Source organism: Ruegeria sp. CH2, assembly GCF_056537065.1.
In genome coordinates, this window is sequence record NZ_JBQFQV010000012.1 from 56,358 (window position 1) to 139,770 (window position 83,413).

Sequence of the window (83,413 nt, forward strand, 5' to 3'; positions counted from 1 at the left end):
CAGCGAATGCAAAGGCCCGTCTCATGTCCGAACCGAAGAAGCTGTTTATCAAGACCTATGGCTGTCAGATGAATGTCTATGACAGTGAACGCATGTCCGAGGCGCTGGGCGGGCAGGGCTACGTTGAAACCCAGACCCCCGAAGATGCGGATATGATCCTGCTGAACACGTGCCACATCCGCGAGAAAGCGGCAGAAAAAGTGTATTCCGAACTGGGGCGCTTCAAGGGTCTGAAGGCCGAGAAGCCTGATCTGAAAATCGGCGTGGCGGGCTGTGTTGCTCAGGCGGAAGGCGAAGAGATCATGCGCCGCCAGCCGCTGGTTGATCTGGTGGTCGGCCCGCAAAGCTATCACCGCCTGCCCGAGATGGAGGCAAAGACCCGAGCGGGCGAAAAGGCGCTGGACACGGATTTCCCCGAAGAAGACAAGTTCGAAAAATTGAAAAACCGCCCCAAGGCCAAGCGCGGACCGACGGCGTTTTTGACTGTTCAGGAGGGCTGCGATAAATTCTGCGCCTTCTGCGTGGTTCCTTATACACGCGGTGCTGAAGTCAGCCGCCCAGCCGATCGCATCATCCGCGAAGCCCATGATCTGGTCGAACGCGGGGTACGCGAGATCACGTTGCTGGGCCAAAACGTCAACGCCTATCACGGTGCCGGGGCGAATGGTGACATGACGCTTGCCGGCTTGATCTGGGAACTGAACAAGGTCGACGGGCTGGAACGCATCCGCTTTACCACCTCGCACCCAAACGACATGGCCGACGATCTGATCGAGGCGCATGGCACCTGTGACAAGCTGATGCCTTATCTGCACCTGCCGGTTCAGTCGGGTTCGGACCGTATCCTCAAGCGGATGAACCGTAGCCATACGGCAGAAAGCTATCTGCGGCTGGTCGAACGCATTCGTGCGGCGCGTCCAGATATCGTGATGTCGGGGGACTTCATTGTTGGTTTCCCAGAAGAGACCGAAGATGATTTTCAGGCCACGATGGATTTGGTCGAAGAGGTCAAATACGGCTATGCCTATTCCTTCAAATACTCCACACGTCCGGGAACCCCGGCAGCTGAACGGTCGCAGGTTGATCCGGCTGCGGCAGATGAACGGTTGCAGCGGCTTCAGGCCTTGATCACGCGCCATCAGCGAGAGATTCAGGACGGTATGGTCGGACGCACTGTCCGCGTTCTTTTCGAAAAACCGGGTCGCTTGTCCGGGCAGATGGTTGGAAAGTCCGAATATTTGCATTCGGTGCACGTAAAAGGACCAGAGATCGCCACGGGTGACTTGAGAGAAGTCCGGATCACTGAGTCCGGGGCGAATTCTCTGGCCGGTGAGTTGTTGTAGGTCGGTGTAAACACCTCCCGGACACCATAGTTGGTGTTTGTTTCCAAAATTTACCCTTGATTTATTGCTTGGAACTATGCTCCGAGAGGAGCCATGGTTTTTTGGGCGCAAGGATCTGCGTCTGCAAATCGGCGATATGCCGGTCCCGGAAAACGGGATGAGGGAGGTACGAGTGTCGACTATCAAGAGCTTTGGGAGCCTGAGCAGGTTGAAAACACTGACGCTAACTGCCGCTGTTACACTGATTGCCGGCGTATCCATGGCCGGTGATTTGAAAGGTGACATAAGCGATCCGGAAGTGGTCAGCCCGAAAAGATTCAGCAGCGATGTCCGCGCTTTTTACCTGGGACTTACCGGCGGTTATGGCTCTGGCGGGGACGATCGGTTTGGCCTGACAACGCCCGGCGGACAGTTTGATATCGGTGATCAGGATTTATCCGGAACATACGGGGGCCTCCGGGGCGGCTGGCGTGGTGTCTTACCAGCTGCAGGTGGGCGCGACTACGTCTATGGCTTTGAAGTCGGGTATGAATTCGCATCCCTAGACGACACTGTCAGCAGGCGGATCGGCGGCGTCAATGTGCAAGGCGGAACAGAGATATCGGATGTTCTGGCAGTCCGATTTCGCAATGGTCTGACAAACCGCAGCGGACGAATTCTGTATTTCTTCAGTGTCGGATATCTGTGGGGCGATGTGGAAACAACCAACAGTATTGCATCGGGCACTTCGGTTCAGAATTTCTCGGTGTCAGATCGGCGGAACGGCTATTCGGCAAGCATAGGGGCCGAGCATAAGTTGTCGGGCAATTGGTCGATTACGGGCGAATATGAATATGTCCAGTTCCAATCAAAGGACGTCCAGTTCAGTTCTGGCTTCTCCACTAAGTCCACACCAAAATACAGCGGCTTGAGAATCGGGCTGAATTACACCTTCTGATGTACATCCAATCGGCAACCGATCACCATTAAATCGGCTGTTATGACATCTCAGCATTTATTTTTGAAACTGTGGCTTGCGCCTACCAAGATTTGTTGTCTACGCTCGGGGTGAACAGCCAAGACAGGAGAGCGGATTGGCCATCGGTGCCCTGACCCCACCGCAAGATGAAATGCCCCAACACGAGGCGTTCGTAGAATTTCCCGACAACCGATTGCTGATTGACCTGTGCGGTGAATATGACCGCAATCTGGCCGAGATCGAAACAAAGCTTTCGGTCCAGATTGTGCGCCGCGGCAATCAGCTTGTTGTGATGGGCGATGAAGATGCTCAGAAACAGGCGGTTGAGGTACTTCAATCGCTGTATACAAGGCTTGAAGGTGGGCGCGAGGTTGAGGCCGCAGACGTCGATCGCGAGTTGAGGATGGGTGTTTCAGAACAGGGAACCGGAAGCCGGGATGGCGACCAGCTTGAAATGTTCAAGGGCGGTTCGGTCGAGATCAAGACCCGCAAGAAGCTGGTTGAACCGCGCACCGACGCCCAGAAAGCCTATGTCCAGTCACTGTTCAACAATGAGCTGGCCTTTGGAATTGGTCCCGCGGGGACGGGTAAGACCTATCTGGCAGTGGCGGTCGGGGTTTCGATGTTCATCGGCGGACATGTGGATCGAATCATCCTGAGCCGTCCGGCGGTCGAGGCGGGCGAAAAACTGGGTTATTTGCCGGGTGACATGAAGGACAAGGTCGACCCTTACATGCAACCGCTTTATGACGCGTTGAACGATTTTCTGCCCGGAAAACAGTTGGCCAAACTGATCGAAGAGAAACGAATCGAAATCGCTCCGCTGGCCTTTATGCGTGGTCGTACGCTGGCCAACGCATTTGTTGTTCTGGATGAAGCTCAAAACGCCACCACGATGCAGATGAAGATGTTTCTGACCCGTCTGGGTGAAGGAAGCCGCATGGTCATCACCGGCGACCGGTCACAGGTAGATTTGCCGCGTGGCGTTCAATCGGGCCTGGCGGATGCTGAGAGGTTGTTGAAAACGATCCCGAATATCAGTTTCAACTACTTCACCTCAAAAGACGTGGTGCGTCACCCGCTTGTCGCCGCGATCATCGAGGCGTATGAGGCCGATGCGGGCCGTGAAACCACGTGAGCACATAGCCCGTTAACGAGGCTGTTGCGCGGGAAGATGACCCTGGATCTCATTTTCGAAGACGAAAGGTGGCAAGACCTGGAGGTCTTGTCACAAAAGTCGATTGACGCCGTTCTGGCCCATTGCGGACTGGTGCCGGAACAGTGCGAAGTCAGTATATTGGCGTGCAACGACGCGCGGATTTCAGAACTGAACGCAGAATTTCGCGGCAAACCGACGCCCACCAATGTGTTGAGCTGGCCTGCGGAAGACCTGGCTCCGGACGAGCCAGGGCAAACACCACGCCTGCCAGAGCCTGATTTTACCGGTGAGATTGTTCTGGGTGATATTGCGATTTCCTATGACACTTGCGTCCGCGAGGCGGCCGAAGCCAACAAAGCAATGAATGATCACGTGACCCATTTGCTGGTTCACGGAACGTTGCATTTGCTGGGTTATGATCACATTCGTGACCCCGATGCCACCTTGATGGAAGGGATTGAGGTCAAGATACTTGGCAAATTGGGTATTGATGACCCATATAAGGTGTAATGTGGGTTCAAGACCCGATCAGTTGGAACAAGGTAATGGGCGATATAGAAGGCAGTTCTAGGGCGGCGCAAAGCGCGCAACCTCAGGACAGCAGTACTGAAACGGAAGAGAAAACCGGTCTGTTTTCTCGAATCCTTGATGTGTTTTCGAGCGAAGATACTCAACCGGACCAGTCGGTGAACGGACAAAACGCGGCTGTGGCGCAGCCACGCGGGATGATTAACCTGCGCCGGATGCGTGTTGAGGATGTTGCCATCCCTACCGCTGAAATTGTCTCGGTACCTTCGACGATCACAAAAGATGAACTGGCGGATGTTTTCCGGAGCAGTGGTATGTCGAGGATTCCAGTCTATGAGGGAACCTTGGATACACCGCTTGGTTTTGTTCACCTCAAGGATTTTGCTCTGACCCACGGTTTCAACGGTGGGGGTAAAAATTTTGATCTGACCTCTATGCTGCGAACGCTATTGTTCGTGCCGCCATCCATGCCAATCGGCGTCTTGTTGACCAAGATGCAAACCGAGCGGCGTCACATGGCATTGGTGATTGATGAATATGGCGGCGTTGATGGTCTGCTGACGATCGAAGACCTGATCGAGCAGGTCGTGGGTGAAATCGCTGACGAGCATGATGCGGATGAAGACCAGCTTTGGGTGCAGGAAAAGCCCGGATGCTATGTGGTACAGGCGCGTGTGCCGCTCGAAGATTTCGAGGCCGAGATTGGCCGGTCTCTGACCAGTCATGAAGACGTCGACGAAGAGGAAATCGATACTCTGGGCGGGCTTGTCTTTATGCTCTCCGGCCGCGTTCCGGCGCGGGGTGAGGTTGTCATTCACCCAGAGGGCCCGGAATTCGAAGTGATCGAAGCCGATCCACGCCGTATCAAACGGCTGCGCGTCATGCTGCCGGGCGTTGCTGCATGACCCCAGTACGGGGCTGGCCATTATCGTTGAGATTGTTGGTCGCTGCCGCCCTTGGCGGGGCGGGCGCGTTTGGTCAGGCGCCTCATTTGTATTGGGGCGCAACCGTTTTGGCTCTGGTCCTGATTGTGCCGATTTTCCTTGCCAGCGAAACCCGAGGCCGGGCGGCATGGGTCGGCTGGGCCTTCGCGACCGGCTATTTTGCCCATGCCCTTGGCTGGATCATTGAGCCGTTTCAGGTAGATGCTGAACGACATGCCTGGATGGCCCCGTTTGCGTTAGTATTCTTGGCGGGCGGACTGGCCTTGTTCTGGGCTGCCGCCTTTGGCCTGTCGCGCAATATTGGTGCCACGCCCATTCGTCAGGGCATATTACTGGTTGCAGTCTTGTCCCTGGCCGAGGTGGCGCGTGGATATGTGCTGACCGGCTTTCCATGGGCTGGCGTCGCGCAGATCTGGGTGGATACACCGGTGGCTCAGGTGCTGTCTCTGGTTGGGCCAAATGGGTTGAACGCGCTGACCTTAGCCGCAACATTCCCAATTGGCGCGGCATTGGCGCAGGATAAACCCTTGAACGGTTTGGTGCGGACCCTGGGTTGTACCGGCGTGATGGCAGCGATGGCGATTGCCTACGGGTTGACGCGACCCGTCGTTCAGGACGGTTCACATCTGGTTCGCGTGGTCCAGCCGAATGCCCCTCAGCACCAAAAATGGGATCCGGCATATGCGCCTTTGTTTTTCGCGCGTCAGGTTGAATATACCGCAGCCTTTCCCAGACCCGACCTGATTGTCTGGCCCGAGACCGCAGTTCCAGCTTGGTTAGGTGGCGCACAACCGTTTCTGTCAACTGTTGCGGATGCCGCGCAGGGTGTGCCGGTGATATTGGGGATTCAGCGCGCAGAAGGCCCGAGAATCTTCAACTCGCTGGTCTATCTGGATGAAACCAGGCGTCAGGCAGGGTTGTATGACAAACACCACTTGGCGCCTTTCGGTGAATACGTCCCCTTGGGTGACCTGATGGGGCGTTTCGGGGTCAGTGGTCTGGCGGCCACAACCGGGCACGGGTTCAGCGCGGGGCCGGGTCCCGCCCTGTTGGACCTCGGCAAGCTTGGAAGCGCATTGCCCCTGATTTGCTACGAAGCCATTTTCCCGCAAGATGTGAATGGTGCGCCGGGTCGGGCTGACTTCTTATTGCAGATCACAAATGACGCGTGGTTTGGTACGCGGTCGGGACCGTTTCAACACCTGGTGCAAGCCCGGATGAGGGCAATTGAGCAGGGCTTGCCGATGATCCGTTCGGCCAATACCGGTGTATCGGCCATGATTGACCCATTGGGTCGGGTGACTGCGTCGTTGGCTCTGGGTGAGGCAGGATATGTGGACGCCGTGCTGCCGCAACCACACCGTCGCACGACTTATGCACGTATCGGGGACAGTCCGATCGTTGTTGTCTTACTGTTTATTCTGGCGATGGCGCTGTTTGGTACTCGCGGCAACCGGGCAATTAGAGATTGACCCCAACTTTGGGCAAGCGTATGCGTCTGTGGTCTGCCACAACGGCTTCCTGGCGTGGCGGAGAAACCTTAATGGAGCACATTTATGTCCCGACAGAACTATACTTTTACTTCGGAATCCGTTTCTGAAGGGCACCCGGATAAGGTCTGTGACCGTATCTCGGATGCTGTCCTTGATGCATTTCTAAACGAAGAGCCTGAGGCGCGCGTGGCCTGCGAAACCTTTGCCACGACCAACCGCATCGTTATCGGTGGCGAAGTTGGTCTGTCGGACAAGGACAAACTGCATGACTACATGAGCCGCATCGACGAAATTGCGCGCGAGTGCGTGAAAGACATCGGATACGAGCAGGACAAGTTCCACCACGAAACAGTCGAGGTGACGAACCTTCTGCACGAACAATCCGCCCATATCGCGCAGGGCGTGGATGCCGCGGACAACAAGGACGAAGGCGCTGGCGACCAGGGCATCATGTTTGGCTTTGCCACAACCGAGACGCCTGCGCTTATGCCTGCGCCGATCCAGTATTCGCACGCAATCCTGCGGCGTCTGGCCGAAGTGCGCAAGAACGGCACCGAACCTGCACTGGGGCCGGATGCGAAATCTCAGTTGTCTGTCGTTTATCAAAACGGCAAACCGGTCGGTGTCAGCTCGATCGTTCTGTCGACGCAGCATCTGGATGAGGCGCTGACATCGGATGATATCCGCGCCATCGTTGAACCCTATATCCGTGAAACTCTGCCCGAAGGCTGGCTGTCGGCCGAAACCGAATGGCACGTCAACCCGACCGGCAAATTCGTTATTGGCGGGCCGGATGGCGACGCGGGTCTGACCGGTCGTAAGATCATCGTGGATACCTATGGTGGCGCAGCCCCGCATGGTGGCGGTGCTTTCTCGGGCAAAGACCCGACCAAGGTTGACCGTTCGGCGGCCTATGCCGCGCGCTACCTAGCGAAAAACGTCGTAGCCGCCGGTATGGCCGAGCGCTGCACCATTCAGTTGAGCTATGCCATTGGCGTATCGAAGCCGCTTTCGATTTACGCAGACACGCATGGCACGGGTCAGGTTGCAGATGCGGCGATCGAAAAAGCAGTTGGTCAGATCATGGATCTGACGCCACGCGGCATTCGTCAGCACCTTCAGCTGAACAAGCCGATCTACCAGCGTACAGCGGCTTACGGGCACTTTGGCCGCGAACCGGATGCGGATGGCGGTTTTAGCTGGGAACGCACTGATCTGGTCGACGCGCTGAAATCAGCAGTTTGATCTGAAAAATCCAAAGCGCGCCTTCAGGGGCGCGCTTTTTCTTTGGGGCGGTGCACGCTCTTGCAACGTGCTCCGCTGCGCAGTATGGCCACCGCCATGAGCACCGATACCCCACAACGCCCGCGCAGAAACTTTTATGGCCGCTTCAAGGGCAAGACCCTGAAGCCCAGTCAAAAAACCTATCTGAACGAAGATCTGGCTGAATTGTCGCCCGGTGCTGTGGACTGGGACACCAACCCTGAACGCAGGCCGCTGGACCTGGACGGTCTGTTCGGCGGCAAGCCGGTCTGGTTGGAAGTCGGCTTTGGCGGTGGTGAGCATCTGGTGCACCAGGCGCAAAACAATCCTGACATTGGCATCATCGGGGCCGAGCCATACATCAACGGTGTTGCCATGCTGCTGGGCAAAATCCGTCAGGCAGGTGTTGAAAACCTTGCCGTGCACCCTGGCGATGCGCGCGATCTGTTCGACGTGCTGCCAGAGGCCAGCATTTCGCGCGCGTTCCTTCTCTATCCCGATCCATGGCCCAAAACGCGGCATCATCGCCGTCGATTTGTAACCCAGGAACATCTTGAGCCATTGGCAAAGGTGCTGAAACCCGGGGCGATCTTCCGGGTTGCTACTGACATTCCCGATTACGTGCGTCAGACATTGGAAGAAGTTCCGCGCGCCGGGTTTGAATGGCTGGCGGAACGTCCTTCGGACTGGCGCGAACCTTGGGACGACTGGATTTCTACGCGATACGAACAGAAGGCGCTACGCGAGGGTCGGACACCTCACTACCTGACCTTCCGACGCAATGGCTGATTGCCGCTGGACCAACGGGCGTCAATTCGCTAATCGGCTTGAGCACTGATAGCGCAAAAGGAGCCCTCATGTCCGGACACGGCACGCCCATCCCGATGACCTCGCATCCCTGCGGCCCGCTGACCGGCATGGCAGAGGTGCCCGGCGACAAGTCGATTTCGCACCGGTCGCTGATCCTTGGCGCAATGGCCGTGGGTGAAACCCGGATTTCGGGCTTGCTGGAGGGCGAAGACGTTCTGGATACCGCCAAGGCGATGCGTGCCTTCGGTGCCGAGGTCACAGATCACGGAAACGGGGAATGGACAGTGCACGGCGTGGGTGTCGGTGGCTTCGCCGAACCGGGTCAGGTGATCGACTGTGGCAACTCGGGAACCGGTGTGCGGCTGATCATGGGGGCGATGGCGACCTCTCCGATCACTGCGACATTTACCGGTGATGCCAGCCTGAACAAACGCCCCATGGCGCGTGTTACAGACCCTCTGGCCCTGTTTGGGGCAGAGTCGGTTGGGCGATCCGGCGGGCGCTTGCCGATGACCATCGTTGGCGCGGCGGACCCGACCCCTGTGCGATACGAAGTTCCTGTGCCGTCGGCGCAGGTGAAATCTGCCGTTTTGCTGGCGGGTCTGAATGCTCCCGGAAAGACCGTTGTGATCGAGAAAGAGGCCACGCGTGACCATTCCGAACGGATGCTGGCTGCATTTGGTGCCGAGATCACCGTCGAGGATACCGATGAGGGCCGAGTTATCACTTTGACCGGTCGCCCGGAACTGAAGCCGCAGGTCATCGCTGTACCGCGCGATGCGTCCAGTGCGGCTTTTCCGGTTTGCGCGGCGTTGATCACACCTGGATCCGATGTTTTGGTGCCTGGGATCGGTTTGAACCCCACACGCGCGGGCCTCTTTACGACCTTGCGCGAGATGGGCGCTGATCTGACCTATGAAAACGAACGCGAAGAGGGAGGCGAGCCAGTCGCCGATTTGCGCGCCAAGTACTCGCCCAACATGAAAGGCATCGACGTTCCTTCCGAGCGTGCCGCCTCAATGATCGATGAATACCCGGTTCTGTCGGTAGTGGCTGCAAATGCCACAGGCACAACGATGATGGGCGGCGTGAAAGAGCTGCGCGTGAAGGAAAGCGACCGGATTGACGCCATGGCGCGTGGCCTGCGCGCCAACGGGGTGACTGTTGCCGAAGGTGATGACTGGTGGTCGGTTGAAGGGCTGGGCATCGGCAACGTTCCGGGAGGAGGCACCTGCGAGAGCTTTCTGGATCACCGCATCGCCATGTCGTTCATGGTGATGGGTATGGGGGCACAGAGCCCCGTGAGTGTGGATGACGGCGGCCCGATCGCGACGTCGTTCCCGATCTTTGAACCACTGATGGAGTCGCTGGGTGCAAAGGTAGAGCGCACTTGAGTTTCACTGTTGCCATTGACGGACCAGCGGCTGCGGGCAAGGGCACGATATCAAAGGCCGTGGCGGCGCATTTCGGCTTTGCTCATCTGGACACGGGTTTGCTGTATCGCGCTGTCGGAAGGCGTACGCTTGAGGGGGAAAGCGCGATTGAAGCCGCGCAGTCTCTGACCGCAGAGGAGCTTGAGAAGGGCGACCTGCGCACGGCCGACGTTGCGCAGGCAGCTTCCAAAGTGGCGGTTCTTCCAGAGGTTCGCGCTGCCTTGGTCGATTTTCAGCGCGCCTTTTCCCGCAGGGCAGGTGGGGCCGTTCTGGACGGTCGTGATATTGGCACGGTGATTTGTCCAGATGCCGAAGTGAAGCTGTTTGTAACAGCCAGTGCAGAAGTGCGCGCCGAGCGGCGCTTCCTGGAGCTTAGTGCAAAAGGCGCTGACGTAACCCGTGAACAGGTTCTGGCGGACGTCAGAGAACGGGACGCGCGGGATGCTGAGCGCAGCACCGCTCCGATGAAACCCGCCGAGGATGCCGTGCAGTTGGACACCACCGATCTGAGTATCGAGGCGGCGTTGGCCAAAGCCCTTGAGGTGATCAACGCAAAACTGCCCGCGACGCGTTAACGCCGCGGGCAAACGGGTCAGGTCTTACAGCTCGCCCACGGCGACGCTTTTGATATTCACCCATTGGTCATCCGCCGTTTTTGCGGTGGTGACAACGTCCTTCAAAAAGGCTGCCCGGGTTTCCGCGTTCAGGAACAGAAACAATTTTCCGTCTGCGACAAGGTATTGATCCGGGTCACCGTCAAATTTCTTGCCGACTGATACGCCGAACGAACAGAAGCCACCGTGCTGCGGCAGGTATGCGGCAGGGTTTGCCTCGAACGCTTCACGGTTCGCGGCGGACGTGAAATAATAGGAGGCTCCGTCATAAGTTGACGAATGAGTGGCGAAGCCTTCGACCGGGTTGCCATCATTGACCAATGCAACCAGATCAACCCCATGCGCGGCCAGCGGCGCACCGGCGGCTGAAAGGCCGTTGGACACGTTGATTTCGTCAGCGGCAAAGGCTGGGGTGGACAGGGCAACTGCAGTCGCCATGGCGGCAAAGATGAGAGATTTCATGATATTTTCCCTTTGGTTCTGGTTTCGGGTCGATCGCTTTGTCGACCGATAAGGCAAAGCTAGGGAAAGGATGCGGAACGTTTAATCTCAGATACGCCACCAGATCTTGCAGATCGTACAAAAAGGCGAATGGCTGGCGTTCAATCTGCAAATCTCCACCATCCATCCCGAGACGTAGGAAGCCGGGCGCTGGGTGACGCGCGGAACGTTGAGACATATCACCTTTGCGTTGCAAGCTGAGGCTCAGCCGCGTGGTTCGGTTCCCGGTACCAGGATTCCTTCTGACAAGAACCTGCCGCGGACCATGCAGACTTGTTCAGTCAGAATCCGCTATCGTTCAGATTGCCAAATCGCATTGGGGATCAGCGTTAGGCAGGAGTTCCTGCGCGCGCTGCCGCGCACCATAGGCTTTGCACTTGCACCGGCTCAAGATTCAGCCTATACGCGCGCTGTCGATACAAGGGCGGTCAACGTCCGGATGACGTTTCTGAGCAGGGCCGGGTTACCTCGGCCCTTTGTGTTTGTTTGCTCAGGGGCGCACCGGATCACGCTTGAAGACATCATGAAACAAGACCGGCGGAGACAACCGCTCGGCCAGCAAAAACGTACTGTAAAGGAAATGAACGCCACATGGCTAACGCATCCATGGAGGAATTCGAAGCCCTCCTGAATGAAAGCTTCGAAATGGACACGCCCGAAGAGGGTTCTGTTGTCAAAGGCAAGATTCTGGCGATTGAAGCCGGTCAAGCCATCATCGACGTAGGCTATAAAATGGAAGGCCGCGTTGATCTGAAAGAATTCGCAAATCCCGGCGAAGCCCCTGAAATCGCTGTCGGTGACGAGGTCGAAGTTTACTTGCGCGCCGCAGAAAACGCCCGTGGCGAAGCCGTCATCTCGCGCGAGATGGCCCGCCGCGAAGAGGCATGGGACCGTCTGGAAAAAGCATATGCCGACGACCAGCGTGTCGATGGTGCAATCTTTGGCCGCGTCAAAGGTGGCTTCACCGTCGATCTGGGTGGCGCGGTTGCGTTCCTGCCCGGTTCGCAGGTTGACGTACGCCCCGTACGCGACGCAGGCCCGCTGATGGGTCTGAAGCAGCCGTTCCAGATCCTGAAAATGGACCGCCGCCGTGGCAACATCGTTGTGTCGCGCCGCGCAATCCTGGAAGAATCGCGTGCCGAACAGCGCGCCGAAGTCATCGGCAACCTGACCGAAGGTCAGAACGTCGAGGGCGTGGTCAAGAACATCACCGAATACGGTGCATTCGTTGACCTGGGCGGCGTTGATGGTCTGCTGCACGTCACTGACATGGCATGGCGTCGTGTGAACCACCCGTCCGAGATCCTGACGATCGGTGAAACCATCAAGGTTCAGGTCATCAAGATCAACAAAGACACCCACCGCATCAGCCTGGGCATGAAGCAGCTTCAGGAAGATCCGTGGGATCTGGTTGCTGCCAAGTACCCTCTGGGCTCGGTCCATCAGGGTCGCGTCACCAATATCACCGACTACGGCGCATTCGTCGAACTGGAAGCCGGTGTCGAAGGTCTGGTGCACGTGTCCGAGATGTCCTGGACCAAGAAAAACGTCCACCCCGGCAAGATCGTCTCGACCAGCCAGGAAGTCGACGTCATGGTTCTGGAAATCGACGGTGCCAAGCGCCGCGTGTCTCTGGGCCTGAAGCAGACTCAGCGCAACCCATGGGAAGTGTTTGCAGAAACCCACCCCGAGGGCACCGAAGTCGAAGGCGAAGTCAAGAACATCACCGAATTCGGTCTGTTCATCGGCCTCGAAGGCGACATCGACGGCATGGTTCACCTGTCGGACCTGTCCTGGGACGAGCGTGGCGAGGATGCGATCCAGAACTACCGCAAGGGCGACATGGTTTCGGCCGTTGTCTCGGAAGTGGATGTCGAGAAAGAGCGTATCTCGCTGTCGATCAAAGCTCTGGGCGGTGACAAGTTCGCAGAAGCCGTTGGCGGCGTGAAGCGTGGCTCGGTCATCACTGTCGAAGTGACTGCAATCGAAGATGGCGGCATCGAGGTCGAGTACGAAGGCATGAAGTCGTTCATCCGTCGTTCCGACCTGTCGCGTGACCGTTCCGAACAGCGCCCCGAGCGTTTCTCGGTCGGTGACAAGGTTGATGTCCGCGTAACCAACGTCGACAGCAAGACCCGTCGTCTGGGTCTGTCGATCAAGGCACGCGAGATCGCAGAAGAGAAAGAAGCCGTGGAACAGTACGGTTCTTCCGACTCGGGCGCGTCGCTGGGCGACATTCTGGGTGCAGCGCTGAAGTCTGGCGACTAAGCCCGGGGCGCATCCCAAGCATGATTTACGGCCTCGCATGGAAGTGCGGGGCCGTTTTTGTTGCGAATCAACATGTTCCAAACACGCTGTTTAAACTCGATAATGTTCGCGCTTGAAGTGTGTAAATCGCCCTGTCGGGCAAAATTTCGCGTGAGAATATGGCAAAATAAAGCCTCAACACGCAGAGTATCCGTTCCCCCGTTCTGGGTTTTTTCCTATACTGTCAAAACAGTAGACCTGTCACACCGGCTGCCTGGGAGGGTATCACGAATGATCCGTTCAGAACTGATTCAGAAAATCGCTGACGAAAACCCGCATCTCTATCAGCGTGATGTCGAGCGGATTGTGAACACCGTGTTCGAAGAAGTCACCGATGCCATGGCGCGCGGCGACCGGGTCGAACTGCGTGGCTTTGGCGCGTTTTCGGTGAAAAAGCGGGATGCCCGCGTTGGGCGCAACCCCCGTACCGGTGAAACAGTTCAGGTCGAGGAAAAATGTGTGCCATTTTTCAAAACTGGTAAGTTGCTCAGGGATCGTTTGAACGGTAAAGCCTGACCTCATGATGCGTTACCTTCGATATGCTTTTCTTGGGACTCTCGGGATCGTTCTGATTTCCGTTTCCTTGGCAAATGTTCAGTCTGTAGAACTGAAACTGATGCCCGATGCTCTGGCCGAGCTTCTGGGCTTTAACGTCAGTACCTCTTTACCACTTTTTCTGGTCGTTCTGGGCGGTGTTGTCGCCGGTTTGATCATCGGTTTCATGTGGGAATGGCTGCGGGAACACAAACACCGCCGCGATGCGACCGTGAAAAAGGGCGAGGTCCGCAAGCTTGAACGCGAGGTCAAGAAGCTCAAGAAAAAGCAGAACGAGGGTAAGGATGATGTTCTGGCCCTGCTTGACGAGGCCAGCTGAGGCTTATGTCTACCGATGTGTCCGTTAAAATCTGCGGTTTGACCGCCTCAGAACATGTGCGCGCAGCCGTTGCAGCCGGTGCGCGCTATGTCGGGTTCAACTTTTTTCCCAAATCGCCCCGTTACGCACCGATACCGCAAGCCGCGGCGTTGGCCGCCGAAGTACCAGTCGGCGTCGCCAAGGTCGCTCTGGCCGTGAATTTCTCGGACGCGCAGCTTGATGAGATTGTCGCGGGGGTTCCGCTGGATATGTTGCAGCTTCACGGCGGAGAGAGCCCCGAGCGTGTGGCAGAGATCAAGCAGCGCTATGGCCTGCCCGTCATCAAGGCGATCGGTGTTGCGGAGGCCGAGGATTTGGCTGCGATTGATCTGTATTCCGAAGTTGCAGACCAGCTTCTGATCGATGCAAAGCCGCCGAAGAATTCGGAACTTCCCGGCGGCAACGGTCTTCCTTTTGACTGGCGGCTGCTGGCAGGTCGAAAATATTGGCGCAGGCCGTGGATGTTGTCCGGTGGTCTGAACCCAGACAATGTCGCTGAGGCGATCCGCATGACGGGTGCGCGGCAAGTCGATGTGGCGTCGGGTGTTGAAAGCGCGCCGGGCGTAAAGGACGCTGGACTGATACAGGCATTTATCGACGCGACACGCTGATTTTGTTTGCCGCTGCCAGGGGGCGACATGGTGCGTTTTGCCATGGCAAATCCCGCGACGACCACCTATGAAAGTCAGGTACGACGAGGGAGACACCCATGGCCAACGATCTTTTCAATTCCTTCATGTCCGGCCCTGACGAGCAAGGGCGCTTTGGCATATTCGGCGGGCGTTTTGTCAGCGAAACGCTGATGCCGCTGATCCTGTCACTGGAAGAGGAATACAACAAAGCCAAGGATGATCCGACCTTCTGGGCCGAGATGGATGATCTGTGGGCCAACTATGTGGGCCGCCCCTCACCTCTGTATTTCGCGGAACGCCTGACCGAGCATCTGGGCGGGGCGAAGATCTATCTGAAACGTGATGAGCTGAACCACACCGGCGCACACAAGATCAACAACGTGCTGGGCCAGATCATTCTGGCGCGACGCATGGGCAAGACCCGGATCATTGCCGAGACCGGGGCAGGGCAGCACGGTGTGGCCACAGCCACGGTCTGCGCGAAATTTGGTTTGAAATGCATCGTCTATATGGGTGCCCATGACGTGCAACGTCAGGCCCCGAACGTGTTTCGTATGCGCCTGCTGGGGGCCGAGGTGATCCCTGTGACCTCGGGTCGCGGTACGCTGAAGGACGCGATGAATGACGCGCTGCGTGACTGGGTGACCAATGTGCGCGATACGTTCTACTGCATCGGCACAGTGGCCGGTCCGCACCCATACCCGGCGATGGTGCGTGATTTCCAGTCGATCATAGGCAAGGAAGCGAAAGAGCAGATGATGAAGGCCGAAGGCCGTCTGCCGGATACGATCATTGCGGCTATCGGCGGTGGCTCGAACGCGATGGGCCTGTTCTATCCTTTCCTTGATGACAAGGACGTCAATATCATCGGCGTTGAAGCCGGCGGTAAAGGTGTAAACGAAAAGATGGAGCATTGTGCCTCGCTGACAGGCGGTCGTCCGGGCGTTCTGCATGGCAACCGCACCTATCTGTTGCAGGATGATGACGGGCAGATTCTGGAAGGCTACTCGATCTCGGCCGGTCTGGACTATCCGGGTATCGGGCCCGAACATTCCTGGTTGCATGAGGTTGGTCGCGCGACTTACGTCTCGATTACCGACAAGGAAGCGCTTGAGGCATTCCAGCTGTGCTGTGCCACAGAGGGTATCATTCCGGCGCTGGAACCCAGCCACGCTCTGGCGCATGTCATGAAGATCGCGCCCGAGTTGCCCAAGGACCACCTGATCTGCATGAACATGTGTGGACGCGGTGACAAGGATGTTCAGACCGTCGCAAAATACCTGAACTTCGATATGTCTGACACCGAGGGTCGCACTGTCGGTTGATTTCGAACCGGAGCCACATGCCCCGGTTTACAGTCTCGATCAATCAAGCTGCCGGGAAAACCCGTCGGTCCACCCGTGATTGTAGCGCCGGTCCGAAATGGTCTTCGGATCTAATTGCTGTTTTGCGGAGCGCAGATGGATTGTTGCTCCTACCCGTCGTGTCATCCGGTTTTGTCATCGTATGCTCGCCGTCGCAAGCGATCCTTTTGGACCCGCCGGAGCCCGGCCAAAGAATCGCCCACAAGCGATATCGCCCTGTTCCACTTGCGCCCGAAGGTTTCCAAATGGTGGTCAGTGCGGCAAGTGGAGCCACACTGTTGTAAAATTGCTGAAATTTCAGCGATTATGTCCCTTCTGTCTTTGCAGACGAGTTTCCAGCGTAGCCTGCCTCAGGTTTCTTTCTCCGCGCGACGACACTGTAAATACTGGGTGTTTCAAGCTGTTTGAGAGTTAGCCTTGGTCAAAACCCGGTTGTTCTAACAACACGACGTGTCCCGCACGCCCCAGTTGATTCCTGCCGCGTTCTATACAGCGTCTTCCAATTGAATTAACTTCTCATTAACCGGCGATTTGCCGCCGGTTCTGGGGATGTCTCTGCGAAGATGGGGCAAGGATGACGCTGCTTGGGATGCGATTTTAACCCCGGGCACTCTGGTGTTTGGCACCCACGCGGTGCTGTAGGAGGTAATATGGTTTGGTCCGCAATTACGAGGCTGTCGTGCCTGGGTCTTTTGGTTTCCGCGCTTTTGATGGGAAGCGTCAAAGAGGGTCTGGCGTTTGGCAACCCTTCGTTTCCGTCCCAGACAGTCGCAACACCTAACGGCGGGCAGATTTTCTTTTCCAATCTCCAAAGTACTGCGACAGCGTTCATGTCGTTGGGCGGCTCGGGAGAAGGCCCGGGAGGATCGTTCTATTTCAACAATGGTGTTTTGACTCAACCTGCTATTACGCCAGCAGGATTGGCCAATCTTGGATATATTGGCGCGACGATACTCAGCCAGAATGGAGCCGATTCCACTTACGCCGCTGATGGCTATCTTGGGGTCATGTTCACCGCGCGCGAAACCGTCGGAGGGCCGCTTTACCTTTATGAAATCGCGCTGTCGGGTGTCACGAATACCCAGATTATCAACACTCGGACTTTGGCAGACACGACGCAGCCGACGGCCTCAATTGGTGCGCTGACAACAATCGGGAACGGTACGTTCCAAGCGGTGATCACACTGAGTGAACCCAGCACAGATTTCACGGTGGGCGACTTGTCGGTCACCAATGCGTCCGCCACCCTGACTGGGTCCGGATCCAATTATGTCGCAACGCTGACTGCGCAAAGTAACGGTACAATTGAGCTGTTTATTCCCGCAGGCGTTTTTTCGGATGCCGCCGGGAACCTGAACCTTGCGTCCAACAGGGTCAGCACACAACAGGGTGTAACGGACACACAGCGACTGGTGCAGGCCTTTCAGAACGCCCGGGCCAACAGCCTCGTGACCAATCAGCCAGAGCTGACGCAGTTTCTTCAGCAATCAGGATCAGGTGCGCTGGACTCGTCGGTGACGCAGGGATCGGGGTATCTGAAATTTGCAAGTGATCCAACCCAACCGGTCTGGTTCAATCTGTCCGGGAACTGGAGCTCGCAAAACGATTACGACAGTTCTTATGCCTTGGTCGTGGTGGGGGCGCATGGCTGGGTGAACTCGAACCTTCTGATCGGCGCCATGCTGCAGATCGATTATGCCGAAACCGAAAACGGCCCGGCCAGCGTGGATGGCACAGGGTGGCTGGTCGGACCTTATGTCGTCGCCAAACTGCCCAACCAGCCAGTGTTTTTCGAAGGGCGTGTTCTGTACGGTCAGGCTGATAACGACATTTCTCCACTGGGCACCTATACCGACAGTTTCGATAGTGAACGCTGGCTGATCCAGTCGCGCGTAACCGGAGAGTTCAAGCGCGGTGACCTGACGCTTATGCCGTTGCTGGATGTTAGCTATGCCAGCGACGATCAGGAGGCTTATACCGATAGTCTGGGCAACCTGATCCCACACCAGGATTTCAGCCTGACCACTGCACGGCTGGGTATGGATTTCAGTCACCCAATCCAGGTGTCGCGCGGTCAGATGATGCTGACCGGTGGTCTGTCTGGTATTTGGAGCACAACATCCGGCACAGGCACTGTTCCTGGCTTGACACCCATTGGCGACACCGCCCGCGCCCGTGCCGATCTGGGATTTGATTACCGGCTGGAGAACAACAGCCTTCTGGCCGCAAACCTGTTCTATGATGGTATCGGCGAAAGCGGTTTTGAAAACTACAGTGTCAGCCTGATCTGGCAAATGGCATTCTGAATCAGCCGTGCGCCCCTTTGGTGGGCCTTCAGGTCTTTGCCTTATTTTGAAGCAAAATGTCGAGCGGTACGATCTCAAGCGCGCGTTGATGTGTCGCCTCCAGATGAACCTGTGGCGCACATCCTTCGTCATGAGCTTGCAAAAACCGGCTGGCGCATAAACACCAACTGTCGCCTGGGCGAAGGCCGGGAAAGTCGAATTCGGGCCGCGCCGTGCTCAGATCATTGCCGACATATTTTGAGAATGCCAGAAACTCGGCCGTCATCACGGCGCAGACGGTATGACTGCCCTGATCCTCGGGGCAGGTATTGCACGCGCCATCCCGGAAAAACCCTGTCAAAGGGTCGCGAGAGCACGGGGCCAGAACGCCACCCAGTACATTGATACTTTCTTGTTTCTGCATAATGGCATCTTACAGACTTTCCGCAATCTTGCGGAACATTTCGATGTTAAGATCATTCACGCCGGGTTCACGGAATAGCCTGTCTGCACCAGTGGACACAATCAGAACGCCCCTGGGCTGGTTGAAATAGATGTATTGCCCATAGACGCCACGGGCCAGAAACTCTCCTTCATGCGCGCCGCGGGGAATCCACCATTGATACCCGTACCCGATCTCTCCTTGTGCGGTCGGTGCGCTGGGTTGGGTGGCTTCGAAAATCCATTCGGCAGGAACCAGTTGTTTTCCATTCGCGATGCCGTCCTGCAGGATCATTTGTCCGAACCGGGCGAAATCGCGCGTAGTAAAGTTGAGGCCCCCCAAAACAAAAGCGACCCCTGCACCATCAGTGATGTAGTATCCGTCCCGCTCCAGCCCCAACGGTTGAAGGATCTTTTCCGTCAGAAGATCTGCCACGTTCCGCCTGGTCGCACCGCGTATCACCATGCCCAGAACATGGGTGTCGATCGACACGTATTGCCAGGTTTCACCCGGCGTCGCAAAGCTGTCTTGCAGCGAGGCTGCAAAATCGTCCAGCTCACCGCCCAGGGCAACCACACGCCCCATCCGGTTGATGTCGGAATTTGGGTCGAGATAATCTTCATCAAACGTCACGCCGCTTGCCATGTTCAGCACGTTGCGGATCGACGCGGTTTCATACGCGCTGCCTTTCAGTTTGGGCGCATATTTGACGACCGGGTCATCCAACGACCCGATTGCGCCCTCTTGCAGCAGGACACCGAAAAGCGCCGAAAGATAGCTTTTGGCGACCGACCAGGAAATCCTCCGGTCATCCGGCCCGGTGCCAAGATAATATTCCTCGAATCTGATCTTGCCGTTCTGCATGACCAGCAACGACGTGACCGATCGTTCATCGATCCAGCTGTCGGTTCCTTCCGGCAAGTCGAATCCTTCGCCATAAGGCAGGTCCCAGGTTGGCGCGTCTCCGCGCGGCAGGTTTACGGTCAGAAAAGCCTCATCCATATGCGAGAAATTGTGAACGATCTTCTCTTCCGAAAATAACGAGTTTACGGCCAATAGGCGCTGCAACTCTTCGCGCTTCCACAGCCCGACGGCAGTGGCGGCCAGAACCAGCGCCAGTACGATGCGCAGCACCCACTTCAATATGGATTTCATCGCATTGCCTCCCTAGTTGGCCGGTATTGGAACGCGGGAGGTTGCATTCTGCAACCTCTACGTAACGGAAAGAGGCCGGGGTGCTACCTGAATTTGTCCAAAAGCTTCTGCATGGCAGACCGGTCGTCGCCCGCGGCGTCGGGTGCGGCTGTTGAAGCTGCGTCGGCTTTTGGTGCGGCGGTCTTTGATGATCGCGGCGGGGCAGTGCGCAATGCAACTGCATTCATGAACTTGCCGCCCTCGTCCTGAGCCAGATAAGCAGCCCCGTCCGAAACACCCCGAAGAACGTCGTCCAGCCAGCTGGTTTCGGATTTCGCAAAATCACTGAGCACGTACCCCGAAACCATTTCCTTGCGGCCCGGATGTCCGATCCCAAGGCGTACACGGTCATAGGCCGCCCCGATATGCTCATGGATCGAGCGCAGACCGTTATGCCCGGCGTGCCCGCCCCCTGCCTTGACGCGCAACTTGCCCGGGGCAAGGTCCAATTCGTCATGAAATACAACAACGTCGGTGGATTCGAGCTTGTAAAACCGCATCGCCTCACCCACGGATTGACCCGATCGGTTCATGTAGGTTTGCGGTTTCAACAGCAGGACTTTCTCGGTGCCAAGCCGACCTTCCGAAATCTCGGCCTGAAACTTCGATTTCCAGGGACCAAACCCGTGATTTTCTGCGATCCGGTCCAGGGCCATGAACCCGATATTGTGCCGGTTCCGGGCATATTTCTGGCCCGGGTTTCCCAATCCAACAAACAGCTTCATGTTTCCGTTTTGCCTCTGTAGCTCCAAAGCCATTTCATGCCCGGAAATCGTCAGGAAATCCAGTCAGGCCCGATTATTGGACCCGCAAAAAAAACGGGGCTCACCCGAGCCCCGCTTCAAAGTCGGAAACACTGTTCCAGACTTATTCTTCTTCTTTTCCGACAACTTCGACTTCATCGGCTGCAACTTCACCATCTTCATCGTCGTCGCTGGTGGACAGACCAGTCGGCGCCGAGATGTTGGCAATCACAAAATCACGGTCGATGGTTGGTTTGGTGCCCTCAGGCAGTTCAACCGACGAAATGGTCACAACGTCATTGATGTTCAGACCGGTCAGATCAACGGTGATCTTTTCAGGAATGTCACCGGCGGTGCACATCAGTTCGACTTCCGGGCGGACAACGGTCAGAACGCCACCCTTTTTGATGCCAGGGGCCGCACCTTCATTGATGAACTCAACGGGGATGAACAACGCGATCTTGGTGGTCCGGCGCAGGCGCATCAAGTCCAGATGGGTCGGCAGGTCTTTGACGACATCACGCTGAACGTCGCGGCAGATGACGCGGACGTCATCGTGGCCTTCAACTTTCAGGTTCCACAAGGTCGACTTGAACCGGCCCGCTTTCAGGCGCTTGAACAAGACGTTGAACGGGATCTGGATTGGCAACGGTTCTTTGTCGCCACCAAATACGATGCCCGGAACCATGCCGTCGCGGCGTGCTTGACGAGCGGCGCCCTTGCCTGTCCCCGTCCGTTCCAGAGCTACGAGATCAGGAATCTCACCAGCCATGATATATTCTCCAATGTTAGGGCGGGCATCCTCCAAGGCTGTATACCCGCGTGAAGCCGCGTCCTTAGCTTGATTCACCCGATTTGGAAAGAGGTATTTCTTGCCGTGCCGTTCGGCTGGGTTCTATCGCCTGTCCTGGAGTATTATCGGGTGGACGATTGAAGGATCCCCAGCTTCATCTGGCCAAAAATATCCCGGGGGAGGCGCCCGGAACGGGCGTCGGGGGCAGAGCCCCCTGATTGACCGGTTACGCTTGCCAGCGACCCCCGAAGTTTTCAGGTATCAGCAGATTGTGACGCCCCAACGCAGCCACATTTTTCTCACCACAAAGCGCCATTGTCGTATCAAGCTCCCTCTGGATCAGCTCAAGCGCCGTGGTGACACCTTTCTGACCCATGGCACCCAGACCATACACAAACGCGCGGCCAACATAGGTCCCTTTGGCCCCAAGCGCTAAGGCTTTGAGCACGTCTTGTCCGGATCGGATACCGCTGTCCAAATGCACCTCGATATCGCCCCCAACCGCATCCATGATCTCGGGCAGGACACGAATCGAGCTTAGCGCGCCGTCAAGCTGACGCCCACCATGGTTTGACACGACAATGGCATCGGCACCCAGCTTGGCGGCCATCCTTGCGTCATCCGCATCAAGGATGCCCTTAAGGATCACTTTCCCGCCCCATTGCTCCATCAGTTTTTCAACCTTCGACCAGTCGAGGCTGGGGTCAAACTGTTCTGCGGTCCAGGCCCCCAATGAAGACGCGTCCGAAATACCATGCACATGCCCCACGATATTGCCGAACTCGCGCCGCTGGGCCCGCAGCATTTCAATGCCCCAGGCCCATTTGGTCATCAGGTTGGCGATGGTTTTTGCGGTCAGTTTGGGCGGGGCCGACAGACCGTTTTTCAGGTCCTTGTGCCGTTGGCCCAGAATTTGCAGGTCGAGCGTGATTACCAGTGCGGAACATTTGGCGTCTTTTGCTCGCTGGATCAGGCGGTTGATGTAGTCCGTGTCCTTCATCGTATAAAGCTGGAACCAGAATGGTTTGTTGGTATATCCGGCCACATCTTCGATAGAGTTGATGGACATGGTGGACAGCGTAAAGGGCACACCAAATTCCTCGGCGGCTTTGGCGGCCTTCATCTCTCCGTCTGCATGTTGCATCCCCGTCAACCCGACCGGGGCAAGCGCAACAGGCATTGAAACGTCTTCGCCAATCATTTGCGAAGATGTCGACCGACCGGACATGTCGACCGCAACCCTTTGGCGAAGGCGTATTTTTTCAAAATCGGTCGTGTTTTCGCGAAAAGTCTGTTCTGTCCAGCTGCCGCTTTCGGCGTAGTCATAGAACATACGGGGCACGCGGCGTTCATATATGCGTTTGAGGTCTTCGATATTGGTGATCACAGGCATGAAAACAGGGCTCCGCGTTCATTGGTTAGTTTTCTTTACCAATTCATTCCCAAGGCTGCAATGTCTTGACGTCACAGTGAAGGGACGCGAAAAACCCGCCGCGGTATCCGCGACGGGTCACAATTCTCGCATGTTGGCTGCGAAATCAGGCGCTGTGCGCGCCATCCGAAAGAGATTTCACAAAGGTCAGCACGTCGGTCACAGGTTTACCTGCGCCGATCTGGCTGACGATCGCTGACCCGACCACCGCGCCGTCCGACACCGAGGCAATATTGCGCGATTTTTCGGGCGTGTTGATCCCGAACCCTACGATTACCGGCAGATCGGTCGCGGCCTTGATGCGGGCAACCTCGGGGCCAACATCGGTTGCTTCTGCCTCGGCTGCGCCAGTGATCCCGGTGATCGAGACATAATAAACAAAGCCCGAAGTGTTTTGCAGAACACGTGGCAGGCGTTTGTCATCCGTGGTCGGGGTCGCCAGGCGAATAAAATTCAGACCCGCCGCTTGCGCGGGCAGGCAGAGTTCTGCGTCCTCCTCGGGGGGAAGGTCCACCACGATCAACCCGTCAATACCAGCTGCTTTTGCATCGGCCAGAAACGCATCGACACCCCGGCTGTAGATCGGGTTGTAATACCCCATCAGGACAATGGGGGTTGTATCGTCCGTTTCCCGAAAGGTTCGTGCCAGATCCAATGTGCGTTGCAAGGTCATGCCCTGCTCAAGCGCACGTTGGCCCGCGGCCTGAATTGTCGGGCCGTCGGCCATCGGGTCAGTAAAGGGCAAGCCCAGCTCGATAACATCCACGCCAGCACCAGGCAGGCCTTTGACCACTTCAAGCGAAGTGTCATAGTCGGGATCTCCGGCCATGACATAGGCGACAAAGGCTTTTTTTCCTTCGGCTTTCAGGGCGGCGAACTTGGCGTCGATACGGGTCATCGGATGTCCTTGCACTCGGGTTTCGACCTGATGTGCAGAAACTTTGACCGAAAATCAATCCCGCCCAGACAGGAATGGATCAGAAGCCCAGATGATATGGATCAGAAGCCCAGATGATAGCGTACCAGCAGGGCATTCACGCCCGGGTTCTCGTCATTGGTACTGGCGTTGGATTTATGGGTTAGCGCGACAGACACGCTGTTGCCATTGTTCAGGTTATAGCCAAGTCCCAAAAGGCTGCGAATCTGGAAATCGCCCCCAAGATCATTCAGGTCGTTGCTGGCATTATAGTAGCCGGGCATAACACTGCCTTCCAAAAACCAGCGATCACTCAGCGCATACTGCCCGATCAAACCCGCGCCGATATGCGTGTCACCATCTTCATTTACAGTTAGGGCCGCACCCCAACCGGCGCGAAACCGCGTCGCCTGATGAAATGGCGTGTGGTGGTATTCGATCGAGATCAGACCCTGATCTTCGGATGTGTCTTCAGAATAGTCCGCGTATCCGGCACCAAAAACAACGGTTTGGGCCTGGGCTGACGCGCAGGCCGTTGCCGCCAGAACGGTTGCAAGAAAAAGGTGTTTCATCAGTGTCCGCCAACAAAAAGTGATCGTGTGCTATTAACTGGTAATCGTAGGAGTTGTTTTTCAATTTCGGCAAGAACACAATTTTCAAACGATTTTGTGATGTGGCGAAATGGACTCGGCAAAGGTGCCGCCAGCAATCCCTTGCGCATTCAGGCGGACCTGCATAGAAGCTGCGATCGTATTCTATGCAGGAGGCCGTGATGGGCTTTAAAATGGGAATCGTGGGTCTGCCGAATGTCGGCAAGTCGACCCTGTTCAATGCGCTGACCAAAACCGCTGCTGCGCAGGCCGCGAACTTCCCGTTCTGCACCATTGAGCCCAATGTCGGGGATGTTGCGGTTCCCGACGCCCGCCTCGACAGGCTGGCAGCGATTGCGTCCTCAAAACAGATCATCCCCACGCGGATGACTTTTGTGGATATCGCGGGTCTGGTGAAAGGCGCGTCAAAGGGCGAAGGGCTGGGCAACCAGTTTCTGGCGAATATTCGCGAAACGGATGCGATTGCCCATGTGCTGCGCTGTTTCGAAGACGGTGACGTGACACATGTCGACGGGCGTGTTGATCCGGTTGCGGACGCTGAAACGATCGAAACCGAACTGATGCTGGCCGATTTGGAAAGCATCGAAAAGCGCCGGGCCAATCTGGTGCGCAAGCTGAAGGGCAACGACAAAGAGGCGCAACAGCAAGATCGCCTGTTGGCCGAGGCGCAGGCCATGCTGGAAAACGGCAAGCCCGCACGTCTGGTCGAAGTCAGAGACGAGGACGCCAAGGCATGGAAGATGTTGCAACTGCTGACAACCAAACCGGTTCTCTACGTCTGCAACGTGTCCGAGGAAGACGCCGCACAAGGCAACGAATTCTCTGCCCGCGTGGCCGAAATGGCCGCCGCGCAGGGCAATGCCCATGTCATCATCAGCGCCAAGATCGAAGAAGAGATCAGCCTGCTGGATGAGGACGAAGCCCAGATGTTCCTTGAGGAGATGGGTCTGGAAGAGCCCGGCCTCGACCGTCTGATCCGCGCAGGTTACGATCTGCTGAAGCTGGAAACCTATTTCACCGTCGGCCCGAAAGAGGCCCGCGCCTGGACCATCCGCACCGGCACCGCTGCACCGCAAGCAGCAGGTGTGATCCATGGCGATTTCGAAAAGGGTTTCGTTCGCGCCGAGACCATCGCCTATGACGACTATGTCGCCGCCAATGGCGAACAGGGCGCGAAAGAGGCGGGTAAGATGCGGGCAGAGGGTAAGGGCTATATCGTCAAGGACGGCGATGTGATGCACTTTTTGTTTAATACCTGATCAATTGGGCTGTTCCTGTCGGGTGAGCGGGGTATCCTGCCTTATCCGCAGCATTGGAGCTTTCCTTGATCGAAATCCGCGACCTGCAACTGCTCAGCGCTTTGGCGCGGCATCGGCATTTCGCCAAGGCGGCCGAGGAGTGCGGGATTTCACAGCCTGCGTTTTCTATGCGCATCCGCAATCTTGAGGATCGTTTGGGTGTCTCCATCGTCCGCCGCGCCAACCGGTTTCAGGGCCTGACCGAAGAGGGCGAGATGATCGTCCAGCGGGCGCGGCGTATTCTGGACGACACCAAGGCGCTGGAACAGCAGGTGCTCGCTGCCAAGGGCGAAATAACGGGCACACTGATCCTCGGCGTGATACCGACCGCAATCGCTTTCACGGGACGGTTGGTCAAAAGGCTGCGTGACGCGCATCCCCGTATCGTCACACGCATTGAAACCATGTCAGCCACTGCAATTCAGCATCGGCTGGACGAAGGCAGCCTTGATGCCGGGGTGACTTATGGTGACAGTATCGGCACCGATTTCCGGCAGGTTCAGCCCCTTTACGAGGAAACCTATGTGTTGTTGGTGCCCACGCATCTGACGGACCAGAGCGGCCCGATCCCGTGGGCGCAGGTCGCAGAATTTCCGCTCAGCCTTTTAGAGCCGCAGATGCAGAACCGGCGTATTCTGGACCGGGTGTTTGCCGAACAGGGGCTGCACCCTGACATCGTGGCCGAAACCAGCGGTTTCACGGCTTCGATGGTCATGGTGCGTGAGGGGCTGGCGGCGACGGTTGTCCCTCGGGTTCTGGTGCGCGCGCTGGGCGATTTGAAGGGAACGAAAGTGTTGCCGCTGATCGAACCTGTTGTCAGCAAACCGATTTGTCTGGCGACCCTCAGCCGGGACCCCGAGTTGCCGACGGTCAAGGCTTTGCGGGATGTGGTGACCTCTTTGCGGTGATAAGGTGTCGTTATCGTGCGATTGCCAAAAGCGATTTGACGATATGTTTGCCTGATGAGAGACGGAACCTCAATCGGAGGGCATCATGGCACCATTAGATACCAAGCCATCAGGCACACCCAAGGGCGTCTGGAAGTCAGGTAAAGGCAAGGGGCGGCACACACCCAAAGGCCGTCAGTTCACGGATGAGGCGCAGGCTGAAATCACACGCCTGCTGGGCGATCGTCCGCGCCGCCGCGATCTGTTGATCGAATTCCTGCATTTGATTCAGGACGAACACGGTCATATCAGCGCCGACCATATCGCGGCATTGGCTGTCGAGATGCGGATCGGTCAGGCCGAGATCTACGAAACCGCGACTTTCTATGCCCATTTCGATGTGGTGAAAGAAGGTGAGACGCCTCCTCCCGCTTTGACCATACGGGTTTGTGATTCCCTCTCTTGCGAAATGGCTGGTGCCCAGCAGTTACAGAAGGCGTTGGAAGACGGTTTGGACCCCGCCGAAGTTCGCGTCGTTCGCGCGCCCTGCATGGGGCGTTGCGATACCGCTCCGGTATTGGAGATTGGCCACAACCACATTGATCATGCGACCCCCGAAAAGGTGCAGTCGGCGATTGCAGCAGGGGACACCCATGCGCATCTGCCCGACTATGAGACCTTCACGGCCTATGAGGCAAACGGCGGCTACGTCAAGCTGAAAGATCTGCGCGACGGCGGTGATTGGGAACAGGTGCAAGAAGACGTCCTGTCCTCGGGCCTGCGTGGTCTGGGCGGCGCTGGCTTCCCGTCAGGTAAGAAATGGGGCTTTGTTCGTATGAACGAAGGTCCGCGCTATCTGGCGGTAAACGGCGACGAGGGTGAGCCCGGCACATTCAAAGACCGCTATTATCTGGAGCGCACGCCGCATGTCTTCCTCGAAGGTATGCTGATCGCCGCGTGGGCAGTCGAGGCCGAGACCTGCTTCATCTACATGCGCGACGAATACCCGGCAGTGCTGGGTATTCTGCGTCGTGAGATTGCGGCATTGGAAGATGCCGGTATCGTCGCAAAGGGTTACATCGACCTGCGCCGGGGTGCTGGCGCTTATATCTGCGGTGAAGAATCCGCGATGATCGAATCGATCGAGGGCAAGAAGGGCCTGCCACGCCACCGTCCTCCGTTCGTGGCACAGGTTGGGGTCTTTAACCGTCCGACCTTGGTGCACAATGTCGAGACGCTGTATTGGGTCTCAAAAATCTGCCGCGAAGGGCCGCAGATTCTGAACTCTGTTGAAAAGAACGGCCGCAAGGGCCTGCGCAGCTATTCGGTCTCGGGGCGTGTGGCGAAGCCAGGCGTTTACCTGCTGCCCGCAGGTTCGACCATTCTTGATGTGATTGATGCCGCCGGCGGCATGGCTGATGGCCATGTGTTCAAGGCGTATCAACCAGGCGGGCCGTCGTCTGGTCTTCTCCCCTCAAGCATTGACGACGTCCCGCTCGACTTCGACACGCTTCAGCCGCTTGGCACTTTCATCGGGTCGGCCGCCGTTGTGGTTCTGTCCGATCAGGACACCGCCCGCGATGCAGCGATTAACATGCTGCGGTTCTTCGAGGATGAAAGCTGTGGCCAGTGCACACCTTGCCGGGCAGGTTGCGAAAAGGCGGTAAAGCTGATGCAGGCCGACAAGTGGGATACCGATCTGTTGGAAGATCTGTGTCAGGTCATGGGCGATGCCTCGATCTGCGGTCTGGGGCAGGCGGCCCCGAATCCGATCCGCCTGGTCATGAAACATTTCGCTGACGAAATCTGAAGGGAGACAGAGCCATGCTTGACGCAAGCCCAACCAAGACCGTCACCTTCAACCTGAACGGCGATGACGTCACCGTGCCCGCGGGCACCACGATCTGGGAAGCGGCCAATGGCCGGGGCCTGGTGATCCCGCATCTATGCCACAAGCCTGCACCGGGATACCGCCCCGATGGCAACTGTCGCGCCTGCATGGTCGAGGTGGAGGGCGAGCGCACCCTGGTCGCCTCGTGCATCCGCCCGGCGGCCGATGGGATGGTGGTCAAGACCGACACCGACCGCGCCGAAAAATCGCGCGCCATGGTGATGGAACTACTGGTGGCCGATCAGCCCGAGCAGCCGCATGACGTATCCAGCCATTTCTGGGATATGGCCAAGCTGAACGATGTCAGCGACAGCCGTTTTCCTGCGAAAGAGGCCGAGAATATCCCGCTTTTGGATGACAGCCATGTGGCGATGCGTGTCAATCTGGATGCGTGTATCAACTGCAACCTTTGTGTTCGGGCCTGCCGCGAAGTGCAGGTGAATGACGTGATTGGCATGGCTGGTCGCGGTCATACCGCGCAGGTGGTGTTCGACCAGAATGACCCGATGGGTACCTCCTCCTGTGTTGCTTGCGGTGAATGTGTTCAGGCCTGCCCCACCGGTGCGCTGATGCCTGCCACCGTGCTGGACGATCAGCAGCAGGGGGACAGCAAGGATTATGATAGCGAAACCGAAAGCGTCTGCCCGTTCTGCGGTGTGGGCTGCAAAGTGTCGCTGAAGGTCAAGGACGGCAAGGTGAAGTATGTCGAGGGCATCAACGGCCCCGCAAACGAAGGTCGTTTGTGCGTCAAAGGTCGCTTTGGCTTTGACTACATCCACCACCCGCACCGCCTGACCAAACCTTTGATCCGGCGCGAGGATGCGCCCGCCAAGGGGCTGAACGTTGATCCGGGCAACCTGTCGACCCATTTCCGCGAGACGACCTGGGAAGAGGCGATGGACTTGGCCGCGACCAAGCTGATGACCCTGCGCGCCGAAGACCCACGTTCGGTTGCGGGCTTCGGTTCGGCCAAGTGCACCAACGAAGAGGCGTATCTGTTCCAGAAGTTCATCCGTCAGGGCTTCAAGCACAACAACGTCGATCACTGCACCCGTCTGTGCCACGCTTCATCCGTTGCGGCGCTGATCGAGAATGTGGGTTCGGGCGCGGTGACGGCGACCTTTAACGAGATCGAAAACGCCGATGTGGCGATCATCATCGGTTCGAACCCGATCGAGAACCACCCTGTCGCGGCGACCTATTTCAAGCAGTTCGCCAAGCGTGGCGGCAAACTGATCGTGATGGACCCCCGCGGCGTTGGCATGCGTAAGTTCGCGGATGAAATGCTGCAGTTCCGTCCGGGGGCCGATGTCTCGATGCTCAACGCGATCATGAACGTGATCGTTGAGGAAGAGTTGTATGACAGCCAGTACATCCACCGCTGGACTGAGAACTGGGAGGCCGAGAAAGAACACCTGCGCGCCTTCACGCCCGAAGCGATGGCACCGATCTGTGGTATTGAACCGGATCAGCTGCGCCGTGTCGCGCGTACCTTTGCGCAGGCTAAAGCTGGCCTGATCTTCTGGGGCATGGGCGTCAGCCAGCACATCCACGGCACCGACAACTCGCGCTGCCTGATTTCGCTGGCTCTGATGACGGGCAATGTCGGTAAACCCGGCGCTGGGCTGCACCCACTGCGGGGGCAAAACAACGTGCAGGGCGCATCGGATGCGGGCCTGATCCCGATGTTCCTGCCGGACTATCAGTCGGTGACTGACGACGGCGTTCGCGCCAGATTCAATGATGTCTGGCATTCGGATGACTTCTCGAACGAGAAGGGTCTGACGGTGACAGAAATCATCGATCAGGCCTATGCGGGCAATATCAAGGGCATGTATATTCAGGGTGAAAACCCGGCCATGTCCGACCCGGATGTGAACCACGCCCGCGCGGCGCTGGCCAAGCTGGATCTGATGATCGTGCAGGACATCTTCCTGACCGAGACGGCGAACTATGCCGATATCATCCTGCCTGCCTCGGCGCTCTATGAAAAGAACGGTACGGTGTCGAACACCAACCGTCAGGTACAGCGTGTACGGCCTGCCGTTACCCCCCCGGGAGAAGCGCGCGAAGATTGGAAGATCACGGTCGAGCTGGCACAGCGCATCGGGCTGAACTGGGATTACACCGATGTCTCTCAGGTCTTTGCCGAGATGAAACTGACCATGGCATCGCTTGACAACATCACGTGGGAGCGTCTGGAGACCGAGACGATTACCTACCCGTCGCTCAGCGAAACCGACCCGGGTCAGGCCATCGTGTTCGGGGATGGTTTCCCCCGCTCGGGCGGTAAGGCGAAGTTCACCCCCGCCAGCGTCATTCCGCCGGATGAGGCCCCGGACGAGGAATACCCGATGATCGCCACCACTGGCCGTCAGCTGGAACATTGGCACACTGGCTCAATGACCCGCCGGTCCAACGTTCTTGACGCGGTGGAGCCCGAGGCAAACTGTTCGATGAATCCACGTACGCTCAAGCTGATGGGCATCGAGCCGGGCGACATGATCCGCCTGACCACACGCCGTGGTTCGATTGAGATCATGGTCCGCGCGGACCGGGCGATTGCCGAGGATATGGTGTTCATCCCGTTTGCCTATGTTGAGGCGGCGGCGAACATCCTGACAAACTCAGCCATCGACCCTTATGGCAAAATCCCCGAGTTCAAATTCTCGGCCATTCGCGTCGAGAAGATCGAAGGCGCAGTTGCGGCTGAGTAAACCCAATACATATCAAGCAAAGAAGGCGGCCAGACGGGTCGCCTTTTTCTTTTCTTGACAGGCGCTTGCGCTCAACCAACCCTGTCCGGGAATATGGTGGAGGAGTTGCTAATGGCCCGTCGTTTCGTCGATCTGTCCGTTCCGTTGGAAACCGGGATCGTGTCTGACCCGCCAATCATGTTGCCGCAAATCGAATATCTGACCCATGATCAGACGGCAGAACAGGTCATATCTTTCTTTCCGGGTCTGGAACGGCAAGACCTGCCGAACGGTGAAGGGTGGGCCATCGAACGGTTGCAGATCGCGACCCACAACGGCACGCATCTGGATGCGCCGTATCACCATCATTCCACGATGAACAAAGGTGAACGGGCGATAACCATCGACGAAGTGCCGTTGGAATGGTGCATGAACCCTGGCGTCAAGCTGGACTTTCGACACTTCGAGGACGGGTATGTCGTTACCGCGGCAGATGTCGAAGCCGAATTGAAGCGCATCGGCCACGAGCTTTGCCCGCTGGATATCGTCGTGGTCAACACTGCGGCAGGGACACGTTATGGCGCGCCGGACTATCTGGTCAAAGGATGTGGAATGGGGCGCGAGGCGACGCTTTATCTGACTGAACGTGGCGTGCGTGTCACCGGCACCGACGCCTGGAGCTGGGATGCACCGTTTCCGCTCACCGCTCAGGAATACGCAGAGACCCGAGATCCATCAATTATCTGGGAAGGCCACCGCGCGTCGATGGATATCGGGTATTGCCACTTGGAAAAGCTGACCAATCTGGAAGACCTGCCGCCCACCGGGTTCGAGATTTCCTGTTTCCCCTTCAAGATAAAAGGGGCCTCTGCGGGATTTGTCCGGGCCGTGGCTATATTTGACGATGAAGGCGCACAGTAAAGGGGGCCAAATGCAGCTGACTTCGACACCTCCTGGCGGGCATGATGGCCCGTATGCCGCGCCTGTGGAAATTCGCGGCTTTGAAGTACGGCCCGAATGGATCGACTATAACGGCCATGTGAATGTCGGGTTTTACGGTGTCGCCTTTGACATGGCGTTGGAAAAGCTGATGGTTGACCATCTCGGGTTGGGCGAGGTGCAGGTCAAGGCGTTGGGGCAGGGGCCTTACATCCTGCAGTCTCATCTGCATTTCGTGCAAGAGGTCAAAGATGGTTCGTCATTTTATTTCAGGTTCCGTATGCTGGATGCTGACAGCAAGAGAGGACATTACTTCGCCCAGATGCTTTTGGCAGAAACTGACGAGATTTGTGCGACGCAAGAGGCGCTTTTCATGAATGTCAGCCATAGTACCGGGCGATCCGCGCCCTATCCGGATTGGGCAGCGGCGCGTCTTGCGCAAATGGTGGAGGATCACAAGTCTCTGGAACCGGCTTCGCAGATCGGCCAACCGATAGGAATTCGCCGGAAATAGTTTGCTGGGGTCGGACGCGATCCTAATAGTCCTTTGAAAAGAACACTCCGATGCCCGTTTCGCCACGACCGTCAACCGTGCCCTTGACCGAGAAATTGTCGGTTACATCAAGGTTCAGGTTCACCTCGGTATTGCCTTCGGTATTGACGGTAAAGTCGGTGTAGAGGTTTTCACCCAGATAGGCCCCGGCACCCAGTCGGCCCGCGCCACCCTCTGACGCACCAACATCAATCGTATCAACACCGGTAGAGTCGCGTAATCCCTTGGTCGCATCCCCGCCAGCACCGCTGAGCTGCGCCAGCGATGCGGCCATCTGCGCAATCAGGAACGGTGAGATTTCCGAGAACCTGTTCCCAAAGAGCAGCATCGCCAGCGCCTCTTCAGCCGGACGCTCGGGATCGGAAAACACGTTAACCTCGGGTGAATCCAGTGGCCCTGCGATTTCGATGGTCGCGGTGCCGTCCGAGGTGCTGGCAGAGGATTCAAACTCGATATAAGGCGTCAAGTCACCTTGTAGGGTCACGATGCCTTTGGTCAGGGCCAGCCTGCGGCCCAGAATATCGAAATTACCGCGGATCAATTCAATCTGACCTGACGGGACCACCGAGGTCGTCGTACCACCAATGGAGATCCGGCCGCCCAATTCGGCATTTACACCGCGCCCCCGTACGAACACAGCTTTGGGTGCCAGCAAGTTGACGTCCAGTGCTATTCTGGACGTGCGTTGCCCCTTGTCTTCGGTGGCTACCAGACCTGCACGCTCACGCGTGATGAAACTGGCTCCGCTTTCGTTGACATGCTGTATCTCAGGTATCGGTGCGGCACCTACAGCCCCCGAAGCCGCAGCGAGGTTGATATTGGTCTCACCAAAGGTGATCTGCCCGGCCAGCGAACTGTTCCCGGCTAAGGCGCCGGTCATGGCAATCTGGCCATTCAAAGTCGTCTCATACAAAAGCCGATCGGTCAGGACGAGGTTGTCGATTGTTGTCGTGATCTGCGCGTTGAACGGGGGCGTCAGATCGACAGGTCCATTTACGGTAAAGCCACCACCGGCCCGCACACCGCCGTTCAGTTTGATGGTTGCACGGCTTTGCGCCAGATCCACCTGTCCGTTGATCCCGGTGATGGTCTGACCCGCGCCGGGAAGTGCTAGGGATGTTCCCGAGGTGGTAATCGACCCGCTTAGGGACGCCAGATCAGCCGGGCCTTTGAGGGCCAGATCAAAACGTGCGGACCCTTCAATCTTGTTAGGCGTGATGAAGACGTTTGCTATCCCCAGGTTTACGCCACCCTTCGCTGAAATATCTGCATTGCTGCTGGTTTCATCAAAGGTGCCTGCAACCGTGCTGACGATGTCTGCGGGACCTTGCGCCTTGGCGTCGATGGTCCAAACGCCACTGTCCCGCTTTGCATTGCCCGCAGCGGTAAGGGTGCCGGGAAACTCTGGCACAAACCTTTCGATGCGGTTGAACTTGGCATCAAAGTCCAGATCGGCGGATCCATTTGTGTCCACCGTACCGGCCACTTTGGCATAGGAACTCTCTGGCCCCAGCAGATGAGCTGACCCTTCCAGCCCGGATTGTGTCGGAGCGACGTTGCCGTCAAGCTTCAGAGGCCCGGAGAGTGTTTTCGACAGCCGCCCCAAATCATCCAGCGCAGCGGTAAAGGTCAGTCCGCCAGCATCGCGGTCCAGTTTGCCGGATGCATCCGCAGAAAGGGCGGTGCCGATCAGCTGGAATGTGCGAATATTCAGACCGGCCTCGTCATTCACCGCATCCACCGTCAGGTTCGTTCGCCCCTGGATCAGGTTGTCAACCGCATTGATGCCGGATTTGATGTCATCAGCAGCCAGGTTGCCTTTTACGTCAAAGGCCTTGCTGCCAACCGTACCTTTGCCTGCGACATCCGTGATAATCGAACCTGCAAGATCTCGCCCGGCAAGAGTTGAAAAGGGTGACAGGTCCGGGATGTTCAGACTGACCTGCCCGTCCACAGCCAAAGCATCCGTCGGATCGTCAATTGTTGCTGCGGCGCTTGCCACAAGGGCTGAACCTTTGATCACCGCGTCGCGGATTTCAATCTGCTTCTGGCTCAGCGCGCCGTCGAACGTGATCTCGGTCCGGCCGACCAGCAGCGGGTCAATCTCGGGTAGGCCCGTTTTGACATCCCGGCTCATCATGCTGGCTGTGCCATCGAATTCGAGCGTCTGAACAGTGCCTTTGCCGTCCAGTTTCGCCTGTACCGCACCGCCAAGCTCACGTTTGGCGAGGCCCGAGAACACGGAAAGGTCCTGCGCGTTGACTGTTGCTTGCCCATCAATCGTCACGTTGCCGTCAGGGGTGGTAACCGCGCCATCCGCCTGCGCGCGCAGAGCGTCGCCGATCAGCGTAAAATCCCGGATCGTTACGCCATCCGCTCCGCGTTTGGCGTCCAGCGTGATTGTTGTGTTGCCCCTTATCACCGGGTCAATGTCGTCGCGCCCTGTGGAAAGATCGCGCCCTTCGACCTCAAGCTTGCCATCGAAACTGCCTTCAAGCGGCGAACCCTGGCCGGTGAGCCGGGCAGAGGCCTGACCGCCCAGTTCCAGCTGCGCCAGACCCGAAAACCGCGACAGATCGGTCGCCTGCAACGTCGCAGCACCATTGACGGCCAAACCACTGGACAAGCCGCTGATCTCGGCATCAACGCCCAGTTCATAGTCCGAGCCGACCATCTCGACCCCTGACAGGTTCAGGGTCTGATCCCTGCCATATTGGAACATACCGTCCAGCGTAATGCGGTCGCCAACGGCGGTGTTCAGGGCATCGTCAGTCAGGTCGATACCGTCCAAAGCAGCCTGCAAATCACCGTCGATCCGCAAAACGTCACCCTGTTCCAAGGTCCCTTGCGCCGTAATCTGCGCGCGTTGCAGGTTCAGGGTGTCGGATCTTACGGCGTTAGCGGTCAGACTTAGATCCCAGAGATTGCCGTTTTTCTCATCAAACAACGCAGAGACCTGCGCAGCTTCGATCGATGTGTCGCCACCTGATAACGGAAGGACGACGCTTTGCCCCTCTGGTGGCGTAATGCGTCCTTGCAGGGCCGCCAGTTGCAGCCGACCGCCCGGCGCCAGTTGCAACGCCCCTTTCAGGTTCAGTGCCTGAGAACTGAGTTCCAGATCACTGATATCCAACGCGCCTTCAGGCAGGGTCCGTCCTTCCACGATCAACTGCGTTTTGGGGCCGAAGAACGTATCCATATTCTCAGCGACAAAGGGCGTTAGGTCACCGCCCAGATCTGCGGTAAAGGCGATGCCCTCCTCCGCGCTAGCCGCGGCTGTTGGGGCCGAACGCAACCGAACCTGTCCGGTCACTCGTGGCTGCCCATCACTGCTCAGGCCAATATCGGCCGTAAAATCCGTCACCGGCCCGGACCCTTTCGCGGACAATCCGATCGGAGGGCTGTCCGGCATTTTTAGCGCGGTCGAGATCAGACCCCCCGCAGCTTCGGTGACCTGAAGGTCAAGATCGATCTGGCTGTCAGTGTTCCTAAAACCCGCAGCCAAAGAGATTTCATCACCGGCCCGATCCAGTCGGGTGATGTCCAGTTTGGTGTCCAGCGTGCCGTCGGCCAGCGACAGGTTGCCATTGACGGCCAGTTCCGCCGCAACGCCGATCAAAGGTTTGCCCAATGCCAGCTCGCCAAAACGGATTTCGCCGATTTCGATGGCCACAGGCAGTTCAGGCAGTTGAAAAGCCTGGGTCTCGGCAGAAGGGGACGGCGTGTCCTTGGTCGTGGTGCCCGGCGCACGGGCCACGTCGATTTCCTGTGCGGTCAGCGCGTTGACCGAAAACCGCCCGCGGATCAGCGCCAACCGGTTCCAATCCAGTTCCGCTCCCCGAATGGTCAGCCAGACCCCTTCATCATCGGCCACCGTGATCTCGGCAATGGTGGCGCGTGAACTCAGCGCGCCTTGCAGGCCTTTGACGGTGACATTCTGATCGTCGCCCGACAGCGTGTCCTGTAGGAACCGCTCGATCATGCTGCCGCCTTCGTCCTCCTGCGCGGGGCCGGCCACTGGCACAAGCATCAGCGTGCCAATCAGCAGAGGGTATGAAAGGTGCCGTCTCAAAACGCTTGCCCGATCCCGATATAGAATTGCAAACCGTCTCCGGTGGGGCCGCTTACCGGGAAGGCCAGGTCAAACCGCAGGGGTCCGAAGCCGCCCAAATCATATCTTACGCCGATACCGGCACCTGCATGATCTTCCGCGCCACTTCCAATAAAGGAAGAGGTATCGACGACACCGTAGTCGTAAAACCCAACCAGCGACAGAGAATCTGTCACCTTGCCCCGGATCTCGCCGGAAAGTCCAAGAAAGGACTTGCCGCCTGCGACACCGGTCCCGACAGGGATGCCAAGGCTTTCATAGGGTTGCCCGCGCACGGTTCCCGCACCACCGGAAAAAAACAGAAAGTCGGGTGTGACACCATCTGCTGGTGGACCAATGATTGATCCAATTTGCGCCCGCCCCGCCAGCACTATCCTTCCACCCGTGCCAAGGCTGGTATAGGCCCGACCGTCGAAGAACATGCGAATGCCAGTGTCTGTGCCAGAAAAACCGACAAACGGCATTATCTGAGAATCCAAATAGAAACCGCGTGTGGCACTAACTTTGCTGTCTCGCTCATCCCATTCCGAGCGGAAGGGCAGGATAAAGTATCTGAACTTGCGGCCACTTCCATAGGCGTCGTCAGCATCTGACCACTGTAACCCAGCCGAGGCTTCGGCATAGAGCGTGTCCGAGAATGTGCGGCGCGCACCATATGCCACAGACGCAACCGAGACATTGTAGTTTTCGGTGTTGCGGCGCTCCAGCAACGCGTTCCAGAAAGTATTGTCGTCCGGACCCAGACGATCGGGCTGATCCAGGCGCAATCCGATCCGCCCATCAAGATCTTCGGAACCACCGATATTTCGTATCGCGGCCTCGAACCGCAGGCGTTCCGCGCGTTTGAACATGTTTCGATGTGTCCAGGTCGCGGTCACGTCGAGGCCGTCGCGCGAGGCCAGCTCGAGCCCAAAGGTCAGCTGACGCTTTGGCAAGTCTTCGAATGTGGCGTCGAAATCCAGTGTGCCGTCGGGGTTTGCTGTCTCATGTTCCTGCAATGACACGACGTTGAACGTGCCGGTGCGGCGTAAACGTGTTCCAACCTTCTGGATTTTTTCTGGTGAGTAAACTTCTCCGCTTGGGAAACCGGCGATTTTTTCGATGGACCGGTGGCGCACATCCGTCTCGCCCTTAATGAACATTCTGCCAAACGTCAGCCTGCGCCCCGGGTCCAGATCAATCTGCGCATCCAGACGGGCCTGTGCGTGACGGGCGATAATGGTCTGATCCTCAATTTTGGCTTTTGCGTGGCCTGCATTCCGCCAACCCTGCACACCGTCCGAGCCTGCTTTTTGAATGACCCCTGTTGTTGCTAGTTTGCCGGGGGCGAAACCTTCGGGCAGCACGGTGCCAGACGCCAGCGGCTGAACAATGGCCGTGCCGAATTTGAAGCTTGGTCCGGTTTCAACGGTAATTGCGGCCCTGTTGATCTGTGCTGGCACTGTCAAAGAGCTCAACTCAGCGGCTTCCTGCCCGTCAAGCTTGATACTGACAACCGGGCTGAAATACCCTTCGTCATACAAGATCTGCACAAGCGTGCGGTAATCCGACAAAGCGGCAGACAGGATTTCAAGTGGCGTATCCAAGCCCCGCTCTTTCGCTGTTGTAACCGATGATGTCTTTTTCAGGCGTTCAACCAGTTCCTTCGAAGCGCCCGGCGCCGTCAGAGATGTTTCCAGCGCCATCAGAGCGGTCGGGGTCATTGCCATGACAATGGCACTCAGCCAGAACTTCAAACGGCCTTGCGGCGTGCGCCCTTGCATGAATTGCCCCAACTGTCCCAGTTCCAAATCTCAGCGACCGTGTCACGGACGGTCTTATAGTGTCAGGTTAGAACATCTGAATGCTATTGGGAAAAGAGATAAACGCGGGATCGGGTCATTTTGGCCGAATTGTCCCGACCTTTGCTGACACAATTGATTTGCCGCACCTTGATTGGCAGACCGGAATTGCCGCGTTGCAGGCGAAAGCCAACCGTATACAACCAATGTCCGGGCCGGTCCATGGCCTATGCCCTGTGTAATTCACTAGGCAAACGGGTGGTTCTTCGATATTCCCAATATATTGTCAATTGGTATCAAAAAAACCGAAAAAATGTCCTATCTCGACAACATCCGAACCTTTGTCAGGGTTTACGATCTGGGCAGCATGTCTGCGGCCGGGCGGGATCTTAGGATTTCGCCAGCGGTGACATCAGCGCGAATATCGCAACTTGAAGACCATCTGGGTGTGCGCCTGTTCCAGCGCACCACGCGGAACCTGTCCCCGACAGAGCAGGGAAAGGCATTCTATCCCGGTGCGGTGGCGGTTCTGGATGCGGTGGACGAGGCCGAGGCTCAGGTCACGCATCTGACCGAGGCACCGCGCGGATCGTTGTTCGTGGCGTCTCCACTGGGGGTGGGGCGACGTTTGCTTGCTCCGCATGTGCCCGAGTTTCTTGCGGAATACCCCGAGATTGATGTCCGTTTGCGCCTGACGGATCGCTCGGTTGACCTGACCACGGAAGGTCTGGATCTGGCGTTTTTCATTGGCCAGCCCGAGGACAGCACGTTGCGTATTCGCAAGATTGCCGACTGCCAGCGTGCGCTATGTGCTGCGCCGGATTATGTGGCGCGGCGCGGTATGCCTAAGACCGGGGCTGACCTGATTGCCGACAAGCATGAATGCCTGAATCTGCGCTTTCCGGGGGCGACCGAGTTTCAGTGGATGCTGATAACGCCCGATGGTCCGAAACGTTTTGCCGTGTCCGGGCGGTTTGAATGTGATGATGGGGATGTTTTGACGGATTGGGCGTTGTCCGGTCAAGGCATTGCAATGAAGCCGGTTTTCGAGGTGGCCGAGCATCTGAAATCCGGCCGCCTCGTACCGGTTGCGACGGAAACTCCGCCTGTTTCAGTTCAGATGGCCTGCCTATACACGCATCGGCGCCATCAGGATCCAAAGGCACGCCTGTTCATGGATTTCATGATTGAACGGATCAGTAAGGTGGTCCGTGTTACAGAATACCCTGTCGCGGGGCCTAAACCATAGGCTCCGACCCGACGCTGAGTACGAAGGTAAGTCCGGTCACGGCGCGGCCATCAGGCGGGCCACGTCCAGCATGCGGGCCGAAAAGCCCCATTCATTGTCGTACCAGCCGAAAACGCGCACCTGATTTTCTCCGACCATGCGGGTTTCCGGCCCGGCAATGACCAGCGAATCCGGGCGCGCCCGCAAATCGGAAGAGACCAGCGGCATATCCGTCCAACCCAAAACCGGTGACTCGACAACAGCCTGACGCAAAGCATGATCGAAATCCTCGGCCCGCATACCGCGTTCCAGCGTGACCACGAGGTCGACCGCCGAAACGCTGGCTGTCGGGACGCGAACTGCGGCACCCGAGATGCGCCCGGCCAGATGTGGAAGGACCACGTCGATCAGGTGTGTGGCGCTGGACGTTGTCGGAACCATGGACAGCGCACCGGCCCGCGACCGGGCAAGGTCGCCGCGCGGGGCGTCAACCATGGGTTGGCTGTTGGTATAGCAATGGATGGTTGTCATATGGCCCGACAAAATACCGCCAATGTGGTCCAGCACTTTGACCAGCGGTGCCAGCCCATTCGTTGTGCAGGAGGCGTTCGATACGATCCGGGCGCTGCCCAACTGATCCTCGTTCGCCCCCAGAACGACGGTTAAGTCGGCCGCAGGCGAAGGACCCGAGATCAGGACCTTGCTGGCGCCCGCAGACAATCCGCGACGCGCCACGTCGGATGCGCGCGCGACCCCGGTACAATCCAGCATCACGTCTACGCCGGATAAATCAACGCGTGTCAGATCGGCACTGTGCGTCATAGGAACAGAGCGTCCGTCTACGATCAGCGCGGCATCGCCCTGTGACACATCGCCGGGATAGGGGCCGAAGGTGCTGTCGTATTTGAACAGGTAAGCACAGGTCTCCAGCGGCGCGATGTCATTGATCAGCACCAGCTCGATATCCGACCCTTCAGGCAGGGCCAGAACCTGCCGCAGGATCGTGCGGCCAATGCGGCCGAATCCATTAATCGCGAGTTTCATGCGCAAGCTATGGCAGGGCGTCGGGGCGACCTCAATGCCTGATCAACAACAGCTTACTTGCAACTGACCTGAGAAAAGAACTGACCCGAAATATTCTGGTACATGCTGTTGAAGATCACCTTGCATCCCGTCGCTTGTTGAATGGCAGCAATTGCTTGCGTTGTCCGAAGGCGTGGGGGCGGACCGAATGGGTTCAGGTTGTTGTTGTCGCGTGTGGCGCGATAAATGACCGGTTCGTCTGCGACCTGTGTCACAGCCCAGTTGCGGCTCATGACGAAGACGGATTTGGTCTCTTCCCCCGCAATGGCGGGTGCGGTGTGCAGGATTGCAGAGGTAGCGAGTGCGGCAACGGCTATCAGGGCAAGGCGCAGTTTCATGGACAAATCTCCAATGCTCAAAACAAGAAGTTACCTGGATTTCAGCAAATTCCGACCCTTGTGTGAAGCCCCGGGGCAAAAGATCACTGCGATTCCCAGCCAGCCCAGCGTTTAGCGGCGCGACAGGGACAGGGGCATATGCCGGTTGACGTCCTTGTAAAGCAGATACCTGAACCGGCCCGGCCCCCCTGCGTAACAGGCTTGCGGGCAAAAGGCGCGCAGCCACATGTAATCTCCGGCCTCAACTTCGACCCAGTCCTGATTGAGGCGATAAACCGCTTTCCCTTCCAGAACATAAAGCCCGTGTTCCATCACATGGGTTTCGGCGAAGGGAATGACCCCGCCTGGTTCGAAATTGACGATGTTCACATGCATGTCATGGCGCAGGTCCTGCGGGTCTGCGAACCGCGTGGTGGACCATCGGCCTTCGGTGCCCGGCATTTCGACAGGCGTCACATCGCGTTCGTTGGTGATGATCGGGTCTGGCGCGGACAACCCGGGAACGGACTCATAGGCTTTGCGGACCCAGTGGAACCGGGCTGCCGTCTGGCCAGTGTTCCGCAATGTCCAGTCGCTGCCGGCGGGGATATAGGCGTATCCGCCTGTCTCCAACACATGGTTTTCCGAGTTCAGCGTCAAAGTGACTGTTCCTTCGACGACAAAAAGCACTGCCTGTGCTTGCGCGTCTGTCTCTGGCTGATCGCTGCCGCCGCCGGGCTGCACTTCCATGATGTATTGCGAGAACGTTTCGGCAAATCCGCTGAGCGGGCGTGAAAGAACCCACAGGCGTGTTCCTTCCCAGAACGGCAGATAGCTGGTGACGATGTCGCGCATCGTACCTTTGGGAATGACCGCATACGCGTCTGTGAACATGGCGCGGTCGGTCAGCAACTGGTTCTGGCCGGGATGGCCGCCGGTCGGGGCGAAATAGGTCGGATGGGTCATTTGTGTGCCTCGGGATCGTTTGAATGGCACTATGGGCACAAAGGCGCGGCGCTATTAGGTCCTGACGCGCGATAGGTTTGTTCGGGATATTTTGAAGGTCGGTACCCCGGGGGCTTGGCCCTGCTGAAACAGAGGTATATCCTTGGTCACAAATGATTTCAGTTCTGTGAGGCCGCTATGAAAGCCCAGTTTTTACCCGTCATTGCCGCGTGTGGCGCCCTATTGATGACCGGTTCCGCCGACGCCAAGTCACTCTCCCGAATCATAGCTGAGATGGGGCTGTCCCCGGCAGACTTTGAAGTGGTCAGTGAAACCTCGAATGCCCTTTTGAACAATGGCACGCCTTCTGTAGGGCAGGAACGGTCCTGGCAAAACGACGAGACCGGCTCAAAAGGAACGATCCGGGTGCAAAACGTTCAGGGCAACTGCGTCGGCCTTCAGCATGTCATCCAGCCGGAAGGCAGCGATCAAAGCCGCGAGATCAGAACCCGCCGGTGCAATGACGGTAACGGAAACTGGATCCTGACGCCCTGATCTCTGACTTGGTTATCAGTACCCCAGATCGCGACTGACTTCGTGCAACAGGGGATCGCCGGACCTGAGCCTGTGGTAGTTCTCGGCCACATCCGACAGTGCGTCCCCCAGATACCAGCCCGAGACATGCGGTGTGATCGTCACAGAAGGGTGCCGCCACAAGGGACTGTCTTTTGGCAGCGGTTCCTGTGACGTGACGTCCAACACGGCATGGCCCGGTGAGCCGTTATCCAGCGCCGCGATCAGCGCCGCCTCGTCAATCAGGTTTCCGCGTCCGGCGTTCAGCAACTGACTGCCCGGCTTCATCGCGGCCAGCGTCTGTGCGTCAAACAAACCCGCGGTTTGCGGCGTCGAAGGAAGGATGGCACAGACGTGATCACATTGCCCCAATAGCCGAGGCAGCGCGTCTTGCCCATGCAGGCAGGTGACACCATCGATGGACTTTGGTGAGCGGCTCCAGCCCATGACCTGAAACCCGACGGCATGTAACATGCGGGCAGTGCGGGCCCCTATATGGCCCAGACCCAGAACGCCCACAACCGTATCAGGTGTGAAGATAGGTGCGCGCGGCAACCATTCGGCGCGGCTCTGGGATGCCTCGTGAAAAACCATATGGCGCTGAGCGCGCAGAATATAGGCCAGAAACCATTCGGCAATGCCCTGCGCAGGCGCGTCTGGCTTCAATCGCGCTACACGGATATGCGGAGGCAGGTCCGGATGGCCAACTATGGTCTCAACCCCGGCCCCCAGCTTCTGAACCAGTTTCAGGTTGGGCAACTTCGCCGGGTGATTGCTTTGCATGCTGACCACTGCAAGCATCGTAATGTCGTTGGGGTCGCCCAGCGTTCCGGGTGTGCGGATGTCTGCACCGGGCGCTAAGGCTTGTAGTGAGGTGGCGATTTCCTCATCCCCAATCCAGTCCGACAACCCGGTTTCAATCAACAACGCCATATGCGACCCCACTTGGATGTGATGTGGTGACGTCCCGTCACAGCGGTGGACAGGATCAGGTCTGTTAAGCCATCCTCGTGCCTAAAAGTACAGCCCGGTTTCATAACCCGAAAAGGACAGTTTCGTGAAGATACCACTCACCTCGTGCAAGGGAAACCACGTTACTTCGCAACCGGTTACCGGTATGAGTGAGCCGAGGCACACAACGCAGCGAATGACCAGAGGGGACTGATGGCAGGGCTCGACTTCACGGATCAGACCTATTTTCATCAGCGCGAGGATGGGGCGTTTGTAGGACATGATCCTGCACGCGGTCCGTGGTCTGCCGATCATTGCCACGCAGGGCCGGTCAGCGGGTTGATAGTGCGGGCAGCGGAAACTGAGGTTGGCCCCGAAAAGATGCTGACCCGCCTGACAGTTGACCTGTTGCGCCCTCTGCCCTTGGCCGGGTTGCGGGTTGCCGCAGAAACCACGCGTCATACCAAGACGCTGGCGACCACACGGGTTACGGTGCACGATCTGGATGACACACTCTGCGCAACGGCCACCACCATGCATCTGGCGCGACGCGATCTGGGCGCGGTGGCAAACGTCGAAACCAGTGCGCCACAGTTGGAAGACGCGGTAGAAGGTCCTTTTCCAATCGGCGAGATTCGTCACGATTTGAAGGGGTTTGCCCACTACAGTGACATCCTTTATCCCATAGACGGCAAACAGGGGGCCGGACCCAAAACGGTCTGGATGCGCACCCCAAAGCTGTTGAGCGGCGAAGATCAGTCGCCCATTCAGGCACTGTGCCCGTTGGCGGATTGCGGCAATGGTATCTCGTGGAATGCTCCGACGTCGGAGATGGGGTTCATGAACACCGATCTGACCGTGAATATCCACCGCGAACCAGTGTCAGATTGGCTGGCGTCCAGTTCGGTTTCACATTGGCAACCTACGGGCATCGGCATGTCTCAGTCCGTGCTTTTCGACACGCATGGCCCTGTAGGGACGGCCCTGCAAACACTGGTGCTGTTCCCACCAGTCTGAAAGTCGGCGGGTTTTCGCGTGAGAGTGTTAAGGCCGTTGTCGCCGTGTCCCGTCAGACCTATCTTGCGCATATGCGCTGGCTCTTCACCGTCATGACCTGTTGCCTGCCGATCCCGGCCCTGCCTCACCCGCATGTCTTTATCGACACCGGGCTGGAGTTCATCGTGGACGAGGCCGGTCACCTGACCCATATCCGGGTGACTTGGGCATATGACGAATTCTACTCTCTGCTTGTTCTGGAAGACATGAATCTGGATCAGGATGCTGACGGCATTTTGACGGAAAGCGAAGAAAAACGTCTGAGCGGGTTCGATATGCAATGGGTCGAGGGGTACAACGGCGACCTCGTGCTCACCAAAGACGGAGCGCTGGTTGCACTGTCCGGTCCAATGGAGCCCAGTGCGACAACGGAAGACGGGCGGATTGTAACCACCCATTTGCGAGCGGTCGAAGGCGACGCAATACTTGCCACAGGGCTTTCCGCCAAGGCATTTGATGAGTCCTTCTATACGGCCTATGAGATAACGCGCCCTGTAACTGTGACAGGCCCAGCTTTATGCCAGATGGATCGTAACGAACCCGACATAGACGGGCAGCTTGCACAGATGCAGGCGTTTCTGTTGACACTGGACGCGGATTACGACCTCGAGGAAAACGATATTCCCTTGGTTGGTGAGAACTTTGCGACTGAGATACTTGTTTCATGTCCCGTTTCCTGATTGTTCCGGTCGCTCTGGCCTTTGGTTTGCTGCTTTGGTTCTGGGGCAGCGGTGGGTTTGACAGTCTGGCAGGTTGGGCTGCCGGAGAGCAGCGGGACTTTCAGAACCAGATCGCGCGGTCCCTGCGTGCCGCGCGCGCGGAACAGCCTCAGGCGGTGGCCACGCTTCTGACTGTCTGTTTCGCCTATGGGTTCTTTCATGCTGTGGGTCCGGGCCACGGGAAGGTTTTGATCGGCGGCTACGGTTTGGGTCGGCGCGTCGCCTTCTGGCGGTTGTCCGCGATCAGCGTATTGTCCAGTCTTGGTCAGGCGGTGACGGCAGTTGTGCTGGTCTACGCGGGGGTGCTGGTCTTTCAGATGTCCCGCGAAAGCCTTGTTGGGGCGACCGAACAGGTCATGGCTCCGATCAGCTACGGAGCCATTGCGTTGATTGGGCTTTGGCTGGTTGTACGGGCTGTGCGCAATTTCGCACGACAGCAAAAAAAGCATGTCTCTAACGATCACACCCATCAGCACCATCATGATGAGGGAGCCTGTGCGGAGTGCGGTCATCGTCATGGTCCAACCGCGGACGAGGTCGCAAATGTGGGCACGTTGCGCGAAGCCCTGATCCTGATCGCAGGCATAGCAGCGCGGCCTTGTACCGGTGCCTTGTTTGTACTGATTCTGACGTGGCAAATGGGCATCGCCATGGTGGGGATCGCGGGTGCTTTTGCCATGGCGCTTGGCACGGCGACTGTGACTACGCTGGTCGGGTGGACGTCTTTTGGTCTGCGCGGCGGGCTGCTGGCTTCGGCTTCGGCCACGCGCTTTGCGTCGGTTCTGGCACCCTCCATCGAACTGGTGGCGGGGCTTGTCATTGCGGTGATTGCAGGCGGGTTGCTTCTGCGCGCGGTTTAGATCAGTCGAACACCGGTTCCGGGTATCCGACCCGCGCCAGATACAGCCCGTGCGGCGGACACACCGGCCCGCAGGCAGCGCGGTCGGCGGCTTTCAAAGCCTCACGCACATCTTCCGGGGTCCACGCTCCGGCGCCCACACGTTCCAGCGTTCCGACGAAACTGCGCACCTGATTGTGCAAAAACGACCGGGCGCGCACGTGGAAATGAACCTCGGGGGCGGAAAAGCCCTCGACCCATTCAACGCGCAGTTCATCAAGGGTTTTGACCGGGCTGGCCGCCTGACAGATCGACGACCGGAACGTAGTGAAATCATGCCGACCCAGCAGCATGTTTGCGCCTTCCTGCATGGCGTCGACATCCAGAAGGTGGCTAATCTGCCAGACCTGTCCCCGGTCGTGGGTTGCGGGCGCCCGGCGCATCAGGATGCGGAACAGATATTGCCGTTCAACCGCTGAAAACCGCGCGTGCCAATCCTCGGCCACTGGGGCGGCCTTTACGATGGCCACTGGGAGTGGCTTGAGGTGATAGTTCAGCGCCTCAGACAGGCGGAACGGGTCCCATTCCTTTGCCATGTCGCAGTGGGCAACCTGCCCCAGGGCGTGAACACCGGCGTCCGTGCGCCCCGCTGCGGCAATTGTGTGGTCGCCCGGCTGAATACGGGACAGGGCCTGTTCGATGGCGCCTTGTACAGATGGTTGATCCTTTTGCCGCTGCCATCCGGCAAACGGTTCCCCCTGGTATTCAACTTTCAACGCATATCTGGGCATGTGCCGCTGGTACAGCGCAGCGCAGGATCGGGCAAGGGGGCGAAAGCGCTGGTATGTGCCGCGACCGCTACCTATCTTGGGTAAAAGGAAAATTGCGGGGCGGCGGATTGGTCATCTCTTCACTGGCAGACAGTCTTGCGCGTGGCGTCGAAAGTATCGGCGACAGCGTGTCCGAGACATTTTTCGAGCCGGTCATCCGTTTGGGTGTCACCGGGCTGGCGCGATCCGGTAAAACAGTATTCATCACTTCGTTGGTTGCCAATCTGCTGGATCGGGGCCGTATGACCGGGCTGGTTGCACAGCAGGAGGGGCGAATCAATGCCGCCTTTCTGCAACCCCAACCGGATGACACTGTGCCCCGGTTCGATTATGAATCGCACCTGTCCGCCCTGACGGGACAGACACCGCATTGGCCAGACAGCACGCGTGCGGTGTCAGAATTGCGCTTGTCCTTCAAAGCCCGTCCTGCCGGGCTGCTTGCCGGGTTGCAGGGGCCGCGCACGGTCCATCTGGATATTGTCGACTACCCCGGTGAATGGCTGCTGGACCTGGCCTTGCTGGATAAGTCTTACGCAGACTGGTCTCAGGAAACACTGGCACGGATTAAGACCCGCGCCGAGGCTGCCGCGTATCTGGCGCTGGTCCAAGATACAGACCCGTCGGTAGGGCACGACGAACCTGCCGCACAAGCTCTGGCCGCGTCGTTCACCGACTACCTCAACGCAGCGCGCGATGCCGGGTTTTATGACTGTACCCCCGGACGTTTCCTGTTGCCGGGTGATCTGGCGGGATCTCCGGTTCTGACCTTTGCACCGTTGGCAATCACTGGCCCGTCGCGGCGCAGGACCCTTCAGCGCGAGATGGAACGGCGGTTCGACGCTTATAAATCTCAGGTCGTGAAACCGTTTTTTCGGGATCACTTCTCGCGGATTGACCGGCAGGTGGTTCTGGTTGACGCGCTGGGCGCAATTCACAAAGGTCCTCAGGCCGTTGAAGATATGCGCCGCGCGATGGCCGATATCCTGTCGGCTTTTCGTCCGGGACGGAACGCATGGCTGAGCCAGCTTTTGTTGGGCAAAAAGGTCGAGCGCATCCTGTTTGCAGCGACAAAAGCGGACCACCTGCACCACACTCAGCATCCCCGCCTGACCGCGATTATCGAAGCTTTGACGCGCGAGGCACGCGATCGTGCGAATTTCGCCGGGGCCCGGACTGCGGCCCTGTCTCTGGCCTCGCTGCGTGCAACGACCGAAGAGATACGCAGCCATGACGGAACCGATCTGCCATGCGTGCGTGGCACTTTGTTGGACAGCGGCAAACAGGCTGCTTTTTATCCCGGAGAATTGCCCGAGGATCCGGCGCATCTGTTGGGTCCGGCGCGAAATGGGGCGGAGAGCTGGTTGAACGAAGATTATGGGTTCATGGCCTTTGCGCCTGCAAAACTAACCCTGAAACCTGGTGACGGCCCCCCGCATATTCGACTGGATCGTGCAGCGCAGTTTCTGATCGGAGAAAGATTATGATCGCGACACTGCGCCCCGCACGCACCACAGATGCCGGTACAATCGGTACGATCCTGCACGATTTCGCTTTGGAAAACGACTGGATGCCCAAATTGCACAGCTGTGCTGAAACCATCGCCTTTTGCGGCCGGATGATTGATCAGGGCTGGGTCACTGTGGCCGAGGCAGAGACGGGCGTGGTCGGGTTTCTGGCGCTGAATGGTGGTGAAATCCATTCACTTTATCTGGATGCACAAGCTCGGGGGCAGGGGATTGGTCAGCAATTGCTGGGTCACGCGAAAGCAAGCCAGCGGCGGCTGGGCTTGTACTCGTTTCAGGATAATTCCCGCGCCTGTCGGTTCTATGAGCGAAACGGCTTTGCCGAGGTGGCGCGCAGCGATGGGGCAGAAAACGATGAAAACCTGCCGGACATAAGGTTTGTCTGGCACAGCAGGGATACGACAAATGGCTAAAGGTCCGGTTTTGATCGATCTTGACGATGATGAACCCGCTGCTGATGTCGCGCAGGCAAAACCGGTGCCGGATATTGTGCCGCCTCAGGGGCAGGCGATGCAAAGCGCGGCCCGACTGGCGGCCCGCAAACCCTCGGCCCTTGCGCGCTGGTTCTGGGGGCTTGCGCTTTCCGTAGTCGGGGCGGCCATATCGGTGGCCGCCTGGGATTTTGCAACCTCTCTGGTGGCGCGGACGCCCGTTTTGGGTTGGATCGTTGCCGGATTGTTGGCTGCATTGGTTCTGGTGGTGGTGATCATCGCGCTGCGCGAGCTCGCGGCTTTGGGGCGGTTGTCCCGTGTTGATGGGATGCGCCGTGCAGCGGATATTGCATTGGCTGATGAAGACCTGGCTCAGGCACGTGCTGTCACACATCGCATCATTGCATTCTACAAAGGGCGCGAGGATACCCGCTGGGGTCGCGAGCGGTTGTCCGAGCGTATGGGGGAACAGTTCGATGCCGAGGCGCTTTTAAACCTTGCCGAGGATGAATTGTTGGCCCCGCTCGACGCCGCTGCCAGCCGTGAGGTTGAGGCCGCAGCACGGCAGGTTGCCACCGTGACCGCTCTGGTCCCGCTGGCACTGGCGGATGTTGTAACGGCACTAGCCGCGTCCCTGCGGATGATCCGCCGCGTCGCGGAAATCTACGGGGGGCGGGCTGGCACACTGGGAAGCTGGCGTCTGACCCGTGCCGTCTTTGTGCATCTGGTCGCAACTGGGGCGGTGGCCGTTGGTGACGATCTGCTGGAACCTGTTCTGGGCGGATCCGTTCTCAGCAAATTGTCCCGACGGTTCGGAGAAGGTCTGGTCAACGGTGCGCTCAGCGCCCGAGTGGGCGTGGCCGCGATGGAGGTCTGCCGCCCCTTACCATTCTCAAAACGCCACAAACCTTCCACGCGAGGCATCATTAAACGCGCCTTGCAGGGTCTGTTCTCCAAGGGTTGATCCAGAGCAAAGCGTCAGACCACACCCTTCTGCACTCTGCCAGTGAACAATAGGAGCAAACCATGACGGATCACGGTCACAGTCCGCAGGAAATTGCCGACCGGATCAACGCTCCGCCCGGGCGCGGTGTGTTACGCGACGTTGTGTATGGCGGCATTGATGGTTCCGTCACCACATTTGCCATTGTCGCCGGTGTCGCGGGGGCGGGCCTTTCCCCGTTTGTTATCGTGGCACTTGGTTTGGCAAACGTTCTGGCGGACGGGTTTTCAATGGCTGCCGGGAATTACTCAGGCACCAAGGCCGAACTGGACAACATACGGCGCATTCGGGCGATCGAGGAACGCCACATCGCACTCTACCCCGACGGCGAGCGCGAGGAGGTCCGTGAAATTCTGTCGCAAAAAGGGTTGTCAGGGGAAATTCTGAACGAAGCCACCGCCGCGATCACGTCGAGCCACGAACATTGGGTCAACCTGATGATCGAGGGTGAATATGGGCTGGGCAGTGTCGACCCACATCCGATGAAAGCCGCGTTGGCAACGTTCTTCGCGTTCCTTGTGGCCGGGATGATCCCGCTGTTGCCGTTTTTGGCGTCGGTGGAGAATGCTTTCGAGATGTCGGTCTGGATGACGATGGGGGTCTTCTTTGCGATTGGTGCGTTCAAAAGCCGGTGGTCGTTGGCGCCCTGGTGGCGGTCAGGTATCGAAACGCTGTTGATCGGTGGTCTGGCGGCACTGATCGCGTATCTCGTCGGGTCTCTGTTCCATCCATAAATGTCGCAGCACGGTAGTCGCGACTGGTCAAAACTTCCCGGATAGGTAGAGTGGCGCAAAACAGGTGCAAAGGACGATGGCAGATCACGAGCTTTCTGGAAAGAACGTATTGGTTCTGGGTGCTTATGGGTTCATCGGCACCGCCGTCACGCGGGCATTGTCGGCCGCAGGTGCCACGGTTCAGGGCATGGGGCGCAATCTTGCTCAAGGGGCAAAGGTCCTGCCGGGGGTTTTGCTGAAACAGGGCGATATGCGCGATCTGTTGCACAAGGACGATTGGCAGGACCTGCTGGCCGACGTCGATGTCGTGGTGAATTGCGCAGGGGCTTTGCAGGATAACGCGCAGGACAACCTTGAAGCGGTGCACCATATGGCGGTCGCAGCCCTTGCAGGGGCCTGCGCGGAAGGTGGCATAAGCATTGTTCAGATTTCGGCCATCGGAGCAGAGCCGGACGCCAGCACGCATTTCCTGTGCAGCAAGGCACGCGGAGATGCCGCTTTGCGCGCATCGGGCGTAACACTTTGGATTCTAAAGCCAGGGCTTGTTATCGGGCAAACGGATTATGGGGGAACGGCGTTGCTTCGAATGCTGGCGTCTGTTCCTTTTATTCAACCGCTGGCTTACCCCGATACACCCGTTCAATGCATCGGGATGCCCGATCTGTGTGACGTCGTGATTGCTGCCGTTGCCGGTCGTCTGCCGCAGGGTAATTACGATCTGGTCGAGGATACCCCGCATAGTTTGTCGGACGTGGTGCGCTGCACGCGGCAGTGGCTGGGGTTTCCCGCTGCGCGCTTCCATCTGGTCCTGCCGCCTGTCCTGACAAAAGCCGTTGCGGCCATGGCGGATTGTCTGGCCCTGTTGGGTTGGCGGTCTCCGCTGCGCAGCACGGCGATGACGGTCATGGCGGATGGCGTGGTTGGCGACCCCGGCCCCTATCGTGCAGCGGCCGGGCGCGGAAATGCCGCCTTGCCTGAGGTTTATGCCATGCTGCCTTGCGCGCGCGAGCATCGGTTGACCGCGCGGATGACGCTGTTGATGCCGCTGATCGTTGCAACACTCAGCCTGTTCTGGTTGCTGTCGGGCCTGTTTGGGCTGGCGGGTTTGTCTACGGCTTCTGGTATGCTGGTCGAAGCGGGGTGGTCATCCGCCTTGGCGGTGACCAGCGTTGTGTTCTGGTCCCTGATCGACATAGCACTTGGTCTGGCCATCCTGTGGCGCCGATGGGCGGCGCGGGCATGTATGGCGCAGTTGACTGTGGCCATATTCTACCTGATTGCCGCTTCGGTCACGATGCCGGACTTGTGGTTGGACCCGCTGGGGCCGCTGGTGAAAATCCTGCCCGCGATGATCCTGTCGCTTGTGGCGTTGCCCTTGTTTGAGAGCCGATGATGGACCCTGAACTGATCTTGCGATGGCTGCATGTCATCGGTGCATGTGTGCTGCTGGGAACAGGGGCAGGGATCGCCTTTTTCATGCTGATGGCGCACCGGACAAACGACCCGCGCGTCATCGCCCATACGGCGGGTATCGTGGTGCTTGCCGACCTTCTGTTCACCACGACTGCTGTCATCCTGCAACCAGTGACCGGAGCGCTGCTTGCCTGGCAGATCGGGTGGTCTTTGGGTGAAGGTTGGATCGTGTTGTCTCTGGTGCTTTATGTTTTGACGGGCTTTTTCTGGTTGCCGGTGGTTTGGGTTCAAATCCGGTTGCGCGACCACGCGCGAATGGCGGCAGAGCGGGGAACGCAACTGCCACCGGAGTATCACCGCTTGTTTCGGTTCTGGTTCGCCTGCGGGGTTCCGGCGTTTCTGGCGGTTTTGACTATCCTGTGGCTGATGATCGCCCGTCCGGCGATTTCGGTACTTTAGACTTTGTCACGGCTTTCCTGACTGTTGCTGACCGACAGCACAAGATAGCTTGGCCGAAATTACGGATCGGAGAGACTCGGTTGGAAACGTTGCTTGTTCTTATTGGCCTGGTTGTTTTGGCCATCCCGGTGACATTGATTGCACTTCTGGTCGGGCATTCCCGATTGCGTCGCCGGGTCGAACAACTGGAAGCGCAGATCAATGCGTTGGTGTCGGGCGATGCGCTTGCATCGCTGCAACCGGAACAGGATGCACCTGCACCGCAACCTATGGCAGAGGAACAGGTTCACAGCCCGGGGCCGTGGGACGCGCCAAAGCGACAGGAAGACGAAAGCGCCGAAGATGTAGACACCGACGCCGCTACGCCTGCAATTGTATTTCGCCATGACAGGTTTGCCGCGCTGGGCGCGTGGCTGCGTGAGAACTGGTTTTATGCGGTCTCAGCACTGTCGCTGGCATTGGCCGGTATTTTCCTCGTGCAATATGGCGTTGAGAACGGATTGTTACCTCCGGCGGCCCGCGTTTTTGCCGCGCTTGGCTTCGGCTCGGTTTTGATTATCGGGGGTGAGGTTCTGCGCCGCAGGTTCGGGGATGACGAAGCGGTGGCCACTGCCTATTTGCCATCGGTCTTTTCCGGGGCCGGCCTTGTTACCTTGTTCGGCGCCATCCTGTCTGCGCGGCAGCTTTATGGCCTGATCGGGGCCGAGACGGCCTTGGCAGGAATGGTTGTCATCGCGCTTGTTGGGCTTGTTCTGGGGTGGTTCCACGGCCCGCTGCTGGCTGCGGTTGGACTGATCGGAGCTTTTGCAGCACCCTTTCTGGTTGGAGGCGCATCTGACGATCCATCGTGGCTCTATGCCTATTTTCTTTTGGTTGCCGTTTTGGGGCTGGGAATCGACACGGTGCGGCGCTGGGCGTGGATTTCGGTTCTGACGTTGGTCGGGGTATATGCGGCAAACCTGCTTTTGGTCAGTGGCGCTCCGAATACGGAACCGGGATATCTGGTCGCGACAACAGTGCTCGCACTTCTGGCGACGGCCATTCCGGTGCGGCGCGTTTGGCCCGATCATGCAGGGTGCATGATGTCTCAGGTGATCCGCACCCCCGGAACCCGCCCGTGGCCCGAGTTTCCAACTCGGCTCGCCGCCGGAGCGATTGCGGCCAGCACAGCAATCCTGTCCTGGCATTGGGCAGACTCAGCGGCTGAATTCTGGTTGGGTGTCTGCCTGCTGTCCGCCCTGCTTCTGGCGCTGCTATTGTGGGCCAAGGATGCGCCTGCGTTACAGGATCTGACCGTCCTGCCTGCGGCGGGCCTTGTGTTTTTTGTGGCCTCTCACGGCCTGGAATACGGAGTAGTTCTGCGCAGTTTCACCGACACTTATGCCGAGACGCCCGAGGCCGACTTTCCGAGGGCGGCCACCGCGCTGGTTGCTTTGGGCGCGTTTATGTCGATTTTGATGGCATGGCGGTCATTCAGGGCAAACCAGTATCGTGCAATCTGGGCCGGGGGCGCTGTAGTTTTTGCACCCGCGCTGGCTATCGCTTTGGAAATGGGCTGGCATCCTGCCACGGTTATCGGTGCGTACGCTTGGGCCCTGCACGCGATTGTCCTGGCAGTTCTGATGGTGGTTCTGGCCGGGCGTTTTGGTCGCGCCGATGGCGATGACCGGATGCGGGCTGCTCTGGCCACGTTATCGGCGCTGTCCTGTCTGGTCTTTGCTTGCGTCATCGTGCTCAGCTCGGCCGCGCTGACGATTGCGCTGGTGGCCAGCATCGTCGCAGCAGCAGCCTTGGATCGCAGGTTCACCTTGCCGCAGATGAGTTGGTTTATCTGGGCCGGTGTCTTTACGGTCACGGTGCGCTTGGTGCTTGACCCGGGTCTGGACTGGGCCAATGCGGCCCCGGTGCCCGAAATGGCGATGGTCTATGGTGCGGCCACGTTGGGTTTCGTGGCTGGCTGGTGGCTGTTGCGTCCCTTGCAGCGGCCGGTTGCAGCACTGTTGCTGGAAAGCGCGGCATGGGCGACGGGCGGCATCCTGCTGTCCCTGTTGCTACTGCGGTGGCTTGAAGGTTTCGGAGAAGGCGGGGCCGACAACAGCCATTGGGGTCTTGGCCTGCTGGCGGTCATCTGGCTGCTGCTGGCCTTCGCTCAGGTTCAGAGGTTTGGGCTGGGTGGCAAACTGAATTATGCACGGTACGTGTTGGCGGCGTTCTTTGCCGGTCATGGCGTGTTCCGACTGACCCTGGCTTTGACCGACCAAAACCCGCTTCTGAACCCCAACGCCGACCCGGTGCTTGGCCCACCGGTTCTGAACACTCTTGTCCTTGCCTATCTGGTGCCTGCACTGACCATCGGATTCTCGGCATGGCGGATCAGGGACATGCCAAAGCAGATCAGGCTGGCAAGCTATGCCATTGCGGGTGCGTTGGTTGCCGTGTGGTTCGGGTTGACCATCCGCCATTTCTGGCAGGGCGCAGCAGGCATGTTTGAAGGCAACGGCGTCACGCAGCCCGAGCTTTATACATATACCCTTGTTCTGCTGCTGGTCGGGGCGGCGCTGTTCTACCAATCTCTGGCACGTGGTTCGGATGCGATGCGCAAGGCGGGGTTGGTGGTGATCGGGCTGGCGGTGGCCAAGGTCTTTCTGATCGATATTGCCGGTCTGGGCGGGCTGATCCGCGTGTTCTCACTGCTGGCGCTGGGGCTTGGGCTGGCCGGTCTGGCATGGTTGAATCGCTGGGCCAAGCTGCGCCATTCGCCGCATGGGCCGGAACCTCTGGACCATTGAAGGCAGGCGTCTTATAAGCGCGGCCATGTATGACCGGACGGCCATCATTATTCGAATTATATCCCCGGCGCTCTGACCCTCTGAGACGCCGGGCAAAGGTGTTTGAGAATTCGCACCGACCGCTTCGATCCTAGTACGACCAGATCATCCAAAGGACGCTCAAAATGTGCGCCGACACGACCCAAACGCCTGACTATAAAGACACGCTGAACCTGCCCAAAACCGATTTTCCCATGCGCGCGGGCCTGCCTGCACGCGAACCCGCATGGCTGGAGCGGTGGGAGACCATCGGTGTCTATGACCGCCTGCGCGAGAAAACGGGGCGCAAACCCTTTACTCTGCACGACGGCCCCCCCTATGCGAATGGCCACCTGCATATCGGCCACGCACTGAACAAGACGATCAAGGACATGATCGTGCGCTCTCATCAGATGATGGGCTTTGACGCGCGTTACGTGCCCGGTTGGGACTGCCACGGCCTGCCGATCGAATGGAAGATCGAAGAACAGTACCGCAAGAAGGGCAAGAACAAGGACGAGGTGAACATCGTCGACTTCCGTCAGGAATGCCGCAAGTTCGCCGAAGGCTGGATCGACATCCAGCGCGAAGAGTTCAAGCGTCTGGGCATCACCGGCAACTGGCCTGATCCCTACATCACCATGGACTTCCATGCCGAGGCCGTGATCGCCGACGAGTTCATGAAATTCCTGATGAACGGCACGCTCTATCAGGGCTCGAAACCCGTGATGTGGTCGCCCATCGAGAAGACAGCGCTGGCCGAGGCCGAGGTCGAGTATCACGACAAGGAAAGCTTTACCATCTGGGTGAAGTTCAAGGTCGTGAACGCGGGTGATCTGGATGATGCGTTCGTCGTAATCTGGACCACCACTCCCTGGACTATGCCGTCGAACAAGGCGGTCGTTTATGGCAAAGACATCTCCTACGGTCTCTACGAAGTCACCGGTGCGCCCGAGGAATGTTGGGCCGCTGTTGGCGACAAGTTTCTGCTGGCAGACAATCTGGCTGCCGACGTGTTAGGTCGCGCCCGTCTGAACGACGATCAATGGACCCGTGTCCGCGACGTAAGCTCAGATGAGCTGGACGGCGTCCAACTGACCCACCCGCTGGCCGGGGCCGAAGGCGGCAATGGCGAATGGGACGATATCCGCGACTTCCGCGCGGCTGACTTCGTGACCGATACCGAAGGCACCGGTTTCGTTCATTGTGCGCCGTCACACGGTATGGAGGAATTCGAGCTGTACCGCGATCTGGGTATGTTGGAGCAGGTCATCACCTATAACGTGATGGATGACGGTAGCTTCCGCGCTGACCTGCCATTTTTCGGTGGCAAATACATTCTGTCCCGCAAAGGCGGTGAGGGTGACGCGAACAAGGCCGTCATCGACAAGCTGGCCGAAGTTGGCGGGCTGCTGGCGCGCGGCAAGATCAAGCACAGCTATCCGCATTCATGGCGCTCGAAGGCGCCGATCATCTATCGCAACACGCCGCAGTGGTTCGCATCCGTTGACCGCCAGCTGGATGACGGCATGGGTGAAATGGGGGACACCATCCGCGAACGTGCGCTGCGCTCGATCGACGAGTTGGTGAAGTGGACGCCGCAGACCGGTCGCAATCGCCTCTATTCGATGATCGAAGCGCGCCCGGACTGGGTTCTCTCGCGCCAGCGTGCCTGGGGCGTGCCGCTGACCTGTTTCACCAAGAAAGGTGCCTTGCCCACCGACGCGGATTACCTTCTGCGCAACGCAGACCTGAACGCGCGCATCAAGGCGGCGTTTGAGAAAGACGGCGCCGATATCTGGTACACCGACGGGTTCAAAGAGAAAATTCTCGACGGCATCGCCAACCCCGATGACTACGATCAGGTGTTTGACGTGCTGGATGTGTGGTTCGATTCTGGTTCGACCCACGCCTTTGTTTTGCGCGACCGCGAAGATGGGACCGAGGACGGTATCGCCGACGTCTACATGGAAGGCACCGACCAGCACCGTGGTTGGTTCCATTCTTCCATGTTGCAGGCCTGCGGCACCAAAGGCCGCGCGCCTTATCGCAACGTCGTGACACATGGTTTCACGCTGGATGCCAAGGGCAACAAGATGTCCAAATCGCTGGGCAACACCATCGTACCGGAAGAGGTCGTCAAGCAGTACGGCGCCGATATCCTGCGTCTGTGGGTGGCACAGACCGACTATACCGCCGATCAGCGGATCGGGCCGGAGATCCTGAAAGGCACTGCCGACAGTTATCGCCGTCTGCGCAACACTATGCGGTTCATGCTGGGCTCGCTGGCGGATTTCACCGAGGCCGATCGCGTCGCGCCCGAAGATATGCCGCGTCTGGAACGCTGGGTGCTCAGCCGGCTGGCGGAATTGGATGAGCAGGTGCGCAAGGGTTATGCGTCTTTCGATTTCCAGGGCGTATTCAGTGCGGTCTTTACCTTTGCCACGGTTGATCTGTCGTCCTTCTATTTCGACGTTCGCAAGGATGCTCTTTATTGTGACGGCGACACGCCGCGCCGTCGTGCTGCGCGGACGGTGTTGGATATCCTGTTCCATCGCCTGACCACGTGGCTGGCACCGGTTCTGGTTTTCACCATGGAAGAGGTCTGGCTGGGGCGCTTTCCGGGCGACGATAGCTCGGTCCACTTGGTCGACTTCCCGGAAACGCCTGCGGATTGGCGCGATGCCGAGCTTGAGGCCAACATGGCAAAGGTGCGCCGAGTGCGCCGGGCCGTGACTGCCGCGCTGGAAATCCAGCGCCAGGACAAGGTGATCGGCTCAAGCCTCGAAGCGGCCCCGATCGTGCATGTCGATGATGGCGATACCCGCGATCTGCTGGCCACGTTCGACGTGGACGACATGTGCATCACCTCGGGCCTGACCGTGACCGGCGACCCGGCCCCTGCCGAGGCGTTCCGTGTGCCCGAAATCGAAGGCGTGGCCGTCGTGTTCGAAAAAGCAGAAGGCGAGAAATGTCAGCGCTGTTGGAAAATCCTTCCGGACGTGGGCCGCCACGCCCATGTCGGAGTTTGCCGACGCTGCGATGAGGCGCTAAGCTGATTGAAACCGCCCTCTCGATCCTTCGAGGGGGCGTTTTTCGTTTCACGTCTGCGCGGATTGCGGTGTCGGATTAAACAGGTCAAAGCCTATGGCTGAGTCCTTCAGGGCCTTCCAAACCTGATAATCCGTGAAATATCCGGTGTGACCACCGGGCTCGACCGGAATGTTGCGGTTTGCGGAAATCAGCCCGCCTTCAATCTCGGTCCCTACAAAGTCATCCTGCCTGAAGATGTTGAACCATGCGGCGTTCAGGTTTTTGGGAACGACTGTAAACATCTCGGGAAAATAGCGCTGATAGATATGGGTCACAGGACAGCCCATCGTAATCAGCGTCACGTTGCGCCCGTTGATAAGCTTTTGCACGCGTGGATCAGCCAGCATTTGCGTGGCAATCACGGTGCCTTGTGAATGTGAGATCACCGTGATGTGGTCCGCGGCAAAGATATCCACCACATAATGCAGTGCACGATAAAATCGTTCATCAATCGCCTTGCGATCCGGATAATTGCGCAGCCTCGTTTTCAGGTCCGCTTTCAGTAAACACTTGTCGCGAATGGCATAGGTGACAATGTCCCGTGCCACACCCAGCCCTGCTGCGACGAAATCGGAAAAGCGGTACATCAATGCTGTTGCACCCAGGACGATCAGGCCAATCTCGCCCTGTTTGCTTGCCAGTTTGTTCAAAACCCGGCCAATCAGGTTGCAATTGTCCGTTCCGATCTGACACAGGGGATCGACGTGCTGGCTCAACGCGATTTCTCGGATAGTGACCATCGCCAGTACGATTGCACCGAACAAAAAGACCCATTGTGCAAAACGATTGAGGATGGCGCGGCTGATCAGCCCGTCGCGGATATGCAGGTTTGCCTTCAGCCCTCTGCGACCGGCAAACAGGCCAACACCAACAAACGCAAGCAGGACAATTGCCGCGAAGGCAACACTGAGTGTTTCGATGGAGTCACTGAGGAAATTGTCAAAAAGACCGGTCAGTTTTCCATCTGACAGCCCCGGAACCGTGTCGAGCATTTCCCGCAGCATTAGCCACAACCCGGATATAAAGAACATCCAGAACACCAACATGCCTGCACATATGCTGGGGTACAGCCGCCTGTGTTCTTTCAGATTGTCTGCCTGAACCTTTTCATCAAGGCTGGTCGCAGAAAGCACGTACAAAATGATTGTCATGAAGATCAGCGAAGCCCAGAAAAACGCGAGCAGGTAGACCTGAAAAGCTACAAACTGCTCCAGCGCCGAAGGGCAAACCGGGCTGTCCGGCAAGGGTGTGCAGGCTCGGATTTCCAGACCAAGCGGACCAATGATCAGGCAGATCAGCAGCAAAAACCCTATCCCGAAAATGCCGCGCCAGAATACGCGTCTTAGATAAGTCGGGGCTGCAAAGCTGCGCCTTAGTCCGTATGCGGCCCCTCCGGCGTAAAGCGTGAACAAGAGCCAGAACAGCAGGATCGTGCTTTGAAAGAAGATCCCGGGAACGCGATCAACCATAACGGCTATGGCACCGATCAGAAGATAGGCATTCAGGGTCGCAACTGCGCCGAAGAAAACCCAGGTAAAAAGGTGAACCAGCCGCGCGGCCAAAGTGTTCCTGCCGTTGACTTGGTCCGAGGCCACATCCGCGCGGCTATGCGTTTGTTCGGCATTGTCCATGGCCAGATAACCCAGCGCAAGAACAACCCAGATCAGGTCCAATGCTGTCTTAATGGCTCCTTTCGGGGCGGGTGAGCGGTCGGCCCAGAAAACCTCGGCAAACATGGCCTCGTCCTGCGGTGCTGACGGTTTCGTCACTTTGCGCAGGTTGACCGGGAATAGTTTTGCGCTTCGGGGCGTGCCGTCGAAGGTTGTTTCGGCCAGCTCTATCATCCCACGCTGAACCTCAATCGGGGGTTCGGGATTGCCATCCAGCCAGGTTGTCGCGGCCCCGACGACCTGATCGACGGTCTCACCGGGTATTTGTTCGCCAATTCCGTGAACCGTCAGGATCAAATGGCGACCCATCTCATGCTCCAAATCTCTTTTTGACAATGCGGCTAGGCTAACATGATTGCGGCAATTCGCAAAATCCGCGCGCCTCGCAGCCCCATGGCTTCGCCACTTGAACTTGGAGGATTGATCTGAAACCGTCAGCCCATGGCGATGATTGCAGTTGATACTCAGTTCGGAAAACTTGGGATCGAGGAAACGGATGGTGCCCTCACGCGGCTGGTCTGGGACGGTCAGGACGACGGCGAACCAACAGCTCTGCTGCGCGAGGCGGCGGCGCAGTTGATGGCCTATGACGCTGGACGGCTTGACCGCTTCGATCTGCCCTACCGCATTCATGGATCGCAGTTTCAAAGGCAGGTCTGTGATCTTATGTATGCCATTCCCCTTGGGGAAACGCGCACCTACGGGGATATCGCCAAGGCGTTGGGGCAACCGGCGCAACCGGTCGGTCAGGCCTGCGGGGCAAACCCGATCCCCGTTATTATTCCCTGCCACCGGGTGCTGGCTGCCAATGGGCTGGGCGGGTTTTCCGGGTGCGGCGGGATCGAGACAAAGGTTGCACTGCTACGGCATGAGCGGGCGGCGGGTCTTTTGATCTGAGCCTCGAAATTCGGTTGCAATCCGGTTCTGGGAAGCACAACTTATATCAGTTGCTGAATTTGAAGGATCGCATTGAATGAGCACCGAAAAAGATCGCGCAGCCCAGAAGAAGGCCATTATCGACCGGTTGATGTCGCTTGAGGCAGAGGAGCTTGCAACGGCGCAGGCCCATTACGACGCATTTCTGAAGGATGCCCAACTGGATGACCGGGAAGGCCACGACAAGGATGACATAGCCGCATCGCGCGAAAATGCCGATTTGGCAGCTGCATTTGACGCGCCTGTTCATGCGCATCATGCCAAAATCGATGTGATTGAGAATACCGATTTTGGTCTGACAGATACAGTCAGGCCGGGATCGGTGATCAGGTTCAACAACCGCAGCTTTGTCGTCTGCGTTTCGACGACCCGGTTCGAGGTGGGTGGAGATACATATATGGGGATCTCGACACAAAGCCCGATCTACCTAGCCATGGCGGGCCTGCAAGCAGGCGACGTCTTTACCCATAACGGTACTGAATTTGAGGTTCAGGACGTTCTTTAAATCCGGTCCGGCAGCGCTCGTGTCAGGTACGGCGCTGCGGAACAACCTGTTGTGCGATACCAGCAAATGTCAGGTACAGGCTGGCGATGACCAGACCCCAGTGGGCCCAGCTTTCGGGATGAAAATCGACCCATGCGGCCCAGCCCGCAAAGAACGTCCAGGCAAGGGCGACCGGCAAGGTCAGACTGCGCCAACGCTCGGTGCGCACGGGGTGAACGAATTTCAAAGGTAGAAACATCGCAAGCGACAGCAGCGTGACCAGCAGCAGGATGATCCAGAAATTGGGCTCCAGTGCGAAGATCACGACAACGAACATGTTCCAGCATCCGGGAAAGCCGGAAAAGGAATTGTCCTTTGTTTTCATCCGGGTGTCCGCGAAATACATCGCGCTGGCAAAGGTGATGACGATGATTGCGAACCAGCCGGTCCATCCATCCATCAATCCGGATTTGAACAGCGCAAAGGCTGGGATGAACACATAGGTCAGATAATCGATGATCAGATCCAGCAAGACGCCGTCAAACTCGGGTGCGTTTTTCTTGACGTGATAGTGCCGCGCCAACGGGCCGTCGATGCCATCGACAATGAAGGATACAACCAGCCAAAGGTACATGAGGCTCCATTTCTCTTCCACGGCGGCCAGCATGGCCAGCATTGCGAAAACAGCACCAGTGGCAGTGAAGAGATGTACGGCAAGAGCTTTGAATCTGAGTGTCATGCTAGGGTCATGACCGATGCACGCCAGAGATGCAAACCAAAAGCCCGAGGTTTCTGTTCAATGTGTCAGTCACGCCTTTGGATGCGCACGGTTGTAGACTTCCATAAGCCGTGCAGTATCCACGGCGGTATAGGTCTGTGTGGTTGACAATGAGGCGTGCCCCAACAGTTCCTGAATGGCCCGCAGATCTCCTCCTGCGGACAACAGATGGGTGGCAAAGCTGTGTCTCATGGCATGAGGTGTGGCGGTTGAAGGTAGCCCCAGTTGCATCCGTGCCTTGGCCATGACGCCTTGAATCGCGCGCGGGTTCAGCGGGCCGCCACGAGCGCCCCGGAACAAGGCTGCGTCCTTCGCTTGCGGGTGGGGGCAAAGCTGAAGATATCGGTCAACCGCGTCTCGGGCAGCTGGAAGAACCGGAACGATCCGTTCCTTGTCGCCCTTCCCGACAATGCGCAACGTCTCGGGCAGGGGCGCGTCTGCACCGGTCAGGGATAAGGCCTCGGATATCCGCAGACCACATCCATAAAGCAACGTGACAACCGCAACATCGCGGGCCGCAACCCAGTCGGACACAGATTGCAGCTCGACCGTGTCAATCATGGCGCGCGCGGCGTCTTCGGCCAGAGGGCGGGGCAGTTTCTTGGTGAATTTGGGCGCGCGGGTCGACAAAACGGCGGTGGGTTCAAATCCCTCTCGCTCGGCCAGCCAACGATAGAAGCTTTTGACGGCGGACAGTTTGCGCGCAAGGGATCGCGCGCTGATATCCCCGCTGCGCTGATCCGCCATCCAGGCGCGCATATCCGACACGGTGATCCGTTCCAGCGCCTTCAGCCCCTGCCGTTCCCCGTGATGAAGGGTCATGAAAGACAGAAACTCGGTGACATCGCCGCGATAGGCGGTTTGCGTGTTTTGCGACCGCCCCGCCAGCGCGCCCAGAGTGTCCAGCCAGTGCTGGAGCGCGTCGCGGCAAGCGGGTGAGATCAGGTTCACGACAGCCAGTGGCGCATCGAGCGTTCGAATACGCCGGAAAAGAAGGTGAGAAGATCGGTGCCGAGTTGCGGTGTGAAATGCCGCGGATCGCGGGCCCCCATGACGATCATGCCCGGCAGGCGACCCGGACCGAGGTCCAGTTTCAGGCAGGCTTCTGAGCGCAACTGATCCGCCAGCGCGCCGAAAACACGTCGGTTCGGCTGATGAGTTTCGCGCAAGGTCACGTCGCGGACAGGGCCGCCGCGCCCATTGGTCAGGTATTGATTGATAAAGCCGGGCTCTGCGATCGTCAGAACGCCTCCAAGCCTGTCCACGGCAGGATCGTTCTGAACCACGGTGGTTTCCAGAACCAGCGTGATGTGGTCAACCCGCAGGATATTTGCGACATCGGTGCCAAGGGCGCGCAGGAAATCCTCGAATTCGACCGGTTCCAGCAGGCGCAAAATCGCGCGGTGAACCTGATTGGTGCCTGCAAGGTTTTCATAGGCCGCAGCGATGACCGAGCGGTGAGTATCTTCCAGCCGGTCCAGCCGCGCCTCTAGCCGCTGCATGGCGATGCCACGCAGATCGATCACATTGTCACCTCGGGCGCGTTCGTTCGCGGCCACAAGGGCTTGCATCAGGTCCTTGTCATCCAGAACGACGTCGGGCTCGGCCAGAATTGCCGCGCGGAGATTATCCTCGAGTTTGGGATTGCTGCTCATGTCCTGTCCGGTCTTTTTTTGTTGGGCGGCTTATAACATGCCGAACCGGATTTGCCTTGGGAAAAATGCACGCAAGAGTGGATTTCCCCGGATGCTGTGGCGGATAGGCTCCCGCCTGCCGCGCCTGATCGTAGATCAGGCTTTGGGCCGTTGGGCCGTGCGCGGCGCCTGATAGCGCCGCGCGGTTGCAAACCAGATCAGAGGATTTTCTGACCGGTTTTGGCCCAGTCTGCCAGAAAGGTTTCCAGACCTTTGTCGGTCAGCGGGTGATCGGCCAGTTTCTTGATCACGGCTGGCGGCGCGGTGATGACGTCCGCACCAATGCGGGCACTTTCGGTGACATGGTTCACGGTGCGGATCGAAGCAGCCAGAATTTCGGTTTCGAATCCGTAATTGTCATAGACCTGACGGATGTCGGCGATCAGATCCATGCCATCCAGGTTGATATCGTCCAGACGGCCGATGAAGGGCGAAATGAAGGTCGCACCTGCTTTTGCAGCCAGAATCGCCTGATTGGTCGAAAAGCACAGGGTGACGTTGACCATCTGCCCTTCGTCGCTGAGCGTCTTGCAGGTTTTCAGACCGGCCCATGTCAGTGGAACCTTCACTGCGATATTCGGGGCAATCTTGGCCAGCTTGCGGCCCTCGGCGATCATGTCATCAGCTTCGGTGGCGACAACTTCGGCGGAAACGGGACCGTCGACCAGATCGCAGATCTCTTTGGTCACTTCCAGAATGTCGCGGCCTGATTTCAGAATCAGCGAGGGGTTGGTGGTCACGCCGTCCACCATGCCCAGGTCGTTCAGTTCAGCGATGGCGTCGATCTCGGCGGTGTCTACGAAGAATTTCATGAGGGCAGTCCTTTGATGGGTTGGCCTTGGTCGCGGATGGCTTTACCTCAAAGAGAGCCATGCTGGAACCCCCTGCAAAGGATATGCTGTGAGCGCTAACGGATTTTTCGACGAGGGAGAGCTGATTGCGGTGCTGACAACGCAGCCGTTGGACCGGACGTTGGATTACAAAGCGCCGGAAGGAGGATGCTTTCTGGGTGCGTTTGTCGAGGTACCGCTTGGTCCGCGCAAGGTGTTGGGGGTTGTCTGGGGGCCGGGGCAGGGTGGATTCGATCTGAACAAGGCGCGGTCGGTGATCCGTGTGCTTGAAGTTGCGCCCATGCGCGAGGAAATGCGGGCATTCCTCGGCAAGGTTGCCGACTACACCCTGACGCCAATGCCCGCGATGTTGCGACTGGCGACCCGCGCGCCGGGGCTGGGTGACCCACCGTCCATGCGCAAGATCTATCGTTTGGGAACCACCTCGCCAGACCGGATGACCGACGCCAGAACCCGTGTGCTTGACGTGTTGCGCGACTATGGCGGGTTGGCATTTACGTTAAAGGAACTGGCAGAACAGGCCGGGGTAACTTCGTCCGTTGTCAAAGGCTTGGTCAAGCAAGGCGCGGTTCGTGAAGAAGATAGCCCGCGCGACCTGCCGTATCCGCATCTTGATCCCGATTTGCCGGGAAAGGACCTGACCGAAGATCAGGCAAGTGCGGTTGCGCAGCTTCGCGCCGGGCAACGGACGGGGAATTACGGCACAACGTTGCTGAAAGGCGTGACGGGTTCCGGCAAGACCGAAGTCTATCTGGAGGCTGTGGCCGAAGCGCTGCGCATGGGGCGGCAGGCACTTGTCCTTTTGCCGGAAATTGCGCTGACCGCAGAATTCCTGACACGGGTTGAGGCGCGGTTTGGCGCGCGCCCTGCCGAGTGGCATTCGGGCGCGACCATGACTGAACGCAGGCGCGTCTGGCGGATGGTCGGGCAGGGGGAAGCTCAACTGGTTGTTGGCGCGCGGTCAGCCCTGTTTCTGCCATTTCGCGATTTGGGGCTGGTCGTGGTGGATGAGGAACACGACACCTCGTACAAACAAGAAGACGGGGTGCATTACAGTGCGCGCGACATGGCGGTCCTGCGGTCGGCCATCTGCGGCGCGCGGGTGATTCTGGCCAGTGCAACCCCGTCGCTGGAAAGCTGGGCGAATGCCGAGGCAGGTAAATATGATCGGATCGACCTGACTTCGCGTTTCGGCGCGGCGGTGTTGCCCGAGATGAAGCCCATCGACATGCGGGCCGAACAGATGCAGGCCGGAACGTGGATATCTCCGGCTTTGCGGCAGGCGGTGCAGCAGCGGATCGAGAAAGGCGAGCAGTCGCTTTTGTTCATCAACCGCCGTGGCTATGCTCCAGTAACCCTGTGCCGTGCGTGCGGAGAACAGATCGCTTGTGACCATTGCGACGCGCGCATGGTGGAACACAGGTTCCTGAAGCGTTTGATGTGCCACCAATGCGGTGAGACCAAGCCGATGCCCGAGATCTGCCCTTCTTGCGGGGTCGAGGGCAAGCTGGCCCCGGTGGGGCCGGGCATTGAGCGTTTGGCCGAAGAGGCCGAGGCGACCTTCCCCGAGGCCAAGATCGCCATGCTGAGTTCTGATCTGTTCGGCTCAGCCCGGGCATTAAAGGCCAAGATCGAAGAGATTGCGGCCGGGGACGCCGATATCGTCATCGGAACGCAGTTGGTGGCCAAGGGGCATAACTTTCCCAAGCTGACATTGGTGGGGGTGATCGATGCGGATCTCAGTCTGCATGGCGCAGACCTGAGGGCCGCTGAACGAACATTTCAGCTGATGCGACAGGTTGCGGGGCGTGCCGGTCGGGCTGAAAAACCAGGGCAGGCGCTGTTACAGACTTTTCAGCCGGAACATCCGGTGATCCGGGCGATTCTGTCGGGTGATGAGGAAGGGTTCTGGAAAGCTGAGGCAGCGGGTCGGCAAGCGGCCGGTGTGCCGCCCTTTGGTCGCATGGCCGGGATCGTGTTGTCGGGGCCCGAGGTCGGCCCGGTTTTCGATATCGGCAATGCAATGGCCCGCAACGATGCGCCCTTGCGCGCTATCGATGCTCAGGTCTTTGGCCCCGCCCCAGCGCCGATTGCCCGTATTCGCGGACGTCACCGTGTCCGCCTGTTGGTTAAGGCCCCCAAGAGCGCACCAATCCAGGACGCCATTGCCCGCTGGATCGCCCCATTGCGTCTCAAGGGTGATATTCGCCTGACCGTCGATATCGACCCACAAAGTTTTTACTGACCTCTGCATCTGTGCAGGGTGATTGTGCGCAGACCGCTTCCCTCTCGCCAAAGCAGTGAAATGGGCGTAGAGGACTCTCATGCTGAAACCCATGCCCCTTGCCGAGGCGCAGAGCCTTCCGTTCTGGCGTCGCCCTGTCACGCTTCTGTTCGTGATGGCCTTGACCATGCCCATCGCGTTCAACGCGTGGAGCGCGCTGTTGAACAACTTCGTCATTGAGGCAGCGAATTTCGACGGGGCCGATATCGGCCTGCTGCACACGGTGCGCGAGATTCCGGGCTTTCTGGCGGTCGGTGTGATTGCCGTCATCATTTACATTCGCGAGCAGGTGCTGGCCATGATCTCGTTGATGATGCTTGGGATCGCAACGGCTTTGACAGCCTGGTTCCCAAGCCTTGGCGGATTGCTGTTCGTAACCTTGTTCAGTTCAATCGGGTTTCACTACTATGAGACAGTAAACCAGTCGCTTCAGTTGCAATGGCTTCCCAAGGATCGCGCACCGCAGATATTGGGATGGCTGGTCGCAATGGGCTCGGCTGCAACAATGGTGGTGTACGGGCTGATCGTTCTGACCTGGGAGCGGTTCGATCTGTCGTACAACTTTGTCTTCATGGCCGCTGGCGGTGCAACAGCTTTGCTGGCCCTGTTTTGCCTGTTCGCCTTCCCACAATTCGATGCCCCCACGCCGCAAACCAAGAAACTGATCCTGCGCCGTCGATACTGGTTGTATTACGCGCTGCAATTCATGGCGGGTGCGCGGCGACAGATCTTTGTCGTCTTTGCCGGGTTCATGATGGTTGAGAAGTTCGGCTTTGAAGTGCATGAGCTGACCAGCCTGTATTTGATCAACCTGATGATCAACATGATGGTTGCTCCGTTGCTGGGTAAAGCGGTGGCCAAGTTCGGGGAACGGCGTACATTGATCTTTGAATATACCGGTCTGGCAGTCGTGTTCGCGGCCTATGGTGGCATCTACTGGTTTGGCTGGGGCGTGCTGTTGGCGGCGACACTCTATGTCATCGACCATGTGCTGTTCGCGCTGGCGCTTGCACTGAAAACCTATTTTCAGAAAATCGCCGATCCGGCGGATATTGCTCCAACTGCCGCAGTCGCGTTCACGATCAACCATATCGCCGCGGTTTTCCTGCCCGCGTTGCTGGGTTTGCTCTGGGTCATGTCGCCAGGCGCCGTATTTGGCCTTGCTGCGGCGATGGCGGTCGTTTCTCTGCTGTTGTCCCTGCTGGTCCCGCGCCACCCCGAACCGGGCAATGAGACCATCCTGAGCAAGTACGCACCGGCCCCGGCGGAATAGGTTGCAAAGCTTGACGTTGGCAGCGCACCGTCCTACGCGCAGTGCCAACTGACACAGGAGTCCCCCATGCCCACATTCACTGCGCTGACCACACTGACAGGTAAGAAAGCCGCCGAAGGTCTGGGCGAAGCAATGGAGCGGTTGGAGCCCGAACCCACCGGCGTCGGTGTGTTCGAGGTCGAAGACGGTTCGGGCCTGTGGGAAGTGGGCGGGTACTTTACCGAAGCCCCTGACGAGACCGCATTGGCCGTTCTGGCAGTTGCTTTTGAAGCCAAACCTTTTGTTGTGTCGGAAGTGCCTGAAACCGATTGGGTGGCCCATGTGCGGCGAGAGCTTGCCCCGGTTGAGGCGGGCCGCTTTTTTGTCTATGGCAGCCACGATGCCGACAAGCTGCCCGACGGTCGCATTCCACTGCTGATCGAGGCGGCAATGGCCTTTGGTACCGGACATCACGGTACCACGCTGGGATGTTTGAAAGCTCTGGACCGGTTGTTGGATGAAGGGTTCAGTGCCTCGAAAGTAGCGGATATCGGTTGCGGCACGGCCGTTCTGGCCATGGCGGCAGCCCGGGTATGGGATGGCGATTTCATTGCCAGCGATATCGACGAGGTGGCCGTTGAAGTGGCCGAAGCCAACCTGAAGGCAAACGGTATGTCCGGCGCGGTTCAGTGTGTTGAAGCCGCAGGTTTCGATCATCCCGACCTCAAGGCGCACGCATCCTACGATCTGATTTTTGCCAATATCCTCAAAGGGCCTTTGATAGCTTTATCACCCGAAATGGCAGCGAATCTCCGCCCAGGTGGGCACGCGATCCTGTCGGGAATCCTTAACGAACAGGCCGATGACGTGGTTTCCGTTTATTCACAAAACGGGTTCAATCAGACCTATAGGGCCGAGATTGGTGAGTGGACGACCCTAATTTTAACCAAACAGGGCGCGAATTAGGCCATTTGCAGGAGTTTTATAGGTTTCTGCCACGTTTTTGTCGCAATCTCTTTTTACCGTTTTCTGAATGAAGTCGAGGGGGGCGGTTTTTGGAGGCTGCCATGACGGGTAAACAACTGGAGTTCAATCAGCGCGTAAGTCGCCTGAACAAGAAACACCAAAAGATGAGCCGTGGCTATCGCGCGACGATGCGCAAGGATGGCCTGGTGGTGATGAGGCCGCAGCGGGTGAGTTCGGCGGTGCCAGCAAAGGTGCTGCTGCTTACGCTTGTGGGTTTCTTCGCATTCAAAGCGTTTTTGTTATCCCACCTTGGCCCGACCGGCTATCAATATCGGATCGACAGCCTGAACGAAGGTACGCCAGTCGAAAAAGCCGGTGCCTGGGTGATGCAAATCGACCCTGTGTCGCAAGCCCTCGCCGCTCAGCTGAACAAAGTTTTCTACTAATCCGCTCCCTCGGATTAAAAAAACACCGCGTACCCTTATGGTGCGCGGTGTTTTTGTGTGCCCCTCAAGGGAGGAGGAAGGGGCAAATAAGCGTAGTGGCCGGTTCTTAGCGGCGACCTTCGGCGATGGAGTCGATGTCACCACGGCACAGGCCGATATCGTCCAGTTCGCGGTCGGTCAGACCGGTCAGCGCGTTGCGGGTTACGCGGGCGTCATTCCATTCAACTGCGGCGTTAACGGCCGATACGAAAAATGCGCCGATACGGCCAACAAGGCCGAACGAGCCAGTGGTAGCGACGCGGGTTGTGTCCAGTGCAGCCATATCCTGTTTCCTTCTGGTTAGTGTTCACATTGCATTTCTGCGATCTGCGGGGCATCTAGTGCTGTCATTTCGTTCGCACAAGTTCAGTTTTTGCATGTGTCCTATGCGTTTTCTGCAAGGCTTCACGAAGCTGTAATCCCCTTTAACAATTGGTGAAAAAGCCTTTGGGAAAGTGTCGAATTCAGACTTCACTGGGTCGCAAAACGCGCCCGAAGTCGCGCCTGAGACACGCGTGTCGTTTTCAGCCCTGGGGTCAATTCGCTTGGAAAATGTTCACGCTTCGTGCTAGGCGTTGAAAAAAGATCACACAACCCGAGCAGGCCGAGGCAAAATATGCGAATTCTGGGCATCGATCCGGGGCTTAGAACCCTGGGATGGGGCGTCATCGAATCAAATGGCAGCCGCCTGAGCCATGTGGCCAACGGGTTGTGCAAATCGGATGGGGACGATCTGGGCGAGCGGCTGCTGTCGCTGCACAATCAGATTGTCGAAGTGATTGCGGATCACAGACCCGATCAGGCTGCTATCGAACAGACATTCGTGAACAAGGATGGGGCCGGAACCCTCAAATTGGGGCAGGCACGTGGTGTGGCTTTGCTGACGCTGGCACAGGCCGGTCTGCCGGTGGGCGAATATGCCCCCAACCGGGTGAAAAAGACCGTGGTGGGTGTGGGTCATGCCGAGAAAGAGCAGGTTTTGCATATGGTCAAACTGCAATTGCCGGGCTGTTTGCCGAAAGGGGCCGACGCGGCGGATGCACTGGCGATTGCGATCTGCCATGCCTATTACGGGAAAACGCAACAGGCGCGTGTGAAAGAGGTGCGGGCATGATCGGCAAACTGACAGGGCGGCTGGATTACCGCGCGGTGGATCATGTGCTGATCGATGTTCGGGGCGTCGGCTATCTTGTCTATTGTTCCGACCGGACCTTGGCGGCATTGCCGGGGGCGGGTGAGGCGGTCTCGATCTACACAGACATGGTCGTCCGCGAAGACCTTATGCAGCTTTACGGGTTTCTGTCGCTTGTCGAGAAAGAGTGGCATCGCCTGCTGTGCTCCGTTCAGGGGGTCGGCGCGAAGGTGTCGCTGGCGATCCTGAGTGCATTGGGGCCCGACGGTGTCAGCCGCGCAATTGCCCTGGGGGACTGGGGTGCTGTCAAGGCGGCCAAGGGCGTCGGGCCAAAAACCGCCCAGCGGATCGTGTTGGACCTCAAGGACAAGGCACCCGGAGTGATGGCCATGGGCGGCACGATTGCTCAGGCGATGGACGGGCCGGAACTTGAGGTTGTTGAACCGAATGATTCTACACCCGCGCCGAGACGTGTTCCGAAACCGCCATCGGGCGCCGCGGCCGCGTCTGCCGGGGCGTTGTCGGCGCTGGCCAACCTTGGATATGGGCCATCCGAGGCGGCAGGTGCCGTGGCTGAAGCGGCTGCAAGCCAGCCGGATGCGGACGAGGCTGATCTGATCCGCGCGGCCCTCAGGCTGCTGGCTCCGAAAGGGTAAGTGAATGGTTGACGCTGATCCCACCCTGCGCCCGGAGCCCCTGCCGGAAGACAATGACCGCGCTTTGCGTCCTCAGGGGCTGGATGAATTCATTGGTCAGGCTGAGGCGCGTGCCAACTTGCGCATCTTTATTCAATCCGCCCGGCAACGCGGCGAGGCGATGGACCACACCTTGTTTCACGGACCTCCGGGGTTGGGTAAGACGACCCTCGCACAGATCATGGCGCGTGAACTGGGGGTGAACTTTCGCATGACCTCTGGCCCGGTTCTGGCCAAGGCGGGGGATCTGGCGGCGATCCTGACCAATCTTGAATCGCGGGACGTGTTGTTCATCGACGAGATTCACAGGCTCAACCCGGCGGTGGAAGAAGTGCTGTACCCGGCGATGGAAGATTTCGAGCTGGATCTTGTTATCGGCGAAGGCCCTGCTGCGCGCACTGTACGGATCGAGTTGCAGCCATTCACACTGGTGGGGGCCACCACGCGGATGGGCCTGCTGACAACGCCCTTGCGTGACCGGTTTGGTATCCCGACCCGGCTTCAGTTCTACACGGTTGATGAATTGCACGAAATCGTCACCCGGAACGCGCGGAAACTGGGCGCGCCCGCGGATAACGATGGTGCGCGCGAAATCGCGCGCCGGTCGCGCGGAACGCCACGTATCGCCGGGCGATTGCTGAGGCGTGTTGTGGATTTCGCGATTGTCGAAGGGGACGGGCGGATCACACGGGACCTTGCCGATGGTGCCTTGACCCGTCTTGGCGTCGATAATTTGGGCCTTGATGGTGCGGACCGGCGGTATCTGAAGCTGATTGCCGAAAACTATGCAGGTGGCCCGGTGGGGATTGAAACCCTGTCTGCCGCGCTGTCCGAAAGCCGCGACTCGCTTGAGGAAGTGATTGAGCCCTATTTGCTGCAACAGGGGCTGATCCAGCGTACTCCGCGCGGGCGGATGTTGGCGCAGAAGGCGTGGACGCATCTTGGGATGGCCGCGCCCAAGCGGCAAAGCGATCTGTTCGGTTGAAGCCCGCGCGCTTAGATTTTATGCCTTTCGGCGAGAGTATTTTTGAAAAGATGAAGGGCTGGCGGTGACACCGGAAGAAATTGAAGCGCTGTTCACACGCGAAAGCGGCGAGTTTCTGTTTGCGCGCTGGGGGCGGCCTATTGTTCCGATCGTTTTCGGCGTCGAAGACGAGACGCTGGCCACCGTAAAGGGGGCATTCGAAGCCGTTGTCACGCTGGCCGGTCACCAAATGGCCGAGACGGACCCTGAGCTTGGCGCGAATTGCATGGTTTTCTTTTTCCGGGACTGGCAGGAGCTGCTGGAGGTACCGGACCTTGATCGCTTGATCCCGGATCTGGAACCTTTGGTCGCGCGTCTGGTCGCGGCAGATGCAAACCAGTACCGCATTTTCCGGTTCGAAGAAGATGGCGCGATCCGCGCGGCGTTTGTGTTTCTGCGCATGGACAAGGAATTGTCCAAGGTTCCGGCGGAAACCCTTGCGCTCAATCAGGTCGTGCAGACCATCTTGCTCTGGTCGGACACTGCATTTCGCAATCAATCTCCACTGGCAATCGCAGGTGAGGCCACGATCCTGCGTCCCGACATCGCGTCCTTGATCCGGGCGGCCTATGATCCGGTTTTGCCACGGGCGGCACAGGATGCCTCGCATGCGTTAAGGCTGTTTGCCCGACTGGAGGCGTTGCAATGAAACACACCTACCCCATCCGCGTGTATTATGAAGACACCGACATGGGTGGGGTTGTCTATCACGCGAACTACCTGCGCTATATCGAGCGCGCGCGCTCGGACTGGGTGCGTAATCTGGGCAATGACCAAAACGCCATGCGGGAGGAGGGCATTGTTTGGGTCGTGCGGCGGGTCGAGGCCGAGTATCTGGGGCCTGCAAGGTTTGATGATGAATTGATCGTCGAAACCGAGGTCACCGAAATCTCGGGCGTGCGTCTGACTATGGCGCAGCTTGTTCGCCGCGGTGAGACCGAAATATTTCGTGCATCTGTCACGGCCGTTTGCATCAATAAAGCGGGCAAACCGATCCGATTGCCGGCAGAGATTCGCGCATTGATGTAACAATTTGCGGACCATGGGTGGTTCTGTTGGCTTTTCATGACCAACTGAGATAGCGTTTGGCAAAATAAGGCCAAACGAACGGCCATCAGGCAAAACAAAGAGCAGGTTCATGGAAGCTGAAACGCTGGCGCTGGCGCAGGAGATCGACTTCTCCATGTGGGGGCTGTTTGCCCGCGCGACCTTTATCGTCAAACTGGTGATGCTGGTACTTACCGGCGCATCCATCTGGTCCTGGGGGATCATCATTCAGAAGCTGATCAACTATCGCGCGGCCCGACGCGAGGCGCAGGTTTTTGATGAAAGCTTCTGGTCGGGCAACCCGTTGGATGAGTTGTTCGAGCAGATCGGAACGCAGCCGGATGGCAGCTCGGAAAAGATCTTTGCGTCAGGCATGATCGAGTGGCGCAGGTCACATCGCAATGATGGCGGGCTGATTGCCGGGGCAACCGCGCGGATCGACCGGTCGATGGATGTCGCCATCGCGAAAGAGGCGGAAACCCTGCAAAAAGGTCTTCCCATTCTGGCAACTGTCGGCTCCACGGCTCCGTTTATCGGGCTGTTTGGCACCGTTTGGGGCATCATGAATGCATTCATCGAGATTGCCGAACAGCAAAACACCAACCTTGCCGTTGTGGCCCCCGGTATTGCCGAGGCGTTGATGGCGACAGGGTTGGGCCTTTTGGCGGCGATCCCGGCGGTGATTTTCTATAACAAACTCAGCGCCGATAGTGACCGGATCGTTGGCGGCTATGAAGCCTTTGCGGATGAATTCGCAACCATTCTGTCGCGCCAGTTGGACAGCTGACGATGGGCGCTGCGATCCAGCAATCTTCGAACGGCAATGGGCGCAGGCGTGGTCGGCGTCGCGGTCGCGCGCAGCCGATGGCCGAGATCAATGTGACACCTTTCGTGGATGTCATGCTGGTGTTGCTGATCATCTTCATGGTGGCCGCGCCATTGCTGACGGTTGGTGTTCCGGTCGATCTGCCCAAGACCGCAGCCAGTGCGCTGCCCGGCGACAATGAAGAGCCTTTGACCGTGACCCTGACCGCTGACGGACGCGTGCAGATCCAGACCACCGACGTGTTGCGCGAAGAATTGATTGGCAAGCTGCGTGCCATTGCGGCAGAGCGGAGCAGTGACCGGGTTTTCCTGCGGGCCGATGGCGCAATCCCTTACGCACAGGTGATGCAGGTCATGGGTGCGCTGAACGCGGGCGGGTTTTCCAACGTTGGCCTTGTGACCGATACCGGCGGGCCGACGCTGGATGAAGGTGGAGAGTGAGGTCGCACGGTGGATACCGGCACCAAGATTTCAGCGATTGCGCATGTCAGCCTGATCGGATGGGCGATATTCGGCGGCACCTTCCGGTCCGAACCGTTGCCGATGGCTGTGCAGGATGTCTCTGTGATCACGGCTGAACAATTCGCGGCCATGACGGCCCAGCGGGATGCGCCGGAACTCCCCGAAGTGCCGACCGCGTTGCAGCAGCCGCCCGAGCCGGAGGCTGTGACCAAGCCGCCGGAACCCGAGAGTGACGAACAGCCCCGCCCTGAACCTGTTGCACCGGCTGAACCGGAACCAGAGCCAGAGCCCATCATCGTGGAAGCGCCGCCTGAACCCGAGGTTCCTGACGAGCCTCCGGTTCTGACGGAACCTCAGGTCGAACCTGTTGCACAGCCTGCGCCGCCCGGTCCGGAGGCACAGCCGCGCCCATCAGACCGCGTCGCGCCTGAGGCAATAGCTCCGCCACCGCCCGAGGCAAAGCCTGATGATTTTGAAACGCCTCCGGTATCCCTGGATGAAGGCGCAGAGGTTCAACAGGAACAGCAGGATCAGACCGCGCCGCAAGAGGCAGCCCCGGAGATTGTGACCGAAGCCGAGGAAACCAAGGACCAGTCGCCCCTGACATCTCCGCGACCGCGCGTGCGCCCAAACCGGCCAAGCCCGCCGCCGGAACCCGCTGTGGCCAAAACGCCTGAGGCGACCCCGGAACCTGAGAAACAAACCGATGAAACGGCAATCAACGACGCCCTGGCCGAAGCCTTGGGCAGCGGGTCCGAACCTTCTGGCCCACCGCTGACCAGCGGAGAGAAAGACGCGATGCGACTGGCTGTCTCTGGATGTTGGAATGTGGGTTCCTTGTCCACGGATGCGCTGAACACTGTGGTTGTTGTCGCGTTTTCACTGAACCGTGATGGTACGGTCGTCGGTGGCAGTGTTCGGATGCTGGACAGCTCTGGTGGCTCTGCCGGAGCCGTTAAACAGGCCTACGAGGCTGCGCGACGCGCTATTTTGCGCTGCGGGGCCAAAGGATATGAATTGCCTGCTGACAAATACGAACATTGGCAGGATGTTGAGATTACATTTAACCCCGAGAGGATGCGGATCAAATGATGAAGCTTCTGACCAGCCTCTTTGTCGGCCTGACACTGATGTCTGCGCCGGTTTATGCACAGAACGGGCCTTTGCGCCTGGAACTGGATGAGGGGATTATCGAACCCTTGCCCTTTGCCGTTCCGAATTTTGTGCCGGACGGTCCGGCCGCAGCTCAGTTCGCGCAGGATATCTCGCGCGTGGTGGCGGCTGACCTGACCGGGACCGGGTTGTTCCGCGAAATCTCCTCGGATGCGTTCATCAGCCGGGTCAGCAGCTTCGAAGCTCCGGTTCAGTTTGCGGATTGGAAGGCGATCAACGCTGACGCGCTGGTCACCGGCGCTGTCAATGTGTCCGGTCAGAAACTGACGGTCCGGTTCCGGGTGTGGGATGTGTTTTCGGGCCAGGAACTGGGCAATGGCCTTCAACTGGCAGGTACCACAGACGGGTGGCGGCGCATGGCGCACAAGGTGGCCGATCAGGTCTATAGCCGGATCACAGGTGAAGGCGGTTATTTTGACAGCCGCGTTGCCTTTGTTTCGGAAAGCGGGCCGAAGGACCAGCGCCTGAAGCGTTTGGCGATCATGGATTACGATGGCGCGAATGTGCAGTACATGACCGACAGCGCCGCAATCGTTCTGGCGCCCCGGTTCTCACCCACCGGTGACCGGCTGCTTTATACCAGTTATGAAAGCGGCAGCCCGCGCATATACGTGACTGAAATCGGGCGCCCGAAACCGCGGGAACTGAAGACGCAGGACGGGACGATGAGCTTTTCGCCTCGGTTCTCGCCGGATGGCCGGTCGATTGTCTATTCGCTGATTCAGGGCGGCAATACCGATCTGTGGAAGATGGATATCGTTTCGGGTCAAAGCACGCGCCTGACCAACACGCCCGCAATTGAAACTGCCCCCAGCTATTCACCCGATGGCAGCCGGATCGTCTTTGAAAGCGACCGCTCCGGCACGCCGCAATTGTACGTGATGGCAGCAAACGGGGGCGAAGCCACGCGGATCAGCTTTGGTGCAGGTCGCTATGGTACCCCGGTCTGGTCACCGCGCGGCGACCTGATCGCCTTTACCAAGCAGAACCAGGGCCGGTTCCATATCGGCGTGATGCGCATCGACGGGTCAGAAGAACGTTTGCTGACAGCCTCTTTCCTGGATGAAGGCCCCACCTGGTCGCCTAATGGCCGGGTCATCATGTTCACCCGCGAAACGCAGGGGGCCAGTGGTAGGGCATCGCTTTACTCGGTGGATATCTCGGGCAGGAACCTGCGCCCGGTACGTACACCGGACGGCGGCAGCGATCCGTCCTGGGGCCCATTGCAGAATTGATCGCAGCAAAGTTCACAACAAATCGTCCCTGTGGTAGACAGGCGGCAATAAACATAACACGAGGCACCTGAAATGAACGTATTGAGCAAAGTTCTGGCGCTGGGCGCGCTGAGTGTGATCGCCGCCTGCACAAACAATGACCCCTCAGCCTTGGGTGGCGGTGGTGGTAGCGGAGGCATTGGATCCATTGTCCCCGGATCACCGAGTGATCCGCGCTCGCCCGCGTATTTCCAGCAAACAGTCGGGGACCGTGTCCTGTTTGCCGTTGACCAGTCGACGCTGTCGCCCGAGGCGCAAACAGTGTTGCAGGGGCAGGCGGACTGGCTGCTGGCCAATCCGGATTTTGTCGCAACGATCGAAGGTCACGCTGATGAGCAGGGCACGCGGGAATACAACCTTGCACTGGGCGCACGCCGGGCGAACGCTGCGCGTGAGTACCTGATTTCGCGGGGCGTCGCGGGCAGCCGCCTGAACACCGTGAGCTATGGCAAGGAACGCCCGATCGAGATTTGCAGCACCGAGGAATGTTATTCCAAGAACCGTCGTGCAGTAACGGTTCTGACCGGGTCAACTCTGGGGTAAGATGATGCGCATTGCAGGATGGGTTTTGGCGGCGGTTGTGGCGACGGCTGGTGTTGCACAGGCACAGGATCAACAGACCCTTGCGGATATCCGTCAGGAACTGACGGTATTGCATGTGGAAATTCAGCGTTTGAAGCGCGAGTTTTCCACTACGGGTTCGCCCGCACCAAACCTGTCCGGCAGTTCGGTCCTTGAACGGGTGGATGCCATCGAGGCCGAATTGCAGCGCCTGACCCGCCAGACCGAGCAATTGAACCAGCGGGTGCAGAACATTGTCACTGACGGCACCAACCGAATCGGTGACCTTGAGTTCAGGCTGGTTGAACTGGAAGGCGGCGATTTGTCGACGTTGGGTGAGACCTCGACACTTGGTGGTGACACGGCCACTGCTATAACCGGGCCAACAAGTGTCGAAACGCCAACGGCAACTGATCATGGTGAACTGGCCATAGGTGAACGCGCTGATTTTGACGCAGCTTCGCAAGCGTTGGCCGACGGCGATTTCCAGACTGCTGCCACGTTGTTTGCGCAGTTTGAAACAAGCTATCCCGGCAGTCCGCTGGCGCCCGAAGCCAACCTGAAACGCGGTCATGCCCTAGAAGGGATTGGCGACACACGCGAAGCGGCCCGGGCATTTCTGGCCAGCTTCACGGGTGATTCCGAGGGCGCATTTGCACCCGAGGCGCTGTACGAACTGGGCGCGGCGCTTGGCCGTTTGGGACAGACCGATCAGGCCTGCATCACGCTTAATGAGGTCGGAGTACGCTTTCCTTCTGCGCCAGAGTTTTCGAGCGCCACGCAGGAGATGACCGCGTTGGGATGTACTTGAACCATCGCTCCGGCAAACTACTTGCAGACCTGCGCGCCCGGCTACCCGAAACACTTCCGCGCAAGTTGGGGATTGCAGTTTCGGGAGGCGGGGATTCCGTCGCCTTGATGCATCTTTTGCATCAGGTGGCGCAAGATGAGGCCATCACCCTTTTCGTTGCCACGGTCGACCACGGTTTGCGACCCGAATCCGCGTGCGAGGCCGAAACCGTATCCCGGCAGGCGGCTGCGCTGGGGATGTCTCATGATACGCTGCGTTGGTCGGGATGGGACGGTACCGGCAACTTGCAGGACCGGGCACGTCAGGCGCGATATGATTTGTTATCCGAATGGGCGAAGGGCCGCGGAATCGACGCCATTGCGCTGGGCCACACCGCAGATGATCAGGCGGAAACACTGCTGATGCGGTTGGGCCGATCATCCGGGGTCACGGGCCTGTCCGGCATGTCGGCTATTCGGAAACGGCGGGGTCTGACGTTGCTGCGTCCGATGCTGGGGATCACCCGTGAACAGCTGCGCACCTATCTGACTGAGGCTGGCGTAGCATGGGTGGACGATCCTTCGAATCAGGATGCCCGTTTCGATCGGATCAAGGCGCGCGAAGCTTTGGGTGGGCTGGAACCTTTGGGAATTGATGCGCTTTCATTGTCCCGCGTGGTGGACAATCTGGCGCAGGCACACACGGCACTTGGCCTCTGTGCGCAAGAATCCGCAGGGTCCGTGGCGCAGGTGGATCAAAGTGACGTGAGGGTGAACAGGGCCGGATTTGCCGTGTTGCCCCTTGAGATTCGGCGTCGTGTCCTGCTGGGAATCCTCTCGTGGATTGCCGGGTCGGGTTATCCTCCACGTCAGGCGGCAGTGGATCAGGCAATGGATGCAGTTGCGAATGGGCAATCGGGGTCAGTGGGCGGTTGTCTGATTGTTCCACAAGGCGGGAGTGTTTGGATTTGCAGGGAATTTAATGCCGTGAAATCTCAGATCGCGGCGCCCAGTGCTGTGTGGGATCGCAAATGGCGGCTCAGCGGACCGGCAATAATGGGCGCAGAAATCCGCGCTTTGGGCGGTGAGGGGTTGCAACAGGTGCCCGAGTGGCGTGCAACCGGGCGTCCCAGGATAGCGTTGACGGCGACGCCTGCGGTTTGGATTGCGGACAGGGTGCTGGCCGCCCCGCTTGCGGGTCTCGCGAATGGCTGGCATGCCAGGCTTGCGTCAGATTGGCCCGAGTTCCACGCATCTTTTTTATCGCATTGAACATACGACAATCCTCTCTATTTTAAGAGGTAACTTGGCAGCGTCTCACCTGCCGGAACTTTTAGGAGAATTTCCTTGGGCAACGCTCGCAATATCGCGTTTTGGGTCGTTTTGTTCCTGCTCATCCTTGCACTGTTCAATCTGTTCAGTGGACCGGGCGGAACGCTTCAGAGCAACGAGAAAACCTATTCCGACTTTGTCGGTGCCGTCCAAAGCGGTGAAGTCAAGAACGTGACCCTGGATGGTGAACAGATTCGCTATACCCTGCAAAGCGGTGCCAGCTATGTCACGATCAAACCCGGCGACGCCGAAGTGACCAAGCTTCTGATCGAAGAAAACATCCCCGTTCAGGCCGTAAAACAACAGCAATCAGGCTTTCAGTCGTTCCTGATCACGCTGCTGCCTTTCCTGCTGCTGATCGGTGTCTGGGTCTATTTCATGAATCGGATGCAAGGCGGCGGCAAAGGTGGCGCGATGGGCTTTGGCAAGTCCAAGGCCAAGATGCTGACCGAAAAGCATGGCCGCGTGACCTTTGACGATGTTGCCGGTATCGACGAGGCCAAGGAAGAGCTGGAAGAGATTGTCGAATTCCTGCGAAACCCGCAGAAGTTCAGCCGCCTTGGTGGCAAGATCCCCAAGGGCGCGCTGCTGGTTGGCCCTCCGGGTACCGGTAAGACGCTTCTGGCCCGTGCCATTGCGGGTGAGGCGGGCGTGCCGTTCTTCACCATCTCGGGTTCGGATTTTGTCGAAATGTTCGTTGGTGTGGGTGCGTCCCGCGTGCGTGACATGTTCGAGCAGGCGAAAAAGAACGCGCCCTGTATCGTGTTTATCGATGAAATTGACGCTGTGGGTCGTCATCGCGGCGCCGGGTATGGTGGCGGCAACGACGAGCGGGAACAAACGCTCAACCAGTTGCTGGTCGAAATGGACGGGTTTGAGGCCAACGAAGGTGTAATCATTCTGGCGGCGACAAACCGCAAGGATGTTCTGGACCCTGCGCTGCTGCGACCGGGCCGGTTCGACCGTCAGGTCACAGTCGGCAACCCTGACATCAAGGGCCGCGAGAAAATTCTGGGCGTTCACGCACGCAAGACGCCGCTGGGCCCCGATGTCGATCTGCGCATCATCGCGCGCGGTACGCCCGGCTTCTCGGGTGCGGATCTGGCCAACCTCGTGAACGAGGCCGCGTTGATGGCCGCACGCGTGGGTCGTCGCTTTGTCACCATGGAAGATTTTGAAAACGCCAAGGACAAGGTGATGATGGGGGCCGAGCGCCGCTCGATGGTGCTGACGCAGGATCAGAAGGAAAAAACTGCCTATCACGAAGCGGGTCATGCTGTTGTTGGTCTGTCTCTGCCCATGTGCGATCCGGTCTACAAGGCGACCATCATACCGCGCGGGGGTGCGCTGGGTATGGTGGTTTCGCTGCCGGAAATGGATCGCCTGAACTATCACCGGGATGAGTGCGAACAAAAGCTGGCGATGACCATGGCAGGTAAAGCTGCCGAAGTCATCAAGTATGGCGAAGATCACGTGTCGAACGGTCCTGCCGGGGACATCATGCAGGCCAGCCAACTGGCACGCGCCATGGTGATGCGCTGGGGTATGTCGGACAAGGTCGGCAATATCGACTATGCCGAGGCGCATGAGGGATATCAGGGCAATACTGCCGGGTTCTCGGTATCGGCTCATACCAAGGAACTGATTGAAGAAGAGGTAAAGCGTCTGATCCAGCAAGGCTATGAACAGGCGCACAAGATTCTGACCGATCAGAACGAGGAATGGGAACGTCTGGCCCAAGGTTTGCTGGAATACGAAACGCTGACCGGTGACGAAATCAAACGCGTCATGAACGGGGAGTCGCCCGGCGACAGTGATGACCGGAACGACAAGTCAGACGAGGGCAGTGCGCCCAGCGTGACAGCCATCCCCAAGACCAAGGCGAAGAAATCACCGCCTGAGGGTGGGATGGAACCTGAACCGACAGCATAACCAGCAAGAACCCGGGCTCTGCCCCGGGTTTTTTTTATCTTTCCATCAGAGCGTTACTGGGCATTATGCGCTGGCAGACACCAATGGGAAGGGAAGCGCGTATGCCGTTTTTGCGGGAAACCGAATTTGCAGCCGAAGTTCTTTGGCTGGGCCTTGTTCCTGCCGGCGGATCGCTTCGTGCCAAGCCCGTTGAGTTGCTGGATCTTGGGTTTGAGGGCGTGAAAGGCGAGCGGCACGAAGGTCTGAACCGTGCGTCCTGTGTTCGGGTCTCGAACCTCTATCCCAAGGGCACTGAAATCCGCAATGTTCGTCAACTGTCGGTGCTGTCCTTGGAAGAGTTGCAGCAGATCGCGCAGAACATGGGGCTGGACCAGCTTGACCCGTCTTATCTGGGCGCATCCATAGTGCTGAAAGGTATTCCGGATTTCTCGCACATTCCGCCGTCCTCGCGTCTTCAGGCGGTCAACGGGCTGACGATCACTGTGGATATGGAAAACGCACCTTGCGTATTGCCCGGTCGCGAAATCGAAGCGGATCATCAGGGGTATGGTGCAGGGTTTAAACCTGCTGCCGTCGGACGCCGGGGTGTCACGGGCTGGGTCGAACGTCCCGGGCGCATTCAACTGGGCGATCACCTCAAGCTCTTTGTTCCGGACCAGCCTGCCTGGAGCCCTGAAAATATGCAGGTTTCCGATTAGTTCCCGATGAAGTGACCTGACGACGCTTCGCGACGCCAGAATGTCGGAATCCATGGCTAATCAGATTGTACACAAGGGTATGGAATGCGTAGCGCCGACGTTAGACGTCGGTTTTGCACGGTATTCAATCAAGGACCCCGGCCAATGAGCTATAAATCCGACATCGAAATTGCGCGTGAAGCGAATAAGAAGCCGATCCAGGAGATCGGCGCGAAGCTTGGAATATCCAGTG

76 protein-coding genes and 1 riboswitch are annotated in these 83,413 nt (G+C 58.2%); of the genes, 55 read left to right on the forward strand and 21 right to left on the reverse strand.

Features of this window, described 5'->3' with window-relative positions; genetic code table 11:
- The first annotated feature begins 23 nt into the window (after nt 1-23).
- From miaB to ACR0M9_RS15570, 10 genes are all read left to right on the forward strand, one after another.
- Complete coding sequence (miaB, locus tag ACR0M9_RS15525; RefSeq protein WP_480488266.1) at nt 24-1,343, forward strand: tRNA (N6-isopentenyl adenosine(37)-C2)-methylthiotransferase MiaB; 1,320 nt, start codon at nt 24-26, stop codon at nt 1,341-1,343.
- 172 nt (nt 1,344-1,515) lie between these two features.
- Complete coding sequence (locus tag ACR0M9_RS15530; RefSeq protein WP_480488264.1) at nt 1,516-2,280, forward strand: outer membrane protein; 765 nt, start codon at nt 1,516-1,518, stop codon at nt 2,278-2,280.
- A 136-nt stretch (nt 2,281-2,416) separates the two neighbouring features.
- Nucleotides 2,417-3,439 (forward strand): PhoH family protein, encoded by a 1,023-nt coding sequence (locus ACR0M9_RS15535; protein WP_209505382.1) that lies wholly within the window; start codon nt 2,417-2,419, stop codon nt 3,437-3,439.
- A gap of 36 nt (nt 3,440-3,475) precedes the next feature.
- Nucleotides 3,476-3,970, forward strand: a complete 495-nt coding sequence (gene ybeY / locus ACR0M9_RS15540) for an rRNA maturation RNase YbeY (protein ID WP_480774039.1) — start codon at nt 3,476-3,478, stop codon at nt 3,968-3,970.
- Nucleotides 3,971-4,005: 35 nt separating this feature from the next.
- Complete coding sequence (locus ACR0M9_RS15545; protein ID WP_480507086.1) at nt 4,006-4,893, forward strand: hemolysin family protein; 888 nt, start codon at nt 4,006-4,008, stop codon at nt 4,891-4,893.
- On the forward strand, nt 4,890-6,404 hold the full coding sequence (gene lnt, locus ACR0M9_RS15550; RefSeq protein ID WP_480774040.1) for an apolipoprotein N-acyltransferase: 1,515 nt from the start codon (nt 4,890-4,892) through the stop codon (nt 6,402-6,404). Before ACR0M9_RS15545 ends, lnt begins: the two co-directional genes overlap by 4 nt.
- Nucleotides 6,405-6,434: 30 nt before the next feature.
- A riboswitch (SAM-SAH riboswitch) is annotated at nt 6,435-6,483 on the forward strand.
- Nucleotides 6,484-6,488: 5 nt separating this feature from the next.
- A complete protein-coding gene (metK, locus tag ACR0M9_RS15555; RefSeq protein WP_480774041.1) occupies nt 6,489-7,670 on the forward strand; it encodes a methionine adenosyltransferase in 1,182 nt (393 codons plus the stop codon).
- Nucleotides 7,671-7,766: 96 nt separating this feature from the next.
- A complete protein-coding gene (gene trmB / locus ACR0M9_RS15560; RefSeq protein ID WP_480774042.1) occupies nt 7,767-8,477 on the forward strand; it encodes a tRNA (guanosine(46)-N7)-methyltransferase TrmB in 711 nt (236 codons plus the stop codon).
- Nucleotides 8,478-8,545: 68 nt separating this feature from the next.
- Nucleotides 8,546-9,892 (forward strand): 3-phosphoshikimate 1-carboxyvinyltransferase, encoded by a 1,347-nt coding sequence (gene aroA / locus ACR0M9_RS15565; RefSeq protein ID WP_480774043.1) that lies wholly within the window; start codon nt 8,546-8,548, stop codon nt 9,890-9,892.
- Nucleotides 9,889-10,506 (forward strand): (d)CMP kinase, encoded by a 618-nt coding sequence (locus tag ACR0M9_RS15570; RefSeq protein WP_480774044.1) that lies wholly within the window; start codon nt 9,889-9,891, stop codon nt 10,504-10,506. The genes aroA and ACR0M9_RS15570 overlap by 4 nt, the downstream gene beginning before the upstream one ends.
- Before the next feature lie 24 nt (nt 10,507-10,530).
- Here ACR0M9_RS15570 and ACR0M9_RS15575 read toward each other — a convergent pair whose 3' ends face one another.
- Nucleotides 10,531-11,007, reverse strand: coding sequence for a YHS domain-containing (seleno)protein (locus ACR0M9_RS15575; RefSeq protein WP_480774045.1), 477 nt, complete (start codon nt 11,005-11,007; stop codon nt 10,531-10,533).
- A 630-nt stretch (nt 11,008-11,637) separates the two neighbouring features.
- On the opposite strand from ACR0M9_RS15575, the gene rpsA reads away from it, so the two are divergent.
- The 6 genes from rpsA (at nt 11,638) to ACR0M9_RS15605 (ending at nt 18,568) form a co-directional block, all read left to right on the forward strand.
- A complete protein-coding gene (gene rpsA / locus ACR0M9_RS15580; RefSeq protein WP_480484015.1) occupies nt 11,638-13,314 on the forward strand; it encodes a 30S ribosomal protein S1 in 1,677 nt (558 codons plus the stop codon).
- Between the two features lie 270 nt (nt 13,315-13,584).
- A complete protein-coding gene (gene ihfB, locus ACR0M9_RS15585; RefSeq protein WP_050603110.1) occupies nt 13,585-13,869 on the forward strand; it encodes an integration host factor subunit beta in 285 nt (94 codons plus the stop codon).
- Between the two features lie 7 nt (nt 13,870-13,876).
- On the forward strand, nt 13,877-14,227 hold the full coding sequence (locus ACR0M9_RS15590; RefSeq protein WP_267365457.1) for a LapA family protein: 351 nt from the start codon (nt 13,877-13,879) through the stop codon (nt 14,225-14,227).
- A gap of 5 nt (nt 14,228-14,232) precedes the next feature.
- Nucleotides 14,233-14,877 carry a phosphoribosylanthranilate isomerase gene (locus ACR0M9_RS15595; RefSeq protein ID WP_480484014.1) on the forward strand — a complete coding sequence of 215 codons (645 nt, stop codon included), beginning with the start codon at nt 14,233-14,235 and terminating at the stop codon, nt 14,875-14,877.
- A 98-nt stretch (nt 14,878-14,975) separates the two neighbouring features.
- Nucleotides 14,976-16,223: a tryptophan synthase subunit beta gene (trpB, locus tag ACR0M9_RS15600; RefSeq protein WP_480559760.1), complete on the forward strand. Its 1,248-nt coding sequence runs from the start codon at nt 14,976-14,978 to the stop codon at nt 16,221-16,223.
- A gap of 689 nt (nt 16,224-16,912) precedes the next feature.
- The gene (locus ACR0M9_RS15605) at nt 16,913-18,568 is read left to right on the forward strand and encodes an Ig-like domain-containing protein (protein ID WP_480774046.1); all 1,656 of its coding nucleotides are present in this window, start codon (nt 16,913-16,915) and stop codon (nt 18,566-18,568) included.
- A gap of 28 nt (nt 18,569-18,596) precedes the next feature.
- Here ACR0M9_RS15605 and ACR0M9_RS15610 read toward each other — a convergent pair whose 3' ends face one another.
- The 7 genes from ACR0M9_RS15610 to ACR0M9_RS15640 form a co-directional block, all read right to left on the reverse strand.
- Nucleotides 18,597-18,971 (reverse strand): DUF2237 family protein, encoded by a 375-nt coding sequence (locus ACR0M9_RS15610; RefSeq protein ID WP_209505410.1) that lies wholly within the window; start codon nt 18,969-18,971, stop codon nt 18,597-18,599.
- A 9-nt stretch (nt 18,972-18,980) separates the two neighbouring features.
- Entirely contained in the window at nt 18,981-20,144 is a 1,164-nt protein-coding gene (locus tag ACR0M9_RS15615) for a serine hydrolase domain-containing protein (protein ID WP_480774047.1), read from the reverse strand.
- Between the two features lie 83 nt (nt 20,145-20,227).
- Complete coding sequence (pth, locus tag ACR0M9_RS15620; protein ID WP_480507078.1) at nt 20,228-20,908, reverse strand: aminoacyl-tRNA hydrolase; 681 nt, start codon at nt 20,906-20,908, stop codon at nt 20,228-20,230.
- Between the two features lie 142 nt (nt 20,909-21,050).
- Complete coding sequence (locus ACR0M9_RS15625; protein ID WP_267366092.1) at nt 21,051-21,698, reverse strand: 50S ribosomal protein L25/general stress protein Ctc; 648 nt, start codon at nt 21,696-21,698, stop codon at nt 21,051-21,053.
- A gap of 247 nt (nt 21,699-21,945) precedes the next feature.
- On the reverse strand, nt 21,946-23,112 hold the full coding sequence (locus ACR0M9_RS15630) for an alpha-hydroxy acid oxidase (protein ID WP_480484008.1): 1,167 nt from the start codon (nt 23,110-23,112) through the stop codon (nt 21,946-21,948).
- 145 nt (nt 23,113-23,257) lie between these two features.
- Complete coding sequence (gene trpA / locus ACR0M9_RS15635; RefSeq protein ID WP_480538607.1) at nt 23,258-24,049, reverse strand: tryptophan synthase subunit alpha; 792 nt, start codon at nt 24,047-24,049, stop codon at nt 23,258-23,260.
- A gap of 101 nt (nt 24,050-24,150) precedes the next feature.
- Nucleotides 24,151-24,639, reverse strand: coding sequence for an acyloxyacyl hydrolase (locus ACR0M9_RS15640; protein ID WP_480484006.1), 489 nt, complete (start codon nt 24,637-24,639; stop codon nt 24,151-24,153).
- A 200-nt stretch (nt 24,640-24,839) separates the two neighbouring features.
- On the opposite strand from ACR0M9_RS15640, the gene ychF reads away from it, so the two are divergent.
- The 6 genes from ychF (at nt 24,840) to ACR0M9_RS15670 (ending at nt 32,903) form a co-directional block, all read left to right on the forward strand.
- On the forward strand, nt 24,840-25,937 hold the full coding sequence (gene ychF / locus ACR0M9_RS15645) for a redox-regulated ATPase YchF (RefSeq protein WP_480774048.1): 1,098 nt from the start codon (nt 24,840-24,842) through the stop codon (nt 25,935-25,937).
- A gap of 65 nt (nt 25,938-26,002) precedes the next feature.
- Entirely contained in the window at nt 26,003-26,884 is an 882-nt protein-coding gene (locus ACR0M9_RS15650; protein WP_267365476.1) for a LysR family transcriptional regulator, read from the forward strand.
- An 85-nt stretch (nt 26,885-26,969) separates the two neighbouring features.
- Nucleotides 26,970-28,673: an NAD(P)H-dependent oxidoreductase subunit E gene (locus ACR0M9_RS15655; RefSeq protein ID WP_480774049.1), complete on the forward strand. Its 1,704-nt coding sequence runs from the start codon at nt 26,970-26,972 to the stop codon at nt 28,671-28,673.
- A 14-nt stretch (nt 28,674-28,687) separates the two neighbouring features.
- Nucleotides 28,688-31,471: a formate dehydrogenase subunit alpha gene (gene fdhF, locus ACR0M9_RS15660; RefSeq protein WP_480774050.1), complete on the forward strand. Its 2,784-nt coding sequence runs from the start codon at nt 28,688-28,690 to the stop codon at nt 31,469-31,471.
- Nucleotides 31,472-31,582: 111 nt separating this feature from the next.
- A complete protein-coding gene (locus ACR0M9_RS15665) occupies nt 31,583-32,371 on the forward strand; it encodes a cyclase family protein (protein ID WP_480484001.1) in 789 nt (262 codons plus the stop codon).
- A 10-nt stretch (nt 32,372-32,381) separates the two neighbouring features.
- On the forward strand, nt 32,382-32,903 hold the full coding sequence (locus ACR0M9_RS15670) for a thioesterase family protein (protein ID WP_480774051.1): 522 nt from the start codon (nt 32,382-32,384) through the stop codon (nt 32,901-32,903).
- A gap of 22 nt (nt 32,904-32,925) precedes the next feature.
- Here the strand turns inward: ACR0M9_RS15670 and ACR0M9_RS15675 are convergent, their stop codons facing one another.
- Both ACR0M9_RS15675 and ACR0M9_RS15680 read right to left on the reverse strand, forming a co-directional pair.
- A complete protein-coding gene (locus ACR0M9_RS15675; RefSeq protein WP_480774052.1) occupies nt 32,926-36,972 on the reverse strand; it encodes a translocation/assembly module TamB domain-containing protein in 4,047 nt (1,348 codons plus the stop codon).
- A gap of 38 nt (nt 36,973-37,010) precedes the next feature.
- Complete coding sequence (locus ACR0M9_RS15680; RefSeq protein WP_480774053.1) at nt 37,011-38,816, reverse strand: autotransporter assembly complex protein TamA; 1,806 nt, start codon at nt 38,814-38,816, stop codon at nt 37,011-37,013.
- 331 nt (nt 38,817-39,147) lie between these two features.
- On the opposite strand from ACR0M9_RS15680, the gene ACR0M9_RS15685 reads away from it, so the two are divergent.
- A complete protein-coding gene (locus tag ACR0M9_RS15685) occupies nt 39,148-40,083 on the forward strand; it encodes a LysR family transcriptional regulator (RefSeq protein WP_267366562.1) in 936 nt (311 codons plus the stop codon).
- Between the two features lie 36 nt (nt 40,084-40,119).
- Here ACR0M9_RS15685 and ACR0M9_RS15690 read toward each other — a convergent pair whose 3' ends face one another.
- The 3 genes from ACR0M9_RS15690 to ACR0M9_RS15700 form a co-directional block, all read right to left on the reverse strand.
- Nucleotides 40,120-41,106 carry a type I glyceraldehyde-3-phosphate dehydrogenase gene (locus ACR0M9_RS15690; protein WP_480774054.1) on the reverse strand — a complete coding sequence of 329 codons (987 nt, stop codon included), beginning with the start codon at nt 41,104-41,106 and terminating at the stop codon, nt 40,120-40,122.
- Nucleotides 41,107-41,159: 53 nt separating this feature from the next.
- Nucleotides 41,160-41,483 (reverse strand): hypothetical protein, encoded by a 324-nt coding sequence (locus ACR0M9_RS15695; RefSeq protein WP_480774055.1) that lies wholly within the window; start codon nt 41,481-41,483, stop codon nt 41,160-41,162.
- A gap of 111 nt (nt 41,484-41,594) precedes the next feature.
- Nucleotides 41,595-42,428 (reverse strand): bifunctional allantoicase/(S)-ureidoglycine aminohydrolase, encoded by an 834-nt coding sequence (locus ACR0M9_RS15700; protein ID WP_267366556.1) that lies wholly within the window; start codon nt 42,426-42,428, stop codon nt 41,595-41,597.
- Nucleotides 42,429-42,653: 225 nt separating this feature from the next.
- Here ACR0M9_RS15700 and ACR0M9_RS15705 point away from each other — a divergent pair, with 225 nt between their 5' ends.
- The gene (locus tag ACR0M9_RS15705; protein ID WP_480473761.1) at nt 42,654-42,962 is read left to right on the forward strand and encodes a hypothetical protein; all 309 of its coding nucleotides are present in this window, start codon (nt 42,654-42,656) and stop codon (nt 42,960-42,962) included.
- A gap of 15 nt (nt 42,963-42,977) precedes the next feature.
- Here the strand turns inward: ACR0M9_RS15705 and ACR0M9_RS15710 are convergent, their stop codons facing one another.
- On the reverse strand, nt 42,978-43,913 hold the full coding sequence (locus ACR0M9_RS15710; RefSeq protein ID WP_480488223.1) for a 2-hydroxyacid dehydrogenase: 936 nt from the start codon (nt 43,911-43,913) through the stop codon (nt 42,978-42,980).
- A 231-nt stretch (nt 43,914-44,144) separates the two neighbouring features.
- Between ACR0M9_RS15710 and ACR0M9_RS15715 the strand changes: the two genes are divergently transcribed.
- The 3 genes from ACR0M9_RS15715 to ACR0M9_RS15725 are packed head-to-tail and all read left to right on the forward strand — an operon-like array spanning nt 44,145 to nt 46,566.
- Nucleotides 44,145-44,948, forward strand: a complete 804-nt coding sequence (locus tag ACR0M9_RS15715) for a thioesterase family protein (RefSeq protein ID WP_480774056.1) — start codon at nt 44,145-44,147, stop codon at nt 44,946-44,948.
- A gap of 44 nt (nt 44,949-44,992) precedes the next feature.
- On the forward strand, nt 44,993-45,667 hold the full coding sequence (locus ACR0M9_RS15720) for a DUF1007 family protein (protein WP_480774057.1): 675 nt from the start codon (nt 44,993-44,995) through the stop codon (nt 45,665-45,667).
- Nucleotides 45,652-46,566: a nickel/cobalt transporter gene (locus tag ACR0M9_RS15725; protein WP_480774058.1), complete on the forward strand. Its 915-nt coding sequence runs from the start codon at nt 45,652-45,654 to the stop codon at nt 46,564-46,566. The genes ACR0M9_RS15720 and ACR0M9_RS15725 overlap by 16 nt, the downstream gene beginning before the upstream one ends.
- A 1-nt stretch (nt 46,567) precedes the next feature.
- Here the strand turns inward: ACR0M9_RS15725 and truA are convergent, their stop codons facing one another.
- Nucleotides 46,568-47,335 (reverse strand): tRNA pseudouridine(38-40) synthase TruA, encoded by a 768-nt coding sequence (gene truA, locus ACR0M9_RS15730; protein ID WP_480774059.1) that lies wholly within the window; start codon nt 47,333-47,335, stop codon nt 46,568-46,570.
- A gap of 107 nt (nt 47,336-47,442) precedes the next feature.
- Between truA and ACR0M9_RS15735 the strand changes: the two genes are divergently transcribed.
- From ACR0M9_RS15735 to ileS, 8 genes are all read left to right on the forward strand, one after another.
- On the forward strand, nt 47,443-48,858 hold the full coding sequence (locus ACR0M9_RS15735; RefSeq protein ID WP_480774060.1) for a YcjX family GTP-binding protein: 1,416 nt from the start codon (nt 47,443-47,445) through the stop codon (nt 48,856-48,858).
- Nucleotides 48,855-49,310 carry an N-acetyltransferase family protein gene (locus ACR0M9_RS15740; RefSeq protein ID WP_480483988.1) on the forward strand — a complete coding sequence of 152 codons (456 nt, stop codon included), beginning with the start codon at nt 48,855-48,857 and terminating at the stop codon, nt 49,308-49,310. The genes ACR0M9_RS15735 and ACR0M9_RS15740 overlap by 4 nt, the downstream gene beginning before the upstream one ends.
- On the forward strand, nt 49,303-50,292 hold the full coding sequence (locus ACR0M9_RS15745; protein ID WP_480483987.1) for a YcjF family protein: 990 nt from the start codon (nt 49,303-49,305) through the stop codon (nt 50,290-50,292). Before ACR0M9_RS15740 ends, ACR0M9_RS15745 begins: the two co-directional genes overlap by 8 nt.
- A gap of 62 nt (nt 50,293-50,354) precedes the next feature.
- Nucleotides 50,355-51,065, forward strand: a complete 711-nt coding sequence (locus ACR0M9_RS15750) for a VIT1/CCC1 transporter family protein (protein ID WP_267367744.1) — start codon at nt 50,355-50,357, stop codon at nt 51,063-51,065.
- A gap of 76 nt (nt 51,066-51,141) precedes the next feature.
- Nucleotides 51,142-52,458 (forward strand): SDR family oxidoreductase, encoded by a 1,317-nt coding sequence (locus tag ACR0M9_RS15755; RefSeq protein WP_480774061.1) that lies wholly within the window; start codon nt 51,142-51,144, stop codon nt 52,456-52,458.
- Nucleotides 52,458-52,937: a DUF2269 family protein gene (locus tag ACR0M9_RS15760; protein ID WP_480546341.1), complete on the forward strand. Its 480-nt coding sequence runs from the start codon at nt 52,458-52,460 to the stop codon at nt 52,935-52,937. Before ACR0M9_RS15755 ends, ACR0M9_RS15760 begins: the two co-directional genes overlap by 1 nt.
- Entirely contained in the window at nt 52,898-55,726 is a 2,829-nt protein-coding gene (locus ACR0M9_RS15765; RefSeq protein WP_480774062.1) for a DUF2339 domain-containing protein, read from the forward strand. Before ACR0M9_RS15760 ends, ACR0M9_RS15765 begins: the two co-directional genes overlap by 40 nt.
- Nucleotides 55,727-55,890: 164 nt before the next feature.
- Nucleotides 55,891-58,803, forward strand: coding sequence for an isoleucine--tRNA ligase (ileS, locus tag ACR0M9_RS15770; RefSeq protein ID WP_480538587.1), 2,913 nt, complete (start codon nt 55,891-55,893; stop codon nt 58,801-58,803).
- A gap of 42 nt (nt 58,804-58,845) precedes the next feature.
- Here ileS and ACR0M9_RS15775 read toward each other — a convergent pair whose 3' ends face one another.
- Nucleotides 58,846-60,816, reverse strand: coding sequence for a hypothetical protein (locus ACR0M9_RS15775; protein WP_480483983.1), 1,971 nt, complete (start codon nt 60,814-60,816; stop codon nt 58,846-58,848).
- A 132-nt stretch (nt 60,817-60,948) separates the two neighbouring features.
- Here ACR0M9_RS15775 and ACR0M9_RS15780 point away from each other — a divergent pair, with 132 nt between their 5' ends.
- Both ACR0M9_RS15780 and ACR0M9_RS15785 read left to right on the forward strand, forming a co-directional pair.
- Nucleotides 60,949-61,404, forward strand: a complete 456-nt coding sequence (locus ACR0M9_RS15780) for a methylated-DNA--[protein]-cysteine S-methyltransferase (RefSeq protein WP_480488210.1) — start codon at nt 60,949-60,951, stop codon at nt 61,402-61,404.
- 76 nt (nt 61,405-61,480) lie between these two features.
- Entirely contained in the window at nt 61,481-61,948 is a 468-nt protein-coding gene (locus tag ACR0M9_RS15785) for a hypothetical protein (protein WP_267364127.1), read from the forward strand.
- Between the two features lie 22 nt (nt 61,949-61,970).
- Here ACR0M9_RS15785 and ACR0M9_RS15790 read toward each other — a convergent pair whose 3' ends face one another.
- From ACR0M9_RS15790 to fsa, 4 genes are all read right to left on the reverse strand, one after another.
- Nucleotides 61,971-62,666 carry a CDP-alcohol phosphatidyltransferase family protein gene (locus ACR0M9_RS15790; RefSeq protein ID WP_480483981.1) on the reverse strand — a complete coding sequence of 232 codons (696 nt, stop codon included), beginning with the start codon at nt 62,664-62,666 and terminating at the stop codon, nt 61,971-61,973.
- Nucleotides 62,667-62,735: 69 nt separating this feature from the next.
- On the reverse strand, nt 62,736-63,656 hold the full coding sequence (locus ACR0M9_RS15795) for a tyrosine recombinase XerC (protein WP_480507052.1): 921 nt from the start codon (nt 63,654-63,656) through the stop codon (nt 62,736-62,738).
- Nucleotides 63,653-64,360, reverse strand: coding sequence for a DUF484 family protein (locus ACR0M9_RS15800; RefSeq protein WP_209505485.1), 708 nt, complete (start codon nt 64,358-64,360; stop codon nt 63,653-63,655). Before ACR0M9_RS15800 ends, ACR0M9_RS15795 begins: the two co-directional genes overlap by 4 nt.
- A 197-nt stretch (nt 64,361-64,557) precedes the next feature.
- Nucleotides 64,558-65,211, reverse strand: coding sequence for a fructose-6-phosphate aldolase (fsa, locus tag ACR0M9_RS15805; RefSeq protein ID WP_209505487.1), 654 nt, complete (start codon nt 65,209-65,211; stop codon nt 64,558-64,560).
- 88 nt (nt 65,212-65,299) lie between these two features.
- On the opposite strand from fsa, the gene ACR0M9_RS15810 reads away from it, so the two are divergent.
- The 4 genes from ACR0M9_RS15810 (at nt 65,300) to ACR0M9_RS15825 (ending at nt 70,198) form a co-directional block, all read left to right on the forward strand.
- A complete protein-coding gene (locus tag ACR0M9_RS15810; protein ID WP_480774063.1) occupies nt 65,300-67,495 on the forward strand; it encodes a primosomal protein N' in 2,196 nt (731 codons plus the stop codon).
- A 79-nt stretch (nt 67,496-67,574) separates the two neighbouring features.
- The gene (locus ACR0M9_RS15815) at nt 67,575-68,807 is read left to right on the forward strand and encodes an MFS transporter (protein WP_480774064.1); all 1,233 of its coding nucleotides are present in this window, start codon (nt 67,575-67,577) and stop codon (nt 68,805-68,807) included.
- A gap of 66 nt (nt 68,808-68,873) precedes the next feature.
- Nucleotides 68,874-69,752, forward strand: a complete 879-nt coding sequence (locus tag ACR0M9_RS15820; protein ID WP_480774065.1) for a 50S ribosomal protein L11 methyltransferase — start codon at nt 68,874-68,876, stop codon at nt 69,750-69,752.
- Nucleotides 69,753-69,853: 101 nt separating this feature from the next.
- A complete protein-coding gene (locus ACR0M9_RS15825) occupies nt 69,854-70,198 on the forward strand; it encodes a hypothetical protein (protein WP_480586100.1) in 345 nt (114 codons plus the stop codon).
- A gap of 106 nt (nt 70,199-70,304) precedes the next feature.
- On the opposite strand, the gene ACR0M9_RS15830 is transcribed toward ACR0M9_RS15825, so the two are convergent.
- Complete coding sequence (locus ACR0M9_RS15830; protein ID WP_267364114.1) at nt 70,305-70,520, reverse strand: DUF1127 domain-containing protein; 216 nt, start codon at nt 70,518-70,520, stop codon at nt 70,305-70,307.
- A 333-nt stretch (nt 70,521-70,853) separates the two neighbouring features.
- On the opposite strand from ACR0M9_RS15830, the gene ruvC reads away from it, so the two are divergent.
- From ruvC to ACR0M9_RS15900, 14 genes are all read left to right on the forward strand, one after another.
- Nucleotides 70,854-71,351, forward strand: coding sequence for a crossover junction endodeoxyribonuclease RuvC (ruvC, locus tag ACR0M9_RS15835; RefSeq protein ID WP_209598197.1), 498 nt, complete (start codon nt 70,854-70,856; stop codon nt 71,349-71,351).
- A complete protein-coding gene (ruvA, locus tag ACR0M9_RS15840; RefSeq protein ID WP_480507047.1) occupies nt 71,348-72,025 on the forward strand; it encodes a Holliday junction branch migration protein RuvA in 678 nt (225 codons plus the stop codon). The genes ruvC and ruvA overlap by 4 nt, the downstream gene beginning before the upstream one ends.
- A 4-nt stretch (nt 72,026-72,029) precedes the next feature.
- Nucleotides 72,030-73,049: a Holliday junction branch migration DNA helicase RuvB gene (gene ruvB / locus ACR0M9_RS15845; protein ID WP_267364110.1), complete on the forward strand. Its 1,020-nt coding sequence runs from the start codon at nt 72,030-72,032 to the stop codon at nt 73,047-73,049.
- 64 nt (nt 73,050-73,113) lie between these two features.
- On the forward strand, nt 73,114-73,737 hold the full coding sequence (locus ACR0M9_RS15850; RefSeq protein ID WP_480774066.1) for a hypothetical protein: 624 nt from the start codon (nt 73,114-73,116) through the stop codon (nt 73,735-73,737).
- Nucleotides 73,734-74,117: a tol-pal system-associated acyl-CoA thioesterase gene (gene ybgC, locus ACR0M9_RS15855; RefSeq protein WP_480483971.1), complete on the forward strand. Its 384-nt coding sequence runs from the start codon at nt 73,734-73,736 to the stop codon at nt 74,115-74,117. Before ACR0M9_RS15850 ends, ybgC begins: the two co-directional genes overlap by 4 nt.
- A gap of 109 nt (nt 74,118-74,226) precedes the next feature.
- Nucleotides 74,227-74,922: a protein TolQ gene (tolQ, locus tag ACR0M9_RS15860; RefSeq protein WP_209505518.1), complete on the forward strand. Its 696-nt coding sequence runs from the start codon at nt 74,227-74,229 to the stop codon at nt 74,920-74,922.
- A gap of 2 nt (nt 74,923-74,924) precedes the next feature.
- On the forward strand, nt 74,925-75,401 hold the full coding sequence (gene tolR / locus ACR0M9_RS15865) for a protein TolR (protein ID WP_480483970.1): 477 nt from the start codon (nt 74,925-74,927) through the stop codon (nt 75,399-75,401).
- 9 nt (nt 75,402-75,410) lie between these two features.
- Nucleotides 75,411-76,514, forward strand: coding sequence for an energy transducer TonB (locus ACR0M9_RS15870; protein ID WP_480774067.1), 1,104 nt, complete (start codon nt 75,411-75,413; stop codon nt 76,512-76,514).
- Nucleotides 76,511-77,830, forward strand: a complete 1,320-nt coding sequence (gene tolB / locus ACR0M9_RS15875) for a Tol-Pal system beta propeller repeat protein TolB (protein ID WP_480507044.1) — start codon at nt 76,511-76,513, stop codon at nt 77,828-77,830. The genes ACR0M9_RS15870 and tolB overlap by 4 nt, the downstream gene beginning before the upstream one ends.
- Nucleotides 77,831-77,902: 72 nt before the next feature.
- On the forward strand, nt 77,903-78,412 hold the full coding sequence (gene pal, locus ACR0M9_RS15880; RefSeq protein ID WP_267364104.1) for a peptidoglycan-associated lipoprotein Pal: 510 nt from the start codon (nt 77,903-77,905) through the stop codon (nt 78,410-78,412).
- 4 nt (nt 78,413-78,416) lie between these two features.
- Nucleotides 78,417-79,241 (forward strand): tol-pal system protein YbgF, encoded by an 825-nt coding sequence (gene ybgF / locus ACR0M9_RS15885; protein WP_480774071.1) that lies wholly within the window; start codon nt 78,417-78,419, stop codon nt 79,239-79,241.
- On the forward strand, nt 79,232-80,491 hold the full coding sequence (tilS, locus tag ACR0M9_RS15890; protein ID WP_480774068.1) for a tRNA lysidine(34) synthetase TilS: 1,260 nt from the start codon (nt 79,232-79,234) through the stop codon (nt 80,489-80,491). Before ybgF ends, tilS begins: the two co-directional genes overlap by 10 nt.
- Before the next feature lie 75 nt (nt 80,492-80,566).
- On the forward strand, nt 80,567-82,483 hold the full coding sequence (gene ftsH, locus ACR0M9_RS15895) for an ATP-dependent zinc metalloprotease FtsH (RefSeq protein ID WP_267367030.1): 1,917 nt from the start codon (nt 80,567-80,569) through the stop codon (nt 82,481-82,483).
- Nucleotides 82,484-82,584: 101 nt separating this feature from the next.
- A complete protein-coding gene (locus ACR0M9_RS15900; RefSeq protein WP_480484072.1) occupies nt 82,585-83,181 on the forward strand; it encodes an MOSC domain-containing protein in 597 nt (198 codons plus the stop codon).
- The last annotated feature ends 232 nt before the right edge of the window (nt 83,182-83,413 follow it).

Coding starts and splice junctions, on each gene's coding strand:
- ACR0M9_RS15790 (WP_480483981.1), bottom strand. CDS start 62,666: ATGACACTCAGATTCAAAGCTCTTGCCGTACATCTCTTCACTGCCACT.
- ACR0M9_RS15665 (WP_480484001.1), top strand. CDS start 31,583: ATGGCCCGTCGTTTCGTCGATCTGTCCGTTCCGTTGGAAACCGGGATC.
- ACR0M9_RS15755 (WP_480774061.1), top strand. CDS start 51,142: ATGGCAGATCACGAGCTTTCTGGAAAGAACGTATTGGTTCTGGGTGCT.
- ACR0M9_RS15740 (WP_480483988.1), top strand. CDS start 48,855: ATGATCGCGACACTGCGCCCCGCACGCACCACAGATGCCGGTACAATC.
- ACR0M9_RS15605 (WP_480774046.1), top strand. CDS start 16,913: ATGGTTTGGTCCGCAATTACGAGGCTGTCGTGCCTGGGTCTTTTGGTT.
- metK (WP_480774041.1), top strand. CDS start 6,489: ATGTCCCGACAGAACTATACTTTTACTTCGGAATCCGTTTCTGAAGGG.
- tolQ (WP_209505518.1), top strand. CDS start 74,227: ATGGAAGCTGAAACGCTGGCGCTGGCGCAGGAGATCGACTTCTCCATG.
- ACR0M9_RS15900 (WP_480484072.1), top strand. CDS start 82,585: ATGCCGTTTTTGCGGGAAACCGAATTTGCAGCCGAAGTTCTTTGGCTG.
- ACR0M9_RS15685 (WP_267366562.1), top strand. CDS start 39,148: ATGTCCTATCTCGACAACATCCGAACCTTTGTCAGGGTTTACGATCTG.
- pal (WP_267364104.1), top strand. CDS start 77,903: ATGAACGTATTGAGCAAAGTTCTGGCGCTGGGCGCGCTGAGTGTGATC.
- ACR0M9_RS15655 (WP_480774049.1), top strand. CDS start 26,970: ATGGCACCATTAGATACCAAGCCATCAGGCACACCCAAGGGCGTCTGG.
- ACR0M9_RS15710 (WP_480488223.1), bottom strand. CDS start 43,913: ATGGCGTTGTTGATTGAAACCGGGTTGTCGGACTGGATTGGGGATGAG.
- ychF (WP_480774048.1), top strand. CDS start 24,840: ATGGGCTTTAAAATGGGAATCGTGGGTCTGCCGAATGTCGGCAAGTCG.
- ACR0M9_RS15675 (WP_480774052.1), bottom strand. CDS start 36,972: ATGCTTGTGCCAGTGGCCGGCCCCGCGCAGGAGGACGAAGGCGGCAGC.
- ACR0M9_RS15815 (WP_480774064.1), top strand. CDS start 67,575: ATGCTGAAACCCATGCCCCTTGCCGAGGCGCAGAGCCTTCCGTTCTGG.
- ruvC (WP_209598197.1), top strand. CDS start 70,854: ATGCGAATTCTGGGCATCGATCCGGGGCTTAGAACCCTGGGATGGGGC.
- ACR0M9_RS15595 (WP_480484014.1), top strand. CDS start 14,233: ATGTCTACCGATGTGTCCGTTAAAATCTGCGGTTTGACCGCCTCAGAA.
- ACR0M9_RS15775 (WP_480483983.1), bottom strand. CDS start 60,816: ATGGGTCGCCATTTGATCCTGACGGTTCACGGAATTGGCGAACAAATA.
- ACR0M9_RS15825 (WP_480586100.1), top strand. CDS start 69,854: ATGACGGGTAAACAACTGGAGTTCAATCAGCGCGTAAGTCGCCTGAAC.
- ACR0M9_RS15640 (WP_480484006.1), bottom strand. CDS start 24,639: ATGAAACACCTTTTTCTTGCAACCGTTCTGGCGGCAACGGCCTGCGCG.
- trpB (WP_480559760.1), top strand. CDS start 14,976: ATGGCCAACGATCTTTTCAATTCCTTCATGTCCGGCCCTGACGAGCAA.
- ACR0M9_RS15590 (WP_267365457.1), top strand. CDS start 13,877: ATGCGTTACCTTCGATATGCTTTTCTTGGGACTCTCGGGATCGTTCTG.
- ileS (WP_480538587.1), top strand. CDS start 55,891: ATGTGCGCCGACACGACCCAAACGCCTGACTATAAAGACACGCTGAAC.
- trpA (WP_480538607.1), bottom strand. CDS start 24,049: ATGACCCGTATCGACGCCAAGTTCGCCGCCCTGAAAGCCGAAGGAAAA.
- ACR0M9_RS15705 (WP_480473761.1), top strand. CDS start 42,654: ATGACCGGTTCCGCCGACGCCAAGTCACTCTCCCGAATCATAGCTGAG.
- tilS (WP_480774068.1), top strand. CDS start 79,232: ATGTACTTGAACCATCGCTCCGGCAAACTACTTGCAGACCTGCGCGCC.
- ACR0M9_RS15760 (WP_480546341.1), top strand. CDS start 52,458: ATGGACCCTGAACTGATCTTGCGATGGCTGCATGTCATCGGTGCATGT.
- ACR0M9_RS15700 (WP_267366556.1), bottom strand. CDS start 42,428: ATGACCCATCCGACCTATTTCGCCCCGACCGGCGGCCATCCCGGCCAG.
- ACR0M9_RS15610 (WP_209505410.1), bottom strand. CDS start 18,971: ATGCAGAAACAAGAAAGTATCAATGTACTGGGTGGCGTTCTGGCCCCG.
- ruvA (WP_480507047.1), top strand. CDS start 71,348: ATGATCGGCAAACTGACAGGGCGGCTGGATTACCGCGCGGTGGATCAT.
- ACR0M9_RS15545 (WP_480507086.1), top strand. CDS start 4,006: ATGGGCGATATAGAAGGCAGTTCTAGGGCGGCGCAAAGCGCGCAACCT.
- ACR0M9_RS15630 (WP_480484008.1), bottom strand. CDS start 23,112: ATGCCTGTGATCACCAATATCGAAGACCTCAAACGCATATATGAACGC.
- ACR0M9_RS15615 (WP_480774047.1), bottom strand. CDS start 20,144: ATGAAATCCATATTGAAGTGGGTGCTGCGCATCGTACTGGCGCTGGTT.
- fdhF (WP_480774050.1), top strand. CDS start 28,688: ATGCTTGACGCAAGCCCAACCAAGACCGTCACCTTCAACCTGAACGGC.
- ACR0M9_RS15690 (WP_480774054.1), bottom strand. CDS start 41,106: ATGAAACTCGCGATTAATGGATTCGGCCGCATTGGCCGCACGATCCTG.
- tolR (WP_480483970.1), top strand. CDS start 74,925: ATGGGCGCTGCGATCCAGCAATCTTCGAACGGCAATGGGCGCAGGCGT.
- tolB (WP_480507044.1), top strand. CDS start 76,511: ATGATGAAGCTTCTGACCAGCCTCTTTGTCGGCCTGACACTGATGTCT.
- ACR0M9_RS15695 (WP_480774055.1), bottom strand. CDS start 41,483: ATGAAACTGCGCCTTGCCCTGATAGCCGTTGCCGCACTCGCTACCTCT.
- ruvB (WP_267364110.1), top strand. CDS start 72,030: ATGGTTGACGCTGATCCCACCCTGCGCCCGGAGCCCCTGCCGGAAGAC.
- aroA (WP_480774043.1), top strand. CDS start 8,546: ATGTCCGGACACGGCACGCCCATCCCGATGACCTCGCATCCCTGCGGC.
- ACR0M9_RS15715 (WP_480774056.1), top strand. CDS start 44,145: ATGGCAGGGCTCGACTTCACGGATCAGACCTATTTTCATCAGCGCGAG.
- ACR0M9_RS15750 (WP_267367744.1), top strand. CDS start 50,355: ATGACGGATCACGGTCACAGTCCGCAGGAAATTGCCGACCGGATCAAC.
- ACR0M9_RS15780 (WP_480488210.1), top strand. CDS start 60,949: ATGGCGATGATTGCAGTTGATACTCAGTTCGGAAAACTTGGGATCGAG.
- ACR0M9_RS15800 (WP_209505485.1), bottom strand. CDS start 64,360: ATGAGCAGCAATCCCAAACTCGAGGATAATCTCCGCGCGGCAATTCTG.
- ihfB (WP_050603110.1), top strand. CDS start 13,585: ATGATCCGTTCAGAACTGATTCAGAAAATCGCTGACGAAAACCCGCAT.
- ACR0M9_RS15745 (WP_480483987.1), top strand. CDS start 49,303: ATGGCTAAAGGTCCGGTTTTGATCGATCTTGACGATGATGAACCCGCT.
- ACR0M9_RS15820 (WP_480774065.1), top strand. CDS start 68,874: ATGCCCACATTCACTGCGCTGACCACACTGACAGGTAAGAAAGCCGCC.
- truA (WP_480774059.1), bottom strand. CDS start 47,335: ATGCCCAGATATGCGTTGAAAGTTGAATACCAGGGGGAACCGTTTGCC.
- ACR0M9_RS15625 (WP_267366092.1), bottom strand. CDS start 21,698: ATGGCTGGTGAGATTCCTGATCTCGTAGCTCTGGAACGGACGGGGACA.
- rpsA (WP_480484015.1), top strand. CDS start 11,638: ATGGCTAACGCATCCATGGAGGAATTCGAAGCCCTCCTGAATGAAAGC.
- ybeY (WP_480774039.1), top strand. CDS start 3,476: ATGACCCTGGATCTCATTTTCGAAGACGAAAGGTGGCAAGACCTGGAG.
- ACR0M9_RS15785 (WP_267364127.1), top strand. CDS start 61,481: ATGAGCACCGAAAAAGATCGCGCAGCCCAGAAGAAGGCCATTATCGAC.
- ACR0M9_RS15575 (WP_480774045.1), bottom strand. CDS start 11,007: ATGAAATCTCTCATCTTTGCCGCCATGGCGACTGCAGTTGCCCTGTCC.
- lnt (WP_480774040.1), top strand. CDS start 4,890: ATGACCCCAGTACGGGGCTGGCCATTATCGTTGAGATTGTTGGTCGCT.
- trmB (WP_480774042.1), top strand. CDS start 7,767: ATGAGCACCGATACCCCACAACGCCCGCGCAGAAACTTTTATGGCCGC.
- ybgC (WP_480483971.1), top strand. CDS start 73,734: ATGAAACACACCTACCCCATCCGCGTGTATTATGAAGACACCGACATG.
- ybgF (WP_480774071.1), top strand. CDS start 78,417: ATGCGCATTGCAGGATGGGTTTTGGCGGCGGTTGTGGCGACGGCTGGT.
- ACR0M9_RS15725 (WP_480774058.1), top strand. CDS start 45,652: ATGTCCCGTTTCCTGATTGTTCCGGTCGCTCTGGCCTTTGGTTTGCTG.
- fsa (WP_209505487.1), bottom strand. CDS start 65,211: ATGAAATTCTTCGTAGACACCGCCGAGATCGACGCCATCGCTGAACTG.
- ACR0M9_RS15680 (WP_480774053.1), bottom strand. CDS start 38,816: ATGCAAGGGCGCACGCCGCAAGGCCGTTTGAAGTTCTGGCTGAGTGCC.
- ACR0M9_RS15830 (WP_267364114.1), bottom strand. CDS start 70,520: ATGGCTGCACTGGACACAACCCGCGTCGCTACCACTGGCTCGTTCGGC.
- ACR0M9_RS15670 (WP_480774051.1), top strand. CDS start 32,382: ATGCAGCTGACTTCGACACCTCCTGGCGGGCATGATGGCCCGTATGCC.
- pth (WP_480507078.1), bottom strand. CDS start 20,908: ATGAAGCTGTTTGTTGGATTGGGAAACCCGGGCCAGAAATATGCCCGG.
- miaB (WP_480488266.1), top strand. CDS start 24: ATGTCCGAACCGAAGAAGCTGTTTATCAAGACCTATGGCTGTCAGATG.